Annotated in this window: 104 protein-coding genes and 7 tRNA genes (1 of these 111 only partly in view); 30 read left to right on the top strand and 81 right to left on the bottom strand. The window is 69.4% G+C overall.

From position 1 onward, the window contains the following. From ACFXJL_RS24185 to pyrR, 7 genes are all read right to left on the bottom strand, one after another. Positions 1-48: the beginning of a quinone-dependent dihydroorotate dehydrogenase gene (locus ACFXJL_RS24185; RefSeq protein WP_383537627.1), read on the bottom strand. It extends 1,074 nt beyond the left edge of the window; only the first 48 of its 1,122 coding nucleotides appear in the window; the start codon lies at positions 46-48; its stop codon lies off the left edge, out of view. A 56-nt stretch (positions 49-104) separates the two neighbouring features. After that, positions 105-3,413 (bottom strand): carbamoyl-phosphate synthase large subunit, encoded by a 3,309-nt coding sequence (gene carB / locus ACFXJL_RS24180; RefSeq protein ID WP_384640112.1) that lies wholly within the window; start codon positions 3,411-3,413, stop codon positions 105-107. Beyond that, the gene (carA, locus tag ACFXJL_RS24175; RefSeq protein ID WP_384640115.1) at positions 3,406-4,542 is read right to left on the bottom strand and encodes a glutamine-hydrolyzing carbamoyl-phosphate synthase small subunit; all 1,137 of its coding nucleotides are present in this window, start codon (positions 4,540-4,542) and stop codon (positions 3,406-3,408) included. Before carA ends, carB begins: the two co-directional genes overlap by 8 nt. After that, complete coding sequence (locus ACFXJL_RS24170) at positions 4,539-5,117, bottom strand: hypothetical protein (protein WP_358879194.1); 579 nt, start codon at positions 5,115-5,117, stop codon at positions 4,539-4,541. Before ACFXJL_RS24170 ends, carA begins: the two co-directional genes overlap by 4 nt. Beyond that, entirely contained in the window at positions 5,114-6,400 is a 1,287-nt protein-coding gene (locus ACFXJL_RS24165) for a dihydroorotase (RefSeq protein WP_384695530.1), read from the bottom strand. The genes ACFXJL_RS24170 and ACFXJL_RS24165 overlap by 4 nt, the downstream gene beginning before the upstream one ends. 2 nt (positions 6,401-6,402) lie before the next feature. After that, entirely contained in the window at positions 6,403-7,383 is a 981-nt protein-coding gene (locus ACFXJL_RS24160; protein WP_329015872.1) for an aspartate carbamoyltransferase catalytic subunit, read from the bottom strand. Between the two features lie 169 nt (positions 7,384-7,552). Then, positions 7,553-8,182, bottom strand: a complete 630-nt coding sequence (pyrR, locus tag ACFXJL_RS24155) for a bifunctional pyr operon transcriptional regulator/uracil phosphoribosyltransferase PyrR (RefSeq protein WP_384695527.1) — start codon at positions 8,180-8,182, stop codon at positions 7,553-7,555. 276 nt (positions 8,183-8,458) lie between these two features. Here pyrR and bldD point away from each other — a divergent pair, with 276 nt between their 5' ends. After that, positions 8,459-8,959 (top strand): transcriptional regulator BldD, encoded by a 501-nt coding sequence (gene bldD, locus ACFXJL_RS24150; protein ID WP_250923799.1) that lies wholly within the window; start codon positions 8,459-8,461, stop codon positions 8,957-8,959. Positions 8,960-9,155: 196 nt separating this feature from the next. On the opposite strand, the gene nusB is transcribed toward bldD, so the two are convergent. From nusB to ACFXJL_RS24075, 15 genes are all read right to left on the bottom strand, one after another. Then, positions 9,156-9,584 (bottom strand): transcription antitermination factor NusB, encoded by a 429-nt coding sequence (gene nusB, locus ACFXJL_RS24145; protein WP_358879197.1) that lies wholly within the window; start codon positions 9,582-9,584, stop codon positions 9,156-9,158. Positions 9,585-9,586: 2 nt separating this feature from the next. Next, positions 9,587-10,153 carry an elongation factor P gene (gene efp, locus ACFXJL_RS24140; RefSeq protein WP_329015879.1) on the bottom strand — a complete coding sequence of 189 codons (567 nt, stop codon included), beginning with the start codon at positions 10,151-10,153 and terminating at the stop codon, positions 9,587-9,589. A gap of 50 nt (positions 10,154-10,203) precedes the next feature. After that, the gene (locus tag ACFXJL_RS24135; protein ID WP_384695602.1) at positions 10,204-11,298 is read right to left on the bottom strand and encodes an aminopeptidase P family protein; all 1,095 of its coding nucleotides are present in this window, start codon (positions 11,296-11,298) and stop codon (positions 10,204-10,206) included. A gap of 159 nt (positions 11,299-11,457) precedes the next feature. Further along, complete coding sequence (locus ACFXJL_RS24130) at positions 11,458-12,402, bottom strand: AAA family ATPase (protein ID WP_384695523.1); 945 nt, start codon at positions 12,400-12,402, stop codon at positions 11,458-11,460. 120 nt (positions 12,403-12,522) lie between these two features. Continuing rightward, positions 12,523-12,963: a type II 3-dehydroquinate dehydratase gene (gene aroQ, locus ACFXJL_RS24125; protein WP_358879199.1), complete on the bottom strand. Its 441-nt coding sequence runs from the start codon at positions 12,961-12,963 to the stop codon at positions 12,523-12,525. Next, entirely contained in the window at positions 12,960-14,069 is a 1,110-nt protein-coding gene (gene aroB / locus ACFXJL_RS24120; protein ID WP_384695520.1) for a 3-dehydroquinate synthase, read from the bottom strand. Before aroB ends, aroQ begins: the two co-directional genes overlap by 4 nt. Next, positions 14,066-14,548: a shikimate kinase gene (locus ACFXJL_RS24115; RefSeq protein WP_384695599.1), complete on the bottom strand. Its 483-nt coding sequence runs from the start codon at positions 14,546-14,548 to the stop codon at positions 14,066-14,068. The genes aroB and ACFXJL_RS24115 overlap by 4 nt, the downstream gene beginning before the upstream one ends. A 47-nt stretch (positions 14,549-14,595) precedes the next feature. Then, the gene (gene aroC / locus ACFXJL_RS24110) at positions 14,596-15,780 is read right to left on the bottom strand and encodes a chorismate synthase (protein ID WP_358879201.1); all 1,185 of its coding nucleotides are present in this window, start codon (positions 15,778-15,780) and stop codon (positions 14,596-14,598) included. A 202-nt stretch (positions 15,781-15,982) separates the two neighbouring features. Beyond that, positions 15,983-16,384, bottom strand: a complete 402-nt coding sequence (locus ACFXJL_RS24105) for a hypothetical protein (protein WP_384695517.1) — start codon at positions 16,382-16,384, stop codon at positions 15,983-15,985. Positions 16,385-16,427: 43 nt separating this feature from the next. Beyond that, positions 16,428-17,255, bottom strand: coding sequence for a shikimate dehydrogenase (locus ACFXJL_RS24100; RefSeq protein WP_384695514.1), 828 nt, complete (start codon positions 17,253-17,255; stop codon positions 16,428-16,430). After that, positions 17,252-18,934, bottom strand: coding sequence for an endolytic transglycosylase MltG (gene mltG, locus ACFXJL_RS24095; protein ID WP_384695511.1), 1,683 nt, complete (start codon positions 18,932-18,934; stop codon positions 17,252-17,254). The genes ACFXJL_RS24100 and mltG overlap by 4 nt, the downstream gene beginning before the upstream one ends. Before the next feature lie 104 nt (positions 18,935-19,038). Further along, on the bottom strand, positions 19,039-19,503 hold the full coding sequence (gene ruvX, locus ACFXJL_RS24090; protein ID WP_358879205.1) for a Holliday junction resolvase RuvX: 465 nt from the start codon (positions 19,501-19,503) through the stop codon (positions 19,039-19,041). Further along, positions 19,503-22,172 (bottom strand): alanine--tRNA ligase, encoded by a 2,670-nt coding sequence (alaS, locus tag ACFXJL_RS24085; protein WP_384640141.1) that lies wholly within the window; start codon positions 22,170-22,172, stop codon positions 19,503-19,505. The genes ruvX and alaS overlap by 1 nt, the downstream gene beginning before the upstream one ends. Beyond that, positions 22,172-22,504 (bottom strand): DUF6167 family protein, encoded by a 333-nt coding sequence (locus ACFXJL_RS24080; RefSeq protein ID WP_358879207.1) that lies wholly within the window; start codon positions 22,502-22,504, stop codon positions 22,172-22,174. The genes alaS and ACFXJL_RS24080 overlap by 1 nt, the downstream gene beginning before the upstream one ends. A gap of 6 nt (positions 22,505-22,510) precedes the next feature. Further along, positions 22,511-22,954 (bottom strand): DUF948 domain-containing protein, encoded by a 444-nt coding sequence (locus ACFXJL_RS24075; RefSeq protein WP_329015910.1) that lies wholly within the window; start codon positions 22,952-22,954, stop codon positions 22,511-22,513. Between the two features lie 155 nt (positions 22,955-23,109). Between ACFXJL_RS24075 and ACFXJL_RS24070 the strand changes: the two genes are divergently transcribed. After that, a complete protein-coding gene (locus ACFXJL_RS24070; protein WP_384695506.1) occupies positions 23,110-25,320 on the top strand; it encodes an ATP-binding protein in 2,211 nt (736 codons plus the stop codon). A 22-nt stretch (positions 25,321-25,342) separates the two neighbouring features. Here ACFXJL_RS24070 and rpsD read toward each other — a convergent pair whose 3' ends face one another. Beyond that, positions 25,343-25,957, bottom strand: a complete 615-nt coding sequence (gene rpsD / locus ACFXJL_RS24065; protein ID WP_250923145.1) for a 30S ribosomal protein S4 — start codon at positions 25,955-25,957, stop codon at positions 25,343-25,345. Positions 25,958-26,148: 191 nt separating this feature from the next. Between rpsD and ACFXJL_RS24060 the strand changes: the two genes are divergently transcribed. Beyond that, positions 26,149-26,850, top strand: a complete 702-nt coding sequence (locus ACFXJL_RS24060; RefSeq protein WP_358879209.1) for a DUF2470 domain-containing protein — start codon at positions 26,149-26,151, stop codon at positions 26,848-26,850. A gap of 43 nt (positions 26,851-26,893) precedes the next feature. On the opposite strand, the gene ACFXJL_RS24055 is transcribed toward ACFXJL_RS24060, so the two are convergent. The 4 genes from ACFXJL_RS24055 to ACFXJL_RS24040 form a co-directional block, all read right to left on the bottom strand. Continuing rightward, entirely contained in the window at positions 26,894-28,252 is a 1,359-nt protein-coding gene (locus tag ACFXJL_RS24055; protein ID WP_383537566.1) for a replication-associated recombination protein A, read from the bottom strand. 75 nt (positions 28,253-28,327) lie between these two features. After that, a complete protein-coding gene (locus ACFXJL_RS24050; RefSeq protein WP_358879242.1) occupies positions 28,328-28,963 on the bottom strand; it encodes a vitamin K epoxide reductase family protein in 636 nt (211 codons plus the stop codon). A 395-nt stretch (positions 28,964-29,358) separates the two neighbouring features. Beyond that, positions 29,359-30,621 carry a histidine--tRNA ligase gene (gene hisS, locus ACFXJL_RS24045; RefSeq protein ID WP_384695501.1) on the bottom strand — a complete coding sequence of 421 codons (1,263 nt, stop codon included), beginning with the start codon at positions 30,619-30,621 and terminating at the stop codon, positions 29,359-29,361. A 12-nt stretch (positions 30,622-30,633) separates the two neighbouring features. Then, entirely contained in the window at positions 30,634-31,341 is a 708-nt protein-coding gene (locus tag ACFXJL_RS24040; protein ID WP_358879212.1) for an MBL fold metallo-hydrolase, read from the bottom strand. Positions 31,342-31,553: 212 nt separating this feature from the next. Between ACFXJL_RS24040 and ACFXJL_RS24035 the strand changes: the two genes are divergently transcribed. Together ACFXJL_RS24035 and ACFXJL_RS24030 are read left to right on the top strand one after the other, a co-directional pair. Further along, positions 31,554-32,348, top strand: a complete 795-nt coding sequence (locus tag ACFXJL_RS24035; RefSeq protein WP_358879213.1) for a peptidylprolyl isomerase — start codon at positions 31,554-31,556, stop codon at positions 32,346-32,348. Positions 32,349-32,524: 176 nt separating this feature from the next. Continuing rightward, positions 32,525-33,757, top strand: a complete 1,233-nt coding sequence (locus ACFXJL_RS24030) for a DUF349 domain-containing protein (protein WP_358879214.1) — start codon at positions 32,525-32,527, stop codon at positions 33,755-33,757. 93 nt (positions 33,758-33,850) lie between these two features. Here ACFXJL_RS24030 and ACFXJL_RS24025 read toward each other — a convergent pair whose 3' ends face one another. The 15 genes from ACFXJL_RS24025 to pgsA all read right to left on the bottom strand — a co-directional run bounded on the left by ACFXJL_RS24025 (position 33,851) and on the right by pgsA (position 49,746). Beyond that, a complete protein-coding gene (locus tag ACFXJL_RS24025) occupies positions 33,851-36,400 on the bottom strand; it encodes a RelA/SpoT family protein (protein WP_384695498.1) in 2,550 nt (849 codons plus the stop codon). Positions 36,401-36,558: 158 nt separating this feature from the next. Then, positions 36,559-37,101, bottom strand: a complete 543-nt coding sequence (locus ACFXJL_RS24020) for an adenine phosphoribosyltransferase (RefSeq protein WP_329015935.1) — start codon at positions 37,099-37,101, stop codon at positions 36,559-36,561. Beyond that, entirely contained in the window at positions 37,098-38,255 is a 1,158-nt protein-coding gene (gene secF, locus ACFXJL_RS24015) for a protein translocase subunit SecF (protein ID WP_358879216.1), read from the bottom strand. Before secF ends, ACFXJL_RS24020 begins: the two co-directional genes overlap by 4 nt. Position 38,256: 1 nt before the next feature. Next, a complete protein-coding gene (gene secD / locus ACFXJL_RS24010; protein ID WP_384695493.1) occupies positions 38,257-40,032 on the bottom strand; it encodes a protein translocase subunit SecD in 1,776 nt (591 codons plus the stop codon). A 143-nt stretch (positions 40,033-40,175) separates the two neighbouring features. Beyond that, on the bottom strand, positions 40,176-40,655 hold the full coding sequence (yajC, locus tag ACFXJL_RS24005; RefSeq protein WP_358879218.1) for a preprotein translocase subunit YajC: 480 nt from the start codon (positions 40,653-40,655) through the stop codon (positions 40,176-40,178). 166 nt (positions 40,656-40,821) lie between these two features. Continuing rightward, entirely contained in the window at positions 40,822-41,916 is a 1,095-nt protein-coding gene (gene ruvB, locus ACFXJL_RS24000) for a Holliday junction branch migration DNA helicase RuvB (RefSeq protein ID WP_358879219.1), read from the bottom strand. 440 nt (positions 41,917-42,356) lie between these two features. Then, a complete protein-coding gene (gene ruvA / locus ACFXJL_RS23995) occupies positions 42,357-42,974 on the bottom strand; it encodes a Holliday junction branch migration protein RuvA (protein ID WP_358879220.1) in 618 nt (205 codons plus the stop codon). Continuing rightward, complete coding sequence (gene ruvC / locus ACFXJL_RS23990) at positions 42,971-43,501, bottom strand: crossover junction endodeoxyribonuclease RuvC (protein ID WP_329015953.1); 531 nt, start codon at positions 43,499-43,501, stop codon at positions 42,971-42,973. The genes ruvA and ruvC overlap by 4 nt, the downstream gene beginning before the upstream one ends. Positions 43,502-43,633: 132 nt before the next feature. Beyond that, positions 43,634-44,386 carry a YebC/PmpR family DNA-binding transcriptional regulator gene (locus ACFXJL_RS23985; RefSeq protein WP_384640161.1) on the bottom strand — a complete coding sequence of 251 codons (753 nt, stop codon included), beginning with the start codon at positions 44,384-44,386 and terminating at the stop codon, positions 43,634-43,636. 63 nt (positions 44,387-44,449) lie between these two features. Beyond that, positions 44,450-45,049 carry a pyridoxal 5'-phosphate synthase glutaminase subunit PdxT gene (gene pdxT, locus ACFXJL_RS23980; protein ID WP_384640164.1) on the bottom strand — a complete coding sequence of 200 codons (600 nt, stop codon included), beginning with the start codon at positions 45,047-45,049 and terminating at the stop codon, positions 44,450-44,452. After that, positions 45,049-45,972 carry a pyridoxal 5'-phosphate synthase lyase subunit PdxS gene (gene pdxS, locus ACFXJL_RS23975; protein WP_329015959.1) on the bottom strand — a complete coding sequence of 308 codons (924 nt, stop codon included), beginning with the start codon at positions 45,970-45,972 and terminating at the stop codon, positions 45,049-45,051. The genes pdxT and pdxS overlap by 1 nt, the downstream gene beginning before the upstream one ends. Positions 45,973-46,365: 393 nt before the next feature. Next, a complete protein-coding gene (locus tag ACFXJL_RS23970) occupies positions 46,366-46,911 on the bottom strand; it encodes a hypothetical protein (protein WP_329015962.1) in 546 nt (181 codons plus the stop codon). A gap of 92 nt (positions 46,912-47,003) precedes the next feature. Next, complete coding sequence (locus ACFXJL_RS23965; RefSeq protein ID WP_358879224.1) at positions 47,004-48,164, bottom strand: glycosyltransferase family 4 protein; 1,161 nt, start codon at positions 48,162-48,164, stop codon at positions 47,004-47,006. Further along, a complete protein-coding gene (locus tag ACFXJL_RS23960) occupies positions 48,161-49,078 on the bottom strand; it encodes a phosphatidylinositol mannoside acyltransferase (protein ID WP_384695486.1) in 918 nt (305 codons plus the stop codon). Before ACFXJL_RS23960 ends, ACFXJL_RS23965 begins: the two co-directional genes overlap by 4 nt. Then, positions 49,075-49,746, bottom strand: a complete 672-nt coding sequence (pgsA, locus tag ACFXJL_RS23955) for a phosphatidylinositol phosphate synthase (protein ID WP_358879226.1) — start codon at positions 49,744-49,746, stop codon at positions 49,075-49,077. The genes ACFXJL_RS23960 and pgsA overlap by 4 nt, the downstream gene beginning before the upstream one ends. Positions 49,747-50,187: 441 nt before the next feature. Here pgsA and ACFXJL_RS23950 point away from each other — a divergent pair, with 441 nt between their 5' ends. Further along, on the top strand, positions 50,188-52,395 hold the full coding sequence (locus tag ACFXJL_RS23950; RefSeq protein ID WP_358879227.1) for an elongation factor G-like protein EF-G2: 2,208 nt from the start codon (positions 50,188-50,190) through the stop codon (positions 52,393-52,395). A gap of 192 nt (positions 52,396-52,587) precedes the next feature. After that, positions 52,588-54,237 (top strand): hypothetical protein, encoded by a 1,650-nt coding sequence (locus tag ACFXJL_RS23945; RefSeq protein WP_358879228.1) that lies wholly within the window; start codon positions 52,588-52,590, stop codon positions 54,235-54,237. A gap of 73 nt (positions 54,238-54,310) precedes the next feature. Here ACFXJL_RS23945 and ACFXJL_RS23940 read toward each other — a convergent pair whose 3' ends face one another. After that, positions 54,311-54,868, bottom strand: a complete 558-nt coding sequence (locus ACFXJL_RS23940) for an HIT domain-containing protein (RefSeq protein ID WP_358879229.1) — start codon at positions 54,866-54,868, stop codon at positions 54,311-54,313. Between the two features lie 67 nt (positions 54,869-54,935). Here ACFXJL_RS23940 and ACFXJL_RS23935 point away from each other — a divergent pair, with 67 nt between their 5' ends. Next, positions 54,936-55,616 (top strand): potassium channel family protein, encoded by a 681-nt coding sequence (locus ACFXJL_RS23935; RefSeq protein ID WP_384695481.1) that lies wholly within the window; start codon positions 54,936-54,938, stop codon positions 55,614-55,616. 27 nt (positions 55,617-55,643) lie between these two features. On the opposite strand, the gene thrS is transcribed toward ACFXJL_RS23935, so the two are convergent. The 3 genes from thrS to ACFXJL_RS23920 all read right to left on the bottom strand — a co-directional run bounded on the left by thrS (position 55,644) and on the right by ACFXJL_RS23920 (position 59,551). Continuing rightward, on the bottom strand, positions 55,644-57,620 hold the full coding sequence (gene thrS, locus ACFXJL_RS23930) for a threonine--tRNA ligase (protein WP_384695478.1): 1,977 nt from the start codon (positions 57,618-57,620) through the stop codon (positions 55,644-55,646). 99 nt (positions 57,621-57,719) lie between these two features. Continuing rightward, entirely contained in the window at positions 57,720-58,952 is a 1,233-nt protein-coding gene (locus tag ACFXJL_RS23925) for a hypothetical protein (RefSeq protein WP_384695475.1), read from the bottom strand. Next, positions 58,952-59,551 (bottom strand): DUF4365 domain-containing protein, encoded by a 600-nt coding sequence (locus tag ACFXJL_RS23920; RefSeq protein WP_329015991.1) that lies wholly within the window; start codon positions 59,549-59,551, stop codon positions 58,952-58,954. The genes ACFXJL_RS23925 and ACFXJL_RS23920 overlap by 1 nt, the downstream gene beginning before the upstream one ends. Before the next feature lie 257 nt (positions 59,552-59,808). On the opposite strand from ACFXJL_RS23920, the gene ACFXJL_RS23915 reads away from it, so the two are divergent. Continuing rightward, on the top strand, positions 59,809-60,534 hold the full coding sequence (locus ACFXJL_RS23915; RefSeq protein WP_358879233.1) for a 3'-5' exonuclease: 726 nt from the start codon (positions 59,809-59,811) through the stop codon (positions 60,532-60,534). A 76-nt stretch (positions 60,535-60,610) separates the two neighbouring features. Here ACFXJL_RS23915 and ACFXJL_RS23910 read toward each other — a convergent pair. Then, positions 60,611-60,682, bottom strand: a tRNA-Val gene (locus tag ACFXJL_RS23910). Between the two features lie 61 nt (positions 60,683-60,743). Next, on the bottom strand, positions 60,744-61,199 hold the full coding sequence (locus tag ACFXJL_RS23905) for an SRPBCC family protein (RefSeq protein ID WP_384695472.1): 456 nt from the start codon (positions 61,197-61,199) through the stop codon (positions 60,744-60,746). Positions 61,200-61,301: 102 nt separating this feature from the next. Here ACFXJL_RS23905 and ACFXJL_RS23900 point away from each other — a divergent pair, with 102 nt between their 5' ends. Beyond that, on the top strand, positions 61,302-63,833 hold the full coding sequence (locus ACFXJL_RS23900) for an SCO7613 C-terminal domain-containing membrane protein (RefSeq protein WP_384695469.1): 2,532 nt from the start codon (positions 61,302-61,304) through the stop codon (positions 63,831-63,833). A 71-nt stretch (positions 63,834-63,904) separates the two neighbouring features. On the opposite strand, the gene ACFXJL_RS23895 is transcribed toward ACFXJL_RS23900, so the two are convergent. Both ACFXJL_RS23895 and ACFXJL_RS23890 read right to left on the bottom strand, forming a co-directional pair. Further along, positions 63,905-63,976 (bottom strand) — tRNA-Val (locus ACFXJL_RS23895). A gap of 55 nt (positions 63,977-64,031) precedes the next feature. Continuing rightward, positions 64,032-64,535 (bottom strand): TIGR02611 family protein, encoded by a 504-nt coding sequence (locus ACFXJL_RS23890; protein ID WP_358879236.1) that lies wholly within the window; start codon positions 64,533-64,535, stop codon positions 64,032-64,034. Between the two features lie 190 nt (positions 64,536-64,725). Between ACFXJL_RS23890 and ACFXJL_RS23885 the strand changes: the two genes are divergently transcribed. Continuing rightward, positions 64,726-65,139 (top strand): SsgA family sporulation/cell division regulator, encoded by a 414-nt coding sequence (locus tag ACFXJL_RS23885; protein WP_003959770.1) that lies wholly within the window; start codon positions 64,726-64,728, stop codon positions 65,137-65,139. A 161-nt stretch (positions 65,140-65,300) separates the two neighbouring features. After that, positions 65,301-65,858 carry a CGNR zinc finger domain-containing protein gene (locus ACFXJL_RS23880; RefSeq protein ID WP_358882123.1) on the top strand — a complete coding sequence of 186 codons (558 nt, stop codon included), beginning with the start codon at positions 65,301-65,303 and terminating at the stop codon, positions 65,856-65,858. 12 nt (positions 65,859-65,870) lie between these two features. Here ACFXJL_RS23880 and ACFXJL_RS23875 read toward each other — a convergent pair whose 3' ends face one another. Both ACFXJL_RS23875 and ACFXJL_RS23870 read right to left on the bottom strand, forming a co-directional pair. Continuing rightward, on the bottom strand, positions 65,871-66,023 hold the full coding sequence (locus tag ACFXJL_RS23875; protein WP_329016008.1) for a hypothetical protein: 153 nt from the start codon (positions 66,021-66,023) through the stop codon (positions 65,871-65,873). Between the two features lie 181 nt (positions 66,024-66,204). Beyond that, positions 66,205-66,648, bottom strand: a complete 444-nt coding sequence (locus ACFXJL_RS23870) for a hypothetical protein (RefSeq protein ID WP_384644408.1) — start codon at positions 66,646-66,648, stop codon at positions 66,205-66,207. 335 nt (positions 66,649-66,983) lie between these two features. Here ACFXJL_RS23870 and ACFXJL_RS23865 point away from each other — a divergent pair, with 335 nt between their 5' ends. Further along, positions 66,984-67,502 carry a DsbA family protein gene (locus tag ACFXJL_RS23865; protein WP_358882121.1) on the top strand — a complete coding sequence of 173 codons (519 nt, stop codon included), beginning with the start codon at positions 66,984-66,986 and terminating at the stop codon, positions 67,500-67,502. Positions 67,503-67,655: 153 nt separating this feature from the next. Here ACFXJL_RS23865 and ACFXJL_RS23860 read toward each other — a convergent pair whose 3' ends face one another. From ACFXJL_RS23860 to ACFXJL_RS23850, 3 genes are read right to left on the bottom strand one after another with little or no spacing between them, the layout of a single operon-like run. After that, positions 67,656-68,495 (bottom strand): GNAT family N-acetyltransferase, encoded by an 840-nt coding sequence (locus ACFXJL_RS23860; protein WP_358882120.1) that lies wholly within the window; start codon positions 68,493-68,495, stop codon positions 67,656-67,658. A gap of 60 nt (positions 68,496-68,555) precedes the next feature. Next, positions 68,556-69,389, bottom strand: a complete 834-nt coding sequence (locus ACFXJL_RS23855; RefSeq protein ID WP_384695463.1) for an aminotransferase class IV — start codon at positions 69,387-69,389, stop codon at positions 68,556-68,558. Positions 69,390-69,411: 22 nt separating this feature from the next. Further along, positions 69,412-70,503 carry a chorismate-binding protein gene (locus ACFXJL_RS23850; protein WP_384695460.1) on the bottom strand — a complete coding sequence of 364 codons (1,092 nt, stop codon included), beginning with the start codon at positions 70,501-70,503 and terminating at the stop codon, positions 69,412-69,414. Between the two features lie 187 nt (positions 70,504-70,690). Between ACFXJL_RS23850 and ACFXJL_RS23845 the strand changes: the two genes are divergently transcribed. The 5 genes from ACFXJL_RS23845 to ACFXJL_RS23825 all read left to right on the top strand — a co-directional run bounded on the left by ACFXJL_RS23845 (position 70,691) and on the right by ACFXJL_RS23825 (position 71,143). Then, positions 70,691-70,763, top strand: a tRNA-Gly gene (locus ACFXJL_RS23845). A 37-nt stretch (positions 70,764-70,800) separates the two neighbouring features. Next, positions 70,801-70,874: transfer RNA gene (locus ACFXJL_RS23840), tRNA-Cys, on the top strand. Between the two features lies 1 nt (position 70,875). Continuing rightward, positions 70,876-70,947, top strand: a tRNA-Val gene (locus tag ACFXJL_RS23835). Positions 70,948-70,968: 21 nt separating this feature from the next. Beyond that, a tRNA-Val gene (locus ACFXJL_RS23830) sits at positions 70,969-71,040 on the top strand. A gap of 28 nt (positions 71,041-71,068) precedes the next feature. Next, a tRNA-Val gene (locus tag ACFXJL_RS23825) sits at positions 71,069-71,143 on the top strand. 127 nt (positions 71,144-71,270) lie between these two features. On the opposite strand, the gene ACFXJL_RS23820 is transcribed toward ACFXJL_RS23825, so the two are convergent. From ACFXJL_RS23820 to ACFXJL_RS23805, 4 genes are all read right to left on the bottom strand, one after another. After that, on the bottom strand, positions 71,271-71,549 hold the full coding sequence (locus ACFXJL_RS23820) for a zf-TFIIB domain-containing protein (protein ID WP_358882117.1): 279 nt from the start codon (positions 71,547-71,549) through the stop codon (positions 71,271-71,273). A 63-nt stretch (positions 71,550-71,612) separates the two neighbouring features. Beyond that, positions 71,613-72,605 carry a phosphotransferase family protein gene (locus ACFXJL_RS23815; RefSeq protein WP_384695456.1) on the bottom strand — a complete coding sequence of 331 codons (993 nt, stop codon included), beginning with the start codon at positions 72,603-72,605 and terminating at the stop codon, positions 71,613-71,615. A 379-nt stretch (positions 72,606-72,984) separates the two neighbouring features. After that, positions 72,985-73,191 (bottom strand): hypothetical protein, encoded by a 207-nt coding sequence (locus tag ACFXJL_RS23810; RefSeq protein WP_358882115.1) that lies wholly within the window; start codon positions 73,189-73,191, stop codon positions 72,985-72,987. A 155-nt stretch (positions 73,192-73,346) separates the two neighbouring features. Further along, positions 73,347-73,637 carry a hypothetical protein gene (locus ACFXJL_RS23805; RefSeq protein WP_358882114.1) on the bottom strand — a complete coding sequence of 97 codons (291 nt, stop codon included), beginning with the start codon at positions 73,635-73,637 and terminating at the stop codon, positions 73,347-73,349. A gap of 400 nt (positions 73,638-74,037) precedes the next feature. Here ACFXJL_RS23805 and ACFXJL_RS23800 point away from each other — a divergent pair, with 400 nt between their 5' ends. Further along, positions 74,038-75,213, top strand: coding sequence for a serine/threonine-protein kinase (locus ACFXJL_RS23800; RefSeq protein WP_329016038.1), 1,176 nt, complete (start codon positions 74,038-74,040; stop codon positions 75,211-75,213). A 49-nt stretch (positions 75,214-75,262) separates the two neighbouring features. On the opposite strand, the gene ACFXJL_RS23795 is transcribed toward ACFXJL_RS23800, so the two are convergent. Further along, positions 75,263-76,075 carry an RNA methyltransferase gene (locus ACFXJL_RS23795; protein ID WP_358882113.1) on the bottom strand — a complete coding sequence of 271 codons (813 nt, stop codon included), beginning with the start codon at positions 76,073-76,075 and terminating at the stop codon, positions 75,263-75,265. 53 nt (positions 76,076-76,128) lie between these two features. Next, positions 76,129-77,364 carry a uroporphyrinogen-III C-methyltransferase gene (gene cobA, locus ACFXJL_RS23790; protein ID WP_358882112.1) on the bottom strand — a complete coding sequence of 412 codons (1,236 nt, stop codon included), beginning with the start codon at positions 77,362-77,364 and terminating at the stop codon, positions 76,129-76,131. A gap of 296 nt (positions 77,365-77,660) precedes the next feature. Between cobA and ACFXJL_RS23785 the strand changes: the two genes are divergently transcribed. The 3 genes from ACFXJL_RS23785 (at position 77,661) to ACFXJL_RS23775 (ending at position 81,488) form a co-directional block, all read left to right on the top strand. Next, the gene (locus ACFXJL_RS23785) at positions 77,661-78,098 is read left to right on the top strand and encodes a helix-turn-helix transcriptional regulator (RefSeq protein ID WP_358882126.1); all 438 of its coding nucleotides are present in this window, start codon (positions 77,661-77,663) and stop codon (positions 78,096-78,098) included. 10 nt (positions 78,099-78,108) lie between these two features. Continuing rightward, positions 78,109-78,525 carry a VOC family protein gene (locus ACFXJL_RS23780; RefSeq protein ID WP_384695451.1) on the top strand — a complete coding sequence of 139 codons (417 nt, stop codon included), beginning with the start codon at positions 78,109-78,111 and terminating at the stop codon, positions 78,523-78,525. 548 nt (positions 78,526-79,073) lie between these two features. Continuing rightward, positions 79,074-81,488 carry an excinuclease ABC subunit UvrA gene (locus ACFXJL_RS23775; RefSeq protein ID WP_384695448.1) on the top strand — a complete coding sequence of 805 codons (2,415 nt, stop codon included), beginning with the start codon at positions 79,074-79,076 and terminating at the stop codon, positions 81,486-81,488. Between the two features lie 156 nt (positions 81,489-81,644). Here the strand turns inward: ACFXJL_RS23775 and cobT are convergent, their stop codons facing one another. The 6 genes from cobT to ACFXJL_RS23745 form a co-directional block, all read right to left on the bottom strand. Then, positions 81,645-85,559 carry a nicotinate-nucleotide--dimethylbenzimidazole phosphoribosyltransferase gene (cobT, locus tag ACFXJL_RS23770; protein WP_384695445.1) on the bottom strand — a complete coding sequence of 1,305 codons (3,915 nt, stop codon included), beginning with the start codon at positions 85,557-85,559 and terminating at the stop codon, positions 81,645-81,647. Between the two features lie 345 nt (positions 85,560-85,904). After that, positions 85,905-87,188, bottom strand: coding sequence for a precorrin-6y C5,15-methyltransferase (decarboxylating) subunit CbiE (gene cbiE / locus ACFXJL_RS23765; protein ID WP_384695442.1), 1,284 nt, complete (start codon positions 87,186-87,188; stop codon positions 85,905-85,907). A 373-nt stretch (positions 87,189-87,561) separates the two neighbouring features. Continuing rightward, entirely contained in the window at positions 87,562-88,197 is a 636-nt protein-coding gene (locus tag ACFXJL_RS23760; protein ID WP_329016062.1) for a GNAT family N-acetyltransferase, read from the bottom strand. A gap of 437 nt (positions 88,198-88,634) precedes the next feature. Beyond that, positions 88,635-89,465, bottom strand: a complete 831-nt coding sequence (locus tag ACFXJL_RS23755; RefSeq protein ID WP_384695439.1) for a MetQ/NlpA family ABC transporter substrate-binding protein — start codon at positions 89,463-89,465, stop codon at positions 88,635-88,637. Positions 89,466-89,525: 60 nt separating this feature from the next. Further along, complete coding sequence (locus tag ACFXJL_RS23750) at positions 89,526-90,299, bottom strand: methionine ABC transporter permease (RefSeq protein ID WP_358882107.1); 774 nt, start codon at positions 90,297-90,299, stop codon at positions 89,526-89,528. After that, on the bottom strand, positions 90,296-91,357 hold the full coding sequence (locus ACFXJL_RS23745; protein ID WP_358882106.1) for an ATP-binding cassette domain-containing protein: 1,062 nt from the start codon (positions 91,355-91,357) through the stop codon (positions 90,296-90,298). Before ACFXJL_RS23745 ends, ACFXJL_RS23750 begins: the two co-directional genes overlap by 4 nt. Positions 91,358-91,944: 587 nt before the next feature. On the opposite strand from ACFXJL_RS23745, the gene ACFXJL_RS23740 reads away from it, so the two are divergent. Beyond that, a complete protein-coding gene (locus ACFXJL_RS23740; RefSeq protein ID WP_329016073.1) occupies positions 91,945-92,304 on the top strand; it encodes a hypothetical protein in 360 nt (119 codons plus the stop codon). 14 nt (positions 92,305-92,318) lie between these two features. Then, complete coding sequence (locus ACFXJL_RS23735) at positions 92,319-92,783, top strand: hypothetical protein (RefSeq protein ID WP_358882125.1); 465 nt, start codon at positions 92,319-92,321, stop codon at positions 92,781-92,783. Between the two features lie 25 nt (positions 92,784-92,808). Here ACFXJL_RS23735 and ACFXJL_RS23730 read toward each other — a convergent pair whose 3' ends face one another. The 3 genes from ACFXJL_RS23730 to ACFXJL_RS23720 form a co-directional block, all read right to left on the bottom strand. Further along, entirely contained in the window at positions 92,809-93,312 is a 504-nt protein-coding gene (locus tag ACFXJL_RS23730) for a GNAT family N-acetyltransferase (RefSeq protein ID WP_358882124.1), read from the bottom strand. Positions 93,313-93,371: 59 nt separating this feature from the next. Beyond that, complete coding sequence (locus ACFXJL_RS23725) at positions 93,372-93,911, bottom strand: sigma-70 family RNA polymerase sigma factor (protein WP_358882104.1); 540 nt, start codon at positions 93,909-93,911, stop codon at positions 93,372-93,374. A 69-nt stretch (positions 93,912-93,980) separates the two neighbouring features. Then, on the bottom strand, positions 93,981-95,222 hold the full coding sequence (locus tag ACFXJL_RS23720; RefSeq protein WP_384695434.1) for a glycerophosphodiester phosphodiesterase: 1,242 nt from the start codon (positions 95,220-95,222) through the stop codon (positions 93,981-93,983). 265 nt (positions 95,223-95,487) lie between these two features. Here ACFXJL_RS23720 and ACFXJL_RS23715 point away from each other — a divergent pair, with 265 nt between their 5' ends. Next, a complete protein-coding gene (locus ACFXJL_RS23715) occupies positions 95,488-96,177 on the top strand; it encodes a lysophospholipid acyltransferase family protein (protein WP_383545134.1) in 690 nt (229 codons plus the stop codon). A 76-nt stretch (positions 96,178-96,253) separates the two neighbouring features. On the opposite strand, the gene ACFXJL_RS23710 is transcribed toward ACFXJL_RS23715, so the two are convergent. Beyond that, positions 96,254-97,792 carry an MFS transporter gene (locus tag ACFXJL_RS23710; RefSeq protein ID WP_384637243.1) on the bottom strand — a complete coding sequence of 513 codons (1,539 nt, stop codon included), beginning with the start codon at positions 97,790-97,792 and terminating at the stop codon, positions 96,254-96,256. Next, the gene (locus tag ACFXJL_RS23705) at positions 97,789-98,340 is read right to left on the bottom strand and encodes a helix-turn-helix domain-containing protein (RefSeq protein ID WP_358878166.1); all 552 of its coding nucleotides are present in this window, start codon (positions 98,338-98,340) and stop codon (positions 97,789-97,791) included. The genes ACFXJL_RS23710 and ACFXJL_RS23705 overlap by 4 nt, the downstream gene beginning before the upstream one ends. An 84-nt stretch (positions 98,341-98,424) precedes the next feature. Here ACFXJL_RS23705 and ACFXJL_RS23700 point away from each other — a divergent pair, with 84 nt between their 5' ends. Then, complete coding sequence (locus ACFXJL_RS23700; protein ID WP_358878167.1) at positions 98,425-98,931, top strand: HAD domain-containing protein; 507 nt, start codon at positions 98,425-98,427, stop codon at positions 98,929-98,931. An 18-nt stretch (positions 98,932-98,949) separates the two neighbouring features. On the opposite strand, the gene argH is transcribed toward ACFXJL_RS23700, so the two are convergent. Continuing rightward, the gene (gene argH, locus ACFXJL_RS23695; RefSeq protein WP_384695428.1) at positions 98,950-100,377 is read right to left on the bottom strand and encodes an argininosuccinate lyase; all 1,428 of its coding nucleotides are present in this window, start codon (positions 100,375-100,377) and stop codon (positions 98,950-98,952) included. Positions 100,378-100,581: 204 nt separating this feature from the next. After that, positions 100,582-101,775: an argininosuccinate synthase gene (locus tag ACFXJL_RS23690; RefSeq protein WP_358878169.1), complete on the bottom strand. Its 1,194-nt coding sequence runs from the start codon at positions 101,773-101,775 to the stop codon at positions 100,582-100,584. A 107-nt stretch (positions 101,776-101,882) separates the two neighbouring features. Between ACFXJL_RS23690 and ACFXJL_RS23685 the strand changes: the two genes are divergently transcribed. After that, positions 101,883-102,470, top strand: a complete 588-nt coding sequence (locus ACFXJL_RS23685) for a pyridoxamine 5'-phosphate oxidase family protein (protein WP_358878170.1) — start codon at positions 101,883-101,885, stop codon at positions 102,468-102,470. 67 nt (positions 102,471-102,537) lie between these two features. On the opposite strand, the gene ACFXJL_RS23680 is transcribed toward ACFXJL_RS23685, so the two are convergent. The 5 genes from ACFXJL_RS23680 to argC all read right to left on the bottom strand — a co-directional run bounded on the left by ACFXJL_RS23680 (position 102,538) and on the right by argC (position 107,598). Next, positions 102,538-103,074 (bottom strand): arginine repressor, encoded by a 537-nt coding sequence (locus tag ACFXJL_RS23680; protein WP_358878171.1) that lies wholly within the window; start codon positions 103,072-103,074, stop codon positions 102,538-102,540. Positions 103,075-103,081: 7 nt separating this feature from the next. After that, a complete protein-coding gene (locus ACFXJL_RS23675) occupies positions 103,082-104,299 on the bottom strand; it encodes an acetylornithine transaminase (RefSeq protein ID WP_384695423.1) in 1,218 nt (405 codons plus the stop codon). Continuing rightward, a complete protein-coding gene (gene argB, locus ACFXJL_RS23670; RefSeq protein ID WP_384695420.1) occupies positions 104,296-105,216 on the bottom strand; it encodes an acetylglutamate kinase in 921 nt (306 codons plus the stop codon). The genes ACFXJL_RS23675 and argB overlap by 4 nt, the downstream gene beginning before the upstream one ends. 21 nt (positions 105,217-105,237) lie before the next feature. Then, positions 105,238-106,392: a bifunctional glutamate N-acetyltransferase/amino-acid acetyltransferase ArgJ gene (argJ, locus tag ACFXJL_RS23665; RefSeq protein WP_384695417.1), complete on the bottom strand. Its 1,155-nt coding sequence runs from the start codon at positions 106,390-106,392 to the stop codon at positions 105,238-105,240. A gap of 177 nt (positions 106,393-106,569) precedes the next feature. Then, positions 106,570-107,598 (bottom strand): N-acetyl-gamma-glutamyl-phosphate reductase, encoded by a 1,029-nt coding sequence (gene argC / locus ACFXJL_RS23660; protein ID WP_384695414.1) that lies wholly within the window; start codon positions 107,596-107,598, stop codon positions 106,570-106,572. A 917-nt stretch (positions 107,599-108,515) separates the two neighbouring features. Between argC and ACFXJL_RS23655 the strand changes: the two genes are divergently transcribed. Continuing rightward, complete coding sequence (locus tag ACFXJL_RS23655; protein WP_384695411.1) at positions 108,516-109,307, top strand: hypothetical protein; 792 nt, start codon at positions 108,516-108,518, stop codon at positions 109,305-109,307. A 314-nt stretch (positions 109,308-109,621) separates the two neighbouring features. Here ACFXJL_RS23655 and ACFXJL_RS23650 read toward each other — a convergent pair whose 3' ends face one another. Further along, positions 109,622-110,422 carry a hypothetical protein gene (locus tag ACFXJL_RS23650; RefSeq protein WP_384695408.1) on the bottom strand — a complete coding sequence of 267 codons (801 nt, stop codon included), beginning with the start codon at positions 110,420-110,422 and terminating at the stop codon, positions 109,622-109,624. 338 nt (positions 110,423-110,760) lie between these two features. Here ACFXJL_RS23650 and ACFXJL_RS23645 point away from each other — a divergent pair, with 338 nt between their 5' ends. After that, the gene (locus ACFXJL_RS23645) at positions 110,761-111,204 is read left to right on the top strand and encodes a DUF1801 domain-containing protein (RefSeq protein ID WP_384695405.1); all 444 of its coding nucleotides are present in this window, start codon (positions 110,761-110,763) and stop codon (positions 111,202-111,204) included. Positions 111,205-111,265: 61 nt separating this feature from the next. Here the strand turns inward: ACFXJL_RS23645 and ACFXJL_RS23640 are convergent, their stop codons facing one another. Further along, a complete protein-coding gene (locus ACFXJL_RS23640; RefSeq protein ID WP_384695402.1) occupies positions 111,266-112,297 on the bottom strand; it encodes a helix-turn-helix domain-containing protein in 1,032 nt (343 codons plus the stop codon). 161 nt (positions 112,298-112,458) lie between these two features. On the opposite strand from ACFXJL_RS23640, the gene ACFXJL_RS23635 reads away from it, so the two are divergent. Further along, positions 112,459-113,056 (top strand): RICIN domain-containing protein (locus ACFXJL_RS23635; RefSeq protein WP_384695399.1); only part of this gene is annotated, 598 nt, incomplete at its 3' end.

Here is a 113,056-nt window from a genome sequence, read left to right as displayed (position 1 = left end):
CTCCGGGTCCATCCACCGAAAGACGAGGTTGAAGAGCAGCTTGTACATGGGGGTCCTCATGGAGAGGGGGACACCGCGTTGATCGGTGTCCCCCTGTTCCGCGACTAGGCTCGGGCGGCGGTCAGATGCTCTGCGTGTTCCTGGAGGGAGCGGACGCCCACGTCCCCGCGGCCCAGCGCGTCGATGCCCTGGACGGCGGCGGCGAGCGCCTGGACCGTGGTGAGGCACGGGACCGAGCGCGCGACGGCGGCGGTACGGATGTCGTAGCCGTCGAGCCGGCCACCGGTTCCGTACGGGGTGTTGACGATGAGGTCCACTTCGCCGTCGTGGATCAGCTGCACGATGGTCCGCTCGCCGTTCGGGCCTTCGCCCTCGCTCTGCTTGCGGACGACGGTCGCGTTGATGCCGTTGCGCTTGAGGACCTCGGCGGTGCCGGAGGTGGCCAGCAGCTCGAACCCGTGGGCGACGAGTTCACGCGCGGGGAAGATCATCGAGCGCTTGTCGCGGTTGGCGACGGAGATGAACGCGCGGCCCTTGGTGGGCAGCGGCCCGTAGGCGCCGGCCTGGGACTTGGCGTAGGCGGTGCCGAAGACGGTGTCGATGCCCATGACCTCGCCGGTGGAGCGCATCTCCGGGCCGAGGATGGTGTCGACGCCCCGACCGTGGATGTCGCGGAAGCGCGACCACGGCATCACCGCCTCCTTGACGGAGATGGGTGCGTCCATCGGCAGGGTGCCGCCGTCGCCCTCGGCGGGCAGCAGTCCCTCGGCGCGCAGTTCGGCGATGGTGGCGCCGAGCGAGATGCGGGCGGCGGCCTTGGCGAGCGGTACGGCGGTCGCCTTGGAGGTGAAGGGCACGGTCCGCGAAGCACGCGGGTTGGCTTCGAGGACGTAGAGGATGTCCCCGGCCAGGGCGAACTGGATGTTGATCAGCCCGCGGACTCCGACGCCGTGGGCGATGGCCTCGGTGGAGGCGCGCAGCCGCTTGATGTCGAAGCCGCCGAGGGTGATCGGGGGCAGGGCGCAGGCCGAGTCGCCGGAGTGGATGCCGGCCTCCTCGATGTGCTCCATGACTCCGCCGAGGTACAGCTCGTCACCGTCGTAGAGGGCGTCGACGTCGATTTCGATGGCGTCGTCGAGGAAGCGGTCCACCAGGACCGGCCGGGTGGGGCTGATCTCGGTGGACTCGGCGATGTAGGACTCCAGCCGGGCCTGCTCGTAGACGATCTCCATGCCGCGTCCGCCGAGGACGTAGGAGGGGCGTACGAGGACGGGGTAGCCGATCTCGTCGGCGATGGCCTTGGCCTCGGCGAAGGTGGTGGCGGTGCCGTGCTTGGGGGCGGGAAGGCCCGCCTCCTGGAGGACGCGGCCGAAGGCGCCGCGGTCCTCTGCCGCGTGGATGGCCTCCGGGGAGGTGCCGACGACCGGTACGCCGTTGTCCTTGAGGGCCTGTGCGAGACCCAGCGGGGTCTGACCGCCGAGCTGGACGATGACTCCGGCGATCGGCCCGGCCTGGGATTCGGCGTGCACGATCTCCAGGACGTCCTCCAGGGTGAGCGGCTCGAAGTAGAGCCGGTCGGAGGTGTCGTAGTCGGTGGAGACGGTCTCGGGGTTGCAGTTGACCATCACGGTCTCGTAGCCGGCCTCGCTCAGGGCGAAGGAGGCGTGGACACAGGAGTAGTCGAACTCGATGCCCTGGCCGATGCGGTTGGGGCCCGAGCCGAGGATGATCACCGCGGGCTTCTCGCGCGGGGCGACCTCGTTCTCCTCGTCGTAGGAGGAGTAGAAGTAGGGGGTCTTCGCGGCGAACTCGGCGGCGCAGGTGTCCACGGTCTTGTAGACCGGGCGGATGCCGAGGGCGTGTCGGACCTCGCGGACGACGTCCTCGCGCAGTCCGCGGATGTTCGCGATCTGGACGTCCGAGAAGCCGTGGCGCTTGGCATCGGCGAGCAGCTGGGGCTCCAGCTTCTCGACGGCGGCGAGCTCGTCGGCGTACTCCTTGATCAGGAACAGCTGGTCGACGAACCACGGGTCGATCTTGGTGGCGTCGAAGACCTCTTCCGGAGTGGCGCCGGCGCGGATGGCCTGCATGACGGTGTTGATGCGGCCGTCGGTGGGGCGCACCGCCTCGCGCAGCAGTTCGTCCTTGTCGCCGGGGTCGCCGACGAAGTCGAACTGACTGCCCTTCTTCTCCAGCGAGCGCAGGGCCTTTTGGAGCGCTTCGGTGAAGTTCCGTCCGATCGCCATGGCCTCGCCCACCGACTTCATGGTGGTGGTGAGGGTGGAATCCGCGGAGGGGAACTTCTCGAAGGCGAAGCGCGGTGCCTTGACGACGACGTAGTCGAGGGTGGGCTCGAAGGAGGCCGGGGTCTTCTCGGTGATGTCGTTGGGGATCTCGTCGAGCGTGTAGCCGACGGCGAGCCTGGCGGCGATCTTGGCGATGGGGAAGCCGGTGGCCTTGGACGCGAGCGCGGAGGAGCGGGAGACCCGGGGGTTCATCTCGATGACGATGATGCGGCCGTCTTCGGGGTCGATGGCGAACTGGATGTTGCAGCCGCCGGTGTCCACGCCGACCTCGCGGATGATCGCGATGCCGATGTCGCGCAGCCGCTGGTACTCGCGGTCGGTGAGGGTCATCGCGGGGGCCACGGTGATCGAGTCGCCGGTGTGGACGCCCATGGGGTCGAAGTTCTCGATGGAGCAGACCACGACGACGTTGTCGTGCTTGTCGCGCATCAGCTCCAGTTCGTACTCCTTCCAACCGAGGATGGACTCCTCCAGAAGGACCTCGGTGGTCGGGGAGAGCGTCAGCCCCTGGCCGGCGATCCGGCGCAGTTCGTCCTCGTCGTGGGCGAAGCCGGAGCCGGCGCCGCCCATGGTGAAAGAGGGGCGTACGACGACGGGGTAGCCGCCGAGGGTGTCGACGCCCTTGATGATGTCGTCCATGGAGTGGCAGATGACGGACCGGGCGGACTCGCCGTGGCCGATCTTCTGCCGCACCGCGTCGACGACGCCCTTGAAGAGGTCGCGGTCCTCGCCCTTGTGGATGGCCTCGACGTTGGCGCCGATCAGTTCGACGCCGTACTTCTCCAGCACGCCCTGCTCGTGCATGGAGATCGCGGTGTTGAGCGCGGTCTGACCACCGAGGGTGGGCAGGAGCGCGTCGGGGCGCTCCTTGGCGATGATCTTCTCGACGAACTCGGGGGTGATCGGCTCCACGTAGGTGGCGTCGGCGATCTCCGGGTCGGTCATGATCGTGGCCGGGTTGGAGTTGACGAGGATGACCCGCAGGCCCTCGGACTTGAGGACGCGACAGGCTTGGGTGCCGGAGTAGTCGAACTCGGCGGCCTGTCCGATGACGATCGGGCCAGAGCCGATGACCAGGACGGACTGGATGTCGGTGCGCTTAGGCACGCTGGCCCTCCATCAGGGATACGAAGCGGTCGAACAGGTACGCGGCGTCGTGCGGGCCCGCGGCTGCTTCGGGGTGGTACTGGACGCTGAAGGCCGGCTGGTCGAGCAGCTGGAGACCCTCCACCACGTTGTCATTGAGACACACGTGGGAGACCTCGGCACGGCCGTAGGGGGTGTCGGAGACCTTGTCGAGCGGGGCGTCGACGGCGAATCCGTGGTTGTGGGCGGTGACCTCGACCTTGCCGGTGGAACGGTCCTGCACCGGCTGGTTGATGCCGCGGTGGCCGTACTTCAGCTTGTAGGTGCCGAAGCCGAGTGCACGGCCCAGGAGCTGGTTGCCGAAGCAGATGCCGAACAGCGGGGTCTTCCGCTCCAGGACGGCCTTGATGACGGTGAGGTCCGCGGTGGCGGGGTCGCCGGGGCCGTTGGAGAGGAACACACCGTCGGGCTGGAGGGCGTACACCTCCTCGGCGGTGGCGGTGGCCGGCAGGACGTGCACCTCGATGCCGCGTTCGGCCATCCGGTGCGGGGTCATGCCCTTGATGCCGAGGTCGAGCGCGGCGACGGTGAAGCGCTTGGTGCCGATCGCCGGGACCACATAGCTCTCGGCAGTGGCGACCTCAGCGGAGAGGTTCGCGCCGGTCATCTGGGGCGATTCCTGCACCCGGGCGAGGAGGGTGGCGTCATCGGCGATCGCGCCACCGGAGAAGATGCCGACCCGCATGGCACCACGCTCGCGCAGATGGCGGGTGAGGGCGCGGGTGTCGATGCCGCTGATGCCGACGACGCCCTGGGTGGTGAGCTCCTCGTCGAGGGTGCGCCGGGAGCGCCAGTTCGACGGAACGCGGGCGGGGTCGCGCACGACATAGCCGGCGACCCAGATCCGCTTCGACTCGTCGTCCTCGTCGTTGACACCGGTGTTCCCGATGTGCGGCGCGGTCATGACGACGACCTGACGGTGGTACGAGGGGTCCGTCAGGGTCTCCTGGTAGCCGGTCATCCCGGTGTTGAAGACCGCCTCGCCGAAGGTCTCCCCCACGGCCCCGTAGGCACGGCCGCGGAAGGTGCGGCCGTCCTCCAGGACGAGTACGGCGGGAGCTTGGGCGGCTCCCCTGGTGGAGGTGGTCATCGTGCGCCTTCCGTCGTTTTGATCAGGTGGTTCAGGGTGGTGACCCACTCGTTGTGTTCGGCCGCCCGCTCAGAGCGGAAACCGGAGTCGATCAGCGTTTCGCCGTGCGTCCAGGTGATGACGAGCAGCCCGCCCTCGGTGAGGACCTTGCCCGCGATGCCCTTGTCGAGACGGGCCTCGCGCAGCGCCTCGCGAGGGACGAAGAAGTCGCTCGCCCCCGGTCGGAGCACGGTCAGCCCCGCATCGGTCAGGGTGAGCTCGACCCGGCTGCGGACGCCGAGGCCGTGGGCGACGATCCGGTCCAGCCACTGGCCCGCGGTGGTGGAGCCGTGGTAGCGACCGGTCAGCTCCAGCTGGGCGGGGCCCTGCTGTGCCGGCGCGGTGTGCAGCGGCGGCAGTCCTGACTGGAGACTCCCGCGCCACTTCCAGCCCTGGCGCATCAGCCAGTAGACGAGGGCGATGAAGACCAGCAGTCCCACGACCCAGCCGATGCGGGCCGCCCAGTCGGTCACCTCCGCGGACTTCTTCTCCGCGGCGATGCCGATACCGGCTGCGATGGTGGTGATTGATGTCACGCGAGTTTCCCGTCGACGACCGTTGCCCGGCCCCGCAGGAAGGTGTGGGTGACGCGTCCCGGCAGCTCACGGCCCTGGTAGGGGGTGTTGCGGCTGCGGGAGGCGAAGCCCGCGGGGTCCACCGTCCCACGGTATGCCGGATCGACGAGGGTGAGGTTCGCGGGCTCGCCAGCCGAGATGGGACGGCCGTGGCCCTCAAGGCGTCCGATCACGGCGGGGCGGAAGGACATCCGGTCGGCGACCGCCGCCCAGTCCAGCAGTCCCGTCTCCACCATCGTCTCCTGGACGACGGACAGCGCGGTCTCCAGGCCGACCATGCCCATGGCCGCCGCGCCCCACTCGCAGTCCTTGTCCTCGTGCGGGTGCGGGGCGTGGTCGGTGGCGACGCAGTCGATGGTGCCGTCGGCCAGCGCCTCGCGCAGCGCCAGTACGTCGGCCTGGGTGCGCAGCGGCGGGTTCACCTTGTAGACGGGGTCGTAGGTGCGCACCAACTCATCGGTGAGGAGCAGGTGGTGCGGGGTGACCTCGGCGGTGACGTCCCAGCCCTTGGACTTGGCCCAGCGGACGATCTCGACGGAGCCCGCGGTGGACAGATGGCAGATGTGGACGCGCGAGCCGACGTGGGCGGCGAGGAGGACGTCGCGGGCGATGATCGACTCCTCGGCGACGGCGGGCCAGCCACCGAGTCCGAGTTCGGCGGAGACGACGCCCTCGTTCATCTGGGCGCCCTCGGTGAGTCGGGGCTCCTGGGCGTGCTGGGCGATGACTCCGTCGAACGCCTTCACGTACTCCAGCGCGCGCCGCATGATCACGGCGTCGTCGACGCACTTGCCGTCGTCGGAGAAGACCTTCACCCCGGCGGCGGAGTCGTGCATGGCCCCGAGCTCGGCGAGCTGCTTGCCTTCCAGGCCCACGGTGACCGCGCCGACGGGCTGGACGTCGCAGTAGCCGGACTCCTTGCCGAGCCGGTAGACCTGCTCGACCACGCCGGCGGTGTCGGCGACGGGGAAGGTGTTGGCCATGGCGTGGACGGCGGTGAAGCCGCCGATGGCCGCCGCGCGGGTGCCGGTGAGGACCGTCTCGGAGTCCTCGCGGCCGGGCTCCCGCAGATGGGTGTGGAGGTCCACGAGGCCGGGGAGCAGGACGCGGCCTTCCGCTTCGATGACGGTCGCATCGCCGGCTTCGATGAAGTCGGCGACCTCGGCGATGGTGTCGCCGTCGATCAGCACGTCCTGCGACTCGCCGCCGAGCACCTTCGCACCGCGAATAAGGATCTTGCTCATCTTTACTTGGTCTCCTCGATACGCGAGTGGGTGACGGCGGGCTCGACGCCGCCGAGCAGCAGATAAAGGACGGCCATCCGGATGGACACGCCGTTGGCGACCTGTTCGACCGCGGTGCAGCGATCGGAGTCGGCGACCTCCGCGGTGATCTCCATGCCGCGGTTCATCGGGCCGGGGTGCATCACGATGGAGTGTTCGGGCATGCGGGCCATGCGCTCGCCGTTGAGGCCGTAGCGGCGCGCGTACTCGCGCTCGGTGGGGAAGAAGGCGGCGTTCATCCGCTCCCGCTGCACCCTCAGCATCATCACGGCGTCGGACTTGGGGAGCACCCGGTCGAGGTCGTAGCTGATCTCGCAGGGCCAGCTCTCGACGCCGACGGGCACCAGGGTGGGCGGGGCGACCAGGGTGACTTCGGCGCCCAGGGTGTTCAGCAGCAGCACGTTGGAGCGGGCGACCCGGCTGTGCAGGACGTCGCCGACGATCGTGATGCGGCGGCCGGAGAGGTCCTGGCCGAGTCCGATGTCCCGACCGACCAGCCGTCGGCGCATGGTGAAGGCGTCCAGCAGGGCCTGGGTCGGGTGTTCGTGGGTGCCGTCGCCCGCGTTGACGACCGCGCCGTCGATCCAGCCGGAGTTCGCCAACCGGTAAGGCGCGCCGGAGGCGTGGTGGCGGATGACCACGGCGTCCGCGCCCATCGCCTCCAGGGTCAGTGCGGTGTCCTTCAGGGATTCGCCCTTGGAGACCGATGAGCCCTTGGCGGAGAAGTTGATCACGTCGGCGGAGAGTCGCTTCGCGGCGGCTTCGAAGGAGATGCGGGTCCGGGTCGAGTCCTCGAAGAAGAGGTTGACGACGGTACGGCCGCGCAGGGTGGGCAGCTTCTTGATCGGCCGGTCGGCGACCCGGGCCATCTCCTCGGCGGTGTCGAGGAGGAGGACGGCGTCATCGCGGGTGAGGTCGGCGGCCGAGATGAGGTGATGCTTCATCTGTGCTCCGGTGTGTCGGCGGTGGGTGCGGGGGCTCGCGGGGGTCACCCGCGGTGCCTGGACCCCGCAGGCCCTCGGCGCTGCTGGACATGCGGGTGTGCGACCCCACCGGTCGGTGTCGGTGGGGTGCGGAGCTCGACGGGGTTCGTGGACGCTCGGATTCGTGGGGCTACGGTCCGGCGAGGGGGGCGGTCTCCCGCAGTCCGAGCAGCACGGTGTCGCGACCGTCCTCTTCGGCCAGCTGGACCTTGACGGTCTCGCGCAGCGACGTGGGGAGGTTCTTGCCCACGTAGTCGGCGCGGATCGGGAGCTCTCGGTGGCCGCGGTCGACGAGGACGGCGAGTTGGACGGCGCGTGGCCGGCCGATGTCCCCGAGGGCGTCGAGTGCGGCGCGAATGGTCCGACCGGAGAACAGCACGTCGTCGACGAGCACGACGAGCCGGCCGTCGATGCCGTCGGCGGGGATGTCGGTGCGGGCGAGCGCGCGGGCGGGCCGCAGCCGCAGGTCGTCCCGGTACATGGTGATGTCGAGGGAGCCGACGGGGATCGTGCGACCGGTGATCTCTTCGAGCTTCTCGGCCAGCCGGCGGGCGAGGAAGACACCGCGGGTGGGGATGCCGAGGAGGACGACGTCGTCGGCGCCCTTGGCGCGTTCGACGATCTCGTGGGCGATGCGGGTCAGTACCCGCGCGATGTCGGGGGCCTCAAGAACGGGCCGCGCGGCATCGGGGCTGTGTTTGTTGGGTGTGCTGAGTGTGCCGGATGTGTCGCGTGCGTCGTGCGTGTCGTGCGTGTCCATACGAAACGGACCTCCTTCTCCGCCTCACGGGACGGACCTTAAAGGACGTCGAAATTGCGCTACCCACGGTATCAGGGCCCTGCGGGTACCCCGTCGGCGGGCTGCCAACCCCCGGAAGGCAGCCCCGGAGGCGCGGGGCGAGCCGGTATGGGGGACCCTGGGACCAGGTCGGTCCCGATCATGACAACAGACCGGTCCGGACCCATTCGGCTTGACGCATCCAAGTAACGCTGCGTAACCTCACAGTGAGTTACCAGACTTCGTCCGGGGAGCTATATGTCCAGCGAATACGCAAAGCAGCTCGGGGCCAAGCTCCGTGCCATCCGCACCCAGCAGGGCCTGTCCCTCCACGGCGTGGAAGAGAAGTCCCAGGGCCGCTGGAAGGCCGTGGTGGTCGGTTCGTACGAGCGTGGCGACCGCGCCGTGACCGTGCAGCGCCTGGCCGAGCTGGCTGACTTCTACGGCGTCCCGGTGCAGGAGCTGCTTCCCGGGACCACGCCCGGCGGTGCCGCCGAGCCGCCGCCGAAGCTGGTGCTGGACCTGGAGCGGCTCGCCCACGTGCCGCAGGAGAAGGCCGGTCCGCTCCAGCGCTACGCCGCCACGATCCAGTCCCAGCGCGGCGACTACAACGGCAAGGTCCTCTCCATCCGACAGGACGACCTGCGCACCCTGGCCGTCATCTACGACCAGTCCCCGTCGGTCCTCACCGAGCAGCTGATCAGCTGGGGCGTGTTGGACGCGGACGCGCGCCGCGCGGTCAGTCACGAGGACAGCTGAGCCGGCTGCCGGGCTTCCCAGGCTCCCGAGGGGGCCGCAGCCTCCGAGGAGAAACGTCACATCTCAGGGTGCATCCGTAGACCGCGGATGCACCCTGAGACGTTTTCCGGCCACTCTCGGCCCATGCGTCGGGCCCGGGACGGAAGGCTTTGCAGCTATCCGTCCCGGGCCCGGGACGACCGGTGTCCGGCCGCGGTCAGTCGCGGCGCAGATTCGGCTTGAGCTCCTTGAACCGACCCAGCATGCCGTTCACGAACGACGGGGACTCATCCGTGGAGAACTCCTTGGCGAGCTCCACCGCCTCGTCGATGACCACCGCATCGGGTGTCCCGTCCACCCACACCAGTTCATAGGCGCCGAGACGAATGATGTTCCGGTCGACGACCGGCATCCGATCCAGCTCCCAGTCCACGGAGTAGGTGGCGATGAGCTCGTCGATCCGGTCCGCGTACTCCGCGTACCCCTCGACCAGTTCCATCGTGTACTCGGTGACCGGAGGCTGCCGGGTGTCGGTCCGCGCGTGCCGAATCCAGTCGGCGAGGACCGTCTGCACGGACGCCCCGCGCTGGTCGGCCTCGAAAAGGATCTGGAAGGCGCGCTTGCGGGCCTTGTTGCGGGCGGCCACGGTTAGCTGTTCACCCGGCTGAGGTAGTCGCCGGAGCGGGTGTCGACCTTGATCTTCTCACCGGTGGTGATGAACAGCGGGACCTGGACGGTGTAGCCGGTCACCAAGGTGGCCGGCTTGGTGCCGCCCGTGGAACGGTCGCCCTGGACACCCGGCTCGGTCTCCTGGATGACCAGCTCGACGGCGGCCGGCAGCTCCACGTAGAGCACCTCGCCCTCGTGCGTGGCGACGGTGGCCTCAAAGCCCTCGATCAGGAAGTTCGCGGCGTCACCCACGGCGGCGCGCGCCACGTGCAGCTGGTCGTAGGTCTGCATGTCCATGAAGACGAAGTAGTCGCCGTCCATGTACGAGAACTGCATATCGCGGCGGTCGACGGTGGCCGTCTCGACCTTCACGCCGGCGTTGAACGTCTTGTCGACGATCTTGCCGGACAGCACGTTCTTGAGCTTGGTGCGCACAAAGGCCGGGCCCTTGCCGGGCTTGACGTGCTGGAACTCGACGACGGACCAGAGCTGGCCGTTGTCGAGCTTGAGCACCATGCCGTTCTTGAGGTCGTTCGTGGAAGCCACGGTTGCGGAATCTCCTGGACTGACGCTGGTGGACGACCGTGAGGCGCGCGCTAGAGCGCGAGCAGCTCCTTGGTCGTGATGGTGAGTAGCTCGGGTCCGCCGTCCGCCTCCTGGCGTACGACGAGCGTGTCATCGATCCGGACGCCGCCCCGGCCCGGGAGGTGGACCCCCGGTTCGACGGTGACCGGCACGCAAGCGTCCAGTTTACCCATGGCATCAGGAGTCAACTGCGGGTCCTCGTCGATTTCGAGCCCCACACCGTGCCCGGTCAGGGGGGCGAGGCCCTCTCCATGGCCTGCGGCGGCCAGGATCTGCCGCGCGGCCCGATCCACGTCACGGCACGCCGCGCCGGGCGTCAGAGCCTCTCTGGCCCCCCTCTGAGCGGCGAAGACCAGATCGTACAGTTCGATCTGCCAGTCCGCGGGAGAGGTGCCGATGACGAACGTACGACCGATCTCACAGCGATAGCCGCGGTAGTCGGCGCCGACGCAGACAGAGAGGAAATCACCCTCCTCGACCCGTCGGTCCGTGGGGCGGTGCCCACGGCGCCCTGAGTTCGGTCCGGTGGCGACGGACGTGGGGAACGCCGCGCCGTCAGCGCCGTGGTCGATGAGACGGCGCTCCAGCTCCAGGGCGAGATGGCGTTCGGTACGACCCACCAGGATGGACTCCAGCAGTTCGCCCAACGCCTGGTCGGTGATTTCGGCGGCGATGCGCAAGGAGGCGATCTCCTCCTCGTCCTTCACCATCCGCTGCTGCTCGACGGCCATCCCCAGGTCGGCCAGGTGCAACCGAGGTGCGGCTGCACCGATGGCCCGGTGCCGGGCGACGGTGAGGTGGTGTTCCTCGACGGCGAGGGTCTCGATCCGGGCGCCGCAGGCCAGCTCGGCGGCTGCCACCGCGAGATCCCCGCCGGACGAGGGCAGGACGGTGAGTCTGAGCGGCTCGTCGACCCTGTTGTCCCCCGCATCGGCGGGGGTGCGGGGGCACAGGAGGACGTCTTCGGTGGGTCCGACGAGGAGCACGGCACCGGGAGGAGTGGCACCCGCGAGGTAGCGCACGTTGGTGGGTCGGGAGATGAGGGCGCCGCTGTTGCCGCTGGCCCCACAGCGCTCGCGCAGCCGGTTACGCCGGACCTCTTGCATCCCAGACGCCTCTGCCATGTTCCGAGCGTACGACCGGGCCGCCGAGACGGCCCGGCCAGTGCGTCCGACCGGGGTCCGGGCACCGCGGGGCGACCGGCCGACGCCCGGATCCCCCAGGCGTCCGGGGCCCTTCGACCACTCGGTGGGTACGGCCGGCGACTACCAGTTGGGCGGGCTGGCTATGGCCCTGGCGAGCACCTCGTCCAGCACGCGGGCCGTGGTCTCCACGTCGTACGTGGAGTTGTCGATGATCGGCAGGCCCGAGCCGTACCACCCCGCCATCCGGCCGTGGATGCTCGCCACCTCCTCGTCCGACAACCGACGGTTGCCCCTGCGCTCGGCGTTCCGCTCCAGGACGACCTCAAGACCGGGCAGGAGGACCACCGGCAGCAGCCCCGGACCCACATGGCGCTTCCAGCCGCCCAGTCCCACCACCGGACGGTCCGGGAAGACTGCGTCGTCGAGGATGCAGGAGATGCCGTTGGCCAGGAAGTTCCGGGCGGCGAAACCGCAGGTGCGACGGGCCAGCCGATACTGCGCCTCGGAGTGGTCGTTCCACCCGGACTGGGGGTCGGCGAAGCCGGAACGGACCCACTCCCGTACATCGTCCAGGCTGATGTGCGCGGTGGGTACCCGCCGTCGGGTGGCCCAGTGGCGCGCGACGGTCGTCTTGCCCGCGCCGGCGGGCCCGATCAGCAGGACGGCGAGCGTCGCCGCTCCCGTCCCCGTCTCTGCGGTGGGTGGGACGGGCAGGTCGACCGGACCGCCCGGTGGCAGGGAGATGTGTCCCGTGACCTCGGGCTGTGCGGCCCTCGGTGGCGGTGGCGGTGGCGCAGTCCAACCGGGCGCGGGACGGCCCTGGCCCGGGTGCTGGGCACCGGGCACGGGGTGCCCTGGGGCGGTCGGCGGTGGCGGTGGGCCGTGCGGAGGTGGTGGCCCCACGGGCGGTGGCGGGCCCGGTGGCGGCACAGGTGCCCCGGGATAGGCGCCTGGATAAGGGCCTGGCGCGGGAGCAGCGGGCGACTGCCCGCCGGAAGCGCTCGGTGCCTGCGGTCCACGCCCCGGAGGGGGCGGCGGCAGCGGACCTCCCACTGCGTAGTGCATCCGGTGCCACTCCGTCTCGTCTGACTGACGCTGGTCGGACAGCGCCCATGCTGCCGTGCCAACGAACGGTACCCCGGCCGTCTCGGGAACAACGGCCGGGGACTCCGTGAAGTGCCCTGATCAGGCGGAGAGTTCCTCGGCGAGGGCGCGAAGTGCCAGCCGGTAGGAGCCGATCCCGAAGCCTGCGATCGTCCCACTGGCCACCGCCGCCACCACCGAGGTGTGACGGAACACCTCACGGGCGTGCGGGTTGGAGATGTGCACCTCGATCAGCGGTGCGGTGCGCTGCGCCGCCGCATCGCGCATCCCGTACGAGTAGTGCGTGAAGGCTCCGGGGTTCAACACCACCGGAAGGGATTCGTCCGCCGCTTCGTGGAGCCAGCGGATCATCTCCCCCTCGTCGTTGGTCTCCCGTACCTCGACGTCGAAGCCCAACTCCTTGCCGAAAGCCCCACAGGTCTCCACCAGGCCGGCGTAGGAGGTGGCGCCGTACACATCGGGCTCCCGGGAGCCGAGGCGCCCGAGATTGGGACCGTTGAGGACCAGAACGCGGCGACTCACCCGGAGACCTCCCCGTAGGCGGCGAGCAGCACGGCCGGGTCCGGGCCCTCCAGGACGGTGGGCTTGGCCAGGCCGTCGAGCACGATGAACCGGAGCAGGCTGCCGCGGGACTTCTTGTCCACCTTCATGGTCTCAAGGAGCCGTGGCCACTGGTCCGCGCGGTAGGTCAGGGGCAGTCCGACGGACTCCAGCACGGCCCGGTGGCGATCGGCCGTGGGGTCGTCGAGACGGCCGGCGAGGCGCCCCAGTTCGGCGGCGAAGACCATGCCGACCGAGACGGCCGCTCCGTGCCGCCACTGGTACCGCTCGTTCTTCTCGATGGCGTGGGCGAGGGTGTGCCCGTAGTTGAGGATCTCGCGGCGACCGGACTCCTTGAGATCGCCGGAGACGACGTCCGCCTTGACCCGGATGGAGCGCTCGATCAGCTCCGCCGTGTGCTTCCCGGTGGGCGTACGGGCCGCCTGCGGGTCGGCCTCGATCAGGTCCAGGATCCCGGGGTCGGCGATGAACCCGGCCTTGATGACCTCGGCCAGCCCGCTGACGTAGTCATGCACGGGCAGCGAGTCCAGCGCCGCCAGATCGCAGAGCACACCGGCCGGCGGGTGGAAGGCGCCCACGAGGTTCTTGCCCTCGGCGGTGTTGATGCCGGTCTTGCCGCCGACCGCCGCGTCCACCATGCCGAGGACCGTGGTCGGCAGGGCGATCCACCGCACGCCGCGCAGCCAACTCGCCGCGACGAAGCCGGCGAGGTCCGTGGTCGCGCCGCCGCCCACCCCGACGATGACGTCGCTGCGGGTGAACCCGGACTGCCCGAGGGCCTTCCAGCAGTACGCGGCGACCTCGACGGTCTTCGCTTCCTCCGCGTTGGGCACCTGGATGGCGATGGCCTCATAGCCCTGGGCGGCCAGGTCCGCCCGGATGGCCTCCCCCGTGTCGGCGAGCGCCTCCGGGTGGAGCACGGCCACCCGTCGCGTCCCCGCGGCTCCACCGGCCGGTCCGATCAGTCCGGGCAGCTCGCCGAGCAGCTGGCGGCCCACCAACACCTCGTAGGGATCGGAGCCCGCCGAACCGCCGACCTGGATGCGGGTCACTGACTGATCGGTCATGCGTCCTTCAGCTCCAAAGCGTCGAGGACCGCCTGGGCGACCTCTTCGGGGGTGCGTTCGTCGGTGGCCACGACCACGCGGGCCACCTCGGTGTACAGATGGCGACGGGCGTCCATCAGCTCCCGCCACTGCCGGCGCGGATTGACGGCGAGCAGTGGCCTGGCCTGGTTGAGGCCGACGCGGCGCACCGCCTCCTCCACGTCGAGGGAGAGATAGACGACGGGCAGTCCGGCGAGCAGTTCCCGGGTGCCGTCGTCGAGGACTGCACCGCCGCCGAGGGCGAGCACTCCGGTGTGCGTGGCGACCGCCTCGCGTACGGCGGCGCGTTCGAGTTCGCGGAAGTACGGCTCGCCGGCGTCGACGAAGATGTCGGCGATCTCCCGGCCCTCGACGTCGACGATGTCGCCGTCGGTGTCCCGGTAGGCCACCTTGAGCCGCTGCGCGAGCAGCTCGCCGACCGTGGACTTGCCCGAGCCCATGGGCCCGACCAGGACGATCAGCGGGCCGCCCGCCGTGGGTGCGCTGCTCAACGGATGCTCATGCTGTCGAGGTAGCCGCGGACGTTGCGGCGGGTCTCCGCCACGCTGTCGCCGCCGAACTTCTCCGCGACCGCGTCGGCGAGGACCAGCGCGACCATCGCCTCGGCGACGATGCCCGCGGCGGGCACGGCGGCCACGTCGGAGCGCTGGTGGTGGGCGGCTGCGGCTTCGCCCGTCGCGATGTCGACGGTGGCCAGTGCCCTGGGGACGGTCGCGATGGGCTTCATCGCGGCGCGCACCCGCAGCAGCTCACCGGTGGACATGCCGCCCTCGGTGCCGCCCGAGTGGCCCGAGGTGCGGCGCAGGCCCTCGTCGGTCTTGACGATCTCGTCGTGTGCCTGGGAGCCGGGCACCCGGGCCAGTTCGAAGCCGTCGCCGAGTTCCACGCCCTTGATCGCCTGGATACCCATCAGAGCACTGGCGAGGCGGGCGTCGAGGCGTCGGTCCCAGTGGACGTGCGAGCCGAGGCCGACGGGTACGTCGTAGGCCAGCACCTCGACGATGCCACCGAGGGTGTCGCCGTCCTTGTGGGCCTGGTCGACCTCGGCCACCATCGCCTTGCTGGCGTCCGCGTCCAGGCAGCGGACCGGGTCCGCGTCGAGGCGCTCCACATCGCCGGGCACCGGGTAGACGCCGAGCGGCGCCTTGGCCTTACCGAACTCCACCACGTGGGAGACGATCTCGATCCCGGCGACCTCCTTGAGGTAGGAGCGGGCCACCGCGCCGAGCGCGACCCGGGCGGCGGTCTCCCGGGCGCTGGCGCGCTCCAGGATCGGCCGGGCGTCTTCGAGTCCGTACTTCTGCATGCCCGCGAGGTCGGCGTGGCCGGGTCGGGGGCGGGTGAGGGGGGCGTTGCGGGCGAGGGAGGCCAACTCGTCCGGGTCCACCGGATCGGCCGCCATGACCTTCTCCCACTTGGGCCACTCGCTGTTGCCCACCAGGATCGCCACCGGGGACCCCATGGTCAGACCGTGGCGTACGCCGCCGATGAAGCTCACCGCGTCCTGCTCGAACTTCATCCGCGCGCCGCGGCCATAGCCGAGCCGCCGCCTGGCGAGGTGGTCGGCCACCAACTCGGTCGTGACCGGCACACCGGCGGGAAGACCCTCCAGCGTCGCCACCAGTGCGGGTCCGTGGGACTCGCCGGCCGTCAGCCAACGCAACCTGCTCAACGGTGCTCCTCTTGCTCGCGCCTGGAACTGCGAAGGGCGCGGCCGGGTGCGCGGCCCTGGCCCGCCACCTCCGATCCTCCCACGTTCGCGGAGGTGGCCCCGCGACGGTCCAGCAATCGGACGCATGAGCGAGCGATCGGCCGGTCCGGATGTCGTACCGGCCGATCGGCGCAGGCGCCGGTCACACCCGCCGTGGTGCTCGTCAGCGCGGCTCCGGACGGCCGTCCTGCTGGGGTGCGTACGCACCGAGGAAGTCCGCGCCGCTGGGTTCGGCCCGGGCGGGCTGCGGGGTCTGCTGAGGTGCGTAGGCCCCGAGGAAGTCCGCGCCGGAGGAACCGGGTTGCGGCTGCGGCGGTGCGTAGGCGCCGAGGTGGTCGGCGCCGCTGCCCTGGGAGCCCGGCGCGATGACGACGGGGTGTCCGCCGCGGGTGGCACGTCGTTGCTCGATCTTCTTCTTGGCCCACAGAACCCACCGGACGACGAAGAACAGCAGGACCAGACAGAGGAGGGGGATCTCCAGCCAGTCCGGCAGGAACGCCACGACCCCGTCGAAGATCTTGCCGGCGATTCCGGCCTGCGGCTGCCCCAGCTCATCCGTACGCATCAAACGTCCCCCACACCCCGAGATCTACTGAATGTGGAGGATCCTAACGATTTTCGAGCGCTTGTTCGCCTGCATTCCGCATGGCCTGCAAGGGACCCTTGCGGCCGGTCATCTGCTCCACCTGGAGGACGGCTTGGTGGACGAGGAGGTCCAGCCCGCCGACGACGGCCCCGCCGCGCGCCGACCAGGCCGCCGCGAGATCGGTGGGCCACGGCTCGTACAGCACGTCGAAGAGCGTGGCCGGCCGTTCGGGCACGGCAGCCGCGAGTGCGTCGGTGGTCCCGGCCGGGGTGGTGGCGATGACCAGCGGCGCCCGCAGGGCCTGTGCGGCCTGTTCCCAGCCGGCGGTGCGTATGTCGACGCCGAGGCGTGCGCCCCACTCCCGCATCTCGGCGGCCCTGCCCTCGCTCCGTACGTAGGCGGTGACCGGACCGGTGCAGATCCTCGCCAGTGCGGCGAGCGCCGATGACGCCGTCGCACCGGCCCCGAGGACCGCCGCCGACTCCACGGTGTCCACCCCCCGCTCGCGCAGGGCGGCGATCATGCCGGGGACATCCGTGTTGTCACCGACCTTGCGCCCGTCGTCGGTGAAGACGACCGTGTTGACGGCCTCCACCGAGGCCGCGGTCCCACTGATCTCATCGAGAAGCGGAAGGATCGCCCGCTTCAACGGCATGGTCAGCGACAGCCCGGCCCAGGAGCTCCCGAGCCCGGCCAGGAAGCCCGGCAGCGCGGCCTCGTCCACCTCGAACCTGTCGTACGACCAGTGGTCGAGGCCCAGTTCCGCATAGGCCGCCCGGTGCAGCACCGGGGAGAGGGAGTGGGCGATGGGCGATCCGAGGACCGCCGCCCGCCTGCCGGTGCCGCTCACTGGTCGGACTTCTTCTGCTGCTCCAGGTACTTCTGCCGGTTGCGCTCGTGCTCCTGGTTCGTCTCCGCGAAGAGGGTCTCCTCCTCGGTGATGGAGACGAAGTAGTACCACGGCCCGGGGGTCGGTTTGAGCGCCGATGCCAGGGCGTCCTGCCCAGGGTTGCCGATGGGGCCGGGCGGCAGACCCCTGACGTGGTAGGTGTTGTACGGGTGCTTCAGTTGGCGCAGTTTGTCGACGGAGCCGATGTCGAGCCTGCTCTGTCCCTTGATGTAGTTGACCGTCGAGTCGAACTCCAGCCGGCCGACCGTCTCGATGTTGCCTTCCTTCAGGCGGTTGTAGACCACCCGGGACACCTTGTCGAAGTCGTGCTTGTACTTGCCCTCGGCCTGCACCAGGCTCGCCACGGTGATCAGTTCGAGCGGCGACGCCAGACCCAGCCTGGACGCCTCGGCAGCGAGGTCGGTCCTGCCGTACTCCTTGTTCGCCTCGGCGACCATCTTCTTGAGCACGGCCTCCGGCTTCGTGCCCTTGGCAATCGGATAGGTCGCCGGGAAGAGGAAGCCTTCCAGCGGGTCCTGGAGGCCCTTGGCCTCGGTCACCCAGGAGGGCAGGTTCAGCGACTTCAGCTGCGCCTTGGCAGCCGCAGCCGTGGTGCCCTCCTTGAGCTCCAGACGCTTGTCGATCTCCGCATAGACCCAGACGTTCCGCTTGCCGGGGGGGACGATCAGGTTGTTGCGGCTCTTCGGATCGAGCATCGCCTCGACCGCGTTCGCGCCCGACATCTCCTTGGGCAGGGTGTAGACGCCCGCCTCGACGCTCTTGCCCTGCGCCGCGGAGACGAACGCACCGGAACTCTTGACGACCCCGGCCTTCTTCAGGATGTTGCCGATCTCCGCGAGGCCGGCTCCCGGCGGCACCTCGATCTGGGTGCTGCCGCTGCCCGCGCCGGCGAAGTCCGCCGGGGCACCGAACTTGCCCTGCCAGAACTGGTAGCCGAAGTAGCTGACACCGCCGAGGCCGCCGAACAGGACCAGGGAGACGACGAGGCAGGCACAGCCGTTGCGGCCCTTCTTCTTGCCCTTGCCGCGGCGCTCACCACCGTCGTCGCCCCCGCCACCACGTCTGCGGCGCGAGCCGGGCTCGTCGTCGTAGCCGTCGGTGTCGTCGCTCTCCTCACCGGTGAAGAACGGGTGCTTCTCCTCCTCGGGGGCCTCTGCGTCCCACTGCCCCGCGCCGGCGGTGGGCTCGGGGTCGTGGCGGTGGGAGGGAGGCTGCGGCGGAGGGTACGCATCGGCGGTGGCGTACGGATCGGCATGCTGCTGGCCGTCGTAGCCGGATGGCGTACCGCCGTAGCCGTCGGCCGGGCTGCCGCCGTAGGGCATCGCGGTCTGCTGGCTGGTGTCCCAACCGCCGCCGTACTGCTGTGCAGCGCCCTGGCCGTCGAACTGCTGCCCGTCATAGGGCTGTTGGCCTTCGTAGCCCTGCTCGCCGTACTGCTGCTGGTACTGGGCCTGCGCACCGTAGTCCTGGTGCTGTGGCTGCTGCGCGTACTGCTGCGGCGGCTGACCGCTGGAAAAATCCTGGCCGGTTCCAGCCTGGCCTTCCCATCCCTGATCACCGTACAAAGGGTCATCGGGATGCCACGGTTCGGAGCCGGGGCCCCGGCCATAATCAGTCATCGATCCCCTAGGGCCGCGAGGTGGCCGGTTCGCCGCGCCGCCTCTTTTCTGTGCGGCAGCTGTTCGAACACCGCCGCATCGCGCGGAACGTTACCGTATCGCGATCAGACAACCACTTCGACGCCCTCACCGGGTGGGGCCCCTGACGCCCGTTCGGACTCCAGAGCGTTCTGAAGGATCACCACAGCGGCAGCTTGATCAATGACAGAGCGGCCCTTTTTGGACTTCACGCCCGAAGCACGAAGACCTTGAGTCGCCGTTACTGTGGTCATCCTCTCGTCGACCAATCGCACCGGTACGGGCGCAATGCCCTGCGCCAGCACCTGGGCGAAGGCCCGGATCTTGACCGCCGCGGGGCCCTCCCCGCCGCTGAGCGAGCGGGGCAGGCCGACGATGACCTCGATCGGTTCGTACTCATCGACGATTTGTTTCAGCCGTCTGTGCGCGGCGGGGACATCGCGCCCCGGCACGGTTTCGACCGGAGTGGCGAGCACCCCGTCGGGGTCGCACGAAGCGACCCCGATCCGGGCGTCTCCCACATCCAGCGCAAGGCGTCGTCCTCTGCGCATCAGGAGGTCTCGATGACCAGACGCTCGACGGCAGCCACAGCATCGCCGATCGCGTCCGGGTTCTGTCCACCGCCCTGGGCGACGTCGGGCTTGCCGCCACCGCCGCCACCGAGTGTCTTCGCCGCCGTACGCACCAGATCGCCGGCCTTCAGACCGCGCTCGCGCGCCGCCTCATTGGTGGCGATCACCGTCAGCGGGCGTCCGGCCACCACGGTGAACAGGGCCACCACGGCGGGGCGATCGCCCTGGATCCGGCCGCGGACGTCGAGGACCAGCTTGCGCAGGTCATCGGCGGAGGTGCCGTCCGGCACCGATCCGGTCACCAGGGCCACCCCACGGATGTCCCGGGCGCTGTCGACCAGTCCGGCAGCCGCCTGGAGCACCTTCTCCGCACGGAACCGCTCGATCTCCTTCTCGGCGTCCTTCAGCTTGGACAACATGCCCGAGATCTTCTCCGGCAGTTCCTCCGGACGGCCCTTGACCAGCTCCTGGAGCTGGGCGACCACCGTGTGCTCCTTGGCGAGGAAGTGATACGCGTCCACACCCACGAGGGCCTCGATGCGCCGGACGCCGGAACCGATCGACGACTCGCCGAGCAGCTTCACCAGCCCCAGTTGGGCGGTGTTGTGGACGTGCGTACCGCCGCACAGCTCCTTGGAAAAGTCCCCGATGGTCACCACGCGCACCCGCTCGCCGTACTTCTCGCCGAACTCGGCGATGGCACCGGCCTTCTTGGCGTCTTCGAGGCTCATCACCTCGGCCTGGACGTCGAGCTCTCGGGAGAGGACCTCGTTGATCCGCTGCTCGACGTCGACGAGGACCGTACCGGGCACGGCCGACGGCGAACCGAAGTCGAAGCGGAAGCGACCCGGTGAGTTCTCCGAGCCGGCCTGGGCGGCCGTGGGGCCGAGCGCGTCGCGCAGCGCCTGGTGGGTGAGGTGGGTGGCGCTGTGGGCGCGGGCGATGGCGCGTCGGCGCTTGATGTCGATGGCCGCATAGGCGGAGGAGCCCACGGTGACCTCTCCGACCTGGACCGACCCCTTGTGGACGGAGACTCCGGGCACCGGCTGCTGGACGTCGCGGATCTGGATGACGGCGCCGGAGTCCAGCCTGATGCGGCCCTGGTCGGCGAGCTGGCCGCCGCCCTCGGCGTAGAAGGGGGTGCGGTCGAGGACGACCTCGATCTCGTCCCCCTCGGAGGCGACGGGCGAGGGCACGCCGTCGACGAGGAGGCCCACGATCGTCGACTCGCCCTCGGTGGTGAGGTAGCCCGTGAACTCGGTGGAGCCGGCGCTGTCGGCGACCGATCGGTAGGCGGAGAGGTCGGCGTGGCCGGTCTTCTTCGCACGGGCGTCGGCCTTGGCCTTGTCCCGCTGCTCCTTCATCAGCCGGCGGAAACCGTCCTCGTCGACGCTCAGCCCCTGTTCGGCGGCCATCTCCAGGGTGAGGTCGATCGGGAAGCCCCAGGTGTCGTGGAGCAGGAACGCCTTGTCCCCGGCGAGGACCTTGGCACCACCGGTCTTGGCCTCGGTGATGGCCGTGTCCAGGATGTTGGTGCCGGCCTTGAGGGTCTTCAGGAAGGCGGCCTCTTCGGCGAGGGCCACGGTCTCGATCCGCTTGCGGTCGGTGACCAGCTCCGCGTACTGCTCGCCCATGGTCTTGATGACCACGTCGACGAGTTCGGCGACGACCGGACCGGTGGCGCCGAGGAGGCGCATATTGCGGATGGCGCGGCGCATGATGCGGCGCAGCACATAGCCGCGGCCCTCGTTGCCCGGAGTCACACCGTCGCCGATGAGCATCACGGAGGTGCGGATGTGGTCAGCGACCACGCGCAGGGAGACGTCCGAGCCGTGGTCGACGCCGTAGCGCACACCGGTCAGCTCGGTGGCCTTGTCCATGACGACGCGCAGGGTGTCCGTCTCGTACATGTTGTGCACGCCTTGCAGGATCATCGCGAGGCGTTCGAGGCCGAGGCCGGTGTCGATGTTCTTCGACGGCAGCTCCCCGAGGATGGGGAAGTCCTCCTTGCCCTCGCCGGCACCGCGCTCGTACTGCATGAAGACCAGGTTCCAGATCTCCACGTAGCGCTCGTCGTTGACGGCCGGGCCGCCCTCCTCGCCGAACTCGGGGCCGCGGTCGTAGTTGATCTCGGAACAGGGACCGCAGGGACCCGGTACGCCCATCGACCAGAAGTTGGGCCCCATGCCCAGGCGCTGGATGCGCTCGGAGGGAACGCCCACGACGTCGCGCCAGATGCGCTCGGCCTCGTCGTCCTCCTTGTAGACCGTGATCCACAGGCGCTCGGGGTCAAGGCCGTAGCCACCGTCGGCGACGGAGCTGGTGAGCAGCTCCCAGGCCAGCTTGATGGCCCCTTCCTTGAAGTAGTCGCCGAAGGAGAAGTTGCCGCACATCTGGAAGAAGGTGCCGTGCCGGGTGGTCTTGCCGACCTCCTCGATGTCCGGCGTACGCACGCACTTCTGCACGCTGGTCACGCGCGGGGCGGGCGGCTTGGCCTCACCGAGGAAGTACGGCTTGAAGGGGACCATGCCTGCGGGGACCAACAGCAGAGTCGGGTCGTCCGCGATGAGCGACGCCGAAGGCACGGGGGCGTGGCCGCGCTCCTCGAAGAAGCTCAGCCAGCGGCGGCGGATTTCAGCCGACTCCATCAGTGGTCCTCATTCCGGTTGTACGAGTGGTCGGGGTGCTGGGTGTAAGGGGGACGGCCCAGGGCGGCACGGTGGGTCCGTGCGGGCAGTTCAACGGGGTCGGTCGGCGCGTGCATGCCGAGCACCTCGCCCAACTCCTCCTCGCGCTGGGCCATTCCGGCCCGTACGTCGAGCGCGAAGTCCTTGAGCTTGTGACCCGCGCCGATGGCCTTGTTCGCGGCCTGCGCCGCGAGGCTCTCGGGGGTCAGTTGCTGGATCTTGCGATGGACCTTGTTGGTGGCCCAGACGCCGGCTGCGGCGCCGGCGCTAAACCAGAAGGCTCGGCGGAACATCGTTCGTCAACCCTTTCTGCCCCACCGGCCGCGCCCCTCACGGGCGCCCGGGATGGTGCGACCGACGACGGTCCGCCTGGAGCGGTCCTGCGGGCGTCGCTCATCGGGCGTGCGACTCATCGCCCGTCGGACGCCGTAGCCGAAGGCCGCGACCTTGACCAGCGGGCCGCCGAAGGTGGAGGCGACGGTCGTGGAGAGCGCGGAGGCGTTGGACGTGACCTCTTGGACGTCCGTGGCGATCGCGTCGACCCGGTCGAGTTGGGTCTGCGCGGAGCGGACGGTGGCCGATGCGTCGGTGAGGAGCGGTACGGCCTGCTCGGTCACTTCCGCCACCAGTCGGGTGGTCGCCCTGAGCGTCTGTGCCAACCTCACCAGCACCACCGCGAGGAAGGAGACCAGGATCGCCCAGAAGACGGCCACCAGAATCCCGGCAACCTCTCCACCGGTCACGCTGCACCGCTCTCTGCCTATCGCCGGACACGTCTGAAAACCTCTGCCGAGCCTATCGCGCCTGCGGTCTTGCCCCCTACCGCATTCCCGACGGCCCGGGCGGTCGCGCACGATGCTTGTACGGAGTGGAATCACGCGGGTACGCTGCGTGTCCCATGCGCCGCTCCCACCGCAACTGCCCGTTTCCCGACGGTCATCCGCACGGCCGTTCACCCGCACCGGACGCCTCGTCCACCGACGCCGAGGGCTTCGTCGGCAGGGTCGACGAACTCGCCCAACTGGCCCGTTTGCTCGACAGCTCCCGGCTGGTCACCGTCGCCGGGGTGGGCGGGGTGGGCAAGTCACGGCTCGCCGCCCGGTGCGCCACCGCGGTGCAGAATCGGTACGCCGACGGTGTGCATCGAGTCGAACTCGCCGCGGTACGTGACCCCGGACTCATCGGGCACACCCTCGCGGAGGCCCTCGATCTGACCCATCGCGGCAGCCGACCGCCGCAGGAGGTGTTGCTCGACCACCTCGCGGACCGGCAGCTGCTGCTCGTCGTCGACGGCTTCGAGCATCTGGCCGTGGAGTGCGCGCGGTTGATGACCGAACTCATGGCGGCGGCCCCGGGACTGCGGATCCTCGCCACGGGTCGTCGCCCCCTCGGCCCGGTGGCCGAAGCGGTCCTCCCGCTTGCCCCGCTGGCCGAGGAGGACGCGGTGCAACTGTTCACCGAACGAGCCGCCCTCGTACTCCCCCGCTTTCGGCTGACCGATGGCAACCTGGCAGCCGTCCAGGAGATCTGCCGTCGGCTCGACGGCATCCCGCTGGCCATCGAACTGGCAGCCGGCCGACTGTCCGCGCTGAGCCTCGACCACGTGCTGAAACGATTGGACGACCGCTTTCGGCTGCTGACCGGGGGCGGTCGCGGTCTGCCACCGCGCCATCAGACGCTCCGCACGACGATCGGCTGGAGCCATGAGCTGTGCACTCCACCCGAGCGGCTGCTGTGGGCGCGGCTCACCGTGTTCGCGGGCGAGTTCGACCTGGAGGCGGTGGAGTACGTGTGCAGCGGGCCGGACTTGCCCTCGGACAGCGTGCGCGAGGTGTTGGCCGGACTGCTCGCCCAGTCGGTCATCACGCGTGTCCACACCCCCGCGGGTGTGCGCTACCGCATGCTCGACACCCTGCGGTACTACGGCGGAGAGTGGCTGAAGGCGCTCGGCGACGACGTACGGCTGCGCAAGAGACATCGCGACTGGTACATGGGGCTGGCGACCTGGTGCGAACTGGACTGGTTCAGTCCGCGCCAACTGGAGGTGGCGGCGAGCACCGAGAGCGCCCTTCCCGATCTGCGCGCCGCCCTCGAACTCTGTCTGGAGAGCGACGAGGACACCCATCTGGGTCAGCATCTGGCGGGCACCCTCTGGTTCTTCTGGGTCGGCTGCGGGCGCCTGGCCGAAGGCAGGCACTGGCTGGACCGGGTGCTCGCCCGACCGAACGGCCGCATCGCGTCCCGGCTCAAGGCCCAGTGGGTGCTGGGGCAGGTGGCGCTGCTCCAGGGTGACACCGCAGCGGCGGCCGAAGTGCTGCACGACTGCCGTGAGCGGGGCATTCGGGACGACCATCCGGTGGCGGTCGCGTACGCGGTGCACCGGTTGGGCGCCCTGGCCCTGCTCTCGGACTCACCGGCCCGTGCCGAGGACCTGCTACGAGGAGCGTTGGCTTCCTACCGCGAATTGGGCGAGCTCAACGGGAACGTACTGCTGGCCCAGACCTCGCTTGCGATGTCCTTGGTCTTCCAGGAGCGGTGGGAGGAGGCTCGGGAGCTGTCCGACGAGGTGCTGTCGATCTGCCAAGCCAACGGGGAGCTGTGGGCACGGTCGTACGCCCTGTACGCCCAGGGCTACACCGCCTGGCTGGACGGTGCTTCGGTGGTGGCGCGCGAACAGCTCGGCGAGGCGGTCGCCATCGCCCATCGGTTCAGCGACCCGGTGGGCGCCGCCCTCTGTCTGGAACTGCTGGCCCTGATGACCGCGAGGGGTGACGGTCAGACGGAGGCCGCCGTCCTGCTGGGAGCTGCGGCGGCGGTGTGGGACACCCTCGGCGTTCCCCATTCCAGTACCGGACGCTTCGGCGCACCCCGTGAGCTGTGCCGGCGCCTGGTGCTGGAGTCACTGGGCCCCGACCGCTTTCGGGCATTGCTGGACGAGGGGGGCGAGCTGCCGCTCGATGTGGCGATACAGCGTGCGCTGACTCCTTTGGCCCGCTGTCTGTCGGTCCCGACCGGGCCCATGAGCGAGCCGCAGCCGGTCGCGGAACGCCCGGAAAAGCGAGAGCCCGCCGGCTCCCCGACCGCACAGGCGGGGGAGACGGCGGGCTGAGACGCGGGATACCCCGCCCGGATCAGCGGGCGTAGTACTCGACGACGAGCTGCTCGTCGCAGATCACGGGGACTTCCTTGCGCTGCGGGTCGCGGTCCAGGCGGAAGGCCAGGGCCTTCAGGTTCACCTGGAGGTAGCGCGGGGTCTCACCGTCGGCGGCGAAGCCACCCTCGCGGGAGACCTGGAAGAGGGTCTTCTCGCGGGAGCGCTCGCGGACCATCACGACATCGTCGGGACGGACGCGGAAGGACGGCTTGTCGACCTTGCCACCGTTGACCTCGATGTGGCCGTGGACGACCATCTGACGGGCCTGGTAGATGGTGCGGGCGATGCCCGAACGCAGGACCAGGGCGTCGAGACGGCGCTCAAGCTCGATGACGAGCGCCTCGCCCGTCTTGCCCTCGGCCTTGCGGGCGCGGTCGTAGGCGCGGACCATCTGGCGCTCGCTGATGTCGTACTGGGCACGCAGCCGCTGCTTCTCCAGCAGACGGACCTTGTAGTCCGAGTTCTGCTTGCGGCCACGGCCGTGCTCACCCGGGGGGTACGGGCGGGCCTCGAAGTACTTGACGGCCTTCGGCGTCAGCGCAATGCCGAGCGCACGAGACTTCTTGACCTTGGGACGCGACTGGTTAGGCACGTTCTCCAGACCTCCGATATAGGTTAGGTTAGGCTCACCTTACTCAAGGAGATCGCATGTCTCGCCCGGGGAACACCAAACGCATCACGGACAGCACAAAGAACGTCGACGCTGCTCAAAGGAGCGTCGAAGCGACGGAGGTCCGATCAGCTCATGGTCAGCCGCGTCCCAGCGGGCTTGAAATCACTCGGATGCCGTCAGCAGCCGAGCGCACACGAACTCTCGTACAGAGTACATGCTCAGCGGTACTGCTCATCGCCGGCGTGGACGCACCCCGCCCGGAGCTGATGAGCCCGCACGCCCGGGTCGTGGGGCCGGACGGCGAGGTCTTCCTGCTCTTTCCCGCGGACTCCCTCGCCGTGCGCGCCGCCACCCATGCGCAGGACGACGAGCTCAGTGCCGTACTGGAGATCACCGATGTCGCCCCCGTATCGGTGCCCCACCGCATCCGCGGTCGTGCCTGGGTGTCCGGGTGGCTCACCTCGGTACCGGGGCTCGCGGAGCCCGGCTTTATGATGCTCCGTCTCGAAGTCGGCGAACTCAGCGTGGACGACCTGTGGGGCGCCGGGAGCGTCGAGCCCGAGGACTTCACCCAGGCTCGCGTCGACCCGCTCGTCGCGCACGAGACCGAACTGCTCCAGCACCTCCACTCCGCCCACGGGGAGCAGATGCAGGAACTGTCCGCGCTGCTCGGCGAGCGCTCGGACGGCATGGGCACGGAGAACGGACGCATCCGCCGTGCGGTGCCGCTCGCGCTCGACCGGTTCGGACTGCGGGTGCGCTTCGTCGCTGAGCAGTGCTTCGACGCCCGCTTCGACTTTCCCGAGCCGGTCAACGACATCACCGAACTGCGCCGGGCGATGCACACCCTGTTCGAGGCGGCGACTCATTGACCGCAGGCCCGGCAGACGCCCGCGGCCCCAGCACTCCTCTCGACTAGTCGCCACGCAGTCGCTCGCGCACCCTCTCCACCACGTCCGCGTAACGGGCCTCGGCGCCGTAGCGCGTCGGCTCGTAGTAGCGCTTGCCCTGCACGGCATCCGGCGCGTACTGCTGGGCCGCGATGGCGCCGGGAACGTCGTGCGGATAGACGTATCCCTGGGCGTGTCCCAGTTTGGCCGCACCCTTGTAGTGGCCGTCGCGGAGGTGCGAGGGCACCGGCCCGGCCAGCCCCGCACGGACATCGGCGAGCGCGGCGCCGATCGCCGTCGTGGCGGTGTTGGACTTCGGCGCGAGCGCGAGGGCGATCGTCGCGTGGCTGAGGGTCAGGGCCGCTTCGGGAAAGCCGATCATCGCCACCGCCTGGGCAGCGGCGACGGCCGTGGGCAGGGCCGTCGGATCCGCCAGCCCGATGTCCTCACTCGCCGAGATCATGAGCCTGCGGGCGATGAAGCGAGGGTCTTCGCCCGCATCGATCATGCGGGCGAGGTAGTGCAGTGCGGCATCCACGTCGGACCCGCGGATGGACTTGATCAGAGCACTCGCCACGTCGTAGTGCTGGTCGCCGTCCCGGTCGTACGCCACCGCCGCGCGGTCGACCGTCTCCTCCACCGTCTGGAGCGAGATCTCCGACTCGCCCTTGTCGAGCGAGGCACCCGCGGCTGCCTCCAACGCCGTCAGCACGCGCCGGGCGTCCCCACCCGCGATGCGCAGCAGATGGGCCTCGGCATCCGTGGGGAGGGACAGGGTCCCGCGCAGGCCCCGCTCATCGGCCAGGGCCCGTGCCAGCAGTCCCTTGAGGTCCTCGTCGGTGAGTGATTCCAGGGTCAACAGCAGCGAACGGGACAGCAGCGGGGAGATCACCGAGAAATAGGGGTTCTCCGTGGTGGCGGCGATCAGGGTCACCCAGCGGTTCTCGACCGCGGGCAGCAGGGAGTCCTGCTGGGCCTTGGAGAATCGGTGGATCTCGTCGAGGAAGAGGACCGTCTCCCGACCGAAGCCGCCCGCGGCCCGGCGCGCGCCCTCGATGACCGCCCGTACTTCCTTGACGCCGGCAGTGATGGCCGACAGCTCGACGAAGCGCTTCTCGGTGGCCTTGGAGACGACGTACGCCAGAGTCGTCTTGCCCGTGCCCGGCGGACCCCAGAGGATCACCGACGAAGGACCGGCCGGTCCGGGGCCGCCACCGGGACCGGCGCCCACCAATCGGCGCAACGGCGAACCCGGCTTCAACAGATGCCGCTGGCCGACGACCTCGTCGAGGGTGCGCGGACGCATCCGAACGGCCAGGGGGCTGCTGGAGGGATCCTTCTCCTGGCGTTCTTCGGCTGCGGCGGTAAACAAGTCGGGCTCCACACTTCGCAGCCTATGCCAGGGCAGTGACAACGCCCCTGGCCGGGAGCGGGGCAGGGGCGCTGGCGCGGGCGGGGCTCAGCTGGTCCAGAAATCCCACCAGCGGGTCAGGATGAGCATCCCGATGATCCCGATCCACAACACCGGCGGCATCCAGTGGAACTCAAGCAGCGCGCTGCGCAAGCCCTCGGGCACCTTGACGATCCGATGGCGGACGTTGTGCACGGTGACGTAGCAGAACATCACGATGGTGGCGACCCAGGCCAGTGAGCACCACAGGCACAGGGAGTTGATGTTGTACAGGGACTGGTACATCAGCCAGGTGCAGAACCCGACGCCGAAGAGGCAGCCGGCGTTCAGCCCGAGCCAGTACCAGCGCCGGTAGCGGGCCCCTCCCAGAAGGGCGACGCCGATGGCGATCACCATCGAGTACGTCACCAGGCCGAGCATCGGGTTCGGGAAGCCGAACACGGACGCCTGGTCGCTCTTCATGATGTTCCCGCAGGAGACCACGGGATTGAGGCTGCACCCCGGTGTGAAGGAGGGGTCTTCCAACAGCTTGAACTTGTCGATCGTGATGACCCAGGAGGCCAGCAGTCCCGCTGCGCCCGTGATCACCAACAGCCAGGCGAGGGAGCGACTACCGCCGATCGTGCCTCTGGCGCCGTCCTCCCGCTCGCCCGAGGACACATCGTCTACCGCCGCTGTCGTCATATCGCCGTTTCCCTTGCTCAGTCGCCTGACGGGCACGGACATTGTGCCGCACCCCCCTGTGAAACCCCCGTTCGATGGGGGCAAGGGCATCCGGACATTCCGGTGGACCGGGAGATGGAGGGCCGTGCGGCGCGGGTGCCTCCCGTCCCGGCGTCGAGCCCCGAGAAGTGGTGATCACACCCCATGGGCACGGAGGTGGCCGCGTTCCTCATCGGGGGTACGCCTCATGGCGATGCGGCCCAGCTGGGCAATATGGCCGAAAATCTACTACTCGGCGGCCGAAAGAGAGGTCGCCCCGGGGATGACTTCGACGACCCGACGGTTGACGGTCGTACGAGCCGACATACCGGAGCCGGCCCTCCTTCACCGAAGGGCCGGCTCCGATCTCCGCTCGCTCAGGCCAGACGCGTGCGCAGGACGTCCGTGATCTCCGCCAGCGGCACCGGTGTCTGCTCGCCGGTCTCCATGTCCTTCAGTTGAACGTGCCCCTCGGCCAGATCACGTTCACCGGCCACGAGCGTGTAGCGGGCGCCGCTGCGGTTGGCCACCTTCATGGCTCCCTTGAGACCCCGCCCGCCGTACGCGAAGTCAGCGGCCACGCCCGCCCGCCGCAGCTGCGTGACCACGGCGAACAGCGCCTTTCGGGCCTCCTCGCCGAGCGGGACCGCAAAGACGCTGGTCGCCGACGGAATGGCCAGCTCGATTCCCTCCGCCTCCAGGGCGAGCACCGTGCGGTCGACCCCGAGCGCCCAGCCGACCGAGGGCAGTTCCGGACCGCCGAGCATCTCCGACAAGCCGTCGTAGCGACCGCCGCCGCCCACCGCGGACTGGGAGCCGAGACCGTCGTGGACGAACTCGAAGGTGGTCCGTGTGTAGTAGTCGAGCCCGCGCACCAGCTTCTCGTCGTCCTTGAAGGCGACGCCCTCCTCGGTGAGCAGCTCACGCACCTGACCGTGGTACGCACGGCAGGCGTCGCAGAGGTAGTCGGCGAGCCGCGGTGCGTCCGTCAGCTGCTTCTGGACCTCGGAGCGCTTGTCGTCGAGGACCCGCAGGGGGTTGATCTCGATCCTCCGCCGGGTCTCCTCGTCGAGGTCCAGTTCGCGCAGGAACTCCTGGAGCGCCTCGCGGTAGACGGGACGGCACTCCTTGTCGCCCAGCGAGTTCAGCAGGAGGCGGTAGTTGCGCAGACCGAGCGAGCGGTACGCCTGGTCCGCCAGGATGATCAGCTCGGCATCGAGCGCGGGGTCCTCCACCCCGATCGCCTCGGCGCCCACCTGCGAGAAGTGGCGGTAGCGACCCTTCTGCGGTCGCTCGTAGCGGTAGTACGAGCCCGAGTACCAGAGCTTGACGGGCAGGATGCCCTGCTTGTGGAGGTTCGCCTCCAGCGCGGCCCGCAGGACGGACGCGGTGCCCTCGGGGCGCAGGGCGAGCCGGTCGCCGCCCTTGGTCTCGAAGGCGTACATCTCCTTGCTCACGATGTCGGTGGACTCACCGACTCCGCGGGCGAACAGTTCGACGTTCTCGAAGCCGGGGGTCTCGACGTAGCCGTAGCCGGAACTGCGCAGTGGGGCGGCGATGGCCTCGCGCACCGCCAGGTACGTCGCCGAGACGGGCGGCAGCAGGTCATAGGTGCCCTTGGGGGCCTGAAAAGTGCTCACGAAGATCTCTCGTCACATTCCTCGTCGGGGAGCGTCCGTGCTCCCGAGGCCGGCGGCCACTTCCCTGAGGTAGGGATTGGTGACGCGCTCATGGCCGATGGTCGTCTGGGGACCGTGTCCCGACAGCACCACGGTGGAGTCGTCCAGCGGCAGGCACACGCGGGCCAGCGACTGGAGCATCTCACCGTGGTCGCCTCCGGGGAGGTCGGTGCGTCCGATGGAGCCGGCGAAGAGCAGATCGCCCGAGAAGAACACCGGGGGCACATCCCCGGCCTCGGGCATCTCGAAGGTCACCGACCCCTTGGTATGACCGGGCGCATGCGACACGGTCAGCTCCATGCCGGCGAGCGCCAGCCGGGCACCGTCGGTGAGCTCGTGGACGTCGGACGGCTCCCCGACGGTCAGCTCCCCCATGAGCTGGGTGCCCAACGAGCGACCGAGGGCCTTCTCCGGGTCGCTCATCATGTACCGGTCGGCGGGGTGGATCCAGGCGGGCACATCATGGGCACCGCACACCGGGACGACCGAGGCCACATGATCGATGTGGCCGTGGGTGAGGATGACGGCGACCGGCTTGAGGCGGTGCTTCCTGACCGCTTCGGCGACGCCCTCGGCGGCCTGGTGGCCCGGGTCGATGATGACGCACTCCTCACCCGCGGCCGGGGCGACCAGATAGCAGTTGGTCCCCCAGGCTCCGGCGGGGAACCCGGCAATAAGCACGATCGTCCTCAAGGTGGTTGCGGAGGTGCGGCGCGGCACGACGGTGACGGAGATGTCATGGCAAAGAGGGAACGCTCCGCATCCGAAATGGTGGATCGCGGCAGTTCAGAGCCTACCGGCGGTGCTGCGTCCACAGCCAACCCGTATACGGTACGGGCACACTCAACCGGTCGGCGGCACCTGCGGTGCACAGGAATGAGGGAGAAGACCCGGTGGTCAGCAGCGATCAGCGGCGGCGCCAGCTCGCCAGGGAGAAGTTCGAGCGCCAGCAGCAGCGCAAGGCGCAGGTACGCAGAAGACGGCAGCGCAACACGGTCATCGCAGCCGCAGCCGCCGTGGTGATCGCGGCGGGCGGAGCGGTCTACCTCTCGATCGGACTGTCCGACGGGGACACCAAGTCAGACGCCCAGACCCCTGGCGACAAGGCGAGCGGATCGACCGATCCGACGCCTTCCGAGGTCAAGAGTCCCGAGCCGGCCCTGTCCGTGGACAAGAAGGCCACGTACTCGATGCAGCTCACCACGGACCGGGGCACCGTCAAGATCGCGATGGACGCATCGAAGACCCCTCGTACCGTGAACTCCTTCAAGGCGCTCGCGGACAAGGGCTACTTCAACGCGACCAAGTGTCACCGGCTGACCACCGAGGGCATCTTCGTGCTCCAGTGCGGCGACCCCAAGGGCGATGGCACCGGTGGACCCGGTTACAACATTCCCGACGAGAATCTGGCGGCGCTCGGCAAGCCGGAGGCGGACGGCAAGGTTCCGTACCCGGCGGGCACCGTGGCCATGGCCAACACCAACCAGCCCAACACAGGTGGGAGCCAGTTCTTCCTCGTCTACAAGGACAGTCGACTGCCCCCCAGCTACACCCAGTTCGGCACGATGGACGCCGCCGGACTCAAGGTGGTGCAGGACGTGGCGAAGGCCGGTGTCAGCGGTGGCGGTAGCGACGGGGCGCCGACCACGTCCGTCACCGTCCAGCGGGCGGACGTCACCAAGGAGTGATCCGCCGCGTCGGGCGGCCCCGAGCGGGTCCGGGAATTCGGACGCGCTGAGTGCGGACAGCCGGGCGGCCGGTCGCCTAGATTGGCGTTGTGCAGGGTGGGCGCTGCCCGCCCCGAGGAAACTGTGGACGATGCCCGGGGGCTGCCCCCTGGTGGGCATCAGGTGGAGGAGGCGCTGTGAGCAGCGACCCGTGGGGCCGTGTCGACGAGACGGGCACCGTGTACGTGCGTACAGCCGACGGCGAGAAGGTCGTCGGATCGTGGCAGGCGGGCACTCCCGAGGAGGCCCTGGCCTATTTCGAGCGCAAGTACGAGGGCCTGGCGGTCGAGATCGGTCTCCTCGAACGGCGGGTGAAGACCACCGACCTGTCGGCGAAGGACGCTCAGACCGCCATCGACCATCTGCGCCAGCAGGTGGACGAGCACCACGCCGTGGGCGACCTCGACGCCCTGGCCAAGCGGCTCAACGCGATCACCGAAGCGGTCGACAAGCGCCGTGAAGAGCGCAAGGTCCAGCGGGCGAAGCAGCACGACGAAGCACGTGTGGCCAAGGAGGCCCTGGTCGCCGAGGCCGAGGAGCTGGCCCAGAGCGACCAGTGGCGATCGGCCGGTGAGCGGCTGCGGGCACTGGTGGACACCTGGAAGGGCCTGCCCCGGCTCGACCGGAAGTCGGACGACGAGCTGTGGCACCGCTTCTCGCATGCGCGCTCGGCGTTCTCCAAGCGCCGCAAGGCCCACTTCGCCTCGCTGGACGCCCAGCGCGAGGACGCCCGCAAGGCCAAGGAGAAGTTGGTCGCCGAGGCGGAGTCGCTCTCCAACTCCACGGACTGGGGCAACACGGCCGCTCGCTACCGGGACCTGATGGCGGAGTGGAAGGCTGCCGGACGGGCCCAGCGCGATGCGGAGGACGAACTGTGGAACCGTTTCCGCGGGGCGCAGGACGTCTTCTTCGCCGCCCGTAGCGGGGTGTTCGCCGAGCGGGACGCCGAGCAGTCGGAGAACCTGAAGCTGAAGGAAGAGCTCGCCACCGAGGCGGAGAAGCTGGTTCCGGTGACGGACCTCAAGGCTGCTCGCGCTGCGTTCCGCTCCATCAACGAGCGCTGGGAGGCGATCGGGCACGTGCCGCGCGATGCCCGACCGCGGGTCGAGGGGCGGATGCACGCGGTCGAGCGGGCGATGCAGGAGTCCGAGGAGAACGAGTGGCGCCGCACCAACCCCGAGGCTCGGGCGCGCGCCGCGGGGCTGACGGGCCAGCTCCAGGCGGCGGTGGACAAGCTGCGCGGACAGATCGACACCGCCCGTGCGGCCGGCAACAACGCCAAGGCCGACAAGCTCGCCAAGGAGCTTGAGGGCCGGCAGGCACTGCTCGACCAGGCGCTGAAGGGCCTGGAGGAGTTCGGGGGCCGATAGTCCGCTCCGCACGACCACCACGAAGAGGGGCTCTCGTACCACCAGGTACGAGAGCCCCTCTTCGTATGACGACTGCCGGGCTGACCGGCGGGGTTACGGTCGGCGCGCCGAGGTGACCCGGTAGACGTCGTAGACGCCTTCCACTCCCCGTACCGCCTTCAGCACATGGCCGAGGTGCTTGGGGTCTCCCATTTCGAAGGTGAAGCGCGAGGTGGCCACCCGGTCGCGGGAGGTCTGGACGGCCGCCGACAGGATGTTCACGTGCTGGTCGGACAGGACCCGCGTGACATCGGAGAGCAGTCGGGACCGATCCAGGGCCTCCACCTGAATGGCGACCAGGAAGACCGACGACTGGGTGGGCGCCCACTCGACGTCCAGGATCCGTTCGGGCTGCTGGGACAGCGAGTCGACGTTGACGCAGTCGGCCCGGTGCACCGAGACGCCGCTGCCGCGGGTGACGAAGCCGATGATCGGATCGCCGGGGACCGGTGTACAGCATCGGGCGAGTTTGACCCAGACGTCCTCGACGCCCTTGACGACCACACCGGGGTCATTGCTGGAGCGGCGCTTCTTGCGGCTGCGCGAGGGCGGTACCGACTCGGCGATGTCCTCGTTGGCGGCTTCCTCGCCGCCGAGCGCCTGGACGAGTTTCTGGACGACGCCCTGGGCTGCGACATGACCCTCGCCGATCGCGGCGTACAGGGACGAGATGTCCGGGTAGCGCATCTCGTGCGCCAGGGTGACCAGGGAGTCGCCGGTGAGGATGCGTTGGATGGGCAGGTTCTGCTTGCGCATGGCCCGCACGATGGCGTCCTTGCCCTGCTCGATCGCTTCCTCGCGGCGCTCCTTGGAGAACCAGGCTCGGATCTTGTTGCGGGCGCGGGGCGACTTGACGAACCCCAGCCAGTCGCGGGACGGGCCCGCGCCTTCGGCCTTGGAGGTGAAGACCTCGACCAGATCGCCGTTGTCGAGGGTGGACTCCAATGGCACGAGCCGCCCGTTGACCCGAGCCCCTATGGTCCGGTCGCCCACCTCCGTGTGCACGGCGTACGCGAAGTCAACCGGTGTGGCGCCCGCCGGGAGCGCTATCACGTCGCCCTTCGGTGTGAAGACGAAGACCTCGTTGCGCGAGAGGTCGAAGCGCAGGGACTCAAGGAACTCCGACGGGTCCTCGGTCTCCTTCTGCCAGTCGAGCAACTGGCGCAGCCACGCCATGTCGTTGACGTGGTCGTCCTTGCCCGACCGCTTGGGCACGTCGGTACGGACCTTGGACGCCCCGGCGACGGCCTCCTGCTTGTACTTCCAGTGGGCCGCGATGCCGTACTCGGCCCGACGGTGCATGTCGAAGGTGCGGATCTGGAGTTCGACCGGCTTGCCGTTGGGACCGATCACCGTCGTGTGCAGCGACTGGTACATGTTGAACTTCGGCATCGCGATGTAGTCCTTGAACCGGCCGGGGACCGGATTCCATCGCGCGTGGACCGTACCGAGCGCCGCGTAGCAGTCGCGCACGGACTCCACCAGCACACGGATGCCCACCAGGTCGTAGATCTCCGCGAAGTCCCGACCGCGGACGATCATCTTCTGGTAGACGCTGTAGTAGTGCTTGGGGCGTCCGGTGACGGTGGCCTTGATCCGGGCGGCCCGCAGGTCGGACTGCACCTCGTCGGTCACTATGGCGAGGTACTCGTCGCGCTTGGGCGCCCGCTCGGCGACCAGTCGCACGATCTCGTCGTACATCTTCGGGTAGAGGATCGCGAAGGCGAGGTCCTCCAGCTCCCACTTGATGGTGTTCATGCCCAGGCGATGGGCGAGGGGAGCGTAGATCTCCAGCGTCTCGCGGGCCTTCTTCTCCTGCTTCTCCCGCTTGAGGTAGCGCATGGTGCGCATGTTGTGCAGCCGGTCAGCGAGCTTGATGACCAGGACCCGGGGGTCCTTGGCCATGGCCACGACCATCTTGCGCACGGTCTCGGCCTGGGCGGCCTCGCCGAACTTGACCTTGTCCAGCTTGGTCACACCATCGACGAGCAGGGCGACCTGGTCACCGAAGTCGCGACGCAGCGTGTCGAGCCCGTACTCGGTGTCCTCGACGGTGTCGTGCAGCAACCCGGCCATCAACGTCGCGGGGTCCATGCCCAACTCGGCGAGGATGGTGGTGACGGCGAGTGGATGGGTGATGTACGGATCGCCACTCTTGCGCTTCTGTCCCCGGTGCCACCGCTCGGCGACCTGGTAGGACTTCTCGATCTGCCGGAGCGTGGCCGTCTCGATCTTGGGGTCATTGCTGCGCACGATTCGCAGCAGCGGCTCCAGGACGGGGTTGTACGGGGAGGAACGCTGCACGCCGAGGCGCGCGAGACGGGCCCGTACGCGGTTGGAGGAGCCCGCGGCGGAGCGCTGGGTGCTCCCGGGCGCCGGCCGGGAGCCCGGCGAGGGTGCGGGACGGGACTTCGCCGCCGGGGAGGGCGTGGTGGGCTTCAGCGCCGAGGACGCCGTGGAGCCGGTCGCACCGCTGGGGCGCTCGGGAGCTGCCGACCCTGGCTTTTCAGCCGCATTCTTCTCGGGCACGACAGGGGCTCCCGCGGCCTTGTCGGCCTTCTGGGCGGGCTGCGCGGCGGTGGCGGGACGGGCCTCGTCTGGCAAGAGCGCTCCTCGTGCGGTTCCGGGTCCCCCAGTCAGGTCCGGAGAGGCCATGGTATCGACCTCGGCGTACTACTGCCCCAGAGGCTGAAACAGGCCCCTGGGGTCCCGGAATTCCCGGGGCTCCCAGGAGCCTGTCTACAACTGGTCGGACCCTCCGGTCACAGAGTGAGCAGTGACTCCAGCGGAGCACCGCGCAGCGCGGGCTCCAGTCGACTCCGGCCGGAGAGAAAACCGAGCTCCATGAGAACGGCTATGCCCGCGACCTCGGCGCCACCGCGACGGATCAGTTGCATCGCCGCCTCGGCGGTACCGCCCGTCGCCAGGACGTCGTCGATGACCATCACACGGTCACCGTCGTTGAGGTCCTCGGCGTGGATCTCGATCTCCGCGGTGCCGTACTCCAGGTCGTACGTCTGCGCCAAGGTGGCTCCGGGCAGCTTGCCCGCCTTGCGGACCGGGATGAAGCCCAGCCCGGCGCGGACCGCGACCGGCGCTCCCAGGATGAAGCCGCGCGCTTCGAGCCCGACGACCTTGGTCGCCCCGTGCCGCACGCAGATCTCGGTGAGCGCATCGGTGAGGACCGAGAACGCCTTCGGGTCCGCGAGCAGCGGGGTGATGTCCTTGAAGACCACTCCCGGCTGGGGGTAGTCGTGGACGTCGCGGATGCGGCTGAGCAGCAGCTCCTGGGAAGCGGTGGTCATCGCCGCCTGCCCGATGAGCGGCCCCGACCCCGCCCGCGCTGCCCCACTACGGGACTGCTGGGGCTGCTGGGGCCACCCGCGACCACCGGAGCGGCGTCGAGCGGGCCGTCGTGATGGTGCGGATCGTGGGGGTCGTCCCCGTGGGAGGGGTCGTCGTCCTCGTCGACGGACTCCCCCTTGGAGAGGGCCGCAGCGCGCTTGGCCAGGACCCGCTTGCGCAGGGCCTTCATCTGCGGTTCGCGTTCCTTGAGGTCGGCGACCAGCGGAGTGGCGATGAAGATCGAGGAGTACGCACCGGCCGCGAGGCCGACGAACAGCGACAGCGAGATGTCGTTGAGCATGCCCGCGCCGAGGAACCCGCCACCGATGAACAGCAGACCGGCGACCGGCAGCAGCGCGACGATCGTGGTGTTGATGGAACGCACCAGCGTGCCGTTCAGACTGCGGTTGGCGATCTCGCTGTAGGTGTTGCGCGACTGTTTGGTGACACCGACCGCACCCTCCTTGAGACCGTCGAAGACGACGACGGTGTCGTAGAGGGAGTAGCCAAGGATGGTCAAGAGACCGATCACCGTACCCGGCGTGACCTCGAAGCCGACCAGGGCATAGACGCCGACCGTGATCGTGAGGTCATGGATCAGCGCGATGAGGGCCGCGATCGCCATGCGCCATTCGAAGGCGATCGCCAGATAGATCACCACCAAGATCATGAAGACCCCGAGACCGGTCCACGCCTTGTTGGCGATCTGCTCGCCCCAGCTGGGTCCGACGAGTTCGGCGTCGATCTTGTCCACGGGGATGTTGAGGTCCGTGGAGAGCTGCTTCTGGACCTTGGTGGCCTGAGCGGTGTCCAACTCGCTGACCTGGATGCGCAGGCTGCCGTTGCCCAGCTCCTGGACGATGGCGTGGTGGCCGGACGACTCCTGCGCGGACTCCTGCGCCACCGAGACCGAGGCGTTCGACTTCGCGGGCGTGCTGAAGACGGCGCCGCCCTTGAACTCGATGCCCATGTTCAGACCCCGCACCGCCAGGCCGACGATGGCCGTGATGGTGATCAGGATCGAGACTGCGTACCAGAACTTCCGCTTGGCGACGAAGTCATAGCCGATCTCGCCGCGATAGAGCCTGACGCCAATGGAGCCGAGACGTGACATCTCACGCCTCCTTCGGTTCGGTGGGGGCGGAGGTGCGGCGCGAGCGGCGCAGCGGGGGCTTGGCGCCGAGACGCTTCGGGTCGAGGCCGGACCAGGGGTGGCCGCCGCCGAAGAACTTGGTGCGCGCCATGAGCGTCATCAGGGGCTTGGTGAAGAAGAACACCACGACCACGTCCAGCAGGGTGGTCAGACCCAGCGTGAAGGCGAAGCCCTGGACCTTGCCGACGGTGACCACGAAGAGGACCGCGGCGGCGAGGAACGAGACGAAGTCGGAGACCAGGATGGTGCGTCGGGCACGCGGCCAGGCACGCTCGACGGCCGGGCGGAGCGTGCGGCCTTCGCGGATCTCGTCCCGGACGCGTTCGAAGTAGACGATGAACGAGTCCGCGGTGATACCGATGGCGACGATCGCGCCACACACGGCCGGCAGGTTCAGTGCGAACCCGATGGCCGGGCCGAGCAGCGCCATCAGCGAGTAGGTCAGACCCGCCGAGACGAAGAGGCTCACGATGGCGATCGCGGACAGGCCGCGGTAGTAAGCCACCAGGTAGACGATGACCAGCGCGAGGCCGATGGCACCCGCGATCAGACCGGCCTTCAACTGCTCGCCACCGAGGGCAGCGCTCACCGTGGTGACGCTCTGTTCCTCGAAGCTCAGCGGCAGGGCACCGTAGGACAGGATGTTTCCGAGGTCCTGGGCTTCCTGCTGCTTGAAGCTGCCTGAGATCTCGGCGCTGGCGCTCAGCACCGTGTTGACCTGCGGGGCGGAGACGACCTCACCGTCGAGCACGATCGCGAACTGGTTCTGCGGGGACTGCTGCGCCGACAGCTTGGCGGTGATCTTCTGGAACTTCTTGGCGCCGCCCTTGGTGAAGTCCATCGTGACGATCCAGATGCCACGCTGCTGGTCCATCTGGCCCTTGGCGTCGTCGACGTCCTTGCCGTCGAGCTCCGCCGGGCCGAGCAGGTACTTCTCCCAGGTCTTGCCGCCGTCGTTGGAACCACAGGCGACCATGGGGTTCTCGGGCTTCGCATCCTTGCCTGCATTGGCGCGGGACTTCTCGTCCATGCAGTTCAGCGCCGCGAACTCCTTGTCCAGCCCGCTCGTCTCCGGGGTCTGGCCGGGAGTCGTGGCGGGGGCAGGGGGCTGCGAGGGGTCGGCAGCCTTGCCGGACGCGGTGGGCGACGGAGACGTCGTGGCGGGGGCCTTCAGGCCCTCGGTGACGGCCCGACCCTGCGCGGTGGCGCTGGGTGCCGCGGAGGCGGCGGGGGAAGCCGGGTCCTTCTTCCCGTCCGTGGCCTTGTCCTTGCTGGACGCGGAGCTGGATGCGGAGGGCGTCGGGGCGGGCTGCTGCGGTGTGACGCCGCCTGCGGCGGCAGTCAGCACCGGGCGGAAGTAGAGCTGCGCGGTGGTACCGACCTGCTTGCGGGCCTGCTCGGAGTCCGTCCCCTTGGGGATGTTGACGATGATGTTCTCGCGGCCCTGGGTCTGGACCTCGGCCTCCGAGACACCGAGACCGTTGACGCGGCGCTCGATGATGCCGACCGCCGTGTTCATGTTGGTCTCGTTGACCGCACTCTCCTTGCCGGGCTCCGCCTCGGCCTTGAGCGTGATCGTCGTACCGCCCGCGAGGTCGATGCCCAGTCGGGGCGTGGTGTGCCCGGACACGAACATCCCGCCGGTCAGCGCGACCATGGCGATCAGGATCAGTACCAGGGTGCGCACTGGCTTACCCTGGGCCCCCGCGGGCCTTCGGCCCCTGTTCGGTGCTGCCACCTTCTCGTTTCTCCCTGTCCAACCGCCCCGCGCGGGGTATGCGCTCGGGCGGCCACGAAGTGTTGTGGGGACCTGCCCCCGAAGAAGTCAACACGACCAGAGGACCGCTTGGCATCGGCCGTGCCCGCGGTCCCCGAACATGGCTACTTGTCGCCGTCGGCCTTGTTGTCTTTGGTCACCTCGGTGTCAGCGTCGGCGGCTGCGGGCTCGTCCGACTTGGGCTTCTTGCCCAGCTCGATCTTGGTGACATCGGTGTCAGCCGCGTTCGTCGTGTCCGACTCGGTGCCCTCGGTGAGCGAGGAGGCGTCATCGGGCACGATCGTGTTCTGCTCGGCGGGGTCGTCGCCGTGGACGATGCGGTTGTACTCCTCGTCGTCGAGGACGGCACCGATGGAGTTCTTCGCGTAGACGGCGTGGACGCCGGGGGCGACCTCAAGGAGCACGGTGTCCTCGTGAAGCTCCTTGACGGTGGCGTACATGCCTCCGATCGTGCGCACTCCTGTGCCTGGCTGCATCGAGTCGCGCATCTGCGCGGCCTGCTGCTGCTTCTTCTTGGCGGAGCGGGTCATCAGGAACATGGCCCCGATGAGCACGATGAAGGGGAGGAAGGTCAGGAGATTCACGGGAAGAAACTTCCTTCAAACGACCGCGTCGATGAGGCGGCCTATCTACGGGGGTGGGTACGCCGACCTGGAAGGGGCGGCATCGGCGGAGTCTAAGCGAGTCCGCATCGTTGGAACAACGCCCAGCATCGCACTGTGGTTCCTCCCGCGAAGAGTCTCCGCGCCGTCACGCCCCGAACAACCCTTGTTGTCCGCTTGCGCCCGGGGGCTGCTGGGGCGGCACCAGCCCGAGATGCGCCCAAGCCGCCGGAGTCGCGATCCGACCACGGGGTGTACGCGCCAGTAGCCCCTCCCTGACGAGGAAGGGCTCGGCGACCTCCTCGACGGTCTCCCGCTCCTCCCCCACCGCCACCGCCAGGGTGGAAAGGCCCACAGGTCCGCCGCCGAAGAGCTTGAGGAGGGCCGTGAGCACCGCGCGGTCGAGACGGTCGAGACCACGGTCGTCGACCTCGTACACCCGAAGGGCGGCGGCGGCGATCTCCTGGGTGACGGCGCCGTCCCTCTTGACCTGTGCGTAGTCGCGCACGCGGCGCAGCAGGCGGTTGGCGATGCGCGGCGTGCCGCGGGAGCGGCCGGCGATCTCCGCGGCGCCCTCGTCGTCGATCTCCACGTCGAGCAGGCGCGCGGAGCGATGGAGCACGCGCTCCAACTCCGCGGGGGCGTAGAACTCCATGTGGGCGGTGAAGCCGAAGCGGTCGCGCAGTGGTGGTGGCAGCAGCCCGGCCCTGGTCGTGGCCCCCACCAGGGTGAAGGGCGGCAGGTCGAGCGGGATGGCCGTGGCGCCCGGGCCCTTGCCGACGATGACGTCGACCCTGAAGTCCTCCATCGCCATGTACAGCATCTCTTCGGCGGGCCGCGACATCCGGTGGATCTCGTCGAGGAAGAGGACCTCGCCCTCCTGGAGGGAGGAGAGGATCGCGGCGAGATCTCCCGCGTGCTGGATGGCCGGGCCCGAAGTGATGCGGATCGGGGCCTTCATCTCGGCCGCGATGATCATGGAGAGGGTGGTCTTGCCGAGGCCGGGGGCGCCGGAGAGCAGGACGTGGTCAGCGGTGGCGCCCCGGGCGAGGGCCGCCTTCAGCACCAGGTCAAGCTGCTCGCGCACCCGCTCCTGGCCGACGAACTCGCCCAGCGACTTGGGGCGCAGAGCGGCTTCCACGGCCTGGTCCTCGCCGTCGGCCGATGCTCCGACGAGCCGCCCGTCGGCAGCGGGGATGGCGACGTCGTCGGCCGGGGCAGGGGTGCTGTCGTCCCAGTTCACTGCGGAAGTGCCTCATCGGGTTGGCGCGGCCGGGGCCGCGGGCGGACGGTCCTGAACGGTCGGGGCGGGGCGGCTGGGGTGTCGCCGTGGTCGGAGTGGATCAGGGGTGGGCGAATCAACGAGGGCGGTGCGAAAGCCTCAGCCCACCGACGCCGCTGGGGAACGCGTGGGGTCGGCCCCGACCGCCCGGCTCGACCCACTCGTACGAGGGACACCCGTGCGGGGGATGCGGCGGTGCCAGGGGGCTGCTGCCGTCCCGGCGCGCGGAGCGATGGAACGGCGGAGGCGGTGGGATGAGCAGCCTTCCGACGCACCAACGCACCAACGCACCAACGCACCCGGCAGGGAATGTCTTCGTCGACTGCCGAGGCCGACGCGGCACCCCTCGCACATGAGTCCCCGCTCCGGGTCGCGCCCGGGTCGAACCGCCCGCGCGCACCTCATCGTGTGCGGTTCAGCGTCTGGAGCGCGGCCCGCAGCAGCGCCCCGATCTGGGGTTCGCCGCTCGACGCCTCCGCCTGAGGGGCGACTGCGGTCACCGCCTCATCGGCCTCGCGCGTGGCGTATCCCAGTCCGATCAGGGCGGCGTGCAGTTGATCGCGCCAGGATGCGGTGACCGCACTGCCCACGCCCCGGCCGGCGCCGTGGGCTCCGAGTGGCTCCCCCAGCCGGTCCTTCAACTCCAGGAGCAGTTTCTGTGCGCCCCTCTTGCCGATGCCGGGCACGGCGGTCAGCGTCTTCTCATCACCCGACGCCACCGCGATCCGCAGCACATCGGGGGTGTGCACCGCCAGCATCGCCTGTGCGAGGCGCGGCCCGACGCCGCTGGCGGTCTGGAGGAGCTCGAACACCTGCCGCTCGTCATCGTCGGTGAAGCCGTAGAGCGTCAGGGAGTCCTCCCGGACCACCAGGGAGGTCGCGAGCTTGGCCTGCTCGCCGATGCGGAGCGTCGAGAGGGTGCGGGGAGCGCACTGCACCGCCATACCGATCCCCCCGACTTCGATCACCGCGGTCGTGGGGGCGAGTGCGGCGACCGGGCCGCTCACAAAGGCGATCATGCGGTACGGCCTTTCGCTGTGTGCTGGGCGACCGCCTGCTGGAGGCGGTTCTGGGCGGGAGCCCGCCAGATGTGGCAGATGGCCAGGGCGAGGGCATCGGCGGCATCGGCCGGTTTGGGTGGGGCTGCGAGCCGGAGCAGTCGGGTCACCATCGCACCCACCTGCGCCTTGTCCGCGCGACCGCTGCCGGTCACGGCCGCCTTGACCTCGCTCGGCGTGTGGAGGACGACGGGCAGACCGCGGCGAGCGGCACAGAGCATCGCGACGGCGCTGGCCTGCGCGGTGCCCATCACCGTCCGTACGTTGTGCTGGCTGAAGACCCGCTCCACGGCGACGCAGTCGGGTCGGTGGTCGTCGAGCCACTGCTCGATGCCCTGCTCGATGGCGACCAGTCGAACGCCGAGCGCGGCATCGCTGGGCGTGCGGACGACTCCGACGCCGATCATCGTCAACGGACGGCCTGCCACGCCTTCGACGACTCCGACTCCGCACCGGGTCAGGCCGGGGTCGACCCCGAGCACGCGCACGTAGCCCCTCCTTCGGTCACCTGTTTGTGCAGGCTATCCGCTGCCACTGACAATCCGCTGCCATGGGCGGGACACGGAAAACGGGCCGACGGTGGGTGCCGTCGGCCCGTACTCCATGGGTGCGTGCGTCGGTCAGGCGTCGACCTTCTGCATGACCTCGTCCGAGACGTCGAAGTTGGCGAAGACGTTCTGGACGTCGTCGCTGTCCTCCAGCGCGTCGATGAGCTTGAAGATCTTGCGCGCGCCGTCTTCGTCCAGCTCGACCTGCATGGTCGGGACGAAGTTGGCCTCGGCCGAGTCATAGTCGATGCCCTCGGCCTGAAGGGCCGTGCGCACCGCGACGAGGTCGGTCGCCTCGCTGAGGACCTCGAACGACTCTCCGAGGTCGTTGACCTCTTCCGCGCCCGCGTCCAGGACGGCTCCGAGGACATCGTCCTCGGTCAGCTCGCCCTTGGGGACGATGACGACGCCCTTGCGGTGGAAGAGGTAGGAGACAGAACCGGGGTCGGCCATCGAACCGCCGTTGCGGGTCATGGCGACCCGGACGTCGGACGCCGCGCGGTTGCGGTTGTCGGTGAGGCACTCGATGAGGACGGCGACCCCGTTGGGGCCGTACCCCTCGTACATGATCGTCTCGTAGTCGGCGCCGCCCGCTTCGAGGCCGGCGCCGCGCTTGAGCGCGGAGTCGATGTTCTTGTTGGGCACCGACTGCTTCTTCGCCTTCTGAATGGCGTCGAAGAGGGTCGGGTTGCCCTCGATGTCAGCACCGCCGGTCCGGGCCGCGACCTCGATGTTCTTGATCAGCTTCGCGAAGAGCTTGCCGCGCTTGGCATCGATCACGGCCTTCTTGTGCTTCGTCGTAGCCCATTTAGAGTGGCCGGACATCTGCCTGTCTCCTTCGCGTTACCCATTGCGCTTGCGTTCGGCAGAGATCCTACCGGGACGGGCTCACCTGACCGCGCGCACCATGTCCGCGAAGAGACCGTGCATCCGGTGGTCCCCGGTGAGTTCGGGGTGGAAGGACGTGGCGAGCACCCGGCCCTGCCGGACCGCGACGATGTGACCGTCGTACTCGGCCAACACCTCGACGGCGGCGCCGACCGACTCCACCCACGGTGCGCGGATGAACACGCCTTCCACCGGGCCGCCCTCGACGCCCGCGACCTCGACGGCCGCCTCGAAGGACTCGTTCTGCCGACCGAAGGCGTTGCGGCGCACGATCATGTCGATGCCGCCGATCGTCTCCTGCCCGGATCGCGGGTCGAGGATCTTGTCGGCGAGGAGGATCAGCCCGGCGCAGGTCCCGTAGACCGGCATCCCGGAGCGCACCCGCTCGCGCAGCGGCTCCATCATGCCGAAGAGGTGGGCCAGTTTGGAGATGGTGGTGGACTCCCCACCGGGTATGACCAGCCCGGCGACCTCAGCCAACTCCTCGGGACGTCTGACCGGCCTGGCCACGGCGCCCGCCGCGACCAGGGCCGCCAGATGCTCCCGTACATCGCCCTGGAGTGCGAGGACTCCGATGACCGGATGGGCGGGAGCGGTCATCACCAGCCCCGGTTGGCGTAGCGCTCGGCCTCGGGCAGGGTGTCGCAGTTGATGCCGACCATGGCCTCGCCCAGGTTCCGGGAGGCATCCGCGATGATCTTGGGGTCGTCGTAGAACGTGGTCGCCTTGACGATCGCGGCGGCACGCTTGGCCGGGTCGCCCGACTTGAAGATGCCCGAGCCGACGAAGACGCCCTCGGCACCGAGCTGACGCATCAACGCGGCGTCCGCGGGGGTGGCCACACCGCCGGCGGAGAAGAGGACGACCGGGAGCTTGCCGAGCTCGGCGACCTCCTTGACCAGCTCGTAGGGGGCGCGGAGGTCCTTGGCGGCGGCGTACAGCTCGTTGTTGTCGAAGCCGCGGAGCCTGGCGATCTCGTTCTTGATCTGGCGCAGGTGGCGAACGGCCTCGACGACGTTGCCGGTGCCTGCCTCGCCCTTGGAGCGGATCATGGCGGCACCCTCGGCGATCCGGCGCAGCGCCTCGCCGAGGTTGGTGGCACCACAGACGAACGGCGTGGTGAACGCCCACTTGTCGGAGTGGTTGACCTCGTCGGCCGGGGTGAGGACCTCGGACTCGTCGATGTAGTCGACGCCGAGCGACTGGAGGACCTGGGCCTCGACGAAGTGCCCGATGCGGGACTTGGCCATCACGGGGATGGAGACGGCCTCGATGATCTCTTCGATCATGTTGGGGTCCGACATCCGCGCGACTCCGCCGTCCTTGCGGATGTCGGCGGGGACCCGCTCCAGGGCCATGACGGCCACGGCGCCCGCGTCCTCGGCGATCTTCGCCTGCTCGGCGTTGACCACGTCCATGATGACGCCGCCCTTGAGCTGCTCGGCCATGCCGCGCTTGACGCGTGCGGTGCCCGTCGCCGGGGAGTCGGCGGACTGAGAAGTGGTGGAGAGCGTGCTGGACACGGAAGGGACCTCACTCGAAGACGATGGTGATGACCGCCTCTGACGGCCGCTGCGAGCGGCGCCGCGGTGCGTCATTGATGGAACCGCCACGGATCAGTCCACTGCAAGGGCCAATGAACAGCCGGTGGATCGTTTTTGCAGGTGGTGGGAGTGTCTGCCGGTACCCGCGTGACCTCCCCCGGCGCCCGACGCACGACCGCTGACCTGCCCGGACGGGGTCCTCGACGACATGATCACCGAGGAGGGTCCACCGTGTGGACAGGGGGATTTGGCGAAACGATTCATCACGGCAGCGGGGAGGCCGCCCCGACCAGCAGGGAGGCGACTTCGTCCCAGCACCGGGACGTCGGTCCCCGGGCACTTCGGCGCGCCCCCTGACTCAGCTGCCCGGACTCAGCTGCCCGGACGGTCGGCGAGGGCGGTCGGCGGTTCGTCGTCCATCTCGAAGGCCAGCGGGAACGGCGCATGCCCGGCCAGGCGGAACCAGCGCACCTTGCGATGGCGGCGCAGTGCCCGTGCCGCGCGCACCGCATCGTTGTGGAACCGCCGTGCCATCGGGACGCGACGTACCGCCTGGGCCAGCTCCGATGTGGCGTCCTCACCACCCGGGACCTCCCGCACCGCCTCGACCTGCGCGGGCTCCTCGAAGACCGCCCGCAGGGCGGCACTCAGCTCGCTCTCGGCGACCTCGCGCTGCTCCTCGTCCGCTTGCCTGGCCGTGCGCGCGGCCTCGTACAGCACGATCGACGCGGCAGGGTCGAGCACGCCGGCCGTGGCCAACTCCTGCGTCACCGAGGCCCGGCGCAGCAGCTGCGCGTCCAGGGCGGCGCGCGCCTTGTCGATCCGGGTGTGCAGCCGGTCGAGCCGCCCTGCGGTCCAGCTCAGATAGAGGCCGATGGCGAGCAGGGCGACGAAGATCCAGATGAGCGTTGCGGTCACGGGGCGTAAGGCTACCGGGGTGCCGCGTCAACACCGTGGGAGCTCGGCACGAGCGGGCCGCCGACCCACACAAGCGGCCCGCGGGGGGATGATCAGTTCCTGGCGAGGCCGAAGCGCGAGCGCAGTCCGGGGCGTTCGTCGGCGGCCACGGCGGCGGCGCCCTCGGTCACCGTCTCGTAGACCGCGAGGATGTCAGCTCCGACGGTGGACCAGTCGAAGCGGCGTACGTGCGCGCTGCCCCGCTCGGACAGTTCCTGGCGCCGGACCGGGTCGCCCAGGAGGCGCACGGCCGCAGTGGCGAGGGCGTCGGCGTCCTCGTTGGCGAAGAGTTGGCCCGCGGCCCCCTGATCCAGGACCTGGGCGAACGCGTCCAGATCACTGGCGAGGACGGGAGCCCCCGCCGACATCGCCTCCACCAGGATGATGCCGAAGCTCTCCCCCCCGGTGTTGGGGGCAACGTAGACGTCGACGCTGCGCAGCAGTCGGGCCTTGTCCTTGTCGCTGACCATGCCGAGGAACTCGACGCGGGAGCGCATCTGCCGGGGCAGTTGGGCCACCGCCTCCTCCTCGTCCCCACGACCGGCCACCAGGAGTCTGGTCTCCGGACGCTCGGCGAGGATCGCGGGCAGGGCCTTCATCAGCACCGGCAGCCCCTTGCGGGGTTCGTCGATACGGCCGATGAATCCGATCGTGCCGCCCTGCCACTCGGGCTTGGGTTCGGCCTTCTCGAAGAAACCGACGTCGACGCCGTTCGGAATGACGACCGCGTCACCGCCGAGGTGCTCGACGAGGGTGCGGCGGGCGTACTCGCTGACGGCGATCCGGGCGCTGATCTTCTCCAACGCGGGCTGGAGGATGGGATAGGCGGCGATCATGGCCCGGGAGCGCGGATTCGAGGTGTGGAAGGTGGCGACGATCGGTCCCTGCGCCGCCCAGCAGGTCAGCAGTCCGAGCGATGGCGAGGTGGGCTCATGGATGTGGATCACGTCGAAGGTGCCGTCGTGGAGCCATCGCCGTACGCGGGCGGCCGAGAGGAAGCCGAAGTTCAACCGGGCCACGGACCCGTTGTACGGGACGGGCACGGCGCGGCCCGCCGACACCACAAAAGGTGGCAGCGGGGTGTCGTCGTCGGCGGGGGCCAGGACGGAGACCTCATGGCCCAGCCTGATCAGATGGTCGGCCAGATCCCTGATGTGGAACTGCACCCCTCCGGGGACGTCCCAGGAGTAGGGGCAGACGATGCCGATCTTCATGAAGTGGCCCCTCGGGGATGGCGGGGGTCGAGATCCGAGAGCCACAGCCGCTGGAGCATGTGCCAGTCCTCCGGGTGCTCGGCGATCCCCGTGGCGTAGGCGTCGGCCAGGAGTTGTGTCATGGAGGACGTCTTTTCGGCGCGGGTACCTGTCTGCGGTACGTCCACGGGCGGATGGACCCTGCCGTACATCTTCGGCGATGGGCCGTACCAGAGGGTGACGGGCAGGAGCAGGGCGCCGGTCTGTTGGGCCAGCATGGCCGGTCCGGCGGGCATCCGCGCCGTCTCGCCGAAGTACTTCACCTCGACACCGGAGGCCGACAGATCGCGGTCGGCGACCAGACAGACCAGTCCACCGGCGCGCAGCCGCCGCGCCAGGGTTCCGAACGCAGCGCCTCCGGAGTGCGGCAGCACCTCCATGCCGAGGCTTTCGCGATAGGACACGAACCGGTCGTACAACGACTCGGGTTTGAGCCGTTCGGCGACCGTGGTGAAGGGGAGGTCCAGGGTGCGTGTCAGCCAGGCGCCGGCGAGGTCCCAGTTGGCCAGGTGCGGCAGCGCCAGGATCACCCCCCGCCCGGCGGCCATGCCCTCGGTCACCTGGTGGAAGTCGTTGACCTGCACGCTGTCGCGGACCCGCTCCGCGCTCCAGGTCGGCAGCCGGAAGGATTCCATCCAGTACCGCATGTAGGAGCGCATGCCGGCGCGGGAGAGTTCGGCGAGGCGGGTGAGACCCGCGTCGGGCACCACCCGGGCGAGATTGGCCTCCAGCCTCCGCACCCCCTCGCCCCGCCGCTTCCACGCCGTGTCGGCGATCGTCCGGCCCAACGCTTCGGCGGCCGGTTCGGGCAGCTTCTTGACCGCGGACCAGCCCAGCCCGTACAGCCCGTCGGCAACCCGGTCACGGGCACTCACGTGGCCTCGGCCTCGCTCCCCTGCGCCTGCTGGGTCGCCGCATCGGCCTCGGCGGACTCCCGGCGCACGGTGACGACCCGCTGCCCCAGGGTGACCGCACTGCCGACGGCAACGATCCACAGGGCGATCGGCAGCAGCACGTCGATGCCGGGGACGCCGAAGGCGTGCAGTCCGGCCAGACCTGCCGCGACCAGGGAGATCACGAGCCGTTCGGCCCGCTCTACCAGGCCGTTGACCGCGACGGGAAGGCCGATGGCCTCGCCGCGCGCCTTGGTGTACGAAACGACCTGACCGCTCGCGAGGCAGAAGATGGACACCGCGCACAGCACGTTGTTGTCGCCCTGCCCCGCGTACCAGAGGGCGAACCCGCCGAAGATCGCCCCGTCGGCGACCCGGTCGAGGGTCGAGTCGAGGAACGCGCCCCAACGGCTGGAAATGCCGGCCTGGCGGGCCATGTTCCCGTCGATGAGGTCGGAGAAGACGAAGAGCGTGATGACGATCGTGCCCCAGAAGAACTCTCCCCTGGGGAAGAAGACCAGCGCACCCGCCATCACACCGGCCGTGCCAATCAGAGTGACCGCGTCGGGGCTCACTCCGCGACGGAGCAGAAATGCGGCGAACGGCGTGAGGACACGCGTGAAGAATGCACGCGCGTACTTGTTCAGCATGGCCTTCCCGGGGTTGGGGTGAGCCGTGTGACCCCTTGGCCACCGGCTGGCCCATCGTAGCCAGGACCGGCGCGGTCCACCGCCGGGACCCGACGCGGGTGCCGGTCGACGCGTACCCGCCGCTCCCCCTGCGTACGACGTATGGACGTGCCGTGGGCGGAGTGGAAAGCTCGAAGGACGACTGCGGGCGCCATCGGAGCTGCCCGTCGGACGCCGACGCCTCGACCCTTCGCCGGGCGGGGTCCGGCGGCCCGCCCCGCCTTCCCCCCGGCGTCCGCGGCCCTGCTTCGTCAGCGTTTCCCTGTGTTCCTCAGTGTTTCCTAGCATTCCGCAGCGTTTCTTAGCGTCCCTCTGCATTTCATAGACTTTTCTCAGCTCTTCTCACCGTGATTCAGCGTTCCTCACCGTGCAATCGACACGATCGACCGGGAGGCACCACCCATGGGCGACAAGGCGCACACCCACCCCGGAGCCGCCGGCAGGGCGACGACGGCCGACCGGCCCTCTTCCGTACGGAACGTGGTGCTGGTCGGCCACAGCGGCTCCGGAAAGACCACCCTCACCGAGGCCCTGGCGCTCACCGCGGGCGCCTTGAACCGGGCCGGACGGGTCGAGGACGGTGCCACCGTCTCCGACTACGACGAGATCGAGCACCGCCAACAGCGTTCCGTGCAGCTCTCACTCGTCCCCGTCGAGTGGGAGGGGTACAAGATCAACCTTCTGGACACCCCGGGATACGCCGATTTCGTCGGAGAGCTCAGGGCGGGGCTCCGGGCTGCGGATGCGGCCCTCTTCGTCGTCTCGGCCGGGCAGGCGCCCGAAGCGGTCGCCGGCGCGACCCGCGCCGTATGGGAGGAGTGCGCGGCCGTCGGAATGCCGCGTGCGATCGTCGTCACCCATCTGGAGACCGCGCGGACCGGCTTCGACGAGCTGACGGGAGTCTGCGCCTCGATCTTCGGCGGTGACGACCCCGACGCCGTCCTTCCCCTCTACCTGCCCCAGTACGGATCACCGGGGCCCGATGGCCATGTCCCGGTGACGGGGTTGGTCGGGCTCCTCACTCAGGGGATCTTCGACTACTCCTCCGGCGAACGCCGGGCGCTCGCTCCCGATCCCGAGCAGTCGGCCCTGATCGAACGGGCCCGCAACCGGCTGATCGAAGGGATCATCGCCGAGAGCGAGGACGAGTCCTTGATGGACCGCTATCTCAGCGGCGAGTCCATCGACCTGGCCAGTCTCATCGGCGATCTGGAGAAGGCCGTCGCCCGGGGCACCTTCCACCCGGTGCTTGCCGCCGCGCCCGCGGCGCACGGCGCCAAGCAGGGGCTGGGCACCGTGGAGCTGCTGGAGTTGATCACCCGTGGATTCCCCACCCCCCTGGAGCCCGCGCCGCCCGTCGTCACCAGTCCGCAGGGGGCCAAGCGGCCCCCGATCCACTGCGACCCCGACGGTCCGCTGGTCGCCGAAGTGGTCAAGACCGCCTCGGACCCCTATGTCGGACGCATCTCCCTCGTCCGCGTGTTCTCCGGCACCCTGCGGGCCGACGAGACCGTCCATGTGTCGGGCCACGGTCTGGCGGACCGCGGCCACGAGGACCACGACGTGGTGGAACGGGTCGGTGCGCTCACCGCTCCCTTCGGTCGCCATCAGCGTCCGATCGGGCAGGTCTTCGCCGGCGACCTGGCCTGTGTCGCCAAACTGGCGCGCGCCGAGACCGGGGACACCCTCTCCGCCAAGGACGACCCACTGCTGATGGAACCCTGGCCGATGCCGGACCCGCTGCTGCCGTTGGCGATCTCGGCACACAGCAAGGCGGACGAGGACCGGCTCTCCAGCGGCCTGGCCCGGCTGGTCGCCGAAGACCCCACCATGCGCCTCGAACAGAACCGGGCCACCCGCCAGGTCGTTCTGTGGTGTCTGGGCGAGGCCCATGCGGACGTCGCCCTGGAGCGGCTGCGCAAGCGGTACGGCGTCCAGGTGGACGTCGTACCCCACCGGGTGTCCCTCCGGGAGACGTTCGGTGCCAGGTCGACGGGCCGGGGCCGCCATGTGAAGCAGTCCGGTGGCCACGGCCAGTACGCGATCTGCGCGATCGAGGTGGAACCGCTGCCGACGGGTTCGGGAATCGAGTTCGTCGACAAGGTCGTCGGCGGCGCCGTGCCCCGCCAGTTCATCCCCTCGGTCGAGAAGGGGATACGCGCCCAGGCCGCGCGGGGCGTGGTCGCCGGGCATCCGCTCGTCGACGTCCGGATCACCCTCATCGACGGCAAGGCCCACTCGGTCGACTCCTCGGACGCCGCGTTCCAGACGGCCGGCGCACTGGCCCTGCGGGAGGCCGCGGCCGACAGTCCCATCCACTTGCTGGAGCCGGTGGCCGAAGTCCGCGTACTGGTTTCGGACGAATACGTCGGCCCGGTGATGAGCGACCTGTCCGGTCGGCGCGGCCGGGTCGTGGGAACGGAACAGTCATCGGGCGCACGCACACTGGTCCGGGCCGAGGTCCCCGAGATCGAGATCGACCGGTACGCGATCGATCTGCGCTCCCTCTCCCATGGGACCGGCCAGTTCAGCCGCCGCTATTCCCGTCATGAGCCGATGCCGCAGCACATCGCCGACCGGATCGGGGAACGTCACGGCGATCGCACATAACTCCCGTGCACGGGGCCGGTATCGGGATGCTGTCCGCCGACGTGCGACACCGGACGGCATTTCTTTGTCCCGTGACGAATCAGTCGCGCCCCGGATACGCTGAGGTGCCCAGCTCAGCATGTGTGCAGGGCGCGTTGGCCGGGAAAAGGCCGCAGAGCAGCAGCCGAGCGGCGTTGGGGGCGATAAGTCACGATGGACGGTTTCGATTTCAGTCCCGGAGCACAGGTCCCGATCATGGGCTCCGCAGGACAGACCGCGGCGACGCACGCGCTGGCGTCCGCCGCGTACCGCGACAGCCCGGCGGCGGACATCCTCAAGGCCAACAACGACTGGCACAAGTCGTCCGTCAGCGCGGGCAAGTTCTCGCTCTTCGAACCGAACTTCGGCGAGGCGTTCTCCCGTGCGCTGCAACTGCGGATGCTGGGGGGTGGGCGGGGGGCGCTGATCCAGTCGTTCGGGATGGAGCCGCAGACGGTCGTCGAGCACGCACTGGCGGCCAGCCGCATCCGCAAGGAGCGCGACACCAAGCTGACCGTGATCACCGCGGTCTGCGGACTCCTCTTCCTGCCGGGCCTGCTGCTGTGGATGGGCGTCTTCCAACTCCGCCGCACGATCGCGGGCGCGCAGAACAAGCGCGCCGGAACCCTGGGCACGATCTTGCTGTTCGCGATCGGCGCACTGGCACTGCTCTTTCTGATCCGGCTGCCGTTCGGCGGTTTCTGGGCCTACTACCTGCGCGGAATGATCGTCGCCCCGGTCATCGGCTGGTTCCTCGCCCTGCGGATCTGCGAAGCGACGGCCAAGGACCTGCGCGCACGCTGGGACGGTCTGCTCTCGGGCGGTGGCGTGGCGGCCAAGGTGCCCGATGCGGTCCCCGGCAACCCCGGTGACAAGTCGCGCGAGGAACTGCGCCAGAGCCTGCACAAGCTCACCGCCGAGCAGCACGCCAACTCCGTCTTCTACGCGGGGCCCAAGGGCATACTGGGCATGGGCACCCGCTGGGGCAGCTGGCAACTGGCCGAAGAGCTGGTGTCCAAGGACCCCACCAAGGAGATCAACCAGTTCCGCAGCTGGGACGTCATCAAGGCGATGCACGACAAGCTGAAGCTGCTGGAGCGCGGCCCGCTGAACTCGGGCGGCTTCCCGACCCCTTCGGTCAAGCACTGGGTCGTCTCCCCCGTCGGGGAGAACGCCGGATCGGTCTCCCGCCCGGACGGTCAGGACGTGGAGGCGTTCCAGATCAAGGGCCACGAGATGCAGCGGATCTGCAACCACCAGCAGTTCGGCAGCGGAAACCGCCACTACCTGGGCGTCCAGTTCACCCTCTGGGACGGCCAGTTGATCATCACCATGATGATCAATGTCACGGTTCTCCACGAGACGCTGCGCATCGAGGTCACCGGCCATGCGCTGGGACCGGTGAACGGCCTGTTCACCACCAAGTCGTCACCGAAGACCGTGACCACCAGCAAGGCGATCCGCTTCTGGGAAACCAAGAGCCGGACCCTGCCGCTGGTGGACGCCCCGGAGGTGGTGCGCCTCGCGGTGCGCGCACCGCTGACCTGGTACCCCCCGCTCCTCGACTTCCTCGGCGGGAAGCTGAGCCTCCCGGAGCCGTTCGGGCTGCGCCACGCCTGGGCCGAGCAGCCCTGGCGACACCGCTTCATGGCGGACGACGCCCTGCGGGCGGCAACCCCCGTCCTGCGCGTGGCACATGCCGCGGCGCTGAAGGTCCTCAACGAGAACGGGGTGGACACCGACCGCTTCAACAGCCGTTCGATGGCCGTCAGCGGCGCCGTCCAGGACCTCGCCCCCAAGAAGGCGGATCTGTACGACGCCTGAGCGGGGATCACGACGGACGACGAAACCCCCGTACCCAGGGCCGGGTACGGGGGTTTCGCATGCGTGAGCGCGCTCAGACGGGCCAGACGTTCGCCAGCATCGCCCGGGTGTCCGCGAGGAGTTGCGGCAACACCTTGGTGTGGCCGACGACGGGCATGAAGTTGGTGTCTCCGCCCCAGCGCGGTACGACGTGCTGGTGCAGATGGGCGGCGATCCCCGCACCCGCCGCCATCCCCTGGTTCATCCCGATGTTGAAGCCGTGGGCACCGGACGCCGCCCGCAGGGCCACCATGGCGCGCTGGGTGAAGAGGGCCAGCTCCGCGGTCTCCTGCTCGTTCAGCTCGGTGTAGTCGGCGACGTGCCGGAACGGCACCACCATGAGATGGCCGCCGTTGTACGGATAGAGGTTCAGCACGGCGTAGACGTGGGAGCCGCGTGCGATCACCAGACCGTCCTCGTCCGATTTCGACGGAATGGCACAGAAGGGGCAGCCATCGCCGGCCTCGGGCCCGGTGGGCTTGTTCTCACCCTGGATGTACGCCATTCGGTGCGGAGTCCACAAGCGCTGGAACGCGTCGGGCGTTCCCACTCCGATCTGCTGCTCCGGCTCACTCGTCATGCTCTGAAGCATATGGCTTCGCCCGTCCGCGGCGTGTCGCCGGGGGCAAGCCCGGTGGGGTGAGGATGATCCTTGGGCGATGAGAGACGAGTCGAGGTTGACGCGCTGGCGTGAGCGCATGGAGATCCCGCTGTTCGTGGCATCGGTCCTCTTCCTCGGCTGCTACGCGGTGCGGGTGCTTGCCGTCGACCTTCCCGAGGCGTGGCAGGACACGGTCCTCGCCTTCGTCTACGCCCTGTGGGCCCTGTTCGTCGTGGACTACGCGGTCAGCTGGCGCCTCAGTGGCGAGGGGCCCGGCTATGTCCGTCGGCACGGACTCGACGGCATCGTGGTGCTGCTGCCGCTCCTTCGACCGCTGCGGGTGGTGCGGATCTACGAGTCGGTGCAGCGCCGGCACGCCGATGCCCGGCCGCGCCTCGCCCTCTACGCCCGGGTGATCACGTACTCCGGAATGTCGGCCGTGCTGCTGGGGTTCGCCGGGGCGCTCAGCGTCTATGCGATGGAGCGCGGCGCTCCGGGCGCGACGATCAAGACGTTCGGGGATTCGGTCTGGTGGACCTGCGAGACGCTCACGACGGTCGGGTACGGCGATGTGGCTCCGGTGACCTCCGCGGGCCGGGTGATCGCGGTGGCGATGATGGTGGGCGGCCTGGCGCTCCTCGGCGCGGTGACGGGGTCGTTCTCGTCCTGGCTGATCCAGACCTTCACCCTGGAGGCCGACACGAAGCCCCCGGAGAACGGATCTCCGGGGGCTTCGTGAATCCTGCGCCGTCTCCAGCGGACGGGGTCAGACCTGGGCGCGGTCCTCGACGACCTTGACCAGCTTGGCCAGGGCGTCCGCGCGGGGGACCCCGTTCTCCTGGGAGCCGTCGCGGTAGCGGAAGGAGACCGTCCCGGCGTTCATGTCGTCGTCCCCGACGATGATCATGAAGGGCACCTTGAGCTTCTGCTGGGTCCTGATCTTCTTCTGCATACGGTCCGACGAGGAGTCGACCTCGACCCGCAGCCCCTTCTTCTTCGCCTCGGCGGCGAACTCCTGGAGGTACTCGACATGGGCGTCACCGATCGGGATGCCGACCGCCTGCACCGGTGCCAGCCAGGGCGGCATGGCGCCCGCGTAGTGCTCCAGCAGGACCGCGAAGAACCGCTCGATCGAGCCGAAGAGCGCCCGGTGGATCATCACCGGCTGCTGACGTGAACCGTCCGGGGACGTGTACTCCAGGTTGAACCGCTCCGGCAGGTTGAAGTCGAGCTGGACGGTGGACATCTGCCAGGTCCGACCGATGGCGTCCCGCGCCTGCACCGAGATCTTCGGCCCGTAGAAGGCGGCACCACCGGGGTCGGGGGTGAGCGGAAGCCCCTGCTTCTCCGCCACCTGCCGCAGGACCTCGGTCGCCTCTTCCCAGGTCTCGTCCGAGCCGACGTACTTCTCCGGGTCCTTGGTGGACAGCTCAAGGTAGAAGTCGGTCAGACCGTAGTCGCGGAGCAGGTTGAGCACAAAGGTGAGCGTGCGGTCGAGTTCGTCCGCCATCTGCTCACGGGTGCAGTAGATGTGCGCGTCGTCCTGGGTGAAGCCCCGGGCGCGGGTCAGCCCGTGGACCACACCCGACTTCTCGTGCCGGTAGACCGTGCCGAACTCGAACAGCCGCAGGGGCAGTTCGCGGTAGGAACGACCCCGGGCGTCGAAGATCAGGTTGTGCATGGGGCAGTTCATGGGCTTGAGGTAGTAGTCCGTACCACCGTCGAGCTGCATGGGGGGGTACATTCCGTCCGCGTACCAGTCCAGGTGGCCGCTCTTCTCGAACAGGGCGCCCTTGGTGGCGTGCGGGGTGTAGACGAACTCGTACCCCTCCTCCTCGTGGCGCTTGCGCGAGTAGTCCTCCATGACCCGGCGGACGATGCCCCCGCGCGGGTGGAACACGGCCAGGCCGGAGCCGATCTCGTCCGGGACGGAGAACAGGTCCAGCTCGCTACCGAGCTTGCGGTGGTCGCGCTTCTCCGCCTCGACGAGGAAGTCCAGATGGGCCTTCAGCTCCTCCTTGGAGGGCCAGGCGGTGCCGTAGATCCGCTGGAGCATCGGGTTCTTCTCGCTGCCCCGCCAGTACGCGGCGGCGTTGCGCATCAGCTTGAACGCCGGAATGTTGCGCGTGGTCGGCAGGTGCGGACCGCGGCACAGGTCCTTCCAGCACAGATCGCCGGTCTTCGCGTCCAGGTTGTCGTAGATGGTCAGCTCGCCGGCGCCCACCTCGACGTTCGCCCCGTCGTCACTGGACGCCGAGCCCTTGAGCCCGATCAGCTCCAGCTTGTACGGCTCGTCCGAGAGTTCGGTACGGGCGTCCTCGTCGGTCACCACACGACGGGAGAAGCGCTGGCCCCGCTTCTGGATCTCCTGCATCTTCTTCTCGATGGCCTTGAGGTCCTCCGGTGTGAAGGGCCGCGCGACATCGAAGTCGTAGTAGAAACCGTCCTTGACCGGCGGACCGATGCCGAGCTTGGCCTCCGGGAACAGCTCCTGCACGGCCTGCGCCATCACGTGTGCGGTCGAGTGGCGCAGGATGTCCAGGCCGTCCGGCGATGAGATCTCGACCGGCTCGACCTCCTCGCCGTCCACGATCTCGTACGCCAGGTCCTTCAGCTCACCGGCGATGCGGGCGGCGATCACGGTGCGCTCGCCGGCGAACAGATCGGCCGCCGTCGTGCCCGTGGTCACCACGCGCTCTTCCCGCTCGGAATCGCGTTGGATGATCACACGGACGTCTGACACCGGTCTCTCCTCGTTTCAGGGGGTGCGCCTGTGGAAACGGCGCCCCTGAATCGTACCGAGCGAAGGGGGCCGCCCGCGAAACGGTCGCCCCCGGCGCACTCAGTCGTCCGGGGCGCCGTCGTCGCCGGGGAAGACCTGGTCGTCCCGGCTCGCCTTGAGCGCCTTCATCAACCGGTCCCGCTCGGCGTCATCCACGGGGACGGTGACCACGTCGCAGGCATCGGTGAGCCGACGGAATCCGCCACGGCTCTCCAGCCGCCCGACGACCCTGATCGGCTGCCCGGTCAGATGGGCCTGGCCCGCCGTACGGTACGAGTCCTCTTCGAGGGCCACCCGGACGTGCGGCACGTCCGCGCCCGTCAGCACCCGCAGTCTGACCGTTCCCGCGCCGCGCGGGCCGGGGCGGCGCATCCGGACGACGGTGCCCGTGAGCCGGACGGGCATGGGCGGCTCGTCATGGAGGTAGCGGGCGCCCGCGGCCCGCAGGGCGGGCAGGTCACCCGGCGAGAACTCGACCGGGTCACGCCCCGGTCCGCATCCGTCGGGCACCCCGGCAGCCGGCGACCAGGCGAGCGCGATCCGGGCCCCCTCCGAGCCCCGGACCAGCGCGATGACCGCCTCCGTCAACTCCCGGCTCACCCCGAGCCGCACCGCGGCGTCGAACGCCTCCAGCCGCCCGGTGGCGCGCTGGTAGTCGGTGGCCTCCCGAGCCGCGAGGAGCGCCTGGTGGAGCAGTACGGTCACGGCCCGCCCCTGCGCCACGGGCACGAAGGCGGTGAGCGTCCGCCCGCCCGGCGCCGGACCGACCAGGACTCCGGCGAGGGAGGCCCGCGCGCCGCGACGGTGTCGTGCCCCGTGATAGCCGGCCCGGCCCCGAGCGGCGAGCGCGCCGGCCATCATCATCTGCCGGGCGGCGGAGCGCAGTTGCTCCTGCGCTATCCAGGAGGCGGTACCGGACGGCCCCTCGTGCACATCCCGCCACCAGCGGATCTCATCGCTGGGCACGGTGAGTCCCACCAGGACGTCCTGGGCGGACGGAGCGGCACTGCGCGCAAGGGCCGTCAACGCCTCGCCCAACAGGTCCTCGCAGTCCGGGAAGGAGCGGTTCTCCGGTACGAGCAGACTGGTGGCGCCCGTGGGTGCGCCGGGCGGGGTCCAGCGCGCGTACCGCCCCGGGGCTCCGCCGCGCCGCTCCCAGCCGTGGCGGGCGAGCAGCGCACCGAGGACGACCGGGTCGACCTGGGCCGGGTTCGGGCCGTGAGCGGTGTGCCAGTCGTCGCGCAGCTCGTGCAGGGGGTGTGGTCGGACGGTCTCGTCATGGGGCCGGTTCATCAGGGTCTCCCTCCCGCCCCCACCCTCGTCATGATCTCGCAGAGCGCCCGGTCGTCGAAGATCCGTGAGGTCGGGATGCGCACGGTGGTCTTGTGCCTACCCGTCACCGGGTGGCCGGCCAGATTGGTCCAGTAACAGCAGTGCCGCAGATCGAGTCGGTCGTGGTCGGCGCGCAGCCAGTCGTCCTGGGTCCGGGGGACGAGCATCACGACGAGGATCTTGTGCACGGACACGGGGGTCCGGGCGAGTTTGACCAGGTGGTCGTTGTTGAGCGTGAAGGGGAAGTCGGGGCGCTGCGCGAACCCCGGGTGCGGGGCGAGTTGGTAGGTCGACTTCAACTGGACCTTGATGGTCACCTCGTCGTCGACCGAGTGGTCCGGGGAGCCGTGGCTGACGTGCCAGTCGATGCCGTTGTCGGGGAAGGGCTGGGAGAGCGAGCAGCCGGCCGCGGCGGCGACGGCGTGGAGGTAGGCGACCTGCAGGGTTTCCATGCATGCGGTGGTGGCCAGCCCGCCGCGCACCGGCGCCGGCGGCTGGGGCAGCAGCCCTTGGGTGTGGGCGCGGGAGGTTCCCCCGTACTCGGGCTGCGGGAGCGCCATGGCTCTGGGTGCCTTCCGGGATGTGCCGTCCGATCTCCGCCTGCGGGGGCCGTACGTGGGGGCGCACGGATGTCGGTTGCGTACGGCGTGGATGTTCGCGGGGGTGCGGATGAGGCGTCGGTCGGCTTCTGCTTCCCGGTGTCCATTTCCCCGTCAAGTGTGTTGTCACCGCCCTGCGTACGGCGCAAACAGCCCGGGTATCACGGATTCGGCAGGGGGATTCCCTCATCTGCCAGTCATGTGCGAGGAGTTCGGGGATGACGCTCTGGTTCGACGGCCCGATGGCCGCATTTGACACGGAGACCACGGGCATCGATGTCGAGCAGGACCGCATCGTGTCGGCCGCTCTGGTGGTGCAGGACGCGGCGGGGTCCCGGCCGTGGACCACCCGCTGGTTGATCAATCCCGGCATTCCGGTGCCGCGCTCGGCGATCGACGTGCACGGGTTGACCGATGACCACCTCCAGCGCAACGGCCGCTGGCCGGCCCCGGTGATGGAGGAGATCGCCCGGGCGCTGGCGGAGCAGTGCGCCGCCGCAAGGCCCCTGGTGGTGATGAACGCGCCGTTCGACCTGACGATGCTCGACCGGGAGCTGAGGCGTCACCGGGCGGCTCCGCTGACGCGCTACCTGGAGAACGTTCCGCTGTGCGTGCTCGATCCCCGGGTGCTGGACAAGCACCTCGACCGCTATCGCAAGGGGCGGCGGACGCTCACGGATCTGTGTGCGCACTACGAGGTGGAGTTGGAGGGGGCGCATGACGCGGGTGCGGACGCCGTGGCCGCGCTGGAGGTGACCCGGGCGATCGGGCGCAGGTTCTGTGCGCGGATGGAGCGGTTGTCGCCACCGGAGCTCCACACGCTCCAGGCGGTGTGGCACGCGGCGCAGGCGCGCGGGCTCCAGGCGTGGTTCGCGCGCAGCGGTACGCCGGAGCCCGTGGACCCGGCGTGGCCGCTGCGGCCCCAACTGTCCGCTGCCGCCTGAACCGCACCTGACTGCGCGCAGGGCCGTCGGGGAAACGCAAGAGCCGGTCCGCCAACGGCGGACCGGCTCTTCCCGGTGGGCGATACTGGGTTCGAACCAGTGACCTCTTCGGTGTGAACGAAGCGCTCTCCCACTGAGCTAATCGCCCGGGAACGCACTGAACCATACAGGTCCCGGCGGCCGACCTTCAAATCCCGTGCGACGGGACATCAGCGGGTGTTCAGGTGGGCGGCGAGGCCCCGACGGCCCGCTCTCATCATGGCGGTGTGGTTGGCCCGGAACAGGGGGCGCGCCAGCGGCGCCAGCCATCGCATCAGCGGTCGGCGCACCTCCACCTCCTGGTCGTAGACGGCGCGGGTGCGCGCGGCTGCGGCGCCATGGGCGGTGATCGTCCAGCGGGCCCATCCCTCCAGGTCGCCGTGGAGGGCGACTTCCAGTACGCCCGCGGAAGGGTCCTCACGCCGGGTGGCTGCGGTGATGTTCAGTTCATAGGGGAGGAACGAGCGGATGCGGGCACTACCGGTGCCGTCGTCAGAAGGGACCGCGGCACGGACCTGGGGCCACCACTGTGGATAGTCCTCGCCCCTGGAGAGCACGGCATAGACGTCGTCGGGCGGCGCGTCGATCTCCCAGACGCTGTGGAAGCGATACCGGAACCAGTTCACGGGACGCATGCACTCCGATGCGGTCGGACAGGGGCGTACTCATGTGCGATCTGAGTATCCGTGCCCATGCCCGACGATGTGGCGGGCGACACACTGCGGACCATGAAGAATGCTCCGCCGACTCTGCCACCGGCCGAAGAGATCGCCGTCATCGATCGCGAACTCGTACAACTGGACCACCGCAGGTCGCAGTTGTTGGCCCGCAGGGCGTATCTGGTGTCGGTGCTCCATCGACCCGCCGCGCCCCATGCTCGGGCCGGAGTCAGGGCTGCGACCGCGCGCCCCGTCACCCCGCGACCGGAAGCCTCGCCTCCCGGCGTGCAGAACGTGCTGCTGACGCTGGGCGGCGTCCTGTTGGCGATCGCGGCCATCGCCTTCACGGTGGTCAGCTGGGGTGACATGGGCATCGGCGGACGATCGGCGGTGCTCGCCGTGGTGACCGCGGCGGCCCTGCTGACGCCGGCGATCCTGCTGCGCCGTGGACTGGGCTCCACCGCAGAGGCGTTGGCGGTGCTCGCTCTGGTGCTGCTGGTACTGGACGCCTACGCGGTGTTCGCGGTGGCCCTGTCGGGGGTGTCGGGACTCACCTACTCGACGTGGGCCGCGGCCCTCCTCGCGGCGCTCTGGGCAGCGTACGGAGCAGCACTGCCGAAGCTGCACACCCCGCTGCCGGCAGCGGTGGTCGCCGCCCAACTGCCCCTCCTCCTGTGGTCGGTGAATGGAGCCGCGGCGGACGCGGCGCCCGCCCCTTCGCTGGCCTGGGCACTGCTCGGCACCGCAGCGCTCGATGTCGCGCTCGTGATGCGGGTGACCCGGTCGGCGGTGCGGGTGACGGCGACAGTGGGTGCGGTGTTCAACGGCGCGCTGGTCCTGATGCTCGGCGGATTCGAGTCGCTGGCGGCCGAGTCCGCCCTCGACGCGGTGGAGCCGGCGGTCCTGCTGACGCTGGCCGGTGCGGTGGCGCTCATCCCGGCGTGGCGCTTCCGGGTGGTCGCGCTGCCATGTGCCGTGGTGGCCGGGCTCGCCCTGATAGCCGCCTTCGGCGGGGTGATCGCCGCGACGGCACCGAGCGGCTGGGCGATGCCCGGATATCTGGTGTGTGCGATCGCCCTGCTCCTCGTGGTGCAGGTGCCGGCACTCGCGGCACGTCCGCCCGCCGACGCGCTGCGTGGACTGGGTGCGGCGTCCGCGGCGCTGATGGCCCTGGCACTGGTGTCGACACTGCCCCTCGTGGTGCTCCAGTACGCGGGCCCGCTCACGGTGCTCCCGGACGCCTGGGCCGGGGCTCCGACGGATGCGCGCGCAGCGCTGGGCGAGGACCTGACCGACGGCAATTGGGCCGCGACGGCGCTGGTGCTCGTCCTGCTTGCGGGTGTCCTGCTCGCGGTGTCCCGACGGCTGCCCGACCAGATCGGCACCGGCCCTCAGCAGGAGGGCGAAGGTGCCACCGCAGGCCCGGAAGGCGCCGGCACCGCCCGAACGCTCCCCCCTGTCGATCTGCGCGCCTGGGCGGGCGTGGCCGCCGCCGTACTGGCCTGGGCCGCCCTGACCATGGCGCCCTACGTCCTCGACACCGGCTATCCGCAGCTGGTCGGCTGGCAGTCGGCGCTCGGCATCGCCCTGCTCGCACTCTCACTCGACCGAGTGCGGTACGCCCGCGGGCTGCGGTTCGCCGCAGAGATCGGCATGGCCTGCGCACTGGTGGGGGCCGCGAGTACCACGGCGCTCGCCCTGGCGACCAGGGCGGCAACCTTCACGGTGCTGGGCACCTTCCTGACGGCGTTCATCGCCGTCGCCGCCCTCTCCCGGGCGGGCCGGATCGTACGGGCGGTCGCCGGCTGTGCCGCCGTGGTGTGGGGCAGCGGTCTGGTGGTGGCCCTGGCCGAGGCATGGGAGCTGGCGCCCCACCGAACCGCGGTGGTCCTGATGGCCGTGCCCGCCGTGGTCGCCCTGCTCGCGGCCCGGCTGCGCACCCATCCCATCGCCGCTCCGCTGGAGTGCACCGCGGCCCTGGTCGGGGTCGTTGCGCTGGCCCTGGCCACGGACCACGCGCCGACCGTCGCCCTGGTGCTGGCGCTCGGTGGGGTGATCGCGGCCGGTACGGCGATACGGACGGAGCGTCGAACGGCGGCCGGCTGGAGCGCCGCGGTCCTCTTCCTGCTGGCCACCTGGGTACGGCTGGCCGCATCGGAGGTGACGGTGCCGGAGGCGTACACCCTGCCGGTGACGGTGCCCGCGCTCGTCGTGGGCGTGCTGCGGCGCCGAAGCGCTCCCGACACCTCGTCCTGGACGGCGTACGGAGCGGGCCTCTCGGTGACGATGGTGCCGAGCCTGGTCGCGGTCTGGGGCGAAGGCGACTGGCTGCGCCCCCTGCTGTTGGGCACCGCGGCCCTGGCCGTGACCCTGGCGGGCGCGCGACAGCGGCTCCAGGCGCCGCTGGTGCTCGGCGGAGCGGTACTGGCCCTGGTGACGCTGCACGAACTCGCGCCCTACGTGGTGCAGGCCGTCGACGCGCTGCCCCGCTGGCTGCCCCCGGCCCTCGCGGGTCTGCTGCTCCTGGTGGTCGGCGCCACCTATGAGCAGCGCCTGCGGGAAGCACGCAGGCTGCGCGAGACCCTCGGCCGCATGCGCTGACGGATCTCAAGGAAGCGGAATGCGCGAAGGGCCCGGAGACTCTGCTGAGTCTCCGGGCCCTTCGATCCGGGTGGGCGATACTGGGTTCGAACCAGTGACCTCTTCGGTGTGAACGAAGCGCTCTCCCACTGAGCTAATCGCCCCGGCGCACCGCAAACATTACCCCATGTCAGCGGGCGCTCCCGACCGGATTTCCGGTCACTGCTCGATCTTCCAGGGCATGATCAGCCCGAACTTCCAGAGGTAGACGCCGGCGGCCACGGCGCAGATGACCACACCGATCGTGGTCAGGATGAGGTTCCGGCGCCGCACCCGCGGGTCGAGGGCGCGCTGGGCCGCCTCGCTGACCTTGCGCTTGGTCCAGCGCAGGACGAGTTGTGCCCAGACGAACTCGGTCGCCCAGATCGCCATACCGCCGAAGATCACCAGCCAGCCGGGCCCCGGCAGGACGAGCATCGCCGCACCGGCGCCCACCACGGCGAGCCCCACGACGAAGACGCCGACCTGCCAGCTCAGATGCAGGGTCTTGCGCGCCTTGATGAAATCGGGCGCACGCGAGCCGAGGAGGGACTCGGTCGTGCCCTCCTCGGCCTTGCCCCCGACATCGGCGGTGCCGGCCGGGTCGACCGGCCCTGCACCGTCATCGGGCTTTCCCTCTTCAGTCGCCACCGCGACCTCCGTACCGTTACTCCCCGTGTTCATGGCAGCAAACTTACCGGACGCTGCGGAGTCACCGGAATGGTCCCAGGGAACGAAGAATCACTCCGCCATACGAGGTACCTAAAGGTACCCAAATCCCTCAGAGGGGTTTACAACGGCACCGTAGGTGGCATGTCGATTTCGCCGACGTGCGAATCCCCGAGCGCACACTGAGCGAAAGGCCCTGGCGCTTATGAACACCACGGTCAGCTGCGAGCTGCACCTGCGCCTCGTTGTATCGAGCGAGTCTTCACTGCCTGTACCCGCGGGCCTGCGGTATGACACGGCCGATCCCTATGCCGTGCACGCCACCTTCCACACCGGAGCCGAAGAGACGGTCGAATGGGTGTTCGCCCGCGACCTCCTCGCCGAGGGGCTGCACCGGCCCACCGGCACGGGCGACGTCAGAGTCTGGCCATCCCGCAGTCACGGCCAGGGCGTCGTCTGTATCGCACTGAGCTCCCCGGAGGGCGAAGCACTGCTCGAAGCCCCGGCGCGGGCCCTGGAGTCGTTCCTGAAGCGAACGGACGCAGCGGTGCCGCCCGGCACCGAGCATCGTCACTTCGACCTCGACACGGAGCTCTCCCACATCCTGGCGGAGAGCTGAGCCAGGCCGAGAGCTGCACGGCGCCGTCCTACTCGGGGAGACGGCGCCGCGCGGACCATCCCCCACGGCGCCGATCTGCTGTGCCGATCTGCTGTGACGTGAACCGCTAGAGTTCAGCGCAATTCGGCGGGACCGGCCCGCAGCAGGCCAGGGAGCGAATCTTGCTGATCCCCCACGACACCAGGATTGCCCTCGACATGGTCGTCGATCTGGTGAACACAGCGCCGGAGGGCGACCAGGGCGACGGGCTCGCCGACATCGCCGCGCTGGAAGAGTTCGTCCGGGGGCACGACATCAGCGGTGTGAACGTCCTGAACGCACGCGACCTCAAGTCGGTCCAGGGCGTAAGGACCAGGTTCGCCGAGATCTTCGCCGCCTCCGACAGCCAGTCGGCGTCCGAACTGATCAATGACCTGGTGGCGGCTGCGGGGACCACGCCCCAACTGACCAACCACGACAACTACGACTGGCACGTCCACTACTTCGCCCCGGGTGCCTCGGTCGCCGACCACCTGGCGGCCGACGGCGGAATGGCGCTGGCCTTCATCGTCGTCGCGGGCGAGCAGGAGCGGTTGCGACACTGCGAGGCCCCGGATTGCGGGCGGGCCTTCGTCGACCTCTCACGCAACCGGTCACGTCGCTACTGCGACAGCCGCACCTGCGGGAACCGGCTCCATGTGGCTGCGTACCGAGCCCGACGGCGGGAAGCGGCCAGCTGAAGCGGGCGCGCGTCACAGCAGGAACAGATCGTGCACCGACGCCATCAGCAGCAGCACGCCGATCACCGTGAGGAAGATCATCAAAGGCGGCTGGGAGAGCGCGAAGAGGCAGCCTCGCGGCTGCTCTTCCGATGCGGGGACTTCCCCCCGTGAGGTATCGACCATCTCGGGGCGATCATGACGCAGCCCGCCTCCGCATGATCACCCAACACGCATGCACATGGCGGGAGTTCACCCCACGACTGACCGCGCCCTGCAACGCCCCAGCCCCTGCGGAAAGCACCCGCACAGCTCCCTTGACCGGGGGTTTCGCGCAATGCGCCGATGGCTCGGTACGACGGATCGCTCAGATGCCGTGCTTCTTCAAGATCGCCTCGATATCGCTGAAATCATCGGTCGCGGCGCTTCCCTTGGGCTTCGCTGTGGGTCGCGCGGTCGGGCGGGCGCCTGCCCCCAGGGACGGGGCGGAAGCCGCCGGGGCGACCGCTTCCCGCTGTGCCGCCTTGGCAGCCTTGCGCTCCTTGCGCGTCGTACCCGAGCGACGCTCGACCGCCCGGGTGGCCAACAGCAGCAGCCAGGCACCGCCCAACAGCCCGAAGCCGATCCAGGCGGTGAAGCTGAACGCGGTGTCGACGGCCCACTGAACGGCACCGGTGAGCACCAGGCCGAGCGGTACCAGGGAGTACGCGGCGATTCGGGTCGCCGCGAGGAAACGCTTGCGGTACGCCGTGATCGCGGCGATGCCCAGGCCCGCCGCGGACACCGCGGAGCATATGGTCTCGGCAATCATCCGGTCCTCCTGCTAGGGCGGGCATCTGCGGTTACGTCCCTTCCATCCTGCACCGACGGATGGGTCGCAGGCCATGGCCGGAAGCCACTTGGTCAAGATCTCCGGGTGATCTCCGGGGCAGGATCATCCCCAGGTCGGGGCCTGGGCCCCTTTTTGGATCTTGGCGGGTACACGGCAGGCGCCCCGTCCGAGGCCGTTGGCCGGCCCTCCCGAGGTCCGTGGCCCGCTGCACCCGGCCATGGTTTCCCCCTGCAACCTGGGGGCGACCCCGCTCCCCGTCGGGTACTGCCCGGGGCCGACTGGGTGTGCCCGGCGGGAACTGCGAGACTGGCCCCATGAGCGAGCCCACACCCCAACCCGTCGTCCTCGATGTCTGGTGCGATCTCCAGTGTCCCGACTGCCGGACCGCCCTGGATGACGTCCGAGCCCTGCGGGAGCGCTTCGGCGACCGGTTGGACGTGCGGCTGCGGCACTTCCCCCTGGAGAAGCACCGCCATGCGTACGCCGCAGCCCAGGCCGCCGAAGAGGCGGTCGACCAGGGCAAGGGCCGCGAGTTCTACGAAGCGGTGCTGGCCCGGGTCGAGGACCTCGACAAGGGCGGTGAGGAGTTCCTGCTGCGGACCGCCCGCGAACTGGGTCTGGATGCCGATGAGTTCGACACCGCGCTCATCGACGGTCGGCATCTGCTGATCGTCGACGCCGACCAGGCCGAGGGCAAGGCGATCGGCGTGACGGGCACCCCGACCTATGTGATCGACGGCGAGCGGCTCGACGGCGGCAAGAGCCAAGAAGGGCTGCGGACGCGCATCGCGGAGATCGCCACCCGGTTGATCGCCGCGGAGCCGTCCGCATAGCGCGGATCCGGCGGTACGCGGGGGCGCCCGCCCCTTCCGGTACCGGGATCGCGCCGCTGGCACATAGGCGGCGCGATCACCGGACGACGGTCGATCGGGCCCAGCGCCGCCCGGCAACCCCGTTCAGGGAATACGTCGGCCCCGGCATCCCGACTAGAGCAGCGGTTTCGCGAAGTTCACCGTGTCCGTGCGATAGCCGAGCGACTCATAGAGCGCGAGTGCCGGAGTGTTGCCCGCGAAGACGTGGAGCCCGATGATGCGGGTCCCATCCTCCCAGGCCCCCCGTTCGGCGAGCAGCATCAGGGCCCGTCCGTAGCCCCTCCCCCGCCATCGGCTCCCGACCTCCACGTCATAGACGAAGGCACCGTGCTCACCAGGTCTCACCTCGCGCTGTCCCAGGTACAGAAGTCCGACGGTCTCACCCTCGCCGATGAGGACCTGCAACCGGGCATCGGCGGTGGCAAGGCCGTCCGGTAGGGCCGTGGCCAGGTCGGCTTCGGCCTTCGCACGGGCCTCCTCGGGGGAGAACCCCCGATCCGCCCAGTTGCGCGCGTACTCCTGGAGCCCCGTTCGCGACCACGACGCGTACTCGTCGTCGGTCATGGGACGGACGCTCAGTGCCTGCGGCAGGGCGGGCGGCTCCTCGGTGAGGACCTTGGACAGGTTGCGACTGCGTTCGACATAGCCGAGTGCTGTCGTCAGTCGGGTGGCCTCGACGGCTTGGGGAGGGACCGAGACCTGGATCTGGTTGCACCGCCAACTCCGCAGCACCTCCTCGGCGGCGAGCGCGGCGACGGTGCCCCGGCCGCGCCCGCGGTCGGGACCGTCGATGTGCAGGGAGCGGATCGTGCCGGCCGTGGGGCCGAGTGAGACCGAGGTGGCGATCTCGATGGTCCCGACGGCACGGCTGTTGACGCAGACCTCGTAGGCGCGTGACCGCGTACCGTCCGCCTCGTGCTGAAGCGGCCCGGTCGGCCGCAGGGTGGTGGTCATCAGGGGTGTTGTACCTGCCGCGCGGCCGTTCGTCACGGGGTTTGACCGGTCAACCTCACATCACTGGCCGATGCGCGGATCGGCGTCGGCGCCCGCGCGCTCCTCGAAGACCCGTATCGCCTTGGCGGTCACCGGTCCCGGAGCGTCGTCGAGACGTCGCCCGTCCACCCGGTGGACCGCCTGGACATCACGCAGGCTGGAGGTGAGGAAGACCTCGTCCGCCCGCTCCAGTACGTCGAACGGGAGATCGGTCTCATGGGCACCGGTCCACTCCACGGCCAGGGCTCGGGTGATGCCCGCGAGGCAGCCGGAGGAGATCGGTGGGGTGTGCAGTTCGCCGTCGACGACGACGAAGACATTGGAGCCCGTGCCCTCGCAGAGCTGTCCTACGGTGTTGGCCAGCAGCGCCTCGGACGCGCCGTTCTCGGCGGCCTTGGCGAGGGCAACCACGTTCTCCGCATAGGAGGTGGTCTTCAATCCGGTGACCGCTCCCCGTTCGTTGCGGGTCCACGGGACGGTGATCACCGCGGTCGTCGCCGACGGGGGCTTGCTCTCGCCCAGGGCGACCACCAGGGTCGGCGCTGCGGTGCCGCGGTCCGAGCCGAGGGGCGACAGTCCACCGGTGTAGGTGATCCGCAGCCGGCCCCGGTCCTGGGGGTTGGCGGCGAGTACGGCCGCGCAGGCGTGGCGCACCTCGTCGTGGTCGGGCTCGGGCAGTCCCAGGCCGGCGGCCGAGCGGCTGAGGCGTTCCAGATGGAGGGTGAGCGCGAAGGGTTGGCCGTGAATCGTCTTCAGGGTTTCGAAGACGCCGTCGCCCACGGTCAGGCCGTGGTCGAGCACGGACACCCGGGCCTCATCGGCGTCCCGCAATCCACCGTTGACCCAAAGCTTCATCTCGCTGGTCCTTCCGCTGGTCTCATTCGTCCCGCTCGTCCGGGCTCGACGCTATCGCGAGCAGCCGGGCAGCTTTGAGTTCGGTCTCGGCCCACTCCCGCTCGGGGTCCGAGCCCCAGGTGATGCCCGCCCCCGTGCCGAAGCGCAGGACAGCGCCCGTGCGGGAGCCACCGGAGTCGTCGGAATCGTGGGAGTCGTGGGAGTCGGTGGGGGCCCGGTCGATCCAGAACGTGCGTATGCCGACCGCGAGCTCGCCCGTGCCCCGGTCGGCGTCCACCCAGCCGATGCCACCGCAGTACGGCCCGCGGGGCGCGGTCTCCAGGGCGTCGATGATGGTCAACGCACTCGATTTGGGGGCGCCGGTCACCGAACCGGGCGGGAAGGTGGCATGGAGCAGATCCCGCCACCCCTCCTTGGGGCCGAGTTCGCCGCGCACGGTCGACACCAGGTGGACCAGGCCCGGATGGGACTCGACGGCGCACAGTTGCGGAACGGTCACCGTGCCGGTGGCGCAGACCCGTCCCAGGTCGTTGCGGACCAGATCGACGATCATCACATTCTCGGCGTGGTCCTTCTCCAGGAGGTCATCGACCGTTCGCCCGGTGCCCTTGATCGGGCCGGATTCCACCAAATCTCCCTGGCGACGGAGATAGAGCTCGGGTGATGCTGTCGCGATCTCCACCCCGTGCTGAGCCAGGCGAATCGTTCCGGCATAGGGGGCAGGGTTGCCCATGGCCAGCAGCGAGGTCAGGGCGTCGACATCGGCGGCGGCCGGGTCGGGCAGCGGCGCGGAGAGGACCCTACAGAGATTGGCCTGATACACCTCACCCGCGGCGATGTGCTCACGGATGCGACGTACGCCGGCGATGTACTCTGCCCGGTTCAGCGAGGACGTCCAGTGGTGTGCCGCGGGCCCGCGCCAGCGGCCTGCCGTCGGGGGTGGCACCGGCTCGGTTCGTACATCGCCGAAGCGTGCGCAGGTCAGACCGCCCTCGAAGTCGGCGGCGACGGCCCAGAAGCCGGCGGAGTCCAAAGCCGCGGGGTCACTGGTGACGTCCCTGAGGTCGGTGGCGATGAGCCGGCCGAAGCGGGCCAGCGGAGCGAGGTGGTGCACGTCTGCGAGTGTATGACCGGTGCCGGCCGAGCCCCTGACCGGCACTCTTGCCGCGAACACCGGTGATGGCCGACCACTGCGGAGTGAATACAAGTCAGCACGCTGCGGAAACGCGTTTTTGTGCTGGCTCAGGAATCCGCTAGAGTTCACCACGTCGCCGACCGCATCATCGGGTCGGAAATGACAAGCGGACGTGGCTCAGTTGGTAGAGCATCACCTTGCCAAGGTGAGGGTCGCGAGTTCGAATCTCGTCGTCCGCTCGACGTGGGGGATCTTCCCGACCCCCGCAACACTCCGGGTGGAGTGGCCGAGAGGCGAGGCAACGGCCTGCAAAGCCGTCTACACGGGTTCAAATCCCGTCTCCACCTCCAAGGACGATTAGCTCAGCGGGAGAGCGCTTCCCTGACACGGAAGAGGTCACTGGTTCAATCCCAGTATCGTCCACTGGATCCTTCTGGATTCTCCGCGCGATTAGCTCAGCGGGAGAGCGCTTCCCTGACACGGAAGAGGTCACTGGTTCAATCCCAGTATCGCGCACGCAAGTGCACCACACGCAGTCTCATCTGCGCGATTAGCTCAGCGGGAGAGCGCTTCCCTGACACGGAAGAGGTCACTGGTTCAATCCCAGTATCGCGCACCAGTCAGAACCCCCGGCCGCATCAGTTGGCCGGGGGTTCTTTCGTCGTCGGGTCGTTCCCGGGGCTGGCCCGGCGCCGCTCGACCCACGAGGGCGCCGGCGCCCGGAGACGCTCAGCTCGTCCGGGACCTCAGGAGGAGAAGAGCATCCGGCCGAAGCCGCGCTGACGGTGGTGGCCGTGGTGGCCGCCGTGGTGCTGCTGCGGGGCACCCCAGGCCGGGGCGTGCGGCGCACCGTGCGCCGGAGGCGGCGGAGGAGGAGCCGGCTGGGTCCACTGCGACTCCAGGCGCGTCAGCGCCTCAAGCTCGCCGTAGTCGAGGAATATCCCCCGGCAGCCGCTGCACTGCTCGATCTGGATGCCGTTGCGGTTGTAGGTGTGCATCGCTGCATGGCACTTGGGACACTGCATCGTGAGGCTCAGCTCCTTGCCTTTCGCTCCTACCGCCGGCATGATCCCGGCGACGACAGCAGCCTACGCCGGACGCACGGACTCCAACTGCGCTGGGAGCGAAGCAATTCGGGCACATGCGTCGACCATCGCCTCATCCACCTCATCCGGAGCTCGGCGCTCCGCCGTCGCCTTGACCAGGGAGAGCGCCGCGGTCTGTACGGTCAACGCCCGAGCCGGGACATCCAGCACGGGCCAGGGATCTGCGACCACCGCGCCATCCGGTCCGACGAGAGCGGTTCCCCGCGCGTCCGCATAGCCGCCCAGGAACCGCTGCCAGATCTCCGGGGACAGCAGCCCCGCGGCGAACCAGGCGGCAGGGCGGGCCAGGTCCCAGGCCGGATCGCCCAGACCGAGGTCATCGATGTCGATCAGCAGCCAGGGGCCGGTCGTGGCGGGGTGACGCACCAGCTGCCCCAGATGAAGATCGCCATGGCAGACCGTGGTGCTCAGGGGCGCGGGGGCCTCACCTCGGGCCCAGGCGGGCAGACTCTCCCACGCCCGTTCCACCACGGCGGCGAAGCGCGGGTGTTCCGAGGTTGCCGCGCCACGCATCCGTAGCATCGCGCGGGCCACTTTGGCGGGGCCCCGCATGGGCGGAAGAACGTCGGGCAGAGCGGCGGACTCGACCGCGTGGAGCCGGGCCAGGAGAACGGCAGCCTCCTCCCAGGGCGCGGTCTGTGGATCAACCGGGTCGACGGGCGTCCCGTAGGGCCAGACGGTGATCGGGCGCCCTGGGGACCTTGGCTGCGGCAACGACAGCGGCAGTGGGGGCAGCAGAATCCCTTGGAGCAGGGGGTGCGCCGCGACAGCGACCCTGGACCGATGACCGGGCAGGTCGGTGGCGGGCGCATGGGCCTTCGCGACGGCTGGGCCGTGGCGTACGACGGTCCCGTCGTCGCGGTCGGCGAGGACATCCGGTGGATGGGTGCAGCCGGGGCAGTCGGCGGGGGCTCCGGCTGGGTGGGCCGCGGCCCGGGCGGCTTCGACGAGCTCGCCGATGACGGTCGTGATCATGTTTCCCCCCAGCGGCTCCGTGCCCTGGTGGGGAGCTTACGCGGCCGTCGGGACCGGATCGGGGGCTGTTGCGCCGGGGGCCATGACGGATGGAGGCCCCGGGTGGCGGCTCGGGTCGTCGGCCATCCGCAGATGGGCCGGGCTCGGGCAGGGGCCTCATAGGAGCCCTCACGGGGGCGGGAGGCAACAGCGCAGGTCACTACGGAGCCGGTCAATGAGGGCCGGTCAATGAGGGGCCGAGAAAAGTACCGGGCAGCGCGATGGCCGGTCAGCTCCCCAGCTAACCGGCCGATCGCTGCCGTCCGCCGCACCCCCGTCCCCACGGGGTTTTGGCCGGATGTCCCCGACCCGGACCGCTCTTCCGGGTCCGGGGCGCCTTTCAGCGCCCCAGCATCACGCCCACGGACGACGCCTGTGTGACCACTGCTTCCCAGCCGCCGAAGGCGACCACCAGCAGTGCTGCGAGGGGAAGGACCATGGCCGTCGCCACCAGGGGGTGGCGATGTCCGGACGGCCGGCCGCCGAACGCGGTGGAAGCCCTGCGTCCCTGCGTGCGGATCATGGTCCGCGATGCCGTGTCCGCCATGTCCCTCTCCTGTTCGTCTTTGACAGCGGCGGGTGTCTGACCTCGGGGGACGAGTGCTGCACCCGCCGCTTGACTTCAACACTAGGCATTCGAGAAGCCCAGGACGTCATGCCCGCGTACCCATTGGCTGGCCTCCCGGAGGATGAGCCGAGCGACTAGGACGTACTCCCCTGGGTGGAGACAAGAGGCAGGGACTTGGGGTCTTCCCGGAGGGGACGCTCCGATGCGTCGTCCCTGGGCACGGGCTGCTCCACCAGAGCGAGCACGCGGGCGGCCATGAATCGGGCCGTCCGCACCACCGAGCCGTTTCGGGTGACTTCGCTCACTTCCACCACCCCTCGACGCACGGCCGTCTCCACACGACGACCTGCCCGGCTTGCCACGACTTCGTACGTACGTGTGGTGTCCCCGGCGTCCACCACTATCTCCACACGGTCACCCTTCATTGATCCAATCCCCCTTCAGCGATGGTCCGTTGAGATCTCGCATCGGACAGGGGCTTCGGATCATCTGTCCCCTGACCTCTTTTCAAGTCTCCCATCCAGCACTGACAATCCATCACCCGACGAGGGCGCGGCCTATGAGCGCACCGGGGCGACGGTACGTAAGCTGTGCCACGGCAAAAACTGGACGGTCAGGCAACAGGGTGGGGCTCCCCGCCCGTTGGTACAGGGCGGGGTTCGGCTCCGCCGCTCGGCAGGGGTGGGCGCCGCCCGCCACGAGGCATCGGGTGGACCGCCCGCACGAGGCGATCGAGGTGGGTCACCCACCGCGAGGCAATCGAGTGGGCTGCTGCACACCGCGAGGTAGGAGTGGGGTCTCCCCACTCCTAGGTAGGGGACGGACATGGCGATGATGCGGCTCCGGCGCGAGGACCCGCGTGTCGTCGGCTCGTTCCGACTGCACCGACGACTGGGCGCAGGCGGCATGGGGGTCGTCTATCTGGGCTCGGACCGGCGCGGTCAGCGGGTCGCGCTCAAGGTGATCAGGCCGGACCTGGCCGAGGACCAGGAGTTCCGCTCGCGTTTCGCACGCGAGGTCTCGGCCGCTCGACGTATCCGCGGCGGCTGCACCGCCCGGTTGGTGGCCGCCGACCTGGAAGCCGAGCGGCCGTGGTTCGCCACCCAGTACGTGCCCGGTCCCTCCCTGCACGACAAGGTGGCCGAGGAGGGGGTGCTCCAGGCCGCCGAGGTCGCCGCGATCGGCTCAGCGCTCGCTGAGGGCCTCGTCGCCGTGCACGAGGCAGGGGTGGTGCACCGGGACCTCAAGCCGTCGAACATCCTGCTCTCGCCCAAGGGCCCGCGGATCATCGACTTCGGCATCGCCTGGGCGACCGGCGCCAGCACGCTCACCCATGTGGGCACCGCCGTGGGCTCGCCCGGATTCCTCGCCCCGGAGCAGGTGCGCGGGGTCGCGGTCACTCCGGCGACGGACGTCTTCGCGCTGGGGGCGACCCTCGCGTACGCGGCGACCGCGGACTCCCCGTTCGGGCACGGCGGCTCGGAGGTCATGCTCTACCGGGTGGTGCACGAGGAGCCGCACCTTGAAGGCGTACCGGATGCGCTCGCACCGCTGCTGCGGGCGTGTCTGGCGAAGGATCCCGAAGAACGGCCGAGCACGCTCCAGCTGTCGATGCGGCTCAAGGAGATCGCGGCCCGTGAGGCGCAGGGGCTGCCGGAGGCCCGGCCCGTACCGCAGCGCGAGCGGATCGACGCCGACCGACCCACCTCCCGCTATCCCGGGCGGGTGGATCGGACCGAGCGGATGGAGCGCCCCGAGCGGCGTACCGCCGGCGGGAGCGGGCCACGCTCGCAGCCCTCGCGCACGGGTGGCACTCGGCCGCAGCCCCAGCGGGGCGCATCCCGGACGAACGGACAGGGCGGTGGCCCGCGTTCGGGGGTGCGGACGACATCGACCGGACGGCGACCGGCCAACCCCCGACTGCTGCGTCAGCGGATCGTCGTCTTCTGCGTGGTGACGCTGATCGTCGCGCTGGGCATCGCCGCGGCCCAGCAGTTGTAGGCACTCCGCCCCGGGACGGCATCCCGCCTTGTCACATGGCACCGCCTTGTCACGAGGTGCCGGTGGCCACCGCGTAGAACGCCACGGCTGCGGCAGCGCCCACATTGAGGGAGTCGACGCCGTGGGCCATGGGGATGCGGACGCGGTCGTCCGCGGCGGCCAGGGCCCGTCGGGACAGTCCGTCCCCTTCCGCGCCGAGCATCAGCGCGACGCGTTCCTCCCGGTGCGGTGCGGCCTCGTCGATGGCGGTGGCGCTGTCGTCCGGAGTGAGGGCGAGGAGTCGGAAGCCGGCTTGGCGTACGGCCTCCAGTCCCGCGGGCCAGACGTCGAGCCGGGCATAGGGGACGGCGAAGACCGCGCCCATGGACACCTTGACGGAACGTCGGTAGAGCGGGTCGGCGCAGTCCGGTGACAGGAGTACCGCGTCCATGCCGAGAGCGGCTGCACTACGGAAGATGGCCCCGATGTTGGTGTGGTCGTTGACCGATTCCATCACCACGACGCGCCGGGCTCCGGCGAGCAGTTCAGCGGGGGTGGGCAGCGGTTCGCGCTGCATGGAGGCGAGCGCACCGCGGTGCACGTGGTAGCCGGTGACGCGTTCGGCGAGGTCGGGGCTGACCACATAGACGGGGGCGGGGAGCTCGTCGATGACGTCTCGCATGGGTTCCACCCACTTCGCGGAGAGCAGCATCGACCGCATCGTGTAACCGGCTTCCCGGGCCCGTCTGATGACCTTCTCGCCTTCGGCGATGAACAGTCCTTCGGCGGGTTCGCGCCTGCGGCGCAGTTCCACGTCGGTGAGATCGGTGTAGTCGCTCAGCCGGGGGTCATCGGCGTCGTCGACGGTGATCAGGTCTGCCACGGGGGTGTACTGCCTTCTTGGAAAAGGGGCGGCCGATGGGGCGGCGGGGCGGGTCAGGCAGGCGGGTTGCCGATGGCGACGACCTCGCCGATGACGATCACCGCCGGGGGCCGTACCGATTCGGCGATGACGGTCTGCGCCACCGTCGCGAGGGTGGCGTCCACTCGGCGCTGGGCGGCGGTGGTGCCCTCCTGGACCAGCGCCACAGGGGTGCCGGGGGCACGGCCACCAGCGATGAGAGTCTGCGCGATCGCACCAATCTTGTCGACGCCCATCAGGATGACGAGGGTTCCACGGAGCCTGGCCAGGGCGGTCCAGTCGACCAGGGAGCGCTCGTCGTCCGGCGCGACGTGGCCACTGACGACGGTGAACTCATGGGCGACTCCCCGATGGGTGACGGGGATGCCGGCAGCGCCGGGGACGCTGATCGAGCTGGAGATCCCGGGAACGACCGTGCAGGGGATGCCTTCGGCGGCCAGCGCCTCGGCCTCTTCCATGCCCCGACCGAAGACGAAGGGGTCACCGCCCTTGAGGCGGACCACCGCCTTGCCCGCCTTGGCGTGCTCGATCAGGGCGTTGTTGATGGCCTCCTGGGCCATGAAACGGCCGTACGGGATCTTGGCGGCGTCGATGACCTCCACGTGCGGAGGGAGTTCGTCGAGGAGGTCGCGCGGGCCCAACCGGTCGGCGATGACCACGTCGGCCTCGGCGAGGAGTCGACGGCCGCGGACGGTGATGAGGTCGGGGTCGCCGGGGCCACCGCCCACGAGCGCGACCCCGGGGGTCTTCGTACGGTGGTGGCGTGCGGCGAGGGTCCCGTCCCGCAGTCCCTCGACGATGGCGTCCCGCACAGCCGCGGAACGACGCGGGTCACGGCCGGTGAGGACCGCGACGGTCAGACCGTCGGAGCGGCCCGTGGCGGGGGTCCAGGCGGTGGCCGCGGTGGCGTCGTCGGAGCGGACGCACCAGATCCGTCGACGCTCGGCCTCCGCGGACACCTGGTCGTTGGCGGTGGCATCGGCGGTGGCGACGAGCACGTACCACGCTTCGGCGAGGTCCCCGTCGGCGTACCTGCGCTGTTCCCAGCGGATCTCACCGGAGGCCGCCATGGCCTCGACGGAGGCCGTGGCGGAAGGGGATACCAGGACGATGTCCGCGCCCGCCGCGATCAGGGCGGGGAGCCGACGCTGAGCCACCTGTCCGCCACCGACGACGACGACGCGACGCCCGGCGAGACGCAGACCGACGGGGTAGGCGGGGTGTTCGGGCGCGTGGGCTTGCTCGGACATGGCGGTGGAAGCTCCTCGGGCGGTACGGGTGCGGGTGCCGGTCCGCTGCGTCGGTGAAGCGGCTGGTGGGGAGGGGTACTGCGTTGCGGACACCTTACGGTGCCGCGCGATGTGCGCATCGGGGCGGGCCGCCGATGGCGACGGGTTGGCGATCAACGGGTCCGGAAGGCCGGGGCAGGCGGTCGGGCGCGGCAGCCATCGGGCCTCACCACAGGGGCACGGAAGGGAACCTGCGCGCGCCGGCCGTGGCGCTGACGGCGGTGGCTGACCTCGGCACCCGTGCGATGCTGGTGCACATGATCCTGGAGGACCTGGTACGGCTGCGGCGCGCCCGGGACGTGATGGACCGCGACTATGCGCAACCGTTGAACGTTCCTGCGCTGGCCGCCGTCGCCCTCATGTCGCCCGGACACTTCTCCCGCAGCTTCCGGGCCGCCTACGGGGAGACGCCCTACAGCTATCTGATGACCCGCCGTGTGGAGCGGGCGAAGGCGCTGCTGCGGCGCGGGGACCTGAGCGTGACGGAGGTCTGTTTCGCGGTCGGATGTACCTCGCTGGGATCGTTCAGCTCGCGCTTCACCGAGTTGGTCGGTGAGACCCCGAGTGCTTACCGGGCCCGCCGCCACGAGGCGGGCGCCGCAATCCCGGCATGTGTCGCCAAGGTCCTCACCCGGCCGGTCAGGAACGGTGAACCGGTCAGGATCGAAGAAGCGGAATCGGCCGCCGCGTCGTAGCGTCGACGGCATGGACATCAAGCTCTCACAGTGCTTCATCGCAGTCGACGATCATGACAAGGCGCTCGCTTTCTACCGTGACGCCCTCGGCCTGGAAGTACGCAACGACGTCGGGTTCGAGGGGATGCGGTGGGTCACCGTCGGCGCGCCCTCGCAGCCGGATGTGGAGATCGTCCTCGAACCGCCGCTCGCCGACCCCAACGCCTCGCCTGCCGATCGGCAGGCTATGGCGGAACTGCTGGCCAAGGGCATGCTGCGCGGCGTGATCTTCTCCACGGACGACTGTGACGCCACCTTCGAGCAGATCAGGGCCGCCGGCGGCGAGGTGTTGCAGGAGCCGATCGACCAGCCGTACGGCGTCCGCGACTGCGCCTTCCGCGACCCGGCGGGCAACATGCTGCGTTTCACCGAGCGCCGTAAGAAGTGAGGCTAGGGGAGCCCTCGGGCGGGCATCGGCCGCAGGCGGCGGGGTGCTGGGCTCCGGGGCGGCGCGGTCGGTCGGTACCGCCGGGGGCTGCGCTGATCACGGGCGCTCGTTGCCGGCTGCCGGGGGCGGTGTACCCCGTTCGTCCCGGTGGCCGGCACGAAGGAGTCCGGTAGGGGTGGGGCGGGCGGCCCGAGCGGTTGCTTGCGCCGCTCGCCCTGCCATGGGTCGGGACGCGCAACGTTCTGCTGGGGCAGGACGGGGCCGCCGTGGTCCTCGTACCGCTTCTGGCCGGCGAACTCCCGGCCAGTGGCCGCCACCAGCACCGCACGATCAAGCGGCCGGCGTTCTCCCGGCCGGGGCCGCGCTGATAATGCCGGTAGTGCTGGCGCGCTGACGTACTGGTGTGCTGGCGTACTGGTGTGCTGGTGTGCTGGTAGGGCCGACCGACACCATGCAGAACCAGATGTAAGGCTCGACGCCGATCAGATCGAGCCAGGCGACGTCGACGGAGACCGCGAAGACGGCTCCGCCCCACAGATGGAGAGACGATGAGCAAGGCCAAGCGGACGGATACGCAGTCGCCTGCGCAGCACGTGGCCGACAACCACGATCTGATCCGCGTGCACGGCGCGCGAGTGAACAACCTCAAGGACGTCAGCATCGAGATCCCCAAGCGCCGGCTGACGGTGTTCACCGGGGTCTCCGGCTCGGGCAAGAGCTCGCTGGTGTTCGGCACGATCGCCGCGGAGTCACAGCGGCTGATCAACGAGACGTACAGCACCTTCGTACAGGGCTTCATGCCGACCACGGCACGGCCCGAAGTCGACGTGCTCGACGGGCTGACGACCGCGATCATCGTCGACCAGCAGCGGATGGGCTCGGACCCGCGCTCCACGGTCGGCACCGCGACCGACGCCAACGCCATGCTCCGCATCCTCTTCAGCCGACTCGGCACACCCCACATCGGCTCGCCCAGCGCCTACGCGTTCAATGTCGCCTCGGTGCGGGCGAGCGGTGCGATCACCGTCGAACGGGGTGCCAGGAAGACGGTGAAGGCGACCTTCAACCGCACCGGCGGCATGTGTCCGCGCTGCGAGGGCCGCGGCTCGGTCTCCGACATCGACCTCACCCAGCTCTACGACGACTCCAAGTCGATCGCCGAAGGCGCGTTTACCATCCCCGGCTGGAAGTCGGACAACGTGTGGACCGTCGGGGTCTATGCCCAGTCGGGGTTCCTCGACCCGGACAAGCCGATCCGCCGGTTCACCAAGAAGGAGATGCAGGACTTCCTCTATCGCGAACCGACGAAGGTGAAGGTCAACGGGGTCAACCTCACCTACGAGGGGCTGATCCCCAAGATCCAGAAGTCCTTCCTCTCCAAGGACCGGGAGGCGATGCAGCCTCACATCAGGGAGTTCGTGGACCGGGCGGTCACCTTCACCACCTGCCCCGAGTGCGACGGCACCCGGCTCAGCGAGGCCGCCCGATCGTCGAAGATCAAGAGGGTCAGCATCGCGGACGCCTGCGCGATGGAGATCAGGGACCTGGCCGAATGGATCCGCGGCCTCGACGAACCCTCGGTGGCACCGCTGCTCACCGCGCTTCAGCAGACCCTCGACTCATTCGTGGAGATCGGTCTCGGCTATCTCGCGCTCGACCGGGCATCGGGCACGCTGTCCGGCGGCGAGGCACAGCGCGTCAAAATGATCCGTCACCTCGGCTCGTCGCTCACGGATGTCACCTATGTCTTCGACGAGCCCACCATCGGTCTGCATCCGCACGACATCCAGCGGATGAACGACCTGCTGCTGCGACTGCGGGACAAGGGCAACACGGTCCTCGTCGTGGAGCACAAGCCGGAGACGATCGCGATCGCCGACCACGTCGTCGACCTCGGCCCAGGCGCGGGCACGGCGGGCGGAACCGTCTGTTTCGAGGGCAGCGTCGACGGGCTGCGGGCCGGTGGCACCATCACCGGGCGCCACTTCGACGACCGGGCCTCGCTCAAGGAGACCGTGCGCAAGGCCACCGGGGCACTGGAGGTCCGGGGTGCGACGACGCACAACCTGCGCGACATCGATGTCGACATCCCGCTCGGAGTGCTCACCGTCATCACCGGAGTCGCAGGCTCCGGTAAGAGCTCGCTCGTGCATGGGTCCCTGCCCCAGCAGGCGGGAGTGACCGGCGAGAGCGTGATCTCGGTCGACCAGAGCCCGATCCGCGGCTCACGACGCAGCAATCCGGCGACGTACACCGGGCTGCTCGACCCGATCCGCAAGGCGTTCGCGAAGGTCAACGGAGTGAAGCCGGCGCTGTTCAGCGCCAATTCCGAGGGCGCCTGCCCCAACTGCAACGGTGCCGGCGTCATCTACACCGATCTGGCGATGATGGCCGGCGTCGCCACCGTCTGCGAGGAGTGCGAGGGGAAGCGGTTCCAGGCATCGGTCCTGGAGTACCACCTCGGCGGGCGCGACATCAGCGAGGTGCTGGCGATGCCGGTGGCCGAGGCCGAGGAGTTCTTCGGTGCGGGCGAGGCGAGCACACCAGCCGCGCACAAGATCCTCGACCGGCTCGTCGATGTCGGGCTCGGCTATCTGAGCCTCGGCCAGCCGCTCACGACCCTGTCCGGCGGGGAGAGGCAACGGCTCAAGCTGGCCACGCATCTGGGGAACAAGGCGGGCGACCGTCTCGTCTACGTGCTCGATGAGCCGACCACCGGCCTGCACCTCGCCGATGTCGAGCAGTTGCTCGGGCTGTTGGACCGGCTCGTCGACTCGGGCAAGTCGGTCATCGTCGTCGAACACCACCAGGCGGTCATGGCGCACGCGGACTGGATCATCGACCTCGGCCCCGGTGCCGGACACGACGGCGGCCGGATCGTCTTCGAGGGCACACCGGCGGACCTCGTCGCCGACCGCTCCACCCTCACCGCCGAGCATCTGGCAGCGTACGTCGGCGCCTGATCCGACCACTGCTCCAGCCCGCTCGCCCGCCTCCTGGTGCCCTATCGCTCAGGGCCGGCCACCGGATGGTTTCCGGTGGCCGGCCCTGAGCGATGCTCGGCTGTCCTAGTCGACGAGGGCACCCCCTCGTCAGCGCTGCGGTTCAGCGCTGCGGAGTTACTTCTCCGTCACCCCGGCCGTGTCAAAGGTGGCGACCTCGTGCATGGCGCGGGCGGCGCTCTGCACCACCGGCAGGGCCAGGAGCGCCCCGGTGCCTTCGCCCAGTCGGAGATCGAGATCGACCAGGGGGCGCAGACCCAGCTTGTTGAGCGCGGCCACATGGCCCGGCTCGGCGCTGCGGTGACCCGCGATACAGGCGGCCAGTGCCTCGGGGGCGATCGCCCGGGCGAGCAGGGCTGCCGCTCCCGCGGACACTCCGTCCAGGAGGACCGGGGTGCGCAGGGACGCACCACCGAGGATCAGTCCGACGAGGGCCGCGTGCTCCAGTCCGCCGACGGCCGCGAGCACACCGATCGGATCGGCCGGGTCGGGGGCGTGGAGCTCCAGGGCGCGCCGAACGACATCGACCTTGCGGGCATGCATCTCATCGTTGATGCCGGTGCCACGGCCGGTGATCTCCGCCGGGTCAAGACCCGTGTACACACAGATCAGCGCCGCCGAGACCGTGGTGTTGGCGATGCCCATCTCGCCGGTGAGCAATGCCTTGTTGCCGGCTGCGACGAGGTCACGCGCCGTTTCAATGCCGACCTCGATGGCGGCGAGCACCTCGTCACGGGTCATCGCGGGACCGGCGGTGAAGTCGGCGGTGCCCGCGCGGACCTTGCGGGGCAGCAGTCCGGGAGTGGTGGGCAGTTCGGAGACAACTCCGACGTCGATGACGCAGACCTCGGCGCCGACCTGGTTGGCGAAGGCGTTGCAGACCGCGCCTCCGCCGAGGAAGTTGGCCACCATCTGGGCGGTGACCTCCTGCGGCCAGGCCGTGACGCCCTGCGCGTGCACCCCGTGGTCACCGGCGAAAACAGCGACGGCAGCGGGCTCGGGGATGGGCGGCGGGCACATCCGGGAGAGTCCGCTCAACTGGGCGGAGATGATCTCCAACATGCCCAGGGCACCCGCGGGCTTGGTCATCCGCTTCTGGCGCTCCCACGCCTCGCCGAGCGCCTTGGCGTCCAGGGGACGGATGTTGGTGACGGTCTCCTGGAGGAGGCCGTGCGGCTCCTCGCCGGGCAGGGCGCGACGTCCGTACGTCTCCTCGTGGACGACCCAGGACAGCGGTCGGCGCTGGGACCAGCCCGACTGCATCAACTCGGGCTCCTCGGGGAACTCGTCGACGTATCCGACGCACAGGTAGGCCACGACCTCCAGGTGTTCGGGCAGTCCGAGGGTGCGCACCATCTCGCGCTCGTCGAAGAAGCTGACCCAGCCCACGCCCAAGCCCTCGGCCCGGGCGGCGAGCCAGAGGTTCTCCACGGCGAGCGCGGAGGAGTACGGAGCCATCTGGGGTTGGCTGTGACGGCCCAGGGTGTGCCGACCGCCCCGGGTCGGGTCCGCGGTGACGACGATGTTGACGGGGGTTTCGAGGATGGCCTCTATCTTCAGTTCCTTGAACTGCTTGGCCCGCCCCTTGGGCAGCGACTTGGCGTAGGTGTCGCGCTGGCGCTCCGCGAGTTCGTGCATGGTGCCACGGGTCTCGGCCGAGCGGATCACCACGAAGTCCCACGGCTGCGAGTGACCGACGCTGGGCGCGGTGTGGGCGGCCTCAAGGACCCGGATGAGGACCTCGTGCGGGATGGGGTCGCTGCGAAAGCCGTTGCGGATATCGCGGCGGTCGCGCATCACGCGGAGGACGGCCTCTCGCTCAGCGTCGTCGTACGCCGGTGCGGGAGGGCTCTTGGGCTCTTCGGCCGTCGGCGCGTCGACGGTCTCGGACTGCGCTGCACCTGCTGGCTCCACAGTGTTTGCCGGCTCTGCTGGCTCTACTGCCTCTGCAGCGGGTTGTACGTCGGCGGCAGCCGTCTCGTGCGCCGCGAGCTCCTGTGCCTCCGGGCTCGGCTCGGCCTCAGCGGCGGGCTGCGCTGGAAGGGGCGCCTGCACCGCGGCTTCGACCTCGGCGGGCTCCACCACTGCCGCTTCGGGCTCCCCGGCCAGCGTCTCTTCCTGCGGTACGGAGGTGGCTTCGGCGCTGGCCTCCGGGTCGACCGCGGCGTGCTCTGCGTGTTCAACGGATGCAACGGATTCAACGGATACCGGCTGCGGGGCGGCTTCGGACACGGTGGCGGATGCAGGCTCGGACGCTGGGACCGGTGCCTCGACTACGGCCTGTGTCTCGGCTGCGGTCTCTGTCTCGGCCTCGGCCTCGGCGGATTGAGCCGGGGCGGGCGCCGTTTCCGGAGTCTCGGCGGGGGCGGCTTCCGTCGCGGTGCCGGCCTCTTCGGCGGTGGCCGCGGCGGGCTCGACCTCGCCCTCAGACTCCGCCGACGGTACGGACGCTGGCGCGGGCTCGGGCTCTGCGTCAGGCGCCGGCTGGGCGAGGGGCGCGGAGTCCGTTGCGACTGCCGCCGGGGTTGCGGCATCCGGTGCTTCCGCGGGCTCGGACGCGGCCACCGTGGCGGGAGCCACAGCAGCGGTGGTGTCCGTACCCGCCGTAAGTTCCTGTGCTGTGGGTTCCTGTGCTGTGGGTTCCTGTGTCGTGGAGCTCTCGACCGGCTGCGGAGCCGGGGCGGACTGCTCGTCCGGCTCGGGCTGCTCGACCTGCGCAGTCTCCTCGACGGGTGCCGTCTGCTCGGCCGACTCGGTGGGCGCGGCGGACTCGGGCTGGGGCGTGCCGGCTTCGGCGGCAGCACCTTCGGCCCCGGGCTGTGCGGACTGCGCGGCTTCGGGCTCGGCCGCAAGCTCGGATTGCCCGGCCTCGGGTTGCCCAGCCTCGGGTTGCCCGGCCTCGACCGGGGTGACGTCAGCCTGCGAGCCATCAGCCTGCTCGACGGGCACGGTCTCCTGCACCTCGTCAGTCACGGGCTGTGCCTCGTCCGCCGCGGCCCCGGAGGGGGCATCGGCGTCGGGGGCTTCCTGAACCGGGCGGACGACCGTTTCTGCTGCCACGGCCGCAACCGGCTGGGGCTGCGGGGGCTGAGGGTCCCACGGCGCCCCTGCCTGCGGCGGGATCTCCCCGAGTTGCGGACCGGGCAGGCCCGGTCCGTCCAGGTACTCGGGACCGGCGGTGGGCGCCGGAACGGTGAGGTTCTGCACGGTCAGCGGGTGCGGAGGCGTCTCGGCCGGCCCTCGGTCGGCGAGTGAGCGAACCACCCCGGCCGAGGAGTCCGCGGCCAGCGGAGGTCCCATGTGCAGCGGGCGCGGCGCGGTCGGCGGGGTGAGACCGGACGCCACGGGCGCCGACTGGACCGGAGCGCTCGCTTCGGAGGTCTCGGGGGATGGCGCGGAGCCGCCGGGTACCGCTCCGGCCGCGGGCAGCGCACCTTCCGACTGCGCGCCCTGCTCCGCGGCGTGCTGTATGCCCGGTAGCGGAGCGACCGAGTCCGGAGCGCCAAGGTCCATCGGACCGCTCGGGGCCTGCACGGCTTGTTCCGGCTGTGCCGGACCTTCGGCGGCGGGCGCAGCGCTCGGTTCCGGTGTCGGTTCGGGGGCGCCCAGATCCATCGGCGCGGCGAACTCCGGTCCTGTCGGCGAGGCGCCGCCCGGCTGGTCGCCGGCTACGGGCCCGGCCTGCGCGGAGGCATGGCCCACCCCGCGGACCTGGACCTGAAGTTGCGGCGGGATCGGCGGCGCCGGCGTGTACTGCTCGGGCACCTGCGGTGCGGGGGCCTGCTGGGCCAGTGCGACGGCAGGCCCGGCCGGGGCCGTCTGCATGGCGTGCGCCGGCTGCTGAAGCGTTTGGGACGGGTCACTCCACGCGCCCTGGGCACCTGGCATCAGCAGCAGATCGTCTTCCTCGGGAGCGTGCTCGGAGGGGTCCAGGAAGGTGTACGCACCAGGACCGGGGCTACCCGGCTGCTGCTCCACCACGCCTGCGTTCTCCGGCAGTCCCTCACCTGGGATCTGGCCGGTGTCAGTCATGCGTACCCCTCGCCCATCGATTGTGATCCTTCGCCCGTAGCCCGGACGCCCGATCTCGGCACACGTGACGCCCGCCAACAAGAACGAGCGCGTGCGTCACGCGGCACGATCGCCTACCGGACTCCCAGTATTCTCGCGGCCGTTCGCCACCATGGCACTCACATCCCGCCACGGTCGGCTGTGGGTTGCGCCACGTTGCGCCTCCCCGGTCCACGACGTACCACATACCGGAGTCAAAGCGGCACTGCTTTTCCGGTGTTCCTGGACATTGTCGATGAAGCGACTAAACGCCCAGGGCGCGGTACAACGGTCGGTCAGCCTACCTGGCGACCTCTCCCACCGGGGTCACGGGGCGCGGTCGGGCGCCCTGCCCGAGAGCAGGAAGACGACGGTCCGCTCGCGCTCCTCCCAGTCGCCCGGGTCGAGTCGGACGGATTGCAGCAGGGCGCACTCGACGGTGTACCCGCCGGCGCTGAGCGCGGCGCCGATGGCCTCCGCCTCGTCGCGGGTGAAGGCGTGGGCGACGATGCGTTCGGGGCGGCGGTCGGCGCAGGCGGAGACCACGGCCGCTCCCCCGCCGCCCACCCGTACGACATCCGGTTCGGGCAGCCGCTCCAGCACATGCGGGGCCCGGCCGTGCACCACCTGGAGTTGGACGGCGGCACGCCGGCCGGCGGCGTCGGTGCGGGCGCAGGCGTCCGCTTCGGCGTCGACGGCGATCACCGCGGCCCCCAGCCGAGCGGCGTCGACGGCGAAGGCCCCGGACCCGGATCCGACGTCCCAGACGAGGTCGCCGACCCGGGGGCCGATGCGGGCCAGTTGGAGGGCGCGCACCTCCTCGGACTCCCCTTCGGCCCGTGACAGCGCGTCTTCGAGGGCGCTCCCTCCCCTGCCCCCGTCGGCGGCGGCGCGCGGGGGCAGCTCTCCCCCATAGGAGTCGGTGGGCAGCGCCCAGCCGCGCACCCCGACCGGGTGTCCGGCCTCCCGACCGGCGATCCAGGCAGCCGTCGGCGCGGGACGGACTCCGGAACCGCCGATGACGATCACGACATTGGGGTCCCGCCACACATGGTCGGCGGCCTTGTCTGAGGTGAGCACGCTCACCTGCTCGCGGTCGGTGCCCAGTTCCTCGCAGATGACGAAGGTGCGGTGGACGCCTTCGAGAAGCAGGGCCAACTCACTGGGGCCCGCCCCCGGAGACGTCAGCACGGCGACCTTGGGGTGGACTCGGCAGACATTGACCGCACGGCGGAGGGTACGGGGGTGGGCGACGACAATCTGGGCGTCGTCCCAGGGCATTCCGGCCCGGGCGAAGGCGGTGGCGACGGAGGACACCGCGGGCACGACCTCGACCTCCAGGCCGTGCTCGGGTGCGCGCAGGGTGCGGACGACGCCGAAGAAGCCCGGGTCGCCGTCGGCGAGCACCACGGCGGTGCCGCGGTGGCCCGCGATCCGGCGGGCGGCCAGGTCGATGCTGCCCAGGCGGATGCGTTCGGCCCCGGGCGGCACTTCGGGCAGCGCGAGATGGTGTGCTGCACCGGCGACCAGGGTGGCGGCGGTCAGCGCGGAGGTGGCCGTGGCGGTGAGGGGCGAGCCGTCCCAACCGATCACCGTGACACGGTCGGCCATCTCATGAGCTCCTGGTGTCGTCGCAGGTGGTGGTCGCCCCTGAGCTGCGCGGGTGCGCGGGTGCAGAGTGACAGTACCTGGCTCGGGCACGGGCGGGACCGGCTCAACTGCCGGCGCCCTGGAGCACGGCCGATGCACGGCTGGGTTCCGCCCTTGTGCGGGCTCGGCAACCGGGTCGTCGAATCCCGACCACCCCGGCGCGAGCGCTGCGGAGGAGCGGACGGATCAGTGCGCGCCCTGGTCGGCGCGGAGGCTTGCGGAACACCCGCCGCCCGACGGCCCGGTCACGCCAGAGCTGGACTGGACTGGACCAGGCAGGTCAGGACCGGGCTGGACTGGAACTGGACTGGGCCGGGTTGGGTTGGCCGGGCGGTCAGTTCAACTCGTTGAAGGACGCATAGCCGAATTGCGCCATCTGGTCCGTGCCGCCTTCGAGGTCCTCGGGCAGCAGGCTCCAGACGATGAGGTCGGTGCGCATGTCCATCCAGTCGCCGTCGTCCCGCTGGGCCCGGGCTATCCAGGCGTTGCGCAGCACTCCTTCGCTGATGCCGCCGACCTTCTGGGCGACCTGTTGGGAGGCGGTGTTGTCGGCCGGGGTGCGCAGTTCCATCCGTTCGAACTTCTGGTCCCGGAAGAGCCATTTGGCGACGGCCAGCACGGACTCGGTGGCGTATCCCTCGCCGCGGGCCCAGGGAGCCGTGACATAGGAGATCTCGGTGGCGAGGGTGTGCCAGTTGGTGTTGCGGAGGCGAATCGTGCCCACGAGCCTCTGGGTGAGGAACTCGGTGACCGCGAGCGCGATGCCATCGCCGCGCGTGCGCTGTGCAGGAGCGATCCTGCGGACCCAGTCGCGGGCGTCGTCACCCGTGTACGGGAGGGGTGCCGATGTCCAGGCCGCCACGAGTTCGTCGTTCATCATCTCGGTGTACGCGGGAATGTCGGCCTCCTCGAAGGGGCGCAGCACCAGTCGCTCCGTGCTGATGGACACGTCCGGAAAGGTGGTAGTCATGCGCCGCTCCGTAGCCAGGGGCCTGCTGGGTCCGGGTACCAGAACCAGGGGTCTGCCGAAGTGCCAAGGATGCAGCATGGACACGCCGGGCCGCACCACAGGGTGCCGCTCGTGGCCGTGAGTCCGGCCGTGGAGCCGCGTACCCCCAAGTGAGGGACGCTGTCGGTCCGTTCGATGTGGGCTCACATCGGCCCGCGGATTTTCCGGCCGGGGCGCCGGGCGTGAGTGTGGGCGTGGACGTCATGGGTCAGGGCCGTGGTGTACGGAGCCGCCATCGGTCTGACCGAGCGCTACCTGAGCGGGTTCGGCACGAACTGTTCGGTACAAGCTTCGGCCACTGACCCGTCCATCGGGAAAAGGCCGGCGGCCCCCGTCCGTACGTTCACGACGTACGGACGGGGGCCGCGGGGTACAGCGGAGGCGACGGGCCGTGCCGCTTAGAACGCGGGTATGACCGAGCCGTCGTACTCGTCCTGGATGAACTTCTTCACCTCGGGCGAGTTCAGCAGCTTGACGAGCTTGACCACCTGCGGGTCCTTCTCGTTGCCTTCCTTGACTGCGAGGAAGTTGCCGTAGGGGTTGCCCTCCGCGGCTTCGAGGACGAGCGAGTCGTCCTTGGGGCTGAGCTTCGCCTCGACCGCGTAGTTGCCGTTGATCACGGCGGCGTCCACGTCATCGAGCGAGCGCGGCACCTGGGCCGCCTCCAACTCCTTGAACTGGAACTTCTTCGGGTTCTCTGCGATGTCCTTGGGCGTTGCGTCGTTGCCGGCGCCCGCCTTCAGCTTGATCAGGCCGTTCTGGTCGAGGAGCTTGAGCGCACGGGCCTCGTTGGTGGTGTCGTTGGGCAGTGCCACGGTCGCGCCGTCCTTGAGGTCCGTGAGCTTCTCGACCTTGTTGGAGTAGAGGCCGAGCGGCTCCAGGTGGACCGTGACGACGGGCGCGATCGTGGTCTTGTTCTTCTTGTTGAAGTCGTCGAGGTAGGGCTTGTGCTGGAAGAAGTTGGCACCCACCTCACCGCTCTGGGTCGCCGTGTTGGGCGTCACGTAGTCGGTGAACTCCTTGACCTCCAGCTTGAGGTCGGCGTCGGCGGCCAGGTTGTCCTTGACGAAGTCGAGGATCTGGGCGTGCGGGACGGCGCTGGCGGCGACGACGAGCGTGCCGCCCGGCGACGCGGACTTGGCTTCGGAGTCGGAGCCGCAGGCGGAGAGTCCGAGGGTGAGGGCTCCGACAGCGAGGACAGCGGTGGTGATCTTGGCGGTGTTACGCACGAAAAGTGCCTTTCTCCATGGGTGGTGCGGTGGTACGACCCCGAGGGGGTCATCGGGGGGCTAGAGGGTCTTGTCGGGCCGGGGTGCGACCTTGGTGACGACGACCGGGGTGATCTGACCGACGGGGGCGGTGGCGTCGTGGCGCAGCAGCCGTAGCCGGGGTGCGGAGGAACTGCGTCCGCGGCGGTGCAGACCACGGGCCGCGTAGTCGCCTGCGAACTGGATGAGGGAGATGACCACGGCGAGGATCGCCACCGTGATCCACATCAGTTCCGTCTCGAAGCGCTGGTAGCCGTAGCGGACGGCGATGTCCCCGAGCCCGCCCGCACCGACCGTGCCCGCCATGGCGGAGTAGCCGATGAGGGCGACGACCGTGGTCGTGGCGCTGGAGATCAGCGACGGCAACGACTCGGGAACGAGGACCTTGCGGACGACGGTCCAGGTGCTGCCGCCCATCGACTGGACGGCCTCCACGAGTCCGTGGTCCACCTCGCGGACGGACGTTTCCACCAGTCGGGCGAAGAACGGGATGGCGCCGATGGCCAGGGGGACGATCGCGCCCTCACGGCCGATGGTGGTTCCGGTGATCGCCTTGGTGAAGGGCATCAGCGCGACCATGAGCACGATGAAGGGCATCGAGCGGGTGACGTTGGCGATCTGGCCGATGACCTTGTTGGCGAACGCGTTGCCGAGGAGTCCGCCACGGTCGGTGAGGACCAGGACGATACCGAGCGGCAGCCCGACGACGACCGCGATCACGGTGGACCAGCCGACCATGTAGAGGGTGTCCCAACAGGCGTCCACCAGCAGTGGCTGCATCTCGGACCAGGTCACTTGGCACCTTCCTTGAGCGCGTCGAGGCGGTCGGAGCCTCGGGCGGGCTCGGCGATCTCGACCTGGAGCCCCTGCTCCCGCAGGAATCCGATCGGTACGACGTTCTCCTCGAACCGGCCGGGCAACTCGATGCGCATCCGGCCGACCTGTCGGCCGCCGACGGTGTCCATCGCCGCACCGAGGATCGAGATGTCGATGTTGTAGGTGCGCGAGAGCTGTGAGATCACCGGGCGGGTGGCCGCGTCACCGTGGAAGGTGACGTCGACGACGGTGCGATCGGGTCCGGATGCGTCTCCCGCGACGGGGAAGAGTGCGGCGGCGAGCTGCGAGCCGGGCGTCGCAAGCAGTCCGCTGACCGTGCCCGACTCCACGATGCGTCCGTTCTCCATCAGCGCGGCCGAGTCGCAGACCGTCTTGACGACGTCCATCTCATGCGTGATGAGCAGGACGGTCAGCCCCAGGCGCCGGTTGAGGTCGCGCAGGAGATGCAGGATGGAACGGGTCGTCTCGGGGTCGAGTGCACTGGTGGCCTCGTCCGAGAGCAGTACGTCGGGGTCGCCGGCGAGGGCCCTGGCGATGCCGACGCGCTGTTTCTGCCCACCGGAGAGCTGGCTCGGATAGGACTTGGCCTTGTCCGCGAGGCCCACCAGATCGAGGAGTTCGAGCGCCTTGCTGGCGCGTTCCCGCCGGGAGAGGCCGAGGATCTCCAACGGCAGTTCGACGTTGTCGCGGACCGACCGGGACGAGACCAGGTTGAAGTGCTGGAAGACCATGCCGATGCGGCTGCGGGCAGTGCGTAGTTCCTTGCCCGCCCGTGGTCCGCGGCCGGCGAGTGCGGTGAGGTCCCGTCCGTTCACCGTCACGGTGCCGGCCGTGGGGCGCTCCAGCAGATTGACGCAGCGGATGAGGGAGGACTTTCCGGCGCCGCTCTGGCCGATGACGCCGTACACCTCGCCTTCCTCGACGTGCAGGTCGACGCCGTCCAGGGCGGTGACCTCGCGTCCTCGCGAGCGGTAGACCTTGGTGAGGCCCGTGGTGGTGATCACTGGGATGTCCATCACTGTCGAGTGCACGGCACGCGGGCGCGCCGGCACGGGGCGTTCGTCTTCGGGTGGGATGTCTTCAGAACGCGGCACGGTCTTCTTCCGGGGCGCGCTCGGCGGCTCCGGGGCGTGAAGGGGTCAGTGCGTGCGTGGTGGCAGCGGCGATCCGATCAGGCGAACGGACGGCTGCGCGATCTCACTTCGGGGCGCGAGGCAAAGCGGGGGCCCTCAGAAGGCGCACATTCGACACAGACAACGAGCACCGGGCGTCGGGGGCGCCTCGGTCGCAAGGGTGCGGCTGCTCGTCGTGGTCATGTCGGCCAGTAAACCAGATGGTTCCAGCAAGCAAAGAGCGCCGTCCGAATAGCGGACGGCTGCGATATGGGGGCGCCTACGACCCCACCCCTGGGAAAGTACCCATCAAGACCGACCTGACCTGCGAAAATTAAGCCCTTCGGCGTTTGCCTGGAGCATCATCCATGGCCCCGCACTGTGGTCAAGGCCACGGTGAAGCCACCGGCCCCGCTCCGCCGACGTGAGGTGCCCGACCTCGCACGGGGTCGCGCGCAAGAGGTCCTCGAACCCGTAATACGCTCGTGGGCATGCTTGACGCCCTGACGGTCGTGGTCGCCGTGACCGCGCTCGCCCTCGCCGCCTGGTGCGGATACGCGGCCTACCGCGATCAGCCCACCAAGGACTGGCACTTCATCGGCATGGCCGTGGTGACCGCCCTGGCCCTGATCCAACTGATCGTGGGCGTGGTGCAGCTGGCCCGGGGCGAGGACGCACGGGACGGCACGGTGACGTTCGTCGCCTATCTGATCGGCGCGTTCACGGCGGTCCCGGCCGCCGGTTTCCTCTCGCTCACGGAACGGACCCGCTGGGGCTCCGCCACCGTCGCAGCGGGTGCGGTGGTGCTCGCCGTGCTGCAAGTGCGGCTCTACGACATCTGGGGAGGCTGACCGTGTCCGAGCCCGTGGCGGCGAAGCCGCAGACGGAGCGCTCCACGACGGACCAGCAGCAGCCCGGGGCCCGGACCAGGCTGGTCGCCGGCCCCGGAGTGCTTCTGGTGTGGCTGTACGGCGTGATGTCGGTGGGCGCGGTGTCGCGTTCCATCTACGAGATCCTCGTCCGCTTCGACACGGCACCGCTGGCCCATACGCTCTCGGCCGTTGCCGCCGTCGTGTACGCGTTCATCACGTACACGCTCGTACGTGGCGGTGAACGGGCCCGCAGGGCTGCGCTCGTGTGCTGCGCTGCCGAACTGGCCGGCGTACTGATCGTCGGAACCTGGACCGTGGTGGAGCCCTCGGCCTTCCCCGACTCGACCGTCTGGTCCACGTACGGCATGGGCTACGTCTTCATCCCGGTCCTGTTGCCGGTGACCGGAATGCTGTGGCTGCGCCGCGCACGAGGTCAGCGCCCGGCAACTGAAGCCTGAGCGTCCCGCAGGCCGAGGCGTCCGATCAGGCGCTGGTCACATAGCCCAGCTCCGACGCGCCCTTCTCCAGGGTGACCAGGGTCAGACTCGGGCCTACCTGCTCCCGGGCGACCGGGACGTAACCGCGGCTGCGGTACAGCCGGAGGTTGCCCTCACTGCGATGCCCGGTGAACAGCTGGAAGCGCTGGGCGGCGGGCTCGGTGGCGAAGTGGTCCTCGATGGCGTCCAGGAGCCGTCCGCCCAGACCGTGACGCTGCATCCGGGGGTGGACGATCAGCTTGGCGATCCTGGCGGTGCCGTCGTCGTCGACTCGGCCCCGCACGGATGCCACGACCTCGTCGCCGAGGCGGGCCACGAGGGCGTGTCCCTCCGCCAACTCGGCCCGCAGACCGTCCAGGGACTGGGTGAGGGGCTCGATCGCGTAGTCGCCGTACAGCTCTGCCTCGCTTTGGTAGCAGAGGTACTGGAGCTTGAGGATGTGCTCCGCGTCCTGGGCTCTCGCCGCTGAGATCGTCACGCTCATGCCCATGTGCACATGCCTCCCGCTCACCCGTCCAGGGCAGTTGTCAGCCGATTGCCGGCCGTTGTCTACCGCTCCTTTCCCCCACGGGCAGGAGCTCCAACCTCCACAGCGAGCATTCTGCGCAGACATCCCAGGCAACGGGAACGCATCGGTCCTAGACTTCCCTGTGAGATACCCAACTCTCCTGCGATTTCGCGGTAAGTGGGGTCATTCGCCGACAACATCGCAGCCAATAGTCGGGGGCAGTCCCCGGGGGTCCGTGCCAGCGCTGCCCAGACGGCCCGGCGCCGCTCGGCGCTGAGCAGGGCACCTTCGGGCTCGGGTGCGAGGTCGTCCGCCGGCTCCGGGACCCGCCCGCCGATGGGCCGCTCCCTCCGTGCGGTCCGGCGGGAGCGGCGCGCCTGGGCACGCACCACGTTCCTTACCCAGCGGGCCGGTTCCGCCGGCGGCCCGCCCTTCCCCAGGGTCTCGAACAGCCTGAGCCACACCGTCTGTTCGAGGTCGGCCGCGTCCATGCCCGCTGCGGGTGCCTCCGCCGTGGCCTCGGCGCGCACCAGGGGGCGCAGGGCGGCCACGGCCGAGGCGAGTTCCTTGCGGGGCGTCATGTGGTGCGGGACATCGATGCGCACGGCGACGGTTTCCGGGAACCGTCGCTGTCACCCGTACGGGGAGGGTCAGCGCACGCCGCCCGGTCGGCGACCGTCGCGGTAGGCGTCGGCGGCCAGGAGGCCCGTGTCCGGGTGGTCGGTGAAGATGCCGTCGATGCCGGTGGCGAAGTAGCGCCGATAGGCGCCGAACACATCACCGTATCCATCGGCCGTGCCACCGGGGACCCCGGCGGCGTCGCGTCGGAAGTCGGCGGGCAGGAAGACGTTCTCGTTCCGCAGGGTGTAGGGGTGGACCACCAGCCCGCGGCGGTGCGCGTCCCGCACCAGCGCGGTCGGCTCCCCGAGCTCGCCGTTCGCGCCCTTGGGGATGACGAGGTCGAGCGTGGGGCCGATGCCCTGGGCGAAGGAGGCCAACCACGCCAGGCCCTCGGGCTTGACCAGGTCGGCGACCGTGCGCGGGTCGCCCCCGACGACGAAGTCCCAGGGCCTGCTGGTCGGCCCGGACAGCAGCACCACCCGTGGCGCCGAGACGAGCCGTGCCATCCGTCGCATGCTGTCGGGCTCGAAGGACTGGAGGAACACGGGAGCGTTGCGCCCGTCGCGGCCATGGCGGCGCAGCAGCCGGGCGAGCCGCTCTTCGAGGCCGAGGCCCAGTTGGCGGAAGTGGGTGGGGTGCTTGGTCTCGATGTGCAGCCACACCGGGCGCCCCCGGCGACGCCCCTCGTCGTTCGCCCAGCGCAGCACCTCGTCGAGGGTGGGGATCGGCCAGCGTCCGTCGTAGAGCGTGTTGTCGGGGCGGTTGCGGGGGATGCGCTCCTTGGCCCGCAGGGTCTTGAGTTCGGCGAGCGTGAAGTCCTCGGTGAACCAGCCGGTGAGCCGGGTGCCGTCGATGCTCTTGGTCGTCCTGCGGTCGGCGAACTCGACGTGCTCCGCCACATCCGTGGTGCCCGTGATGTCGTTCTCGTGGCGACAGACGAGATGACCGTCCCTGGTGGGCACCACGTCCTGCTCGATGATGTGTGCGCCCATGTCCAGGGCGAGTCGGTAGGCGCCGATGGTGTGTTCGGGGCGGTAGCCGCTCGCACCGCGGTGGGCGATCACGGTGGGATGCGGCAGGGCCCGGTACGCACCTCCGCCGTGGTGCTGCCGGCCGTCGTGGGCGGCTGCCGGCAGCACCACGGGGGAGGCAGCGGCGCTCGGCGTGGCAGCCACGGTTGCGGTGCCGAGTGCCGCCGTGGAGAGCACGGCAGCTCCCAGCACTGTGCGCCGCGCCGGCTTGCTGTCCGGGCCCTGTACTGGCTTGGTCATCGGATTCCTCCCTGGATGCGCACGCTTTCCCGAAAGGTGTTGCGTGCGGGTTTCGGCGCTGCCGACGCTAGGAAGTCATCACTTCTCGCAGGAGGACCACGGGCGAACGGAGCGCTAACACACATCAACAGTGAGTATCTGATCCGTGAACCCGATGTGCGATCGGGCGTTTGCCGCGAGTATCGTCCTCACCTGCGCAGACCACGGCGGATCGGGAGAGGTCCGACAAGGTCTCGCCCAGGCCGCCCACCGCTGCCGTCCCTTCATGACACCGGAGGACCCGTTGTCCCGCTTGACCCTCATCAAGGCCGTACTAGGACCCATCCTGCGCCTGATGTTCCGTCCCCGTGTGGAGGGAGTGGAGAGCATTCCCGGGTCCGGCCCCGTCATTCTGGCGGGCAACCACCTGACGTTCATCGACTCGATGATCCTGCCCCTGGTGTGCTCCCGCCCCGTCTACTTCATCGGCAAGGACGAGTACGTCACCGGGAAGGGCCTCAAGGGCCGGGTGATGGCGTGGTTCTTCATCGGCGTCGGCATGATCCCGGTGGACCGGGACGGGGCCAACGGCGGGGTGGCCGCCCTGATGACGGGGCACAGGGTGTTGGAGGAGGGAAGGGTCTTCGGGATCTACCCCGAGGGCACGCGCTCGCCCGACGGACGGCTGTACCGGGGACGCACCGGAATCGCCCGGCTCACCCTGATGACCGGGGCACCCGTGGTGCCGTTCGCGGTCATCGGCACGGACAAGCTCCAGCCGGGAGGCGCGGGGCTGCCCAGGCCGGGTCGGGTGACCATCCGGTTCGGCAAGGCCATGGAGTTCTCCCGGTACGAGGGCATGGATCGCGATCGCTATGTGCTGCGAGCGGTCACGGACTCGGTGATGACCGAGGTCATGCGGCTCTCCGGCCAGGAGTACGTCGACATGTATGCGACGAAGGCGAAGGCCGCCTGACCGGCACCCACATCGCGAGGGCTGGCCCCGTCCGACGTCGGACGGGGCCAGCCCTCGCGATGTGAGCAAGGCGGGACTAGGGGTGTTCCACCCCGTCCTCCAGTCGCTGCCCCTTCAGCAGGAACCAGGCCGCGACCGCGGTGAGCAACAGGACCACCGAACCGACTGCTCCAGCCACATGGAAGCCGTCCGCGAAGGCGTTCTGGGCGGAGGCGAGCAGGGCCGCGCTCTGCTCCTCGGGCAGTGTCTCTACGGCCTGCGCCGCGCCGCCGAGCGAGTCCCGGGCGGCGTCGGTCACCTCGGACGGCACCCCTTCCGGGACCGGGAAACCGCGGTAGACGCCGGTGACGATCGAGCCGAGCAGGGCGATGCCGAGGGCCGCGCCGAGTTCGTACGCCGTCTCGGAGACTGCGGATGCCGCACCCGCCTGTTCCTTGGGGACGCTGGAGAGGATCACGTCGGCGGTCACCGTGAAGGCGAGGCCCGCACCGAGACCACCGAGGAACAGCGCGAGGCCCATGGAGAGCGGCCCGGTCTCCGCGGTCAGCAGGGTGCAGGACGCGAGCGCCAGGCCGACCGCCGTCAGCCCGCCCGAGACGGCACTGCGCACGGACGCCCTGCGGGCGAGGTAGCCGGCGAGCAGACCGGCCATCACCGCACCGATCGCCGCGGGAAGTTCGATCAGCCCCGCCTCCAGCGGCGAGCGCCCCTGGACCAGTTGCAGGAACTGGGAGAGGAAGAAGACCAGACCGGACAGACCGAGGATGGTCAACAGGTCGGCGAGGACGGCACCGGAGAAGCCCCGGTTGTGGAAGAGGCGTACGTTCAGCAGGGGCGAGGCCAGGGTCAACTGCCTGCGGACGAACCAGTACAGCGAACCGATGCCGATGACCGCGGCGGCGGCCGAGAGCACACCGATGCCGTGGACGGCCATCTCCTTGATCGCATAGACGATCGCGACCATGCCCACCAGCGAGAGGGCGACGCTCAACAGGTCCCACGGGCCCGGGTTCGGGTTGCGTGACTCGGGCAGCAGCTTGATCCCGACGACCACCAGGACCGCCATGACGGGCAGGTTGATCAGGAAGACCGAGCCCCACCAGAAGTGCTCCAGCAGGAATCCGCCGACGACGGGCCCCACCGCGGCGCCCGCTGAGGCGGCGGCGCCCCAGATGCCCACGGCGATGCTGCGTTCCTTCGGGTCGTGGAAGAGGTTGCGGATCAGCGCGAGCGTGGAGGGCATCAGGGTGGCACCGGCGACACCGAGCAGCGCCCGCGCTATGATCATCATCTCGGGGCTGGTGGCGTACGCGTTGAGTACCGAGACCGCGCCGAAGGCCACGGCGCCCGTGAGCAGCAGCTTCTTGCGACCGATGCGGTCACCGAGGCTGCCCATCGAGATCAGCAGCCCCGCGATGATGAATGAGTAGACGTCGCCGATCCACAGCAGTTCGGTACCGGACGGCTTGAGGTCCTCACTCAGGAACGGCGTGGCGAGCCCCAGCACCGTGGCGTCGACCGCGACCAGCAGCACAGCCAGCACCAGTACGGCCAGGGCGAGCCATCGGCCCGGGGCCTTCACGGTCTCCTTCGTCAGTTGGTCGGTGCCGTTCACTTCTCCACGCTCCGTCGGGTGACACCACCGAGCAGTAGCTCGGCGATCATGAATTGGTAGTCCTTGCCGGCGACCCGGCCCGACTGGACGGCCCAGGCTCCGGAGCCAACCAGTCCGTACAGCGCCTCGGTCAGCCAGGCGGCGGTCAGATCGATGCGGAAGTCGCCCTCTTCCTGTCCGCGTTGGAAGAGGGCCGACACCCGGGCGTCCAGCCGGTTCCAGCCTTCGTTGACCGCGTCCTCGAAGAGCTGGTTCTCCGTGAAGAGGAAGCCGAGCAGGGCGGCGTTGGACTCCGTCTCGGCGATGAGCCGGCGCAGGGCGTCGCACGCCCTTCCGTCGTCGAGGCGCGCGGCATCCAGAGCCGTCTCGAACTCGCGGATGCCGAAGTCCTCCAGGGCGCGCACCAGGGAATCCCGGCCGGCGAAGTGCCGGTGGAGGGTGGCGCGACCGATCCCGGCGGCTTTGGCGACCTCGTCCATGGTCGCGGTGGCCTTGCGGGAGAGGAGGGCGGCTGCGGTCCGCAGGACCTGCTCACGGTCAACTGTCATGAGACAACCATAACCCACATGAGACATGAATGTCTCAATAGATATTGCGTCGACTCATGGGCGCCAAGAAGGAAGGCTGTACGAATGAAGCCGCTGCTGCTGATCGACATCGACGGGCCGCTCAACCCCTACGGCGGAAAGCCGGAGCGTCGCCCCCACGGCTACACGACCCACCGCATGCATCCGAACGGCTGGACCCAGCCCCGCCCGCTGCGCGTCTGGCTCCACCCCGGCCACGGCCAGGAACTGCTGGCACTCGCCGACCGCTTCGACCTGGTGTGGGCGACGACCTGGAAGGACGAGGCGAACGTCTGGGTCGCTCCCGTGCTGGGGCTGCCGGAACTGCCCTTCATCGACTGGCCGGAGATGCACGGCGCGGCACCGCGCGGCACGTTCTGGAAGACCCAGTACGTGCTTGAGTACGCGGCGGGACGCCCGTTCGCCTGGTTCGACGACGAGATAACCGCATCGGACCGGGAGTACGTGGAGCAAACACATCTGGCCGCCGCCCTGCTGCTGCACGTCGACCATCGGATCGGGCTGACCCGACCGGACTTCGACGCGCTCGCACGCTGGGCGGCGGCGCTGTAGTGAACCGATTTCCCCCGGTTAGCGAACGGCGTTCGCCCAGGCGTGCTGCACGGCCAGATCGGCCTTGACCTCGGTCAGCTGGACGGCGACCGCCGAGGGGGCCGTACCGCCACGTCCACTGCGGGAGGCCAGCGCGCCCGACACGGTGAGGACCGAGCGGACCTCGGGGGTCAGATGGGGAGAGATCTTGGCGAACTGCTCGTCGGTGAGCTCATCGAGCTCGATCCCGAGGTCCTCGCACTCCTTGACGCACTCCCCCGCGACCTCGTGCGCGACACGGAACGGCACGCCCTGCTTCACCAACCACTCGGCGATGTCCGTGGCCAGCGAGAAACCGGCCGGCGCGAGCTCGGCCATCCGCTCCCGGTTGACCGTCAGGGTCGCCATCATGCCGGTGAAGGCCGGCAGCAGCACCTCCAGTTGGTCGCACGAGTCGAAGACGGGCTCCTTGTCCTCCTGGAGGTCGCGGTTGTACGCGAGCGGGAGGGCCTTCAAGGTGGCCATCAGGCCGGTGAGATTGCCGATCAGCCGGCCCGACTTGCCGCGGGCGAGTTCGGCGATGTCCGGGTTCTTCTTCTGCGGCATGATCGACGAGCCGGTGGAGAAGGCGTCGTGGAGGGTGACGAAGGAGAACTCCTTCGTGTTCCAGATGATGACCTCCTCGGCGATCCGGGAGAGGTTCACCCCGATCATCGCGGTGATGAAGGCGAACTCGGCGACGAAGTCGCGGGATGCGGTGCCGTCGATGGAGTTGCCGACCGAACCGCCCTCGAAGCCCAGGTCCGCGGCGACGGCCTCGGGGTCCAGACCCAGCGAGGAGCCCGCCAGCGCACCCGATCCGTACGGGGACACGGCCGTCCGCGCATCCCACTGCCGCAGCCGTTCGGCGTCCCGCGACAGCGACTGGGCGTGCGCGAGCACATGGTGGGCGAAGAGGACGGGTTGGGCGTGCTGGAGGTGGGTGCGCCCGGGCATCGCCACATCGGGGTGGGCTTCGGCGAGACCCACGAGTGCGTCCTGGAGCTCGGCGATGAGTGCGCCGATGATCCTGGCGTGGTCCCGCAGGTACATCCGGAAGAGGGTGGCGATCTGGTCGTTGCGGGAGCGCCCGGCGCGCAGTTTGCCGCCGAGGTCGGGCCCGAGGCGCTCCAGCAGGCCCCGCTCCAGCGCGGTGTGGACGTCCTCGTCCGCGATGGTGCCGGTGAAGGAGCCGTTCGCCACATCGGCTTCGAGCTGGTCGAGGCCCGCCAGCATCCGGGTCAGCTCGTCCTCGGTGAGCAGCCCCGCGGTGTGCAGCACACGGGCGTGGGCCCGCGATCCGGCGATGTCGTAGGGCGCCAACCGCCAGTCGAAGTGGACCGATGCCGACAGCTTGGCCAGTGCCTCGGCGGGACCGTCGGCGAACCGAGCGCCCCAGAGCCGGACGTCACCGTTGTTGCTGCTCACAGCTTCAAGCTCCTCGAAGAAAGAGATGTGCGACCGCCTCCCCGCGAAAGGTTACGGGGAGGCGGCTTCTTCACATGGTGCGGGCGTCGTGTCGCCGAGGCCCCTATCAGGTCTGCCGACCCTGCCAGCTTCTGCCGGATGGCCAACCGTGCCGGTTCCAACGACGACAGGAACAGCTCCGGCGGGCTCGACGGAACCGAGGGATCAGGCCAGGTCCCGCTTGGCAGCGATCTTGGAGGAGAGTCCGAAGATCTCGATGAAGCCCTGGGCCTTCGACTGGTCGAAGGTGTCGCCGGAGTCGTAGGTGGCGAGGTTGAAGTCGTAGAGCGACTCGTCCGACCTCCGACCGGTGACAACGGCCCGGCCGCCGTGCAGGGTCATCCGGATGTCGCCCGTGACGTGCTGGTTGGCCTCGTTGATGAAGCCGTCCAGGGCCCGCTTGAGCGGGGAGAACCACAGACCGTCGTAGACCATCTCGCCCCAGCGCTGCTCGACCTGCCGCTTGTAGCGGGCCAGCTCGCGCTCGACCGTGACGCTCTCCAGCTCCTGGTGTGCGGTAATCAGCGCGATCGCGCCGGGCGCCTCGTACACCTCGCGGGACTTGATGCCGACCAACCGGTCCTCGACCATGTCGATCCGGCCGATGCCGTGCTCGCCGGCCCGCTCGTTGAGCTGCTGGATCGCCTGGAGGACGGTGACGGGCTTGCCGTCGATGGCGACGGGGACGCCCTCCTTGAAGGAGATGACGACCTCATCGGCCTCGCGCGGGAGGGCCGGGTTGGAGGTGTACTCGTAGATGTCCTCGATCGGGGCGTTCCAGATGTCCTCCAGGAAGCCCGTCTCCACGGCCCGCCCGAAGACGTTCTGGTCGATCGAGTACGGCGACTTCTTGGTGGTCGCGATGGGCAGCTGCTTGGCCTCGCAGAAGGCGATCGCCTTGTCCCGGGTCATCGCGTAGTCACGGACCGGGGCGATGCACTTGAGGTCGGGGCCGAGCGCGGAGATGCCGGCCTCGAAGCGGACCTGGTCGTTGCCCTTGCCGGTGCAGCCGTGGGCGACGATGCCTGCGTTGTGCTTGCGGGCGGCGGCGACGAGGTGCTTGACGATCGTGGGCCGGGAGAGCGCGGAGACCAGGGGGTACCGGTCCATGTACAACGCATTGGCCTTGATCGCCGGAAGGCAGTACTCATCGGCGAACTCGTCCTTGGCGTCGGCCACCTCGGCCTCCACGGCACCGCAGGCGAGCGCGCGCTTGCGGATGACGTCCAGGTCCTCGCCGCCCTGGCCGACGTCCACGGCGACGGCGATGACCTCGGCGCCCGTCTCCTCGGCGATCCAGCCGATGGCGACGGAGGTGTCCAGACCGCCCGAGTAGGCGAGTACGACGCGCTCGGTCACGGGATTCTCCTTACGGTGCATTCGACGATGGAATAAGTATGCACTCCCTTGCATGATTCGTCAATATCAGATGTCAGAGGCGTCCCGCGCGGCGGATAATCCACCCCATGGGACAGCGATACGCACGCATAGAGGGCCGCATCAGGACGTTCATCGAGCAGCAGCCCGTGTTCTTCACCGCCACCGCGCCCCTGGACGGCGAGGGGCACGTCAACCTCTCCCCCAAGGGCCGCAGCGGCAGCCTCGTCGTCCTCGACGAGCACACCCTGGCCTATCTGGACTTCGGCGGCAGCGGCGCAGAGACGATCGCGCATCTGCGCGAGGAGGGGAACGGGCGGATCACCCTGATGTGGTGCGCGTTCGCCGGGCCGCCCAAGGTGCTGCGGGTCCACGGCAGCGGAGAAGCGGTCTTCCGGGATGATCCGCGCTGGTCGGAGCTCATCGGCCAGTTCTCGGCGGCGGACGGTCCGGGGGCCCGGGCCATCATCGTCGTCCATGCGCGCCGCATCAGCGACGCCTGCGGTTTCGCCGTCCCGTTCATGGACTACCGGGAGGAGCGCACCCAACACGCCGAGCACTTCGGTCGGAAGTCGGACGAGGAGTTCGCGGCCTACTGCGCCAAGAAGGAGCACGTCGGGGTGAGCTTGGACGGCCTGCCGGCACTACCGCTCCCACTGCCCCAGCGCTCCGCCTAGCGATCCCGCTCCGCAGAGCGCCGTGCCCAGGACAGGGGGCGGACCACCGGGTGACCCGCCCTCACCGCTACCGGTCGTTCTGGGCCAGCCTCAGCAGGTGGTCCGCCAGGGCCTGACCGCCCAGCGGATCCCTGCTGATCAGCATCAGGGTGTCATCGCCCGCGATGGTGCCGAGGACGTCGTGCAGTTCGGCCTGGTCGATGGCCGAGGCGAGGAACTGGGCCGCGCCCGGAGGAGTGCGCAGGACCACCAGGTTGGCGGACGCCTCGGCGGAGATCAGGAGCTCCCCCGACAGTCTGCGCATCCGCTCCTCCTTGGCCGACCCGCCGAGCGGAGCCTGGGGCGTGCGGAAGCCGCCCTCGCTGGGCACGGCGTAGATCAGCTCACCACCGGTGTTGCGGATCTTCACCGCGCCCAACTCGTCCAGATCCCGGGAGAGGGTCGCCTGGGTGACACTCAGCCCGCTGTCGGCGAGCAGTTTGGCCAACTGGCTCTGGGAGCGGACCGGCTGCCGGTTGAGGATGTCCACGATCTGGCGGTGGCGGGCCATGCGGGTCTGCGGAACCGCGGGCCCGCCCTGCTCGGTGTCCTGCGCCTCGGTCATCTGCGTCTCATTCTCCGGATCGTCCTTCCCCGTACTTCTCGTTGGCCGTATCGAGCACACCGGGCCATGCCTGGAGGAACGCGTCCACATCAGCCTCGTCGATGATCAGTGGCGGCATGAGCCGTACGACATCGGGAGCCGGGGCATTCACCAGAAAACCGGCACTCTGAGCCGCGAGCTGCACCTGGGGCGCGAGGGGCTCGTTGAGCACGATACCCAGCAGCAGTCCCGCACCGCGGACATGGGAGACCAGAGGATGTGCGTCACGGCCGTCCGGCCGCTCGATCCCGTCCCGGATCTTCTCCCCCAGCCGCTTGACCCGATCGAGGATTCCATCGCCGGCGAGGGTGTCGAGAACGGCGAGCCCAGCGGCGCAGGCGACCGGGTTGCCACCGAACGTGGTGCCGTGCTGTCCGGGTCGCAACAGGTCGGCCGCAGGGCCGAAGGCCACGGTCGCCCCCAGCGGAAGACCTCCGCCGAGCCCCTTGGCCAGGGTCACCACGTCCGGCTCGACGCCCTGGTGCGCCTGGTGCTCGAACCAGGAACCGGTCCGGCCGACACCCGTCTGCACCTCGTCGAGTGCGAGCAGCGCACCGGCGGCACGGGTGATCTCACGAGCGGCTTCGAGATAGCCCGGGGGCGGAACGACCACGCCGTTCTCGCCCTGGATCGGCTCGATCAGCACCAGGGCGGTGTCCGCGGTGACGGCTGCCCTCAGCGCCTCCACGTCCCCGTACGGAACATGGGTCACCTCACCCGGCAGCGGCAGGAAGGGGTCCCGCTTGGCGGACTGGCCGGTGAGGGCGAGTGCTCCCATGGTCCGGCCGTGGAAACCGCCCGTCGTGGCGACCATGTGGGGACGGCCCGTCAGACGTCCGATCTTGAAGACGGCCTCGTTGGCCTCCGCGCCCGAGTTGCAGAAGTACACGCGCCCGGGCCGGGCGAAGAGTTCGATGAGCCGCTCGGCGAGCAGGACGGGCGGCTCGGACACATAGAGGTTGGACACATGACCCAGCGCGGCGATCTGGCGGGAGACGGCCTCGACCACGGCGGGGTGGCCGTGCCCGAGTGCGTTCACCGCGATGCCGCCGACGAAGTCGGTGTACTCGGTGCCGTCCGCGTCCCAGACCGTCGCGCCCTGGCCGCGGAGCAAGGACAGGGCGGGCGTGCCGTAGTTGTCGCTCATCACGCCCTGCCAGCGCCGGGCGTACTCCTGGTTGCTCATGCTTCCCCCTGTGCGTGCGTCACGAGCGGGTGCCCGTCGGGGACGACCATGGTGCCGATCCCCTCGTCGGTGAAGATCTCCAACAGGATGGAGTGCGGGACCCGGCCATCGATCACCCGGGCGGTGTTGACTCCGTTGCGCACGGCGAACAGACAGCCCTCCATCTTGGGGACCATGCCGCTGGACAGGTCCGGCAGCAGCTTCTCCAACTGGGTGGCCGTCAGTCGACTGATCACCTCGTCGCTGTTGGGCCAGTCCACGTACAGTCCCTCGACGTCCGTGAGGACCATCAGGGTCTCCGCGCCCAGCGCAGCAGCGAGTGCCGCAGCCGCCGTATCAGCATTGACGTTGTAGACATGTCCGTCGTCCTCCGCGCGTGCGATGGAGGAGATGACCGGGATGCGGCCGTCCTCCAACAACGCTTCGATCGCACCGCTGTCGATCCGGGTGATCTCGCCGACCCGGCCGATGTCGACCAACTCGCCGTCGATCAGCGGCTGGTGCTTGATCGCCGTGATCGTGTGTGCGTCCTCGCCGGTGAGGCCGACGGCGAGCGGCCCGTGCTGGTTGAGCAGTCCGACCAGTTCCCGCTGGACCTGGCCGGCCAACACCATGCGTACGACGTCCATCGCCTCGGGCGTGGTGACCCGCAGACCGGCCTTGAACTCGCTGACCAGGCCGTGTCGATCCAACTGCGCACTGATCTGCGGCCCTCCGCCGTGCACGACGACGGGGCGCAGGCCCGCCTGTCGCAGAAAGACCACGTCCTGGGCGAAAGCAGCTTTGAGGTCCTCGTCGACCATGGCGTTGCCACCGAACTTGACGACGACGACCTTGCCGTTGTGCCTGGTCAGCCAGGGCAGAGCCTCGATGAGGATCTGCGCCTTGGGCAGGGCGGTGTGCTTGCGGGTGCTCATGGAGTGAAGGTCCCCGAATCCTCAGGAGGAATAGGCGCTGTTCTCATGGACGTAGTCGGCGGTCAGATCGTTCGCCCAGATGACGGCGGACTGGGAGCCCGCGGAGAGATCTGCGGTGATCTTGACCTCGCGGTAGCGCATGTCGACCAGCTCGCGGTCCTCCCCCACGCCGCCGTTCCGGCAGACCCAGACGCCGTTGATGGCCACGTTGAGCTGATCCGGTTCGAAGGCGGCCTCGGTGGTGCCGATGGCGGAGAGCACCCGCCCCCAGTTGGGGTCCTCGCCGTGGATGGCGCACTTCAGCAGGTTGTTGCGGGCGATGGAACGCCCCACCTCGACGGCGTCGTCCTCCGTGGCCGCACCGATCACCTCGATGCGGATGTCCTTGGACGCCCCCTCGGCGTCACCGATCAGCTGGCGGGCCAGATCGTCGCAGACCTCCCGAACGGCCGTGGCGAACGCCTCGTACTCCGGGACCACACCGGACGCGCCGGAAGCGAGGAGCAGCACGGTGTCGTTGGTGGACATGCACCCGTCGGAGTCGATCCGGTCGAAGGTCAACCGGGTCGCGTCGCGCAGTGCCTTGTCGAGGACTGCGGCCTCCAGATCGGCGTCCGTGGTGAGAACGACCAGCATGGTGGCGAGCCCGGGCGCGAGCATGCCGGCACCCTTGGCCATCCCACCGACCGTCCAGCCCTGGCCCTCGCGAACCGCGGTCTTGTGGACGGTGTCAGTGGTCTTGATGGCGATGGCGGCCTTCTCGCCGCCGTGCTCGGACAGTTGCCCGGCAGCGGTCTCGACTCCGGGCAGCAGCTTGTCCATGGGCAGGAGCAGGCCGATCAGCCCCGTGGAGGCGACGGCGATCTCACCGGCGCTGTGTCCTTCGAGCACCTCGGCCGCCTTCTCCGCGGTGGCATGGGTGTCCTGGAAGCCCTGCGGGCCGGTGCAGGCGTTGGCGCCGCCGGAGTTCAGGACGACCGCTGTGACCGCACCCCCCTTGAGCACCTGCTCCGACCAGAGGACAGGTGCGGCCTTGACCCGGTTGGAGGTGAAGACTCCGGCGGCGGCCCGGCGCGGCCCGTTGTTGACGACCAGCGCCAGGTCGGGGTTGCCGCTCTCCTTGATTCCGGCGGCGATGCCCGCCGCGGTGAACCCCTTCGCTGCGGTGACGCTCACTCTGTCTCCCTCTCGGCTTCTTCGCGTTCTTCGCGTTTCTCGCGCGCCCGGCGCGCCCCTACGGCCTTCGTCCCGATCAGTGGCCCGGTGGCGATCTCTCCCCCGGTCATCCGCACCGCTGTCAGTGCGGGTGCGCCGCGCCGTGGGCGCGTTGCTGGGCACATCGCACCGAGGCCGTCATGGCGCGAGCCCGACCAGGGGCAGCCCCGTGTCCTCGGGGAGACCGAGGGCGATGTTCATGCTCTGGATCGCTCCACCGGCCGTGCCCTTGGTGAGGTTGTCGATGGCGCTGATCGCGATGATGCGGTGCGCGCTCTCGTCGAAGGCGACCTGGAGGTGCACCGCGTTCGCCCCCATGACATGTGCGGTCGCCGGCCACTGGCCCTCGGGGAGGAGTCGGACGAAGGGCTCGTCCGCGTACGCCTTCTCGTAGGCGGCCCGGACGTCCTGCGCGGTGGTTCCCGGCTTGGCCTTGGTGGAGCAGGTGGCGAGGATGCCACGGGCCATCGGTGCCAGGGTCGGTGTGAACGAGACGGTGACCCGCTCGCCCGCCACCGCACTGAGGTTCTGGATCATCTCCGGGGTGTGGCGGTGACCGCCGCCGACTCCGTAGGGGCTCATCGACCCCATCACCTCGGAGCCGAGGAGATGTGTCTTGGGCGCCTTGCCCGCGCCGGAGGTGCCGGAGGCGGCGGTGATGACGGCTTCCGGTTCGGCCAGGTTCGCCGCGTACGTGGGGAAGAGGGCCAGCGAGACGGCCGTGGGGTAGCAGCCGGGGACCGCGATGCGCTTGGACCCCTCCAGCGCAGCCCGGGCACCCGGCAGTTCGGGGAGGCCGTACGGCCAGGTTCCGGCGTGGGGCGAACCGTAGAATCGCTCCCAGTCGCCGGCGTCCGTGAGTCGGAAGTCGGCGCCCATGTCGACGACGAGGACGTCGTCGCCCAACTCTTCCGCCACGGCGGCGGACTGCCCGTGCGGCAGGGCCAGGAAGACCACGTCATGACCGGCCAGCACCTCGGCGGTGGTGGCCTCAAGGACGCGGTCGGCCAGTGGCAGCAGTTGGGGCTGGAGGCTTCCGATGGTCTGACCCGCGTTGGAGTTGCCGGTCAGCGCGCCGATCTCCACCCCGGGGTGTGCGGTCAGCAGTCGGAGCACCTCTCCGCCCGCATAACCGCTCGCACCGGCCACTGCTGCTCGAACAACCATCGAAACCCTCCTCATTGATGGCATGACTATACGCAGTTCGGAAGTTTTATGCAATGAGTCCTCAGGTTGAGGCTGGAGCGATCTGCGACCGAACGGCCGAGTTGACCCCGAGCGCTTGAGTTGGCAACACAGAGTGATTCCACTGGCACGCAGGGTGGCGATTACCGCACTGACCTGCTGGGATTGCGAAAGAACTGGGATTGCGAAAGAAGCAGTAGCCAAGCAGTTACTTGAGCGCGGGACGGTGCCGCTGCCCCGGCTCGCCACGTGAACCTGCTCCCGTCGCTGCTGGACTCCAGGAGGGGTTCCGCGGCATCAGAGGTGGCTGCCGCGGGTGAGCGTCAGCACACATCGCTTCCCGAGGGAGCGCGGCCGAAGATCGCCCCAGAGGAGTGAGCGCGTCCCGGCAGGACCGCCTGGAGTTGGTCCGCGCCGACGCATGCGTCCGCCGCCCCGAACCGCGAGAAATTGTCCCAGGGATATCGGGTCACTCACCCGTCATCAATTCCGGAAATCTGCTCTCTTCGCCATCTGACAGCCGCCCGACTTCCCACCTCCGAGGCCGTGCCCTAGGGCGCAAGGCCGGCGTTTACCCCTGCGTATAAGGCCCCGTAAACACATGGATCGCGATGAGCGCGGACCATGGGGCCCGTTCCGGCTGCTGGAGGTAAAGGGTGTCACGTCAGCATCGAAGGCTGGGAGTACTCGCCGCCGCGACTCTCATTCTGTTGGGTCCATCGGCAGCTCCGACCATTGCCGTATCACCGCCCCCGGGGCTGACTGCCAAGAGTGTCCACGGGCAATCCGTCCGGGCGGGTTCGCCGGCCGACGAGAACCCCCACTTCGAAAAGAGGCGCCAGGAAGCCCAGGCCAAGGGGCTCATCGACGCCGACGGACGGGTCCCGGGAAACCAGCGCGTGGGAATCCGGGCATGGCCGCGCGATGACACGGGATATCTCATCCAGCCGCGTGACCTGGAGTTCCTCGGGCTGACACGGCAGCAGGTCGACTGGTGGCGCCGCTACCAAGCCCCCCTGGGCACGACTCCGCAGCAGTTCAAAGAGCTGTCATCGTCCCTGTACCAGGCTCTGTGCTCCGCGTGTGAGCACCCCGAGGAATACGACGTGCGGCTCCAGGGATCATGGGCCTTCTTCTTCTCAGGCCGTCACAAGAACTTCCCGACCGAACGGGATCTGGCAGAGCAGCCCCTGGCACTGGAGCGGCTCCAGACATGGATGGGCTCCACGCCTGCCAGCGAACGCCCCGCACGCCGCCCATTCGAAACCCTTTACAAGCTGGGGGCGCTCGATGAGAACGGGACGCCGGTCGGACCCAGCGACGGTGACATTCATGTCTCATCCGATCTGATGGTGGCAGCCGCCCAAAAGAAGTGGGATGAGCTCAAGGGTGCGGGAAAGCTCACCGACGCGGACATCCAAAAGGGGTTCATTCACCAGAAGTACAAGTTCGTGAACCGTACGGCGGTGCGGGAGGCATTCCCGAATCTTGAGAAGTGGATGAGCGTGTGGAAGGAACGACTGGGGCGTCCTGTGGTGCCCTCCCTGTTCCCCAGCTCCGGACCGCCCGACAAGACTCAGGAGGGGACTGGCGTGTCCACTCACTACCGGGACTCCGACTGGTTGGTGCCGTTCTCACCGAACCGTTTTCCGTTCCCGGCCGGGTGGTACGCGGCGAGCCCGGCCTGGTGATGCGCACGCCGCCATCGCCCCGTCCGGATGCACTGCTCAGGCGGGCTGGCTGAGCCCGGAGGTTGTCAGCTCGAACGTTCGCCTCAACGGCTGTGGCTGACGCCTCTCAGTCAGCGGGTGGATGGGCGACTCGGCGGCCGAACCCTTCGGATGGTCACGGGCGGCTTCGACTGCGGCACCGTCCCGACCCGCGATGAGGCAGGAAGCCGGTGCCCTCCCGCTGGAATCGGGCGGGACCCCGGCTTCCAAGGGACTGAGCGGCGCCACGTCGTCTGTGTCGGCCCGGGTGTCACCGGCCCCGGGGCCGCCGCTGGTCATACGGGCGTGGTGATCTTCCAGTGGTAGCCGTCGAGATCGGTGAAGTGTCCGGCGTACTCACCCCCGTCGACCCGTGCCGCGCCGGCGACGGCCCGCCCCCAAGCGGAGTCAGCGGCGGCGAGGAGTGCGTCGACCTCGGCGCGGGAAGCGGCCGTGTGCGTGAGCACGAGCGCGGAGAAGCCGTCGCCGCGCGGATCAACGCCTACGTCCTTCGCAAGGCCCTGTCGGGGCAGCAGACCCAGGCGGCACACCCCCCCGGTGACGGTGAAGTCGATGAACTTGTCGCCGTAGTCATGGTCTGTGCCCATCCCCAGCTTCTCGTAGAAGACCTTGGAAGCCTTCGGCTTGGCGACACCGAGGTAGATCGCGGTCTCGGTCGGTTTCGGCGGATCGGTGCGCGGGCCGGTGTCCTTCTTGGCCGCCGCCGCCAGCTTCCACACCGCGCCGTCGGGTGCCCGGTAGACGGCGGTGAACTCGCCGAAGAACTGCTTCTTCGCCGGCTTGACGACCGTCGCACCGTTGCTGGTGGCGGCTTCGAGGAGCGCCTTGACCTCGCTCGGCTGGCTGACGATCGACGACAGGACGTAGCCGCGGAAGCCCTCGGTCACCGGGTCTGCTCCGACTTCGGTGGCGAGGTCGTCGAATTGGCGGACGGCCAGGTGGCCGGTGCCGTGCAGGTCCAGTTCGGCGGTGTCGTTCTCTCCGCCGGTGAGGGGTGAGAGCGCGGCCGTGTAGAAGGCGTGCGCGGCCTTCACGTGCGGTACTCCGAGGGTGATGGTGTCGAGCGTGAGTGCCATGCGAGGGGACTCCCCTTTCGGAACCGACGTCATTCAGGACCTCCGCAGCGCGGGCCCGGTGGTACGCCCGGAACGGCTTCGGGGCCGTTGGACGGGGGGACGGAGGGATGCGCAGCAGCCCGTGAAGTCCATGTCCGTCACGCTACGCACGACCGTCGGGCGCGCGCTTCTCGATTCCTGACCGGTCTGCTCCTGACCGGTCGGATCTCCTCTTCGACGGAAGCACCGTGTCCCCGGGAACGCACCACCCGCATCGATCAGGAATCGAGAAGCCCCGACCGCTCGGCACCACTAACGTCGAAGCACCTCGTACGGAGCTCGACCAGGAGGATGAGGCGATGAGCACGAAACACACGGGAGGCTTCTCCGAGCATGAGCGTGCCGCCATACAGGAGCGTGCCGCTGAGCTGAAGAAGGAGGCCAACCGTGGTCGCGGCAACAAGAAGGCGGCCGAGGAACTGGACGTCCTGTCGAAGATCGCGGAGATGGCCGGATCGGACCGAGCAGTGGCCGAACGCATCCACGCCATCGTGACCACCACCGCCCCCGAACTGTCGCCGAAGCTGTGGTACGGACAGCCGGCCTACGCAAGGAAAGGAAAGGTCGTGTGCTTCTTCCGCAGTGGCCAGGTCGACAAGGAGCGGTACTCGACCTTCGGATTCACCACCGAGGCTGGCCTCGACGACGAGGGGGGTCTGTGGCCCACGTCGTACGCGGTGACGGAGTTGAGTGACGAGGCAGAGGAGACGATCACCGCGCTCGTCAAGAAGGCCGCCTGCTGACGCGGCGTCGCGTCCCACCGCCCGGCCCGGTCACGATCCAGCCGGGTGAGAGCAGGCCGCGTCAGATGTACGGGTGATCCGGGACCGACACCATCCGTCGGTACTCTCCCGGCGGAACACCGTAGGCCGCGCGGAACGCACGGCTGAAGTCAGCGGGGTCTCGAAACCCCCACCGCACACCGACCTCGCCGACGGCCCTGCGCCGAAGCTGCGGATCAGCGAGGTCGGCCCGGGTGCGTTCGAGTCGCCGCCGTCGGATGGTGGCGCCGACCGTCTCCGGGTGTTGCCGGAACAACTGGTGCAGCAGCCGCACCGAGATGTGGTGGCGCGCCGCGAGGGACACCGGCCCCAGTTCGGGATCGGCCAGGTGGCGGTCGATGTGCGCCAGAACACGGGTCAACAGGATCCGGTGCCGAGCCTCGGTCGACAGGGTGGACGCCCCGTCGAACCGGGTGGCCAGGAATCCTGCGACGAGATCGAATCCCACTGCGCCGAGACGGAGCAGTTCCGCCTCGTCACAGTGGGCCGCGTTCGCCCGCAGACCGGCCAGGAAGGACACGAGCAGGGCGCCGGTCCCGGCCCTGGTGGGCAGCCGGGTGCTCAAGAGTCCGTTGGTCCGCTCGTACGGCAGGGGCATCGTGGCGCGGGGCAGCCGGACCAGGGTGAGCCTGCACTGTCGTCCCTGGTCCTGGAACTCGCAGGCGAGCGGATGCCAGGTGTCGAACAGGGCCATGTCGCCGGCCTGGAGGAGGCTGGTGTTGCGCCCCTGTTCCAGCCCGATCGGACTGCCGTGGACCAGCACGAGGAAGTACGACTCGGGGTCCGCCCTTCGGATGTGGGTCGGGGTGCGTCGGGCCGACATCGGTGAGAAGGAGAACGACGACACCTCGGTGTGGGGCAGTTGCAGCGAAGTGGCCCGGCCCTTGAAACGGTGGGCGTGGTCGCTGCTGATCGCGACCGGCATGACCGCCTCGGCCACCATCGAGGCCCACCAGCCGAGCCGGTCCTGCGGGCTGACGCCGTCCGCCTGGACACGGGTCACCCTCGTTGCCGGCATCGCACCCCCGAGTCCACCGAAACGCTCGGGCTCCATGTTCGGCGGCGCCGTCATCCGGGTAAAGCGCGCCTCCGGCCAGTTCCCGTGCGCTACCGGCCAACCTCCCGTGCGCTCTCTGCCAGAGCCAGCGGGGGTGCGTCGCGCAGATACTCGTTGCCGCACCCCTTCGCACAGCTCTCCATGACGTAGGAGGCACCTTGAACAGCAGGCGCAATCTCGTGGGCAGGACCGTTCGCGGCGCTGCCTCGCTCCTCGCCGCAGCCGGTCTCGTACTGGCGTCGGCAAGCACCTCTGCCGCGGGCACGGCCACACCTTCCACACCGCCCGCACCACCGGCCGCCGCTCCGGACGGCCCTGCAACCGGCCGGTTAGGCGAGGCACTCACGACAAAGGCCGTGGGTACGGCCGCCGTCTACACGGTTCGGCTGCGCAATGTCGCCACGGGACTGTGCGTGGACGACAGCAACATCGGGCTACGACACTTCGGCTGCCAAAGCCAAACCGGCCCCTACGCCAACTACCAGAAGTTCGACTTCGTCACCGTCGCTCCCTACACCTACGTCCTGCGCAACCACGCCACCGGGCTGTGCGTGGACGACAGCAACATCGGACTGCGGCACTTCGGCTGCCAAAGCCAAACCGGCCCCTACGCCAACTACCAGCGGTTCGTTCTGGTCGCGGCTCCCGGTGGCACGAACGTGCTGCGCAATGTCGCCACGGGACTGTGCGTGGACGACAGCAACATCGGGCTACGACACTTCGGCTGCCAAAGCCAAACCGGCCCCTACGCCAACT

It is taken from the genome of Streptomyces sp. NPDC059256 (assembly GCF_042753785.1).
Classification (GTDB): Bacteria; Actinomycetota; Actinomycetes; order Streptomycetales; family Streptomycetaceae; genus Streptomyces.
Note: the sequence above shows the minus strand (reverse complement) of the source record. Positions and strands in the feature narration are given on the sequence as shown.

What these genes read in the sequence shown, in the direction of transcription:
- bldD (WP_250923799.1), top strand. Translation starts at nt 8,459, where the DNA reads ATGTCCAGCGAATACGCAAAGCAGCTCGGGGCCAAGCTCCGTGCCATC.
- ACFXJL_RS23925 (WP_384695475.1), bottom strand. Translation starts at nt 58,952, where the DNA reads ATGAACCGGCCCCATGACGAGACCGTCCGACCACACCCCCTGCACGAG.
- ACFXJL_RS23810 (WP_358882115.1), bottom strand. Translation starts at nt 73,191, where the DNA reads ATGGCGGACACGGCATCGCGGACCATGATCCGCACGCAGGGACGCAGG.
- ACFXJL_RS24080 (WP_358879207.1), bottom strand. Translation starts at nt 22,504, where the DNA reads ATGTTCCGCCGAGCCTTCTGGTTTAGCGCCGGCGCCGCAGCCGGCGTC.
- ACFXJL_RS24130 (WP_384695523.1), bottom strand. Translation starts at nt 12,402, where the DNA reads ATGCACTACGCAGTGGGAGGTCCGCTGCCGCCGCCCCCTCCGGGGCGT.
- alaS (WP_384640141.1), bottom strand. Translation starts at nt 22,172, where the DNA reads ATGGAGTCGGCTGAAATCCGCCGCCGCTGGCTGAGCTTCTTCGAGGAG.
- ACFXJL_RS23900 (WP_384695469.1), top strand. Translation starts at nt 61,302, where the DNA reads ATGAAGAATGCTCCGCCGACTCTGCCACCGGCCGAAGAGATCGCCGTC.
- ACFXJL_RS23645 (WP_384695405.1), top strand. Translation starts at nt 110,761, where the DNA reads ATGAGCACGAAACACACGGGAGGCTTCTCCGAGCATGAGCGTGCCGCC.
- ACFXJL_RS23945 (WP_358879228.1), top strand. Translation starts at nt 52,588, where the DNA reads ATGGACGGTTTCGATTTCAGTCCCGGAGCACAGGTCCCGATCATGGGC.
- ACFXJL_RS23935 (WP_384695481.1), top strand. Translation starts at nt 54,936, where the DNA reads ATGAGAGACGAGTCGAGGTTGACGCGCTGGCGTGAGCGCATGGAGATC.
- ACFXJL_RS23725 (WP_358882104.1), bottom strand. Translation starts at nt 93,911, where the DNA reads ATGACGCCCCGCAAGGAACTCGCCTCGGCCGTGGCCGCCCTGCGCCCC.
- ACFXJL_RS23915 (WP_358879233.1), top strand. Translation starts at nt 59,809, where the DNA reads ATGACGCTCTGGTTCGACGGCCCGATGGCCGCATTTGACACGGAGACC.
- ACFXJL_RS23940 (WP_358879229.1), bottom strand. Translation starts at nt 54,868, where the DNA reads ATGCTTCAGAGCATGACGAGTGAGCCGGAGCAGCAGATCGGAGTGGGA.
- ACFXJL_RS23780 (WP_384695451.1), top strand. Translation starts at nt 78,109, where the DNA reads ATGGACATCAAGCTCTCACAGTGCTTCATCGCAGTCGACGATCATGAC.
- ACFXJL_RS23805 (WP_358882114.1), bottom strand. Translation starts at nt 73,637, where the DNA reads ATGAAGGGTGACCGTGTGGAGATAGTGGTGGACGCCGGGGACACCACA.
- ACFXJL_RS23685 (WP_358878170.1), top strand. Translation starts at nt 101,883, where the DNA reads ATGGGACAGCGATACGCACGCATAGAGGGCCGCATCAGGACGTTCATC.
- ruvX (WP_358879205.1), bottom strand. Translation starts at nt 19,503, where the DNA reads ATGCGCAGAGGACGACGCCTTGCGCTGGATGTGGGAGACGCCCGGATC.
- ACFXJL_RS23875 (WP_329016008.1), bottom strand. Translation starts at nt 66,023, where the DNA reads ATGGTCGATACCTCACGGGGGGAAGTCCCCGCATCGGAAGAGCAGCCG.
- ACFXJL_RS24020 (WP_329015935.1), bottom strand. Translation starts at nt 37,101, where the DNA reads ATGACCACCGCTTCCCAGGAGCTGCTGCTCAGCCGCATCCGCGACGTC.
- cobA (WP_358882112.1), bottom strand. Translation starts at nt 77,364, where the DNA reads ATGTCCGAGCAAGCCCACGCGCCCGAACACCCCGCCTACCCCGTCGGT.
- ACFXJL_RS23920 (WP_329015991.1), bottom strand. Translation starts at nt 59,551, where the DNA reads ATGGCGCTCCCGCAGCCCGAGTACGGGGGAACCTCCCGCGCCCACACC.
- ACFXJL_RS23745 (WP_358882106.1), bottom strand. Translation starts at nt 91,357, where the DNA reads ATGGACATCCCAGTGATCACCACCACGGGCCTCACCAAGGTCTACCGC.
- ACFXJL_RS24105 (WP_384695517.1), bottom strand. Translation starts at nt 16,384, where the DNA reads ATGCGTACGGATGAGCTGGGGCAGCCGCAGGCCGGAATCGCCGGCAAG.
- secF (WP_358879216.1), bottom strand. Translation starts at nt 38,255, where the DNA reads ATGTCACGTCTCGGCTCCATTGGCGTCAGGCTCTATCGCGGCGAGATC.
- ACFXJL_RS24115 (WP_384695599.1), bottom strand. Translation starts at nt 14,548, where the DNA reads ATGGGCTCGGGCAAGTCCACGGTCGGCGAGCTGCTCGCGCAGCGGCTC.
- pdxT (WP_384640164.1), bottom strand. Translation starts at nt 45,049, where the DNA reads ATGACCGCTCCCGCCCATCCGGTCATCGGAGTCCTCGCACTCCAGGGC.
- ACFXJL_RS23950 (WP_358879227.1), top strand. Translation starts at nt 50,188, where the DNA reads ATGGGCGACAAGGCGCACACCCACCCCGGAGCCGCCGGCAGGGCGACG.
- ACFXJL_RS23775 (WP_384695448.1), top strand. Translation starts at nt 79,074, where the DNA reads ATGAGCAAGGCCAAGCGGACGGATACGCAGTCGCCTGCGCAGCACGTG.
- ACFXJL_RS23730 (WP_358882124.1), bottom strand. Translation starts at nt 93,312, where the DNA reads ATGGGCATGAGCGTGACGATCTCAGCGGCGAGAGCCCAGGACGCGGAG.
- ACFXJL_RS23675 (WP_384695423.1), bottom strand. Translation starts at nt 104,299, where the DNA reads ATGAGCAACCAGGAGTACGCCCGGCGCTGGCAGGGCGTGATGAGCGAC.
- pgsA (WP_358879226.1), bottom strand. Translation starts at nt 49,746, where the DNA reads ATGCTGAACAAGTACGCGCGTGCATTCTTCACGCGTGTCCTCACGCCG.
- ACFXJL_RS23740 (WP_329016073.1), top strand. Translation starts at nt 91,945, where the DNA reads ATGCTTGACGCCCTGACGGTCGTGGTCGCCGTGACCGCGCTCGCCCTC.
- ACFXJL_RS23715 (WP_383545134.1), top strand. Translation starts at nt 95,488, where the DNA reads ATGACACCGGAGGACCCGTTGTCCCGCTTGACCCTCATCAAGGCCGTA.
- ACFXJL_RS23650 (WP_384695408.1), bottom strand. Translation starts at nt 110,422, where the DNA reads ATGGCACTCACGCTCGACACCATCACCCTCGGAGTACCGCACGTGAAG.
- ACFXJL_RS24060 (WP_358879209.1), top strand. Translation starts at nt 26,149, where the DNA reads ATGCCGTCAGCAGCCGAGCGCACACGAACTCTCGTACAGAGTACATGC.
- ACFXJL_RS23705 (WP_358878166.1), bottom strand. Translation starts at nt 98,340, where the DNA reads ATGACAGTTGACCGTGAGCAGGTCCTGCGGACCGCAGCCGCCCTCCTC.
- pyrR (WP_384695527.1), bottom strand. Translation starts at nt 8,182, where the DNA reads ATGGACACGCACGACACGCACGACGCACGCGACACATCCGGCACACTC.
- aroB (WP_384695520.1), bottom strand. Translation starts at nt 14,069, where the DNA reads ATGACCGATCAGTCAGTGACCCGCATCCAGGTCGGCGGTTCGGCGGGC.
- ACFXJL_RS23965 (WP_358879224.1), bottom strand. Translation starts at nt 48,164, where the DNA reads ATGAAGATCGGCATCGTCTGCCCCTACTCCTGGGACGTCCCCGGAGGG.
- ACFXJL_RS23890 (WP_358879236.1), bottom strand. Translation starts at nt 64,535, where the DNA reads ATGAACACGGGGAGTAACGGTACGGAGGTCGCGGTGGCGACTGAAGAG.
- ACFXJL_RS23720 (WP_384695434.1), bottom strand. Translation starts at nt 95,222, where the DNA reads ATGACCAAGCCAGTACAGGGCCCGGACAGCAAGCCGGCGCGGCGCACA.
- ACFXJL_RS23885 (WP_003959770.1), top strand. Translation starts at nt 64,726, where the DNA reads ATGAACACCACGGTCAGCTGCGAGCTGCACCTGCGCCTCGTTGTATCG.
- ACFXJL_RS23760 (WP_329016062.1), bottom strand. Translation starts at nt 88,197, where the DNA reads ATGACTACCACCTTTCCGGACGTGTCCATCAGCACGGAGCGACTGGTG.
- mltG (WP_384695511.1), bottom strand. Translation starts at nt 18,934, where the DNA reads ATGACTGATTATGGCCGGGGCCCCGGCTCCGAACCGTGGCATCCCGAT.
- ACFXJL_RS23700 (WP_358878167.1), top strand. Translation starts at nt 98,425, where the DNA reads ATGAAGCCGCTGCTGCTGATCGACATCGACGGGCCGCTCAACCCCTAC.
- ACFXJL_RS23785 (WP_358882126.1), top strand. Translation starts at nt 77,661, where the DNA reads ATGATCCTGGAGGACCTGGTACGGCTGCGGCGCGCCCGGGACGTGATG.
- ACFXJL_RS23985 (WP_384640161.1), bottom strand. Translation starts at nt 44,386, where the DNA reads ATGTCCGGCCACTCTAAATGGGCTACGACGAAGCACAAGAAGGCCGTG.
- argC (WP_384695414.1), bottom strand. Translation starts at nt 107,598, where the DNA reads ATGGTTGTTCGAGCAGCAGTGGCCGGTGCGAGCGGTTATGCGGGCGGA.
- ACFXJL_RS23820 (WP_358882117.1), bottom strand. Translation starts at nt 71,549, where the DNA reads ATGCAGTGTCCCAAGTGCCATGCAGCGATGCACACCTACAACCGCAAC.
- ACFXJL_RS24070 (WP_384695506.1), top strand. Translation starts at nt 23,110, where the DNA reads ATGCGCCGCTCCCACCGCAACTGCCCGTTTCCCGACGGTCATCCGCAC.
- ACFXJL_RS23800 (WP_329016038.1), top strand. Translation starts at nt 74,038, where the DNA reads ATGGCGATGATGCGGCTCCGGCGCGAGGACCCGCGTGTCGTCGGCTCG.
- carA (WP_384640115.1), bottom strand. Translation starts at nt 4,542, where the DNA reads ATGACCACCTCCACCAGGGGAGCCGCCCAAGCTCCCGCCGTACTCGTC.
- ACFXJL_RS23865 (WP_358882121.1), top strand. Translation starts at nt 66,984, where the DNA reads ATGAGCGAGCCCACACCCCAACCCGTCGTCCTCGATGTCTGGTGCGAT.
- ACFXJL_RS24160 (WP_329015872.1), bottom strand. Translation starts at nt 7,383, where the DNA reads ATGAAGCATCACCTCATCTCGGCCGCCGACCTCACCCGCGATGACGCC.
- ACFXJL_RS23680 (WP_358878171.1), bottom strand. Translation starts at nt 103,074, where the DNA reads ATGACCGAGGCGCAGGACACCGAGCAGGGCGGGCCCGCGGTTCCGCAG.
- ruvA (WP_358879220.1), bottom strand. Translation starts at nt 42,974, where the DNA reads ATGATCGCCTTTGTGAGCGGCCCGGTCGCCGCACTCGCCCCCACGACC.
- ACFXJL_RS24135 (WP_384695602.1), bottom strand. Translation starts at nt 11,298, where the DNA reads ATGCAAGAGGTCCGGCGTAACCGGCTGCGCGAGCGCTGTGGGGCCAGC.
- ACFXJL_RS24165 (WP_384695530.1), bottom strand. Translation starts at nt 6,400, where the DNA reads ATGAGCAAGATCCTTATTCGCGGTGCGAAGGTGCTCGGCGGCGAGTCG.
- ACFXJL_RS23640 (WP_384695402.1), bottom strand. Translation starts at nt 112,297, where the DNA reads ATGGAGCCCGAGCGTTTCGGTGGACTCGGGGGTGCGATGCCGGCAACG.
- ACFXJL_RS23870 (WP_384644408.1), bottom strand. Translation starts at nt 66,648, where the DNA reads ATGATTGCCGAGACCATATGCTCCGCGGTGTCCGCGGCGGGCCTGGGC.
- ACFXJL_RS23860 (WP_358882120.1), bottom strand. Translation starts at nt 68,495, where the DNA reads ATGACCACCACCCTGCGGCCGACCGGGCCGCTTCAGCACGAGGCGGAC.
- cobT (WP_384695445.1), bottom strand. Translation starts at nt 85,559, where the DNA reads ATGACTGACACCGGCCAGATCCCAGGTGAGGGACTGCCGGAGAACGCA.
- cbiE (WP_384695442.1), bottom strand. Translation starts at nt 87,188, where the DNA reads ATGGCCGACCGTGTCACGGTGATCGGTTGGGACGGCTCGCCCCTCACC.
- ACFXJL_RS23855 (WP_384695463.1), bottom strand. Translation starts at nt 69,389, where the DNA reads ATGAAGCTTTGGGTCAACGGTGGATTGCGGGACGCCGATGAGGCCCGG.
- ACFXJL_RS24050 (WP_358879242.1), bottom strand. Translation starts at nt 28,963, where the DNA reads ATGACGACAGCGGCGGTAGACGATGTGTCCTCGGGCGAGCGGGAGGAC.
- argB (WP_384695420.1), bottom strand. Translation starts at nt 105,216, where the DNA reads ATGAGCACCCGCAAGCACACCGCCCTGCCCAAGGCGCAGATCCTCATC.
- ACFXJL_RS23815 (WP_384695456.1), bottom strand. Translation starts at nt 72,605, where the DNA reads ATGATCACGACCGTCATCGGCGAGCTCGTCGAAGCCGCCCGGGCCGCG.